Source organism: Microbulbifer maximicatervae (SeqCode) (assembly GCF_052468295.1).
The window spans coordinates 4,113,254-4,228,596 of record NZ_CP174340.1 but is presented as its reverse complement, the minus strand read 5'-3'; the positions used below and the strand labels follow the sequence as shown (position 1 = coordinate 4,228,596).

The 115,343-nt window shown below is 49.2% G+C and carries 98 protein-coding genes, 1 other RNA gene and 3 pseudogenes (2 of these 102 running past the window's edge); 46 read left to right on the top strand and 56 right to left on the bottom strand.

All coding sequences use genetic code 11. From position 1 onward, the window contains the following. From ACJJIQ_RS18695 to ACJJIQ_RS18680, 4 genes are all read right to left on the bottom strand, one after another. Positions 1–125, bottom strand: partial view of a nuclear transport factor 2 family protein gene (locus ACJJIQ_RS18695; protein ID WP_413663637.1) — the start only. Its footprint begins 400 nt before the window's first position; only the first 125 of its 525 coding nucleotides appear in the window; its start codon is at positions 123–125; its stop codon lies beyond the left edge, outside the window. A gap of 547 nt (positions 126–672) precedes the next feature. Continuing rightward, positions 673–909 carry a hexameric tyrosine-coordinated heme protein gene (locus tag ACJJIQ_RS18690; RefSeq protein WP_444911706.1) on the bottom strand — a complete coding sequence of 79 codons (237 nt, stop codon included), beginning with the start codon at positions 907–909 and terminating at the stop codon, positions 673–675. 82 nt (positions 910–991) lie between these two features. Further along, positions 992–1,369, bottom strand: coding sequence for a PH domain-containing protein (locus ACJJIQ_RS18685; protein ID WP_282930901.1), 378 nt, complete (start codon positions 1,367–1,369; stop codon positions 992–994). 231 nt (positions 1,370–1,600) lie between these two features. Next, positions 1,601–2,527 (bottom strand): LysR family transcriptional regulator, encoded by a 927-nt coding sequence (locus ACJJIQ_RS18680; protein ID WP_445362703.1) that lies wholly within the window; start codon positions 2,525–2,527, stop codon positions 1,601–1,603. A 161-nt stretch (positions 2,528–2,688) separates the two neighbouring features. Here ACJJIQ_RS18680 and ACJJIQ_RS18675 point away from each other — a divergent pair, with 161 nt between their 5' ends. From ACJJIQ_RS18675 to ACJJIQ_RS18665, 3 genes are all read left to right on the top strand, one after another. Continuing rightward, positions 2,689–4,134, top strand: a complete 1,446-nt coding sequence (locus ACJJIQ_RS18675; RefSeq protein ID WP_445355488.1) for an NAD-dependent succinate-semialdehyde dehydrogenase — start codon at positions 2,689–2,691, stop codon at positions 4,132–4,134. A gap of 126 nt (positions 4,135–4,260) precedes the next feature. Next, complete coding sequence (gene aptA, locus ACJJIQ_RS18670; RefSeq protein WP_282930904.1) at positions 4,261–5,574, top strand: omega-aminotransferase AptA; 1,314 nt, start codon at positions 4,261–4,263, stop codon at positions 5,572–5,574. Between the two features lie 349 nt (positions 5,575–5,923). Beyond that, complete coding sequence (locus ACJJIQ_RS18665; protein WP_444915288.1) at positions 5,924–6,508, top strand: HdeD family acid-resistance protein; 585 nt, start codon at positions 5,924–5,926, stop codon at positions 6,506–6,508. 96 nt (positions 6,509–6,604) lie between these two features. Here ACJJIQ_RS18665 and ACJJIQ_RS18660 read toward each other — a convergent pair whose 3' ends face one another. Then, entirely contained in the window at positions 6,605–9,343 is a 2,739-nt protein-coding gene (locus ACJJIQ_RS18660; protein WP_445362702.1) for a M1 family metallopeptidase, read from the bottom strand. A gap of 129 nt (positions 9,344–9,472) precedes the next feature. Further along, positions 9,473–11,023, bottom strand: coding sequence for an alpha/beta fold hydrolase (locus ACJJIQ_RS18655; RefSeq protein ID WP_445362701.1), 1,551 nt, complete (start codon positions 11,021–11,023; stop codon positions 9,473–9,475). 326 nt (positions 11,024–11,349) lie between these two features. Between ACJJIQ_RS18655 and ACJJIQ_RS18650 the strand changes: the two genes are divergently transcribed. Continuing rightward, complete coding sequence (locus tag ACJJIQ_RS18650) at positions 11,350–12,852, top strand: hypothetical protein (protein ID WP_445362700.1); 1,503 nt, start codon at positions 11,350–11,352, stop codon at positions 12,850–12,852. A gap of 227 nt (positions 12,853–13,079) precedes the next feature. Then, a complete protein-coding gene (locus ACJJIQ_RS18645) occupies positions 13,080–15,287 on the top strand; it encodes a transporter substrate-binding domain-containing protein (RefSeq protein ID WP_445362699.1) in 2,208 nt (735 codons plus the stop codon). A gap of 76 nt (positions 15,288–15,363) precedes the next feature. On the opposite strand, the gene ACJJIQ_RS18640 is transcribed toward ACJJIQ_RS18645, so the two are convergent. The 8 genes from ACJJIQ_RS18640 to ACJJIQ_RS18605 all read right to left on the bottom strand — a co-directional run bounded on the left by ACJJIQ_RS18640 (position 15,364) and on the right by ACJJIQ_RS18605 (position 26,682). Then, positions 15,364–16,407 (bottom strand): Kelch repeat-containing protein, encoded by a 1,044-nt coding sequence (locus ACJJIQ_RS18640; RefSeq protein ID WP_445362698.1) that lies wholly within the window; start codon positions 16,405–16,407, stop codon positions 15,364–15,366. A gap of 44 nt (positions 16,408–16,451) precedes the next feature. Then, on the bottom strand, positions 16,452–16,913 hold the full coding sequence (locus tag ACJJIQ_RS18635; RefSeq protein WP_444907001.1) for a GNAT family N-acetyltransferase: 462 nt from the start codon (positions 16,911–16,913) through the stop codon (positions 16,452–16,454). A 266-nt stretch (positions 16,914–17,179) separates the two neighbouring features. Continuing rightward, entirely contained in the window at positions 17,180–19,873 is a 2,694-nt protein-coding gene (gene pepN / locus ACJJIQ_RS18630; RefSeq protein WP_445362697.1) for an aminopeptidase N, read from the bottom strand. Positions 19,874–20,012: 139 nt separating this feature from the next. Then, entirely contained in the window at positions 20,013–21,353 is a 1,341-nt protein-coding gene (gene aptA / locus ACJJIQ_RS18625) for an omega-aminotransferase AptA (protein WP_445362696.1), read from the bottom strand. A gap of 233 nt (positions 21,354–21,586) precedes the next feature. Further along, positions 21,587–22,150 (bottom strand): phosphoribosyltransferase, encoded by a 564-nt coding sequence (locus tag ACJJIQ_RS18620; protein WP_413663623.1) that lies wholly within the window; start codon positions 22,148–22,150, stop codon positions 21,587–21,589. A gap of 11 nt (positions 22,151–22,161) precedes the next feature. After that, positions 22,162–23,523, bottom strand: coding sequence for an NCS2 family permease (locus ACJJIQ_RS18615; protein ID WP_413663622.1), 1,362 nt, complete (start codon positions 23,521–23,523; stop codon positions 22,162–22,164). Between the two features lies 1 nt (position 23,524). Continuing rightward, positions 23,525–24,310: an outer membrane protein OmpK gene (locus ACJJIQ_RS18610; RefSeq protein WP_445362695.1), complete on the bottom strand. Its 786-nt coding sequence runs from the start codon at positions 24,308–24,310 to the stop codon at positions 23,525–23,527. A 764-nt stretch (positions 24,311–25,074) separates the two neighbouring features. Beyond that, positions 25,075–26,682 (bottom strand): ABC-F family ATPase, encoded by a 1,608-nt coding sequence (locus tag ACJJIQ_RS18605; protein WP_444895842.1) that lies wholly within the window; start codon positions 26,680–26,682, stop codon positions 25,075–25,077. A 502-nt stretch (positions 26,683–27,184) separates the two neighbouring features. Between ACJJIQ_RS18605 and ACJJIQ_RS18600 the strand changes: the two genes are divergently transcribed. Then, on the top strand, positions 27,185–27,601 hold the full coding sequence (locus ACJJIQ_RS18600; RefSeq protein WP_444907005.1) for a VOC family protein: 417 nt from the start codon (positions 27,185–27,187) through the stop codon (positions 27,599–27,601). Between the two features lie 75 nt (positions 27,602–27,676). On the opposite strand, the gene ACJJIQ_RS18595 is transcribed toward ACJJIQ_RS18600, so the two are convergent. From ACJJIQ_RS18595 to ACJJIQ_RS18580, 4 genes are all read right to left on the bottom strand, one after another. Next, the gene (locus ACJJIQ_RS18595) at positions 27,677–28,597 is read right to left on the bottom strand and encodes a DMT family transporter (protein WP_445362694.1); all 921 of its coding nucleotides are present in this window, start codon (positions 28,595–28,597) and stop codon (positions 27,677–27,679) included. Further along, positions 28,594–29,184, bottom strand: a complete 591-nt coding sequence (locus ACJJIQ_RS18590) for a cysteine hydrolase family protein (RefSeq protein ID WP_445362693.1) — start codon at positions 29,182–29,184, stop codon at positions 28,594–28,596. Before ACJJIQ_RS18590 ends, ACJJIQ_RS18595 begins: the two co-directional genes overlap by 4 nt. An 87-nt stretch (positions 29,185–29,271) precedes the next feature. Continuing rightward, complete coding sequence (locus ACJJIQ_RS18585; protein WP_445362692.1) at positions 29,272–30,798, bottom strand: cryptochrome/photolyase family protein; 1,527 nt, start codon at positions 30,796–30,798, stop codon at positions 29,272–29,274. A 42-nt stretch (positions 30,799–30,840) separates the two neighbouring features. Next, on the bottom strand, positions 30,841–32,400 hold the full coding sequence (locus ACJJIQ_RS18580; RefSeq protein WP_445362691.1) for an ABC-F family ATP-binding cassette domain-containing protein: 1,560 nt from the start codon (positions 32,398–32,400) through the stop codon (positions 30,841–30,843). Between the two features lie 349 nt (positions 32,401–32,749). Between ACJJIQ_RS18580 and ACJJIQ_RS18575 the strand changes: the two genes are divergently transcribed. Then, the gene (locus ACJJIQ_RS18575; protein ID WP_445362690.1) at positions 32,750–33,433 is read left to right on the top strand and encodes a glycine-rich domain-containing protein; all 684 of its coding nucleotides are present in this window, start codon (positions 32,750–32,752) and stop codon (positions 33,431–33,433) included. Positions 33,434–33,472: 39 nt separating this feature from the next. Here the strand turns inward: ACJJIQ_RS18575 and ACJJIQ_RS18570 are convergent, their stop codons facing one another. The 4 genes from ACJJIQ_RS18570 to ACJJIQ_RS18555 form a co-directional block, all read right to left on the bottom strand. Next, positions 33,473–34,669, bottom strand: a complete 1,197-nt coding sequence (locus tag ACJJIQ_RS18570) for a CaiB/BaiF CoA transferase family protein (RefSeq protein WP_445362689.1) — start codon at positions 34,667–34,669, stop codon at positions 33,473–33,475. 53 nt (positions 34,670–34,722) lie between these two features. Continuing rightward, positions 34,723–35,871, bottom strand: a complete 1,149-nt coding sequence (locus ACJJIQ_RS18565) for an acyl-CoA dehydrogenase family protein (RefSeq protein ID WP_413663612.1) — start codon at positions 35,869–35,871, stop codon at positions 34,723–34,725. A gap of 105 nt (positions 35,872–35,976) precedes the next feature. Then, positions 35,977–38,133, bottom strand: coding sequence for a 3-hydroxyacyl-CoA dehydrogenase NAD-binding domain-containing protein (locus ACJJIQ_RS18560; protein WP_445362688.1), 2,157 nt, complete (start codon positions 38,131–38,133; stop codon positions 35,977–35,979). A gap of 10 nt (positions 38,134–38,143) precedes the next feature. Then, positions 38,144–39,352, bottom strand: a complete 1,209-nt coding sequence (locus tag ACJJIQ_RS18555) for an acetyl-CoA C-acetyltransferase (RefSeq protein WP_413663610.1) — start codon at positions 39,350–39,352, stop codon at positions 38,144–38,146. Positions 39,353–39,737: 385 nt separating this feature from the next. On the opposite strand from ACJJIQ_RS18555, the gene ACJJIQ_RS18550 reads away from it, so the two are divergent. Then, a complete protein-coding gene (locus ACJJIQ_RS18550) occupies positions 39,738–40,982 on the top strand; it encodes an OmpA family protein (protein WP_445362687.1) in 1,245 nt (414 codons plus the stop codon). Between the two features lie 93 nt (positions 40,983–41,075). Here the strand turns inward: ACJJIQ_RS18550 and ACJJIQ_RS18545 are convergent, their stop codons facing one another. Beyond that, on the bottom strand, positions 41,076–42,110 hold the full coding sequence (locus ACJJIQ_RS18545) for an AraC family transcriptional regulator (protein WP_282930930.1): 1,035 nt from the start codon (positions 42,108–42,110) through the stop codon (positions 41,076–41,078). A gap of 364 nt (positions 42,111–42,474) precedes the next feature. Here ACJJIQ_RS18545 and ACJJIQ_RS18540 point away from each other — a divergent pair, with 364 nt between their 5' ends. Then, the gene (locus ACJJIQ_RS18540) at positions 42,475–42,807 is read left to right on the top strand and encodes a helix-turn-helix domain-containing protein (RefSeq protein WP_413663608.1); all 333 of its coding nucleotides are present in this window, start codon (positions 42,475–42,477) and stop codon (positions 42,805–42,807) included. Between the two features lie 25 nt (positions 42,808–42,832). On the opposite strand, the gene ACJJIQ_RS18535 is transcribed toward ACJJIQ_RS18540, so the two are convergent. The 3 genes from ACJJIQ_RS18535 to rpiA form a co-directional block, all read right to left on the bottom strand. Further along, positions 42,833–43,210 (bottom strand): DUF4168 domain-containing protein, encoded by a 378-nt coding sequence (locus ACJJIQ_RS18535; RefSeq protein WP_282930932.1) that lies wholly within the window; start codon positions 43,208–43,210, stop codon positions 42,833–42,835. 313 nt (positions 43,211–43,523) lie between these two features. Then, positions 43,524–44,150, bottom strand: coding sequence for a transglycosylase SLT domain-containing protein (locus ACJJIQ_RS18530; protein ID WP_445362686.1), 627 nt, complete (start codon positions 44,148–44,150; stop codon positions 43,524–43,526). A gap of 17 nt (positions 44,151–44,167) precedes the next feature. Next, complete coding sequence (rpiA, locus tag ACJJIQ_RS18525) at positions 44,168–44,839, bottom strand: ribose-5-phosphate isomerase RpiA (RefSeq protein ID WP_282930934.1); 672 nt, start codon at positions 44,837–44,839, stop codon at positions 44,168–44,170. Positions 44,840–45,049: 210 nt separating this feature from the next. On the opposite strand from rpiA, the gene ilvA reads away from it, so the two are divergent. Both ilvA and ACJJIQ_RS18515 read left to right on the top strand, forming a co-directional pair. Further along, positions 45,050–46,564, top strand: a complete 1,515-nt coding sequence (ilvA, locus tag ACJJIQ_RS18520) for a threonine ammonia-lyase, biosynthetic (protein WP_413663607.1) — start codon at positions 45,050–45,052, stop codon at positions 46,562–46,564. A 244-nt stretch (positions 46,565–46,808) separates the two neighbouring features. Further along, positions 46,809–46,946, top strand: a complete 138-nt coding sequence (locus ACJJIQ_RS18515) for a hypothetical protein (protein ID WP_192879435.1) — start codon at positions 46,809–46,811, stop codon at positions 46,944–46,946. A 92-nt stretch (positions 46,947–47,038) separates the two neighbouring features. Here the strand turns inward: ACJJIQ_RS18515 and ACJJIQ_RS18510 are convergent, their stop codons facing one another. From ACJJIQ_RS18510 to ACJJIQ_RS18495, 4 genes are all read right to left on the bottom strand, one after another. Continuing rightward, the gene (locus tag ACJJIQ_RS18510; RefSeq protein ID WP_445362685.1) at positions 47,039–47,617 is read right to left on the bottom strand and encodes a 5-formyltetrahydrofolate cyclo-ligase; all 579 of its coding nucleotides are present in this window, start codon (positions 47,615–47,617) and stop codon (positions 47,039–47,041) included. 28 nt (positions 47,618–47,645) lie between these two features. After that, positions 47,646–47,826, bottom strand: a non-coding RNA gene (ssrS, locus tag ACJJIQ_RS18505) — 6S RNA. A gap of 85 nt (positions 47,827–47,911) precedes the next feature. Further along, positions 47,912–48,241, bottom strand: a complete 330-nt coding sequence (locus tag ACJJIQ_RS18500) for a cell division protein ZapA (protein WP_413663605.1) — start codon at positions 48,239–48,241, stop codon at positions 47,912–47,914. Continuing rightward, positions 48,241–48,483 (bottom strand): TIGR02449 family protein, encoded by a 243-nt coding sequence (locus ACJJIQ_RS18495; RefSeq protein ID WP_444918431.1) that lies wholly within the window; start codon positions 48,481–48,483, stop codon positions 48,241–48,243. Before ACJJIQ_RS18495 ends, ACJJIQ_RS18500 begins: the two co-directional genes overlap by 1 nt. 169 nt (positions 48,484–48,652) lie before the next feature. On the opposite strand from ACJJIQ_RS18495, the gene ACJJIQ_RS18490 reads away from it, so the two are divergent. From ACJJIQ_RS18490 to gcvH, 8 genes are all read left to right on the top strand, one after another. Then, positions 48,653–49,207, top strand: coding sequence for a UPF0149 family protein (locus ACJJIQ_RS18490; protein WP_445362684.1), 555 nt, complete (start codon positions 48,653–48,655; stop codon positions 49,205–49,207). Next, entirely contained in the window at positions 49,207–50,559 is a 1,353-nt protein-coding gene (locus ACJJIQ_RS18485; RefSeq protein ID WP_445355505.1) for an aminopeptidase P N-terminal domain-containing protein, read from the top strand. Before ACJJIQ_RS18490 ends, ACJJIQ_RS18485 begins: the two co-directional genes overlap by 1 nt. A gap of 64 nt (positions 50,560–50,623) precedes the next feature. Then, on the top strand, positions 50,624–51,862 hold the full coding sequence (locus ACJJIQ_RS18480) for an FAD-dependent monooxygenase (RefSeq protein WP_445362683.1): 1,239 nt from the start codon (positions 50,624–50,626) through the stop codon (positions 51,860–51,862). 50 nt (positions 51,863–51,912) lie between these two features. Continuing rightward, complete coding sequence (locus ACJJIQ_RS18475; RefSeq protein ID WP_445362682.1) at positions 51,913–53,151, top strand: UbiH/UbiF/VisC/COQ6 family ubiquinone biosynthesis hydroxylase; 1,239 nt, start codon at positions 51,913–51,915, stop codon at positions 53,149–53,151. 149 nt (positions 53,152–53,300) lie between these two features. Continuing rightward, positions 53,301–54,242 carry a rhomboid family intramembrane serine protease gene (locus ACJJIQ_RS18470; protein WP_445362681.1) on the top strand — a complete coding sequence of 314 codons (942 nt, stop codon included), beginning with the start codon at positions 53,301–53,303 and terminating at the stop codon, positions 54,240–54,242. 5 nt (positions 54,243–54,247) lie between these two features. Then, on the top strand, positions 54,248–55,363 hold the full coding sequence (locus ACJJIQ_RS18465) for a CNNM domain-containing protein (protein WP_445362680.1): 1,116 nt from the start codon (positions 54,248–54,250) through the stop codon (positions 55,361–55,363). A 268-nt stretch (positions 55,364–55,631) separates the two neighbouring features. After that, positions 55,632–56,720, top strand: a complete 1,089-nt coding sequence (gene gcvT / locus ACJJIQ_RS18460; protein WP_445362679.1) for a glycine cleavage system aminomethyltransferase GcvT — start codon at positions 55,632–55,634, stop codon at positions 56,718–56,720. A 66-nt stretch (positions 56,721–56,786) separates the two neighbouring features. Beyond that, complete coding sequence (gene gcvH / locus ACJJIQ_RS18455) at positions 56,787–57,173, top strand: glycine cleavage system protein GcvH (protein ID WP_444895858.1); 387 nt, start codon at positions 56,787–56,789, stop codon at positions 57,171–57,173. 189 nt (positions 57,174–57,362) lie between these two features. Here gcvH and ACJJIQ_RS18450 read toward each other — a convergent pair whose 3' ends face one another. Next, entirely contained in the window at positions 57,363–58,340 is a 978-nt protein-coding gene (locus ACJJIQ_RS18450; protein ID WP_445362678.1) for a hypothetical protein, read from the bottom strand. Positions 58,341–59,570: 1,230 nt separating this feature from the next. Continuing rightward, complete coding sequence (locus tag ACJJIQ_RS18445; protein ID WP_445355511.1) at positions 59,571–59,723, bottom strand: hypothetical protein; 153 nt, start codon at positions 59,721–59,723, stop codon at positions 59,571–59,573. A 1,535-nt stretch (positions 59,724–61,258) separates the two neighbouring features. Here ACJJIQ_RS18445 and csrA point away from each other — a divergent pair. Beyond that, positions 61,259–61,447: a carbon storage regulator CsrA gene (csrA, locus tag ACJJIQ_RS18440; protein ID WP_444895861.1), complete on the top strand. Its 189-nt coding sequence runs from the start codon at positions 61,259–61,261 to the stop codon at positions 61,445–61,447. A gap of 93 nt (positions 61,448–61,540) precedes the next feature. Here csrA and ACJJIQ_RS18435 read toward each other — a convergent pair whose 3' ends face one another. The 6 genes from ACJJIQ_RS18435 to ACJJIQ_RS18410 all read right to left on the bottom strand — a co-directional run bounded on the left by ACJJIQ_RS18435 (position 61,541) and on the right by ACJJIQ_RS18410 (position 65,388). Further along, positions 61,541–61,906 carry a hypothetical protein gene (locus ACJJIQ_RS18435; RefSeq protein ID WP_445362677.1) on the bottom strand — a complete coding sequence of 122 codons (366 nt, stop codon included), beginning with the start codon at positions 61,904–61,906 and terminating at the stop codon, positions 61,541–61,543. Positions 61,907–61,999: 93 nt separating this feature from the next. Beyond that, on the bottom strand, positions 62,000–62,725 hold the full coding sequence (locus tag ACJJIQ_RS18430) for an MBL fold metallo-hydrolase (protein WP_445359097.1): 726 nt from the start codon (positions 62,723–62,725) through the stop codon (positions 62,000–62,002). Positions 62,726–63,081: 356 nt separating this feature from the next. Beyond that, positions 63,082–63,300 carry a DUF6500 family protein gene (locus ACJJIQ_RS18425; protein ID WP_444895864.1) on the bottom strand — a complete coding sequence of 73 codons (219 nt, stop codon included), beginning with the start codon at positions 63,298–63,300 and terminating at the stop codon, positions 63,082–63,084. Between the two features lie 100 nt (positions 63,301–63,400). Further along, positions 63,401–63,748, bottom strand: coding sequence for a hypothetical protein (locus tag ACJJIQ_RS18420; protein WP_445362676.1), 348 nt, complete (start codon positions 63,746–63,748; stop codon positions 63,401–63,403). Positions 63,749–63,821: 73 nt separating this feature from the next. Beyond that, positions 63,822–64,202 (bottom strand): hypothetical protein, encoded by a 381-nt coding sequence (locus ACJJIQ_RS18415; protein ID WP_444895866.1) that lies wholly within the window; start codon positions 64,200–64,202, stop codon positions 63,822–63,824. 40 nt (positions 64,203–64,242) lie between these two features. Further along, positions 64,243–65,388 carry an acyltransferase family protein gene (locus ACJJIQ_RS18410; protein ID WP_445355513.1) on the bottom strand — a complete coding sequence of 382 codons (1,146 nt, stop codon included), beginning with the start codon at positions 65,386–65,388 and terminating at the stop codon, positions 64,243–64,245. Positions 65,389–65,821: 433 nt separating this feature from the next. Between ACJJIQ_RS18410 and ACJJIQ_RS18405 the strand changes: the two genes are divergently transcribed. The 4 genes from ACJJIQ_RS18405 to ACJJIQ_RS18390 all read left to right on the top strand — a co-directional run bounded on the left by ACJJIQ_RS18405 (position 65,822) and on the right by ACJJIQ_RS18390 (position 70,847). Beyond that, a protein-coding gene (locus tag ACJJIQ_RS18405; protein ID WP_445354143.1) for an IS3 family transposase occupies positions 65,822–66,960 on the top strand; the annotation gives its coding sequence in 2 pieces (ribosomal slippage) (positions 65,822–66,071 and positions 66,071–66,960; 1,140 coding nt in all). Next, the gene (locus ACJJIQ_RS18400) at positions 66,951–67,691 is read left to right on the top strand and encodes a reverse transcriptase domain-containing protein (RefSeq protein WP_445362675.1); all 741 of its coding nucleotides are present in this window, start codon (positions 66,951–66,953) and stop codon (positions 67,689–67,691) included. Before ACJJIQ_RS18405 ends, ACJJIQ_RS18400 begins: the two co-directional genes overlap by 10 nt. Before the next feature lie 645 nt (positions 67,692–68,336). Then, a complete protein-coding gene (ltrA, locus tag ACJJIQ_RS18395; protein ID WP_445362674.1) occupies positions 68,337–69,608 on the top strand; it encodes a group II intron reverse transcriptase/maturase in 1,272 nt (423 codons plus the stop codon). A gap of 297 nt (positions 69,609–69,905) precedes the next feature. Continuing rightward, positions 69,906–70,847, top strand: a complete 942-nt coding sequence (locus ACJJIQ_RS18390) for an IS110 family RNA-guided transposase (protein ID WP_445362673.1) — start codon at positions 69,906–69,908, stop codon at positions 70,845–70,847. A 28-nt stretch (positions 70,848–70,875) separates the two neighbouring features. Here the strand turns inward: ACJJIQ_RS18390 and ACJJIQ_RS18385 are convergent, their stop codons facing one another. Next, positions 70,876–71,313: a hypothetical protein gene (locus ACJJIQ_RS18385; RefSeq protein ID WP_444932597.1), complete on the bottom strand. Its 438-nt coding sequence runs from the start codon at positions 71,311–71,313 to the stop codon at positions 70,876–70,878. Between the two features lie 257 nt (positions 71,314–71,570). Between ACJJIQ_RS18385 and ACJJIQ_RS18380 the strand changes: the two genes are divergently transcribed. The 5 genes and pseudogenes from ACJJIQ_RS18380 to ACJJIQ_RS18360 all read left to right on the top strand — a co-directional run. Next, positions 71,571–72,194, top strand: a complete 624-nt coding sequence (locus ACJJIQ_RS18380; protein ID WP_445364831.1) for a phage integrase N-terminal SAM-like domain-containing protein — start codon at positions 71,571–71,573, stop codon at positions 72,192–72,194. Further along, entirely contained in the window at positions 72,185–72,406 is a 222-nt protein-coding gene (locus tag ACJJIQ_RS18375; protein ID WP_445362672.1) for a tyrosine-type recombinase/integrase, read from the top strand. The genes ACJJIQ_RS18380 and ACJJIQ_RS18375 overlap by 10 nt, the downstream gene beginning before the upstream one ends. Next, positions 72,406–72,945: pseudogene (locus ACJJIQ_RS18370) on the top strand (IS91 family transposase); the annotation flags it as partial. The gene ACJJIQ_RS18375 and the pseudogene ACJJIQ_RS18370, both read left to right, overlap by 1 nt. Positions 72,946–72,989: 44 nt before the next feature. Continuing rightward, entirely contained in the window at positions 72,990–74,015 is a 1,026-nt protein-coding gene (locus tag ACJJIQ_RS18365; RefSeq protein WP_445362554.1) for an IS630 family transposase, read from the top strand. 4 nt (positions 74,016–74,019) lie between these two features. Further along, positions 74,020–74,517, top strand: a pseudogene (locus tag ACJJIQ_RS18360) (IS91 family transposase); the annotation flags it as partial. Positions 74,518–74,794: 277 nt separating this feature from the next. Here ACJJIQ_RS18360 and ACJJIQ_RS18355 read toward each other — a convergent pair. The 4 genes from ACJJIQ_RS18355 to ACJJIQ_RS18340 form a co-directional block, all read right to left on the bottom strand. Further along, on the bottom strand, positions 74,795–75,349 hold the full coding sequence (locus ACJJIQ_RS18355; RefSeq protein ID WP_445362671.1) for a DUF4274 domain-containing protein: 555 nt from the start codon (positions 75,347–75,349) through the stop codon (positions 74,795–74,797). Between the two features lie 405 nt (positions 75,350–75,754). Further along, positions 75,755–76,471, bottom strand: coding sequence for an IS91 family transposase (locus ACJJIQ_RS18350; protein ID WP_445362670.1), 717 nt, complete (start codon positions 76,469–76,471; stop codon positions 75,755–75,757). An 11-nt stretch (positions 76,472–76,482) separates the two neighbouring features. Next, positions 76,483–77,424 (bottom strand): IS1595 family transposase, encoded by a 942-nt coding sequence (locus ACJJIQ_RS18345; RefSeq protein WP_445362153.1) that lies wholly within the window; start codon positions 77,422–77,424, stop codon positions 76,483–76,485. A 57-nt stretch (positions 77,425–77,481) separates the two neighbouring features. Continuing rightward, positions 77,482–78,003: an IS91 family transposase gene (locus tag ACJJIQ_RS18340; protein ID WP_445362669.1), complete on the bottom strand. Its 522-nt coding sequence runs from the start codon at positions 78,001–78,003 to the stop codon at positions 77,482–77,484. A gap of 773 nt (positions 78,004–78,776) precedes the next feature. On the opposite strand from ACJJIQ_RS18340, the pseudogene ACJJIQ_RS18335 reads away from it, so the two are divergent. Next, positions 78,777–79,727: pseudogene (locus ACJJIQ_RS18335) on the top strand (IS5 family transposase). 172 nt (positions 79,728–79,899) lie between these two features. Here ACJJIQ_RS18335 and ptsP read toward each other — a convergent pair. Further along, positions 79,900–82,152, bottom strand: coding sequence for a phosphoenolpyruvate--protein phosphotransferase (gene ptsP / locus ACJJIQ_RS18330; protein ID WP_445362668.1), 2,253 nt, complete (start codon positions 82,150–82,152; stop codon positions 79,900–79,902). A 108-nt stretch (positions 82,153–82,260) separates the two neighbouring features. Further along, a complete protein-coding gene (locus ACJJIQ_RS18325) occupies positions 82,261–82,767 on the bottom strand; it encodes an RNA pyrophosphohydrolase (RefSeq protein WP_445364830.1) in 507 nt (168 codons plus the stop codon). A gap of 335 nt (positions 82,768–83,102) precedes the next feature. On the opposite strand from ACJJIQ_RS18325, the gene ACJJIQ_RS18320 reads away from it, so the two are divergent. Both ACJJIQ_RS18320 and ACJJIQ_RS18315 read left to right on the top strand, forming a co-directional pair. Beyond that, positions 83,103–83,771, top strand: a complete 669-nt coding sequence (locus tag ACJJIQ_RS18320) for a histidinol-phosphatase (RefSeq protein WP_445364829.1) — start codon at positions 83,103–83,105, stop codon at positions 83,769–83,771. 42 nt (positions 83,772–83,813) lie between these two features. Then, positions 83,814–84,998 (top strand): imelysin family protein, encoded by a 1,185-nt coding sequence (locus tag ACJJIQ_RS18315; protein WP_445362667.1) that lies wholly within the window; start codon positions 83,814–83,816, stop codon positions 84,996–84,998. A 68-nt stretch (positions 84,999–85,066) separates the two neighbouring features. Here ACJJIQ_RS18315 and mepK read toward each other — a convergent pair whose 3' ends face one another. Further along, entirely contained in the window at positions 85,067–85,600 is a 534-nt protein-coding gene (gene mepK / locus ACJJIQ_RS18310; RefSeq protein ID WP_445362666.1) for a peptidoglycan L,D-endopeptidase MepK, read from the bottom strand. Positions 85,601–86,288: 688 nt separating this feature from the next. On the opposite strand from mepK, the gene ACJJIQ_RS18305 reads away from it, so the two are divergent. After that, entirely contained in the window at positions 86,289–87,695 is a 1,407-nt protein-coding gene (locus tag ACJJIQ_RS18305) for an Lcl C-terminal domain-containing protein (RefSeq protein ID WP_445362665.1), read from the top strand. A gap of 31 nt (positions 87,696–87,726) precedes the next feature. Here ACJJIQ_RS18305 and ACJJIQ_RS18300 read toward each other — a convergent pair whose 3' ends face one another. The 4 genes from ACJJIQ_RS18300 to ACJJIQ_RS18285 form a co-directional block, all read right to left on the bottom strand. Next, positions 87,727–88,905, bottom strand: a complete 1,179-nt coding sequence (locus ACJJIQ_RS18300) for a L,D-transpeptidase family protein (RefSeq protein ID WP_445362664.1) — start codon at positions 88,903–88,905, stop codon at positions 87,727–87,729. Between the two features lie 56 nt (positions 88,906–88,961). After that, entirely contained in the window at positions 88,962–90,185 is a 1,224-nt protein-coding gene (locus ACJJIQ_RS18295; RefSeq protein WP_445362663.1) for a L,D-transpeptidase family protein, read from the bottom strand. A gap of 187 nt (positions 90,186–90,372) precedes the next feature. Then, positions 90,373–92,325, bottom strand: coding sequence for a L,D-transpeptidase family protein (locus tag ACJJIQ_RS18290; protein ID WP_444892208.1), 1,953 nt, complete (start codon positions 92,323–92,325; stop codon positions 90,373–90,375). Positions 92,326–92,739: 414 nt separating this feature from the next. Then, the gene (locus ACJJIQ_RS18285) at positions 92,740–93,561 is read right to left on the bottom strand and encodes an NRDE family protein (protein WP_445362662.1); all 822 of its coding nucleotides are present in this window, start codon (positions 93,559–93,561) and stop codon (positions 92,740–92,742) included. An 88-nt stretch (positions 93,562–93,649) separates the two neighbouring features. On the opposite strand from ACJJIQ_RS18285, the gene lgt reads away from it, so the two are divergent. The 10 genes from lgt to ACJJIQ_RS18235 all read left to right on the top strand — a co-directional run bounded on the left by lgt (position 93,650) and on the right by ACJJIQ_RS18235 (position 102,212). Beyond that, positions 93,650–94,501: a prolipoprotein diacylglyceryl transferase gene (gene lgt, locus ACJJIQ_RS18280; RefSeq protein WP_413665894.1), complete on the top strand. Its 852-nt coding sequence runs from the start codon at positions 93,650–93,652 to the stop codon at positions 94,499–94,501. A 6-nt stretch (positions 94,502–94,507) separates the two neighbouring features. Further along, on the top strand, positions 94,508–95,341 hold the full coding sequence (locus ACJJIQ_RS18275; protein ID WP_445362661.1) for a thymidylate synthase: 834 nt from the start codon (positions 94,508–94,510) through the stop codon (positions 95,339–95,341). 9 nt (positions 95,342–95,350) lie between these two features. Continuing rightward, positions 95,351–95,860 carry a dihydrofolate reductase gene (locus tag ACJJIQ_RS18270; protein ID WP_445362660.1) on the top strand — a complete coding sequence of 170 codons (510 nt, stop codon included), beginning with the start codon at positions 95,351–95,353 and terminating at the stop codon, positions 95,858–95,860. 287 nt (positions 95,861–96,147) lie between these two features. Beyond that, positions 96,148–96,930, top strand: a complete 783-nt coding sequence (locus tag ACJJIQ_RS18265) for a DUF3450 domain-containing protein (RefSeq protein ID WP_445362659.1) — start codon at positions 96,148–96,150, stop codon at positions 96,928–96,930. Next, positions 96,927–98,297 carry a MotA/TolQ/ExbB proton channel family protein gene (locus tag ACJJIQ_RS18260; protein WP_444895888.1) on the top strand — a complete coding sequence of 457 codons (1,371 nt, stop codon included), beginning with the start codon at positions 96,927–96,929 and terminating at the stop codon, positions 98,295–98,297. Before ACJJIQ_RS18265 ends, ACJJIQ_RS18260 begins: the two co-directional genes overlap by 4 nt. A 14-nt stretch (positions 98,298–98,311) precedes the next feature. Beyond that, positions 98,312–98,839 (top strand): MotA/TolQ/ExbB proton channel family protein, encoded by a 528-nt coding sequence (locus ACJJIQ_RS18255; protein WP_108734755.1) that lies wholly within the window; start codon positions 98,312–98,314, stop codon positions 98,837–98,839. A gap of 112 nt (positions 98,840–98,951) precedes the next feature. Beyond that, positions 98,952–99,353: an ExbD/TolR family protein gene (locus ACJJIQ_RS18250; RefSeq protein WP_108734754.1), complete on the top strand. Its 402-nt coding sequence runs from the start codon at positions 98,952–98,954 to the stop codon at positions 99,351–99,353. 5 nt (positions 99,354–99,358) lie between these two features. Further along, a complete protein-coding gene (locus ACJJIQ_RS18245; protein WP_444895889.1) occupies positions 99,359–99,976 on the top strand; it encodes an energy transducer TonB in 618 nt (205 codons plus the stop codon). A gap of 14 nt (positions 99,977–99,990) precedes the next feature. Then, complete coding sequence (locus ACJJIQ_RS18240; protein ID WP_445362658.1) at positions 99,991–101,343, top strand: tetratricopeptide repeat protein; 1,353 nt, start codon at positions 99,991–99,993, stop codon at positions 101,341–101,343. A 224-nt stretch (positions 101,344–101,567) separates the two neighbouring features. Then, positions 101,568–102,212 carry a TonB family protein gene (locus tag ACJJIQ_RS18235; protein WP_445362657.1) on the top strand — a complete coding sequence of 215 codons (645 nt, stop codon included), beginning with the start codon at positions 101,568–101,570 and terminating at the stop codon, positions 102,210–102,212. 42 nt (positions 102,213–102,254) lie between these two features. Here ACJJIQ_RS18235 and ilvD read toward each other — a convergent pair whose 3' ends face one another. From ilvD to ACJJIQ_RS18205, 6 genes are all read right to left on the bottom strand, one after another. Then, positions 102,255–104,087: a dihydroxy-acid dehydratase gene (ilvD, locus tag ACJJIQ_RS18230; RefSeq protein ID WP_445362656.1), complete on the bottom strand. Its 1,833-nt coding sequence runs from the start codon at positions 104,085–104,087 to the stop codon at positions 102,255–102,257. A 127-nt stretch (positions 104,088–104,214) separates the two neighbouring features. Continuing rightward, on the bottom strand, positions 104,215–105,537 hold the full coding sequence (gene argA, locus ACJJIQ_RS18225; protein WP_445362655.1) for an amino-acid N-acetyltransferase: 1,323 nt from the start codon (positions 105,535–105,537) through the stop codon (positions 104,215–104,217). A 59-nt stretch (positions 105,538–105,596) separates the two neighbouring features. Continuing rightward, positions 105,597–106,760 carry an acetylornithine deacetylase gene (gene argE / locus ACJJIQ_RS18220; protein ID WP_445362654.1) on the bottom strand — a complete coding sequence of 388 codons (1,164 nt, stop codon included), beginning with the start codon at positions 106,758–106,760 and terminating at the stop codon, positions 105,597–105,599. Then, the gene (locus ACJJIQ_RS18215) at positions 106,738–107,616 is read right to left on the bottom strand and encodes a carboxylate/amino acid/amine transporter (RefSeq protein WP_445362653.1); all 879 of its coding nucleotides are present in this window, start codon (positions 107,614–107,616) and stop codon (positions 106,738–106,740) included. The genes argE and ACJJIQ_RS18215 overlap by 23 nt, the downstream gene beginning before the upstream one ends. Positions 107,617–107,798: 182 nt before the next feature. After that, positions 107,799–109,073 (bottom strand): inorganic phosphate transporter, encoded by a 1,275-nt coding sequence (locus ACJJIQ_RS18210; protein ID WP_282930993.1) that lies wholly within the window; start codon positions 109,071–109,073, stop codon positions 107,799–107,801. Positions 109,074–109,083: 10 nt separating this feature from the next. After that, a complete protein-coding gene (locus ACJJIQ_RS18205) occupies positions 109,084–109,761 on the bottom strand; it encodes a TIGR00153 family protein (RefSeq protein ID WP_413663563.1) in 678 nt (225 codons plus the stop codon). A gap of 146 nt (positions 109,762–109,907) precedes the next feature. Between ACJJIQ_RS18205 and tfpB the strand changes: the two genes are divergently transcribed. From tfpB to ACJJIQ_RS18190, 3 genes are all read left to right on the top strand, one after another. After that, positions 109,908–111,683 carry a type IV pilus assembly ATPase TfpB gene (gene tfpB / locus ACJJIQ_RS18200; protein WP_445362652.1) on the top strand — a complete coding sequence of 592 codons (1,776 nt, stop codon included), beginning with the start codon at positions 109,908–109,910 and terminating at the stop codon, positions 111,681–111,683. 169 nt (positions 111,684–111,852) lie between these two features. Next, positions 111,853–114,696 carry a bifunctional [glutamate--ammonia ligase]-adenylyl-L-tyrosine phosphorylase/[glutamate--ammonia-ligase] adenylyltransferase gene (glnE, locus tag ACJJIQ_RS18195; RefSeq protein WP_445362651.1) on the top strand — a complete coding sequence of 948 codons (2,844 nt, stop codon included), beginning with the start codon at positions 111,853–111,855 and terminating at the stop codon, positions 114,694–114,696. Between the two features lie 59 nt (positions 114,697–114,755). Continuing rightward, on the top strand, positions 114,756–115,343 hold the 5' portion of the coding sequence (locus ACJJIQ_RS18190) for a branched-chain amino acid transaminase (protein ID WP_445362650.1). 366 nt of this gene lie beyond the right edge of the window; the window shows 588 of its 954 coding nt (coding positions 1–588); the start codon lies at positions 114,756–114,758; the stop codon falls past the right edge of the window.

Below are 115,343 nucleotides of genomic sequence, written 5' to 3'. Positions count from 1 at the left end.
TGAATTAATACGGGATTTTCTGTCATGGTAGCAATTGCGGCGTCGGCATCTTTTAGATCGAATTCGGCCTCGGTATGGGTTTCCCAAAGTTGAATTAAGTACTTTTCATCGTCATTGTATTCCATCTCATTCACCTTCCCATCTGAGGCGCAATATTACTGATCGTTGAGTTAATCTATCTTGTGCCAAAGACAGTATCGCAATGTTTATAAATATCAATAAGGTCGAGAGCGTCAACAGTGAATATGACGATCTTGCAGCTACCTATAGTGATGGCTAATTTTTAGTACAGAATCAGAGTGTTTGTAGTACTAAAAGACCATAAATTATTGAGGAGGAGATGAAGGGAAGTTGTTTGAATGTTTGCAGATCTAGGGAGTCTCTGAATAACTCCGTGATACCTCTGGCTTGCAGAGCGGTTCACAATCAAGGCGCGGCTTCGCAGGAATGTCTAGACCTTTCCGCGGAGTGTGAATCGCTCTGCGAACCCCGAAGGGCGGGCCTTGAAGGCTACAGCTGCTGCGTTGCAGCTCTTGCCAAGGGCTACGGCCATTCGCGGCGAGCTGCGCCTAACATCTGCAGCCTTCAAGGCCCGCAGAGGCATTACGGAGTTATTCAGAGGCTCCCTCGAATGCGTTACCCGTTCTACAATGATAACGCATTCTTAATCCTTTAGCCGCGCCAGTAATTATTGGCTGCTGCAACGGTTTGGAAGTTAATGGCAACAACCTGAGAGGAGGCGATCAGGCTATCTGCATTTTCCTCATAGGCGGACCTCAGCTTACCCCGTACTTCATCTGAAGGCTGGGTATATTTTACTCCCATCCTGGATAGTTTCATTGCAAGTTCAAAGCCTTGTTGTGCATTTTCAGTAATTAGGCTTTCTAACCAGATTTGCGACATGGACATCCCTCTCTACTATCGGGTTGATTGATAAAGTTGTGGGAGCTGCTGAGCCCCAGTTATTTTGTGTATTTACTAAGGGTTGAATTCAGTCCAATATGTATTGGCTGATATATTTGTTGAACTGAATAAGATCGAAAGAACCTCTTATTTCGAACCTTACCTTACCGATCTCGCTTAAATAAACTTCTATTTCACAGTCCAGATCAAAAGTGCCAGCGGTCTCAACAGAGAATGCCTGGATCTTGCTGAAAGGCAAAGAGGTGTAGTCTACTTTTGAACCGGTGATACCCTGAACATTGGCGGCAATAATGCGTTTGTTGGTGAAAACTACCTGATCGCGAATAGTTTTAAAACCTGCAAAAATAAACTCCCCCTCGATCAGGAATTTATTAAAGTCATCCCTGGATTCAGAGATATCTATAGGCTTGAGTTTAAATACTGGTGAGTTTTTAAAATCTATCACGGGTTATCCCTGTAATTCTATTGGAGGAGGAGATTACCACTGTGGCGTATTAAGTTACAGATGATTTACTTTTTGGTTGTATTTTTATGTTTAAATTTATTTAATTATTATGACAACTTCCACAATAGAGGATCGATCATAAGTAATTGGTAATTTTTGAAATGCTTATCTCTCTATTCACTGGATTCTTGACTCGATTATTTCAGTATCACTAGGGATAAACAGCAGTGGCTATATCTGTCTATTGATTTGCAAGGCTTCCAAAAAAAGCTGCACAGCGGGATGAGTTGTTGCACTTTTTTTGAAGTTGACAGCATTTTGTATTTGGTAGTGAAACTTCTCCGGTAGCAGGGGGAGCAGGGTTCCTTCCCCGACATATCTGCGGGCCAGGTATTCCGGTAGGAAACCCACAAAGCACCCAGAAAGTATCATCGCCAACCTGGCCGCCATATGGTTGGCTGTGGATCGCTTGGGAAACAATCGATACAGGTGCGCTGCACCAGAGAGAACAGTATGACTGGGTGCAGCTAACTCCTGCTGGGTGAGTAGCTCCTCATCAATAGCTGACACCTGGGCACAGGGGTGGCTGTTACTGCAATAGAGAATCGATTGGTGATAAAACAGGGATTGGTACTCCAGCCCCGGCCGACGCGAGTGCAGGGGGTTGATACCGATATCGGCGCGGCCTGCGAGGATTTCCAACTCGAGTTCCTGAGGGGCGGCCAGTTGTACTTCCAGGTGGAGTTGCGGGGCCTTCTCACGCAGTTGGGTGATAGTTCCGGGCAAGTTCAGTTGCGGTATTTCCAGTACATCGTCGGGCATTACCAGGCGCAGGGTACCGGTGAGTTGGGATTGGATTGCATTGACCTGGCTTTTGAAGGTATCCAGGTGCCCATCGAGCTCCAAAATAGCCCTATACAAGGCCTCCCCCTCCGGGGTCAGTTTGAAGTCGGCCCTGCCTCGAGAGCGCAAGCACAACTGCATACCCAGCCGTGTCTCCAGGTCGGAGATATGCACACTGATCGTGGAGCGGCTGATATTCAGGGTGACTTCGGCAGGGGTGATGCCTCCGGCGTGCACAACCTCGCGGAAGACGCGCAACAGGCGCAAATCCATATCGCTGAGGCGGCCTCCCAGGGCGTTTTTGGTTTTGCTCATAGCTGCACTTCCTGGGGCGCTGAGATGGTTTCTGGCTGTAGATATAATTAAAGTTTGATAAATATAAACTTTAGTTGGAAAAATACTACTATTCTCCTCAGTCAGCTGCGGCCAGAATCGCCGCATACTACTAATAACATCTATTTACTAGGAATTTTCCTGTGAAACTTGCAAATTCGGACCTGTTGAAATTTCAGAACTATATAGCGGGCGAATGGCGTGACGCTGCCGCCACTGTAGATGTATGTGACCCGGCAAATGGCGAGTTGCTGGGCCGTGTGGCCGACGGTACCGCAGAGGATGCCGAGGCGGCAGTGGCGGCTGCCAGTGAAGCCTTCCCGGCATGGAGCCGCCGTACAGCTGGTGAGAGAGCTGCGGTGCTCAAGCGCTGGTACCAGCTGATCGTGGATAACAGCGATGACCTGGCAATGATCCTTAGCCTGGAGCAGGGCAAGCCGGTAGCGGAAGCGAAAGGTGAGATTATCTACGGGGCTTCCTTTATTGAGTGGTTCGCGGAAGAGTGCCGCCGGGCCTACGGCCAGACAATCCCGACCCACAACCCGGCCATGCGCCTGAATACCATCCGCCAGCCGGTGGGTGTTGTGTCCTGTATTACCCCCTGGAACTTCCCCAATGCCATGATCACCCGCAAGGCGGGTCCGGCACTGGCGGCGGGCTGTACTGTGGTGATCAAACCGGCCCTGGAGACGCCACTATCTGCGCTGGCGCTGTGCCAATTGGCGGAAGAAGCGGGCCTGCCCAAGGGGACTATCAATGTAGTTACCGGCAGTGATTCTCCGGGAATTGGCAAGGTTCTGACCCAAGATCCCCGTGTGGCCAAATTCACCTTCACCGGCTCCACTGCTGTGGGCAAGCTGTTGATGTCCCAGTGCGCCAGCACCGTGAAAAAAATGTCCATGGAACTCGGCGGCAACGCGCCGTTTATCGTATTTGACGATGCGGATATGGATACCGCAGTCAGCGCCTGTATGGCGACCAAATTCCGCAATGCGGGCCAGGTGTGCGTGGCCACCAACCGTATTTACGTGCACGAATCCGTGCACGATGAGTTTGTGGAAAAGCTGCGCGAGCAGGTTGCCGTCCTGAAGATCGGTCACGCTACCGATGAAGGGGTCAATATGGGCCCGATGATCTTCCGCAGGGCTGTGGACCGGGTTCAGGGGCTGGTACAGGACGCGGTTGCGGCCGGCGCAAAAATTGAAATTGGCGGTGAGCAGCTGGCCAATGGCGATAACTTTTTTGCGCCAACCATCCTCACTGGAGTTACCGATACCATGCGTATCGCCCAGGAGGAAATTTTTGGCCCTCTGGCGGCGGTACAGAAGTTCTCCGATGAGGAAGATGTGGTTCGCCGTGCCAATGAAACGCCTTACGGCTTGGCGGCGTACGTGATGAGTGAAAACATTCGCCGTGCCAATCGTGTGGTAGAGGCGCTCGACTACGGCATGATTGCCTGTAACACCGGGGTGTTCTCCACCACTGTGGCACCTTTCGGTGGTGTTAAAGAGTCCGGCATTGGCCGCGAGGGCGGCGTCGAGGGTATGGCCGAATTTTACGAGACCAAATATTGCTGTTTCGGGGCCTGAGCCCCGGTCTGAACACAACTGGCCTGCGCTTGTCCTAGGTGACAAGCGCCCGAACAGATTTTCGGGAGCCTGTGGCTCCCCTACTTAAGAGTTTGAAACTTCAGGGAACTTGCGGAGATTAATACTATGTCTGAGATGCAAACCGATGCTTTCTGGATGCCGTTTACCCCCAACCGCACCTTTAAGTCTGCACCGAGAATTGTAGAGCACGCCGAGGGGATTTATCTCACGGAGAAAGGCGGTCGCCAGGTTATTGATGCGACTGCGGGTTTGTGGTGCAGCAATGCGGGTCACTGCCGTTCTGAAATTGCAGAGGCAATTTACCAACAGGCAAAAACACTCGACTACAGCTCTATTTTTAATTTTGGTCACGAGTTGGGTTTTGAGTATTCCGAGCGTCTGGTAAAGCACACTCCCGATGGCCTGGACCATGTGTTCTTCGGTAATTCCGGTTCCGAGGCAGTTGAGAGCGCCCTGAAAATTGCCCTGCAATACCAGCGTGTACGCGGCAAGGGCACTCGCACTATGTTTATCGGCCGTGAGAAGGGTTATCACGGAGTAAACTTCGGCGGTATTTCTGTGGGCGGTATTCCTCCTAACTACCAGGGTTTTGGCCAGCCGGTGAAAGCCAACCATATGCGCCACACCCTGGATATCGAGCGCAATGCATTCAGTCGTGGCCTGCCGGAGCACGGTATTGAGTTGGCTGAAGACCTGGAGAGACTGGTAGCTTTCCACGGTGCCGACCAGATTGCCGCTGTGATTGTTGAGCCATTTGCCGGTGCCGGCGGTGTGGTATTGCCTCCCAAAGGCTACCTGCAACGCCTGCGGGAAATCTGTGATAAGCACGACCTACTGCTGATTTTTGATGAAGTCATCTCCGGCTGGGGCCGTACCGGTTCTGCATTTGCCTCCACCGAGTTCGGCGTAACCCCGGATATGATCACCTCCGCGAAGGGGATTACCAATGCCACAGTGCCCCTGAGTGCGGTATTTGTCAGCGACGAAATTTATAAAACCGTGATGAATGCGGCTCCCGATGGTGCGGTGGAATTCTTCCACGGTTATACCTACTCAGCACATCCGGTTGCCTGTGCGGCGGGTATGGCGACTCTGGATATTTACGAGCGCGAAGGCCTGTTGACCCGCGCTGCCGGTGAAATTGGCCAGCACTGGGAAAATGCCCTGCACAGCCTGGCTGACCTGGACAATGTGATCGATGTGCGCAATTACGGTTTGGTCGGCGCTATTGAGTTGCGCGCGCCGCAGGACCTGAAAGGGAAATACGGAGCTAAAGTCTCTGGTATGGCCTGGGAAGCTGGAGTGATGGCCCGTGGTATTGGCGATGCCCTGTGTATGTCCCCACCGTTGATTATCGAGAAGCACGAGATCGATGCTGTTGTGGATAAACTGCGTGGCGTGATCGGCGCTCTGGCCTGATTATGCTATTGCGGCAGCCCGTTTGGGCTGCCGTTCTCTCCAAATTACTCTTGTGCCAGAAGGAAAGAATACACTTCTCTCGAGACGCGCTGTGTATTCTCTCCTTCCTGCCTTATTAGTTTTCTCCCTTCCTCTCCTTTCATGACCCGCAGGGCAGTTTGCATAACTTCCCTATTGTCGTTTAGAGCTACACTGAAAATAGTGGCCTGCGGCGCGGTCACAGTCTTTGCAGAGTCGACTGCCTGGCCGCGCTCGTAGGCTGCCTTTAAAAACCGCCGGGGAAAAATTCAATTCCCTGATGGTAAGGGACTCTTCAATATGGAAAGTTACTCAACCTGGGGACTTTTCTATGCCCGCTGACACTCCTCCCCTGGCGACCGGACCTATTTTGCAGGTGTTGTCTGCAAACTGGTGGCTACTCCTGCTGCGCGGTATTGTCGCGGTGATTTTTGGCGTGCTGACTTTTGTCTGGCCGGGATTGTCCCTGTTGACCCTGGTGCTGCTTTTTGGGGTTTACGCTTTCCTGGATGGTATTTTTTCCCTGGTTGCAGCGGTGATGGGGCGGCATAAGTCCACTCCACTGTGGTGGTTGATTGTCTCGGGGCTGATCAGTTTGGCCGCGGGAATTGTGACTTTTATTTTCCCGCAGGTTACCGCTTTAGTGTTGGTGATTTTTATCGGTGCCTGGGCCCTGGTGCGGGGTATCTTTGAAATTGTCGGTGCTGTTCGCCTGCGCAAGGAAATTGATAACGAGTGGCTGCTGATCGCCATTGGTGTTCTCTCGGTGATTTTCGGAATTGCAATTTTAGTCAGCCCCGGGGCCGGTGCTCTGGCGTTGCTCTGGGTAATCGGTGCCTATGCGATTATTTTGGGGCTGCCATTGATCTGGTTATCTTTCCGACTGCGCAAGCATAATAAATCCGCTTCTTCATAACCGTTTAACTCAAATACGCTCAGTAATAAAAAAGGCCGGTATTACTTAGTAATACTGGCCTTTTCGAATTGCTATTTAAATAACAGCTTCTGTTTTTTATTGTTTAGCAGCGAGATTGACTGCCTTCGGCAATGCCCCCATTAGCGCTTTGCCTTTTTTCTCCAGTGCCATACACAGCAGGATTCGCTCTTCGGCTTGCGCGAGGCTGCGCTGGTATCCGGGGGCTAAATCACCTTGCCGGGCAAAGAGTTGTTGCAGTTCGCCCAAGTGCTGTTTATCACAGAAGGCAGCGGCTAGTGATGGAGTGCGGCGGCGGATCTGGGCCGGAATCTTATCTACTACCTTATCAAAGTTCTGTTGCAGCCACTCCCAGTGCTGTTCCTGAACCCTGGGTTGGGCCAGGGCGTAATGGATCAGGCCAAATGATTCTCTCGGCCCCATTTCGTCGCTGAGCGCTAATGCTTGAATGGTTTCCACTTGCTTGGGATTGTTGCTGGTGCCGATGGCATTGGCACTGGCATTTTCAAAGCGGGGATCATCCAGCTCGGCGCGGACTTTGATCAGGTGTGTGAGGAAATCTTCCCCCGCATCCTGTACTGCCACACTCAGGGCTGCCTGGTATAGGTCAGAGCTTAACGCCTTCGCATCCCGTTCCTGTTTAAAGCCGGTAAAGGCGGTTGCCATTTCCTGTAACTGCTTGCGCGAGTCAGGATCTTCTGCAACTTGTGCCATAAAGGTTAGCAGGTCGCTGTGCAGCATCTGCCGGTCGCTATCACTGCTATTGGCGCTGCGATTTAGTATCGGCAGGTACAGGTTCTGGGCAAAATTCAGGAATGCAGAGTGCTGGGATTCACCCAGGTAGTTATCCCGGTACTTCTGCAGGTAGCGCAGTGGCATGGTGATCACCTGGCGCTTGTCCGCCACTGCGGATTTGCGCACTACTTCCAGCAGTGGTGCCGCGGTGAGATTGCCGGCCTCGAAAGCTGAGAAGGCGCTGTCAATAATGGACAGCTGCTCAGTGGCAGAGAACTGGGCAAATTGTTTAATCAGTGCCTGCCACTGCGCCTTGGGAAGATTCCAGCGGTAGTAGCCGCTGCCCTGGGCATTGGGCATTACCCAATTGGGGCAGGCACTGCCGGTAATCTCCAGGGTCTCCCTTGGCTCGGTCAGGATCTGGCACTGCTGCACGCCGCTATCGGTGCTGAAGCAGAAGGGGATGCTCCATTTATCGCCGGCGTCGGCGATAGGGGAGCCGAGTGGCTTGTAACGGCTCTGCTGAACCACTAGCGAGGCCTTGCCGTCGCTATTGCAGTCCATGGAGATATCCAGTTGTGGAACCCCTTTTTGCTCGACAAAACTGCGGAAAGTCTCGGTCAGTTCCGGGGTGTTGGTTTCCTGACCGATCACTTTGTAGAAGGGTGGTGAGTCGGCCACGCTGTCGGAGAAGGTTTCCAGGTAACGTCCCAGTGCCGGGCGGAAGTTTTCCGCTCCGAAATAGGTGTCCACCATGTGGATAACGCCCAGGCTCTTAGAGTAGGTGATCGAATCGTAGGCGTTGCGAATATTGTTGTTGTCCGCGATGGGCTCACGAATGGCGCGGGTGCTGGCCAGGGAGTCCAGCTGCATGGCGCCGATCGCATAAGTCGCTGCGTTGAGGTCGTGCCCCTCTTCAGGTTCCATAATGGTGAGGGCCAGCGCCTCCCCCCAGGTAGCGAAACCTTCTTTCAGCCACAGGTCGTCCCACCAGGGAGGGGTGACCTGATTGCCAAACCACATATGGGCAATTTCGTGCGCATGAACTTCTACGAGAGCCAGGCGGGTGCCGGGAGCGGGGTTGTCGCCCACCAGGATACGCTGTTCGCGATAAGTAATTGCCGCAGACAACTCAGTAGCGCCACTGGGCCACTGGGGGGCGGCAATAATGTCCAGCTTCTTGAATGGGTAGGGGCGTTGCAGCTGGGTCTCGAAGGTCTCCACCATTTTGGGGGTGATATCGAGGATGTAGTTCATATCCTCACCGCGACCTTTACGGGCGAAGCCGCGCAGGGGTATGGGGTCTTTGCGGTACTTGCTCGGCGGTATGGCTGGGCGCTCAACTTGGTCAAAGGGGCCCACTGACAGGGACAGCAAATAGGTTGACATCGGTGGTGTGGTGGCGAAAGTGACTTTCTCCATGCCGTCACCTGCCGCTTCGCGCTTCAGCTCGGGCCCATTGCTAATCGCTGCGTAGCCTTCGGGTATTGTCAGGCTGACGGTAAAGGGCGCTTTCAGGCCTGGCTCGTCGAAACCGGGTAAATACTTGCGGGCCTGGATCGATTCAGATTTTGCCAGGGCATAGGCATCGCCCTGCTCCTCGACCTTAAAAAGCCCGGCCAGGTTGCGATCAAATGCAGCACTGTAGTCGATGTGCAGTTTGAAACTGCCCGCATCGATCTTCTCAGCAAACTCTACTGCGGCAACACCACTGTCCAGCACTTCCCGGTATTCGGCCGGAATCTGGCGGCCGTCATCGAGCTGTGCGTAGATTTCGCCCACATCCAGGTTTTTGCCATGCAGCCAAATATGTCGGGCACCTTCCGCCAGCTGGATATCGATATCCACCTTGCCGGTGAAGGTGTCTTTGCGAGGGTCCAGCACCAGTTCCAGCTGGTAATCCAAGGGGGTAGTGCCCTCGGGCAGGCGCCCTTCGGGAGCCTTATCAAAATCGAGGCCTTTAGCCTCGACTTCCTGGGCAGTATTGGTTTTTGCTGGTTCCGATGCTTTTTCTGCGGGGTTACAACCTGCTACTGAGAGCAGGGCCGCAGTTAGCAGGGCGAGCGGGATGTTCTTTTTCATGGTAGGGGGAGCACTCAGCCAAAAGGCTGATTGTACCGCTTTGGAGAAAAATTACGCGATGCAAATAGTTGGGTTGAGGGGAAGGTGGGAGGAAACCCGGCAGTGGATGCCGGGTTTCTGTGGGGAGACTTACAGGTGCGGTACGGTCAGGCTAGAGACCTTGCTGCTGCTGTAGGGCACTGTGATGGTGTAATTGGTATTTTCTGGCTTCTGGTAGATGTACCCCTGAGTATCGATGGCCAATACTACACGGTGGCCAACCGGGACATCGTAGCTGGTGGTGAAAAAGTCCACTTCGAACTTTTGTTTTTGCCCAGACTTGTCTGAATGCAGGGTAATGGGGGCGTGAGTTATCAGGCGTCCCAATCCCAGCGGACCCACATCGTAGAGGTGCACGTTGAGTTGCACTTCTTTTTTGCTGGGTTCCACCCACATTTCGAGTTTGGGTTCGCCGCGAATCTTCAGGGTTTCCCACTGAATCGGTGATTTGTACTCGATGGCGTAGTAGCCGTTGATAGCGATCATGGGCGCGTAAACGGGGATACCGAAGCCTTCCAGTGCATCGGAAACCAGCGGGATACCGGTGCCTGCAAAGGTATCTGAGCCGCCGTGGAATTCGTTACTCCAGCTCCAGCCGTCGTACTTGTCGCTCTCCATTTTTGCATTGTTAAACATAGTAAAGCGTGGCTGCAGGTACCAGGTGGTGCTTTCGTCCGTTACCGGGTAGTCCTCGAATTGCTCCAGCTCATTGCTGATGCGCACAGTCATATCCACCTTGGGTTCGGTGTCGATCCCGTTGTCTTCGCCCTTTAGGTAGTGGTCGAACCAGCGGAAACTGGTGGACCAGATATGGCCGTTGTTACCGGTAAGAGTTTCGGTAATCGCGTGGGTGCCGGGGTTTAGCATGAGTTTCTTGGGCCCTTCGAGCAGGGAATAGAAATCGGTCATGCTATTTGGCTTAAACAGGTAGTCGGCGAAATTGTTTGAGAGCAATACCGCTGTGCCGTTTTGATTGATTTCGTCCACGTAACTCATTGCGGAGCGCTCAGCACCGAAATTAATTACCTGTTCCATATTTTCGCCGTCGCGCAGGTTGCTCCATACCTGCTCGAGTTCGGCCTCTTTCTGGAAGGCCGTAGTAACAAGCAGCGTGCCCCATACCAGGTTGACGGTTTCATTGGGGTACAAACCTTCTACTACATCTGCCCAACCAGATAGGGCAGCTACTGCATCGACGCGAGGGTGCTTGGCGGCACTCAGTAGTGAAATTCCACCGCCATAGGAAATTCCGGCCATACCCAGCTTGCCCACCGGGTAATTGGTTTCCAGCCAGTCGATCAGGACTCCCACATCGTTAAGGCTGTTATCCCCTGCGACGTCAACAAGTCCTCCCGAGTGCCCAAATCCCCGGGTGGAGTAGCTGAGTACCAGGTAGCCGTTTTCTGCCAGCTCTTTGGCCTGGAAGTGGTACTGGTGCTTCTCCAGCCCCCAGCTGTTGGTAAAAATAACGGTGGGGTAACCGTCTGCAGGTGCAGGCGTCTCCGGGATAAATAAGTTCGCATCCAGGACCGTACCGTCAAAAGAAGTAATATCCACGTCGGCGATATATTCCGGTGCCGACCAGGCATGAGCAGACATTAGGGCGCCGCCAAGCAGCGCCAGTAGTGGCTTGGTATTCATTAGTTTTCTCTCATCTGATGAAATCATTATTATTTTTTTGACCAGGATTCCCTCCTTGGTCGACCCCGTACTATAGGAGTTCATCCTAGTTTTGTACATAAACAGGGCTAAATTTGAGACGTTTGTCTCGCTTCATGTCGCAATCTGCTGCAGAAAACTATTTGTGAACAGCTATCTATTTTGTGTCTTTCCGGTCACACAAAAATAGGCGAAAAGCCGTTTTGTGATCAAGTTGATCTTTTTTTGATCAGTGAAAACCGGTACTGTGTCGTCTTCGCTAATCAGCTAGGGAGGGCTTCAGTAACAATGACTCGGTGGCCCGAACTATGGTTTCTCGTTCAGTTGTTCTATTAGTACTTTGTTTCGGATTTATCGCTTCAGCCTACGCCGCGCCGCGCAGCTTGGGGCAGGTGACCTGGTATGAAGTCGACAGTGATAATTTTCGCGTGATTACCGATGGTGATCCCAACGCAGTCAAAAGTCTGGTAGCAGACCTGGAGCGCTATCGCGCAGTGGCCTTGGAGTTACTCGATGCAGATCCAAAAAGCGAGCGATTAACTATTTATGCGGCCGCAGACCGGGACACCTATGCAAACCTGGTGGGTGTTGAGCTGGCGGATATGACCAACGGTTTGTTCGATACCTCTGCGGAGGGTAACTATGCCCTGGTAAACCTGGATGGTCGCAGCGTTGAGAGGCAGCTCAAAGCGCGCGAATTCCTGTTCCATGAATACACCCATTTTCTGAGCTATAACGGCAACACCACCCACTACCCCTATTGGTATAGCGAGGGGTTTGCTGAATTTATGGCAACCATGTCATTCCCGGAAAAAGGCACCTACGAAATTGGCTCCATTCCCAGCGAACGGGCCATGACCCTGATGTATACCGGGCTTATGCCGCTGGAAGACCTGTTGCGCGCGACGGTGTACAACACCGATGCGGACGAAAAGGCAGATGTCTATGCCGGAGGTTGGATTCTGTCTCACTGGTTGATGATGAAAAGCGGCAAGCAGGATAATTTCGATAATTTCGTCAAAGCCTATAACGATGGTGCCGACCCAGTACTTGCCCTGGAAGAAGCGCTGGGGATGTCGGTGAAAGAAATCGAAAAGGCCTATGTAGCCACTTATAAGGCGGATAGTTTTGAACATTTTAGTGGCGCTATCCCCGCGGACTTTAAAGAGGCCAGCCCTACGATTAAACGCCTCAGCAAAAGAGAGTCGGTGAGTATCCTGGCTGGATTTATCGCCCAGTCCGGTTACAACCTGCTGGCCTTGGATGAGTTGATTGAGTATGCCTACAGCACGGGTATTTACAGTACTGAGTTGGCTGCGATTAAAGCGAGTGCCGATCTGCGATTGGGTAATTTCCCCCAGGCTAGCCACCTTTTGGCCAGTGTCCCCACTAAGGACCGGGGCCAGCTCTGGTACTTGAGTGCCCATGCCTGGTTAACGGTTAATCAGCAGGCGGTGGCGCCCGGTAGTAAGCGGGATCTTCGCAGCTTGAAAATGGCGCGGGAAGAGTTCGACTTCCTGGTGAAGGAAGAACCGAAAAATGCATCTCACTGGTTTGGCCTGGCGATGGCTATGGAGATGCTGGATTACCCCCGAGAGGAATATCTGGAAAAGCTGGAGCAGGCTTACAAGCGTGCCCCCCGTGAGCTGCATATTGCCCAGTGGCTGGCAGAAGAGCTCTACCAAAAGAAAGATGCGGAGTATTTTGCCCGAGTGGCGAAGCCGCTGATGTTCGAGCTCCCAGACGAGGAGCAGAACAAAGAAATAAAAATGAGGTTGGCAGAGCTGAAGGGCAAACCCAAGTCATCATAGCAACCATAAGAGCGCTCACTGAATAAAAAAGGCTTGTCACTCTGTGTAAGAGACATCCGACATTCGCCAACGTATATTTGCCCGGCAATTGACTTTGCCGGGCTTTTTTTTAGGGGATAATTTCCCAGCAAACTGGTACGATTTCTGTAACAGCGGCAATTCCATATTGCGAAGCATAGCGTGCGCGTTAAGGGTAATGCTTCTCATAGAATAAGAAAGGGTGCACTGTGAGCAGAAAACGGTTTTTCGTTATATTTCCGCTATTTGTCTTAATATTGCTGTTTGCCGCATGCGAGAGTAATAGAGATCCTGTTGTAGAAAATTCAAAGGTTTTAACGGAATCTCCCCAACAACCGATACCAACGCCGCAGAATAAACAGCCCGCAAAGCCACAATTTGAAAATTATGTAGAGCAGGGAGATTTGCCAGCCCTGTTAGAGCGAGGTGTATTGCGCCTGTTGGCCCTAAGGGGCCCCCAGGAGAGCGCCTTACCACGAGAAGGACTACCTGCAACAGAGTGGCGAAAACTTGCGGAAAATTTTGCTCGTAGCCGGGGGTTAAAGCCTCAGTGGGTTTACGTAGATAACTTTTCCGATTTAATTCCAGCGGTTGTTGATGGACGTGGGGATGTAATTGCCACCAATTTTTCCCGCACAAAAGAACGCAAGTTATTACTGGGTTTTACCCGCCCATTACAATATGTTGATGAGTTGCTAATTACTCATAAAGAGTTCGAGGTGGAAGAGGCTGTGCCCTTGCAAGTCGTGCTGCGGCGGGGCAGTGCATTTGCTGAAACCCTGGAGCAGCGAGCCGATACGGAAAATTACAGGATCACTTACCTCGATAAGCCGGTTGCAACCAGCGAGCTTATCGCGGCTGTAGCAGCTGGTGAATACCCCGCAACAATTATTGATAGTAATTTGGCCGATGTACTTCTAACTGATTACCCGCAACTCACAGCCACCACAGAACTCGATTCCCGCAGGCCTATAGCCTGGGCTGTACGCAAAAATGCTATCGCTTTGAGGCGTGAGTTGAATGAGTTCTTTACCGCAGAATTGGTATTGGCCAGTCAGAACCGAGAGCAGCCACTGAGAGATTGGCAGGCAATAAAGGAGAGCGGAACTTTAAGGGTGCTCACTCGCAATCACCCCGCTTCCTACTTTATTTGGCGCGGTGAGTTGATGGGGTTTGATTACGATCTGCTAAGGAAGTTTGCCCGTGACCATAAATTACGCCTGAGCATGGTTGTGCCCGATAAAGATCAGGATTTGGTCGAGGCATTGAATGATGGAATGGGAGACATGATTGCTGCATCCCTTACTGTTACCGAGGCCCGCCGCCAGCAGGGATTGGCATTTTCCAAGCCTTATATGACAGTTACGGAACAGGTAGTAACCGCAAAATCAAAGGTGCCTGATAAAGAGCTACCCCTTCCAGAGAACCTGCTTTCTGGGCAAACAGTAGTGGTTAATCCCACCACGAGCTATCACGAGAGTCTGGTCAAAATAATGGAAAAGCAGCACGGGCAAGATATGGTGCCGCTACAGATCCATCGTCTAAAAGGCGCTACCAGTGAGTTTCTTATTGATGCAGTAGCCAGGGGTATTTTTCCCTATACCGTAGTTGACTCACACTTGGCCGCCATTGAGAGTACTTACCGGGATGACTTTACTGTAGTGGGGGAGTTGCCAGGGGAGCGAGATATCGCCTGGGCCGTTCGAACTGGCCAGCCGGTATTACTGGAACAACTGAATAACTTTCTGAACAAGCACAATCGGGACCTGTTCTTTAACGTTACTTACAATAAATATTTCAAGGAACAAAAGCGTATCCTCCGACATCAAGGGCAGCGCCTGCGCAGCACTGATGAACTATCGCCCTTTGATCCCATAGTAAAGAAATATACTGAGGCTACCGATCGGGATTGGCGTATGGTGGTTGCGCAGATGTACCAGGAGAGTCAATTTAACCCCCAAGCGCGCTCCTTTGCCGGTGCTCAGGGCTTGATGCAGGTATTACCGCGGACAGCACGACAGATGGGAGTTAACAATTTGTATGATCCTGAAAACAGTATCCGCGCAGGTGTATCTTATTTGGGGTGGCTGGATAAACGTTTTCCTGAAAATATACCCCTAGAGCAGAAGATCTATTTTACCCTGGCTGCATATAATGCGGGTCACGGTCATGTCAGGGATGCCAGAGCGTTAGCCCGACGACTGGAGTGGGACCCTAACCAGTGGTTTGGCCATGTTGAAGAGGCCATGTTGCTGTTGTCCCAGCCTGAATACTATCGCGATAGTCGTTTTGGTTACGTGCGCGGCAGGGAGCCAGTTAATTATGTGCGTGAGATACGGGATAGATATATTGGATATTTAGGAGTTGAGCGCCATCAGAACTATACAGATATTGATGGCAGCATTGCTCCCGATTAATTAATGCATCCCATCAGTGGGCCTCTGCAAGTCAGAGGCATTGTGGGTTTGCTCAAGGGTACTTTATTATTGCCCTTTAGCTCCAGCGCAGCTGTATTGCGGAGGCGAGAGTTTCTTGCGGCCCAACTTTAGAGGCTCCACCAATCAAGTAGAGGCTTTCTTCTAGGGCTACTGCTCCGTGACCGTGCCGTGCCTGGGGCAACTGACCCTGATTGTTCCAATCATCTGTGACTGGATCGTAAATCCAAATATTGTTAAATGCTGTACCAGTCTTCCAGTTGCCATTGGGGCCAAATGCCTCACCGCCGGTAACTATTAATTTATTATTTAATGGGGTTACTGTGAGTCCAGCAGCAGCCTGGGGTAGAGGGCGGATCTTTTCCCATTTATCCAGGCTGGGGTCATAAACTTCGGCATAAGTTAGATTCCTGGCCTTGCTACCATTGTCGCTAACCTGGCGGCCACCAACAACATAAACTCTGTTATTTAAAGTTGCCCCACCTGCGGAGGTTCGCTTGATACTGGCTGGCGCTACTTGCTCCCAATGATCCCCTCTTGTAAGCACATAATGAGAATTGGTATCTCTATTTTTAGACTGTTCGTCAGGGGCCCTACCGCCAATGACATGGATGTTCTCCCCAATGTTGGTGTAAATAGATTCAGCCAAGGGCCGGGGGAGAGGGCTGGTTTCTATCCAATGCTTATATTCGCCGGAAAGTTTATAAACTGTATTTCGGGCTTGCCAAGCGCTATCCGAATCGCCAAAAAACCCACCGATGCCATATAGACTGTTGGAGTTACTGGCCATACCGAGGTGATGCCTTACCTCAGGTAAATTGGGCCCATGCCTCCAGTTTTGTTCCCTTGGAGAAAAGATATGTGTTTGTTTAGTTGGAGAGAGACCGAAGAAAACTGCCGTATCCGATGGGATAAATCCCCCTGCTACATAGATCTCACCAGAAAATACTGCGGGGTAAATCTCCTGTAAAGGTATTTCCAGGCTGGGAAGATTTGATATAGATAGACTGGAATTAGCCTCTTTAGCGGTTAGATTGACTCCACCGAAAGTAAGGGAAGCTAAGCTGGAATATTTAATAAAGGATCTTCTGGATAGCGCCATGGTAACAAACACTCTCATACTGACTGATAAGGGATACCTATTGACTATAATTTTTTACCTAAAAATAGGCTAAAAGGGTCATTTTTATAGTGACTGAAAGGGGCGCAATCGTCAAATCCATAACGGCGATAGAGAGCGATTGCGGGAGCAAAAGCTTCAGCGCGACCTGTCTCCAGCTTTATCTCTTTATATTTACGCTGCTTTGCCTCCTCCAATATTCTTTCTATCAAGGCGCGGGCAACGCCTTTGCGCAGGAATAGAGAATGAGTTTTCATGGATTTTATTTCGCCCAAATCAGGGTTGATCTCTTTTAGGGCACCACAGCCGGCCAAAACTCCATCAATTCTCGCTCCCCAAAAGGTAATCATGGGGTCATTTAACTCATCAGGATTTAGTGCGTGAACGCTTCCAGGTGGGGAATGTCGGTACATTTCCCGTAGATGAGCTTCAAGAAGATTGTTAATGGAGCCATCGGACAGGTCGTCTAATTTTACTGATATATACATCTTTATTTGATTGTCTTTCTTTTTAAAACAATGGTTTAAGTAGGGACGCCCGTTAATTTTTTGGGCTTTGAAATGTCACTGTAACAAGATTTTTAGAGAAGAATAAGTATAAGTTAGCTGGTGCAATAGATATGCTTTATTCGGGGGCATTTAGATAAAATATGCACCGTTTTATTACGCGTAATACCCGGCCAAAAGCCTGGTAAGGGAAACTAAGGGCTGGATATTGCCCTTAGTTCAACATTAATAGCTAGTTTAAAGAAGATCTAGAGTAATCGCTTCCCGATATTGATACAGCGTTCACCGGAATAGCGATGATTTTTTAGTGCTTTTACCAATATGGGCTTAAGTTGTGGTTTTTCTTTTAGTGACTTAGTAATCTCATTTACATTTTCTCTAGAACACATTAGCGGTAGGGCGTAAGCATAAGCAGTAAGCAATTCCTGAGATTCATCTTCATTGACCTGAGCCAGTGAGTCAAAAATCGGTTGGCCGTGGATGTTAAATAGCTCTATTTGCTCTGGTGCAAAAAGGGACTCTGTAATTTTTCGAATTTCGCTTAACTTGAATTTGTCTCGATTAGATATAAGGTTAGCTACCCACTTTGATTTATTTTCGGGTTGGGGGCGAATAACTTCAGCAGAAAGTGCGTTGAGTTTAGATCTGTCGGAGTTATCTTTTTCCAATTCTCTTGTGATTGCCTGCTCATAATCTGAGAACAGATAACGATTCTGCAACTTGATAAGTTTCCAGCGCATATCAGGATCGAGTTCCAGTCCTTTAATGGCAAACTCTCCCATTAATAGGTCTCTAGCATGACTTAATGCTGGAGTGGAGTGGGCGATATTGGTAAAAACACCAAACCAGACTTTTTGTTGATCACTACCTTCAGCCGCCTCTAGTAGTTGACCCCAGACAAAGCTCTCAACGGTCTGAGTAAGTTCGTTACGGCGCTTTGTGCTTAGGGGGATTTGAGTCAGAAAATCGTAAGTGAATTCAATATATCTGGCATTCAAACGAATAATATTGATGTCCTTTTCGTCGGCGCCATTATTCACTATAAAACTAATATACTCATCCAGAGGGAGCTTTGCGTCATAGGTGCTATCAAATAGACTTTGCCAGAACATTAGTCGTGCAAACGGTTCTTCAATATCATTGATATGCTGAGCCATATTCTTGATGGTAACTTCATCCAGATTTACCTTCACATAGGCCCAATCTTCTTCATTGGGGTATAGCCCCTCTGGGCAGGGTAGCCCCACGGCTTCTTTTACTTCGGTTCTGGCACCACTATAAAGCACTGGAAGGGTTGCAACCCGTTTCATACTTCCAGCTTTCCTTTGGTAAACCCCCAGCTGTGTGCGCTGTTCTCTTAATATCGGGTATTCCTCTGGTGCTGTTTGCTGAATTACCAGATGATTGATTTTGTCATCATCGCACTGGAAGCTGGCTTCAATTGTGTTGAGGCCGGCCTGGTAAAGCCACTGTTGCTGCCAGGAATTAAGATCTTTATCCGCAGCTTTGCCCAGGTGGTTGATAAAGTCATTGAGGGTTGAATTGTCATAAGATAAGGCCTTTAAGTAATTACTGACGCCTTTGCGAAATTCTTCTTTGCCCAAATAGTAGGGCAATTGCTTGAGTACTGAGCCGCCTTTGCCATAAGTAATTCCATCAAAATTGGCAAAGGCTTCGTCAGTATTGTTGACTGGTAGTTGAATAGCGTGGGTAGTGGGGCGTTGATCAGTGTGGTAAGCCCATTGCTTGGCGCCTAAGTAATAGTTCTCCCAAGCGGTAGTGAATTCGCTATTTTCGGCTAGAGCCAGATTGGCCATGTAAGTGGCAAAGCTCTCATTGAGCCAAAGGTCATCCCACCAATTCATGGTGACCAAATTACCAAACCATTGATGGGCCAGCTCATGGGCAATAACATTGGCGAGGCGCATCCGCTGGGCCTGGGTCTTTTTTCCTCGGGATATGTAAGAATCGTTAAATGTTACAGCCCCAACATTTTCCATAGCGCCGGCGTTAAAATCAGGTACTAGTATTTGATCATATTTTTTAAATGGATAATCAATTTCAAAGTAGGGCTGAAAGAACTCAAAGGATTGTTTGGTGAAGGTAAACCAGTCTTCTGTTTTTACGTAATTTGCCAGGCTCTGTCTTGCCATTAAGCGAAGGGGAATATCTCCTGTCTTGTCTTCCCAGATGTGGTAAGGACCTGCATGTAAAGAGAATATGTAAGATGAGAATTTCTTGGTTTGAGGAAAAAACCAGTGGTTTGATTTTCTTTTCTCTTCTACTCTCTCCTCTCTTTCCGCGCTAACTACTACCCAGTCTTTTGGAGCCTTTACATCCAGGGTGTAGCGCGCTTTCAAATTGGGTTGGTCAAAATGTGGGAATAGGCGATTGGCATCATAAGGTTCAAAGTCCGTATATAAATAGACCTTTTCGTCTTTGGGGTCTTTAAAGCGATGTAATCCTGAGCCATTGTTAGAGTACGGGTGTTGATAATTCACCGTAATCGTGTGGGATATTTCTGGTAGATTTTGATAATCAATAGAAATACAGTAGTTGTTGTACTCAAATGGAACAGATCTTCCATCGACCTGGATTGAATCAACCGCACCACCGGAAAAATCGATAGTGAGCGGCTGTTCAAGTATTTTTCTAAAATTGATATCTGCGTGCACAATTCCGGAGAAGTTCTTAGCTTGACTATCCAGATTGATGCTCAGCCGATAGTCCACTTCAGCAATTTGCTGACGACGAATGTCAGCATAAGATTCTGAAAGTCCTGGGGCTGTGGTTCTAATAGGAGATGAAATTTTCTTTGCTGGTAAGCTTATTTCTTGCTTAGTAGTTCTTTGCTCACAGGAACTTAATAAAATACCACATAGAATCGCTATAACCACTTTGTACTTTAGTAATACCTTTGTAAGGCGAATATATTTGTTCATGGCGCTATTTTTAATATAGAGTTATTGAATTACTATTTGCGATTTACTTTGTATCATTAAAGATAGCTAGGCGGCGATATAAATTTTCCGTATCAGTAGGGGGAATCTTTTATACAGAGTGAGAAGGAATAGGTTCTGGCTACTGGCCGTTTGCGACCTCAGTAATTGATTCCGCTAATGCGTTGATAACTCCGTCAATCTCCTCTGCCTGTGCTATAAATGGGACGCCGATTTGCAATGTGTCGCCGCCGTAGCGAATATAAAAGCCTTTTTCCCACATCTTCATAGCAATTAAGTAAGGCCTGAGTAATGGCTCATCTGGAGCTGATTCGATTGTCAGGCCTGCGGCAAGTCCACAATTACGAATATCTTCTATTAACGGTAATCCATTGAGTTGATGGATATGGTCTTCCAGGATATGGGCAAGCTCCGCAGATCTCTCAAATAAATTTTCTTTCTTTAAAATATCCAGTGTCGCCAATGCCGCTGCGCAGGCTAGTGGGTGCCCAGAGTAGGTATAGCCGTGGGGAAGCTCCAGTTGGTATTGAGGTCCTCCATTTTCCATGAATATCTCGTAGATATCTTGACGCACAGCCACAGCGCCCATGGGAACAGCGCCATTTGTAAGCTGTTTGGCTGTATTGAGCATATCCGGGGTCACTCCAAAAAACTCTGCTCCGGTGGCTTTCCCCATGCGTCCGAAAGCGGTAATGACTTCATCAAATATCAACAATATGTCGTATTGAGTACATATTTCCCTAAGGCGATGGAGATAGCCTTTTGGTGGGGGCAATACTCCCGCAGACCCCGCTACGGGCTCGACAATAACAGCGGCAATGTTTTCAGAACCGTGCAGTTTGATAAGTTCCAGCAACTCGTCTGCCAGGAAACTTCCCTGTTCAGGCTGTCCTTTAGCAAAGCGGTTGTGGGGTAAAAGGGTGTGGCGAAGGTGGTCAGAATCTATAGATGAGCCAAAGATTGCTCGATTAGCGCTAATACCGCCCACACTAAGACCGCCAAAATTAACTCCGTGATAGCCTTTCACGCGTCCGATGAATTTTGTTTTCCCTGGAGCGCCCATCTTCTGCCAGTAGGCTCTAGCTATTTTTAGAGAGGTTTCTGCGGATTCAGAGCCGGAGTTTGTAAAGAAAATACGATTGAGCCCCATGGGCATCATCTGGCTGACACGCTCCGCTAGTTGGAAGGCTCCCGGGTGGCCATATTGGAAAGCGGGGGCATAATCCAGAAGGGCTGCTTGCCGGGTAATGGAGTCAATTATCTCCGGGCGGTTGTGTCCGGCACCACAGGTCCATAAGCCAGAGAGACTATCGAATATGGGGCGGCCATCAGCACTACGGTAATAGCAGCCGTCGGCTGAGGTAATAATACGGGGATCTCTTTTGAATTGACGATTCCCGGTAAAAGGCATCCAGTAAGTATCGAGCTGCGATTTACTAAGTCCCGCTGATTTGTCGTTCATTTTTATTTTCCGACATTTGGCCTTATCGCATTAATTTTGGACCAACTTTTCTACTTTATAAATTGATTCTCACTAACTTTAGTTTCATAAGTGGGGTTTATTAATAGGGTATTGAAGTATTGCCTATGGCAGGAGTTGAGTGCCGGGGGAGGGTTTGCCGGAATGGCCTAAGGGAGAGAGGGAGATGAGAGGAGAAGAGAACCGGGGGCATTAGCCCCCGGTAATATTGCTGATTAAACAGCAGTGGCGATTCTGTCCACATAGGGGGCGAGTTCTGGTTTGTTCTCCAGAATCTCCTGCCGGGACAGACCGTCGATCTCGTGGGGGAATACCAACCACTCTTCGGTCTTGTGGATAAAGTAATCCGGCTCGCGCTTGGCCTTGTTGTTCTTCGGCTTGTAGTAAGGGGTCGCGATACGAATCTCCGGCGTGTTCTTCTTACAGGCAGCGCGCAGGTCTTCGATAGTTTGCTCAATACTCAGGCCAGAGTCGTGCACATCGTCCACGATCAACAGGGAGTCGTGGGACTCCAGGCGCTTGATCAGGTAGTTCAGGCCATGCACGCGCACTTTCTTATCGCGCTCACCGATACCGAGATAGGAGGAAGTGCGGATAGCGATATGGTCTGCATCCACTCCCATCACGTGCAGCAGCTCTTGTACAGCGATGCCCACAGGAGCGCCACCGCGCCAAACACCGACAATATAGTTTGGGCGAAAGCCATCCTTATAGATTTGCTCGGCGAGAGCATAAGAGTCTATCAGGAGCTGCTGTGCGCTAATAAAGTGCTTTTTCATCAATGTACCCCTCAGAAAAAGGCAAACTTGGCAACAAAGAGTGCCGCTAACACGTAGACACTGATGCTGACGTCTTTGCTACGTCCGCTCAGCGTTTTAATAACTGCGTAGGAAATAAAGCCCAGGGCGATTCCGTGCGCGATCGAGAACGACAAAGGCATCATCACTGCGGCGATTACTGCCGGTGCGGCCTCGGTAATGTCATCCCAATCAATAGATGACATACCGGAAGTCATCAGGACGCCAACATACAGCAGAGCACCTGCGGTTGCATAGGCCGGAATCATACCGATTAGGGGCGAGAAGAAGGTCGCCAACAGGAATAGCCCGGCGCAAACCACAGCGGTCAGGCCTGTGCGACCACCGGCGGTAATTCCTGCAGTACTCTCTACATAACAGGTAGTAGTGGAGGAGCCCAGCACAGAACCAACGACAGATGCGGAGCTGTCGGCCATCAGGGCCTTGCCCATTCCAGGCAACTTGCCATCTTTATCCAGCAGTTTGGCGCGATCAGAAACGCTTAACAGGGTGCCTGCGGTGTCGAACAGGTCGACAAACAGGAAGGCAAAGATCACGCTGATCATGCCTACTTCGAAGGCGCCAGCGATATCCAGCTCCAGGTAAGTCGGTGCCAGGCTGGGAGGTGCGGATACCAGACCGGTGAACTCTACCTTACCAATTGCCAGGGCGATGACGGTTACCGCAAGGATACCGATCATCACTGAGCCCAGCATACGGCGGTAGGACAGGGCCACAATAATAAAGAAGCCCAGTGCTGCCAGGATCGCCTCAATTGACTTTAGGTCGCCCAGGGTTACCAGAGTAGCGGGGCTGGCCACAACGATACCGGCACTCTTCAGGGCAATGATCGCCAGGAACAGGCCGATACCCGCTGCCAGGGATTGTCGCAGGGAGAGGGGGATACTATCGATAATCCACTCTCGCAGCTTGAAGATACTGAGCAGCAGGAAGATTACCCCTGATATAAACACCGCACCCAGGGCTACTTGCCAGCTGTAGCCCATTTCACCGACGACAACGTAGGCGAAGAAGGCATTGAGGCCCATACCTGGCGCCAATGCGATGGGGTAGTTGGCGTAGAGTCCCATAATCAGGCAGCCAATAGCGGCTGCAAGGCAGGTCGCCATAAACACAGCGCCCTTATCCATACCCGCTGCAGCCAGGATATTGGGGTTCACAAAGATGATGTAGGCCATCGTCAGGAATGTGGTAACGCCGGCAATCACTTCCCGGCGAACATTCGTCTGGCGCTCTGAGAGCTTGAACAACTTCTCCAGGAATGAGGCATTGCCTCCCACCTGTGGGATGTCGGACCCAGGGGTCGCCGATGTTTGGATATCAGTGGGTTTCATATCAGAAGTGGTACTTTACTAGCAGGTTAACGTTGCGCTCGTTGGAATCGACACCATAAGTGCCATCTTTGATTCCGAACTTGTCGTTCCAGTGTACGTACTCAATACCCGCGTACAGGGTCTTGGGTTCACCCCAGGTGGCGCCGGCATCCCATTTCAGCTGGGAGGTAAAGTTAGTGCTCGGATGTGAATCTTCAGAAGCACTGGTCCAATCGATAAATCCGTCGTAGACAAAGCTGGCATCACCCAGGGTAAAAGGCATGGCCCAAACCAGGGTCAGCTGCTCGTTGCTGGCCTTGTCATCGTTATCGCGGTGGTAAACATTCGCCTGTACAAAGGAGAAACCGGGAACCGCGAGATCAAAGCCCACACCTGTCAGGTAATTGGTGAAGTGGGGGCCGGTTGCTGCCAAGTGGTCCGGATCATCCATATTGCCTATCTCCACAGTTGTGGCGACAAGCACATCGGTAACCGGTCCGAAAGCCAGTTCACTGCCGCTGAGCTTGCCTAAGCTCAGGCGGGGAGAAATCTCACTATACAGTTCTTTGGAGCCATCTTCCGAGTCCAGGTAGTCGGCAAAAATAAAGAGGTCACCCCAGCTGTGGCCACTGGCGTGCTCAAAAGTTACTACGGATCTCTCAGAGTCATCCGTGTTCTTGCTGTAGTTGACTTTGTAATCGTGGCCGTAAAGAAGGCTCAGGCTGTTGTCACTCCAGGTCATCTCAGCTTGGGCAGCTACGCACAACAGGCTAGAGGCCAGCAGTAGCAGGGGCTTGGTTGGTTTCATTCTATTACCTCTGTTACAGCGACAGGCGAATTTCGCACTGGCGGCCGATGAGAAAATCGGCAGTTGGTTAAAAAATAGTCGCGGAATGTACCAGAACTTAACCCCTGTTTTCCAGTGTTTTTTCTCGGCATTTACGCTTTTTTCCGAGCTTTTTAAGTAACTCTGCACCAAAAAATCACGCTTGGGGAAAACGAGATACTCATTTATTGGTTAGCGATGGGTCGGTGTAGCAAAAAAGTATTGTTTAATTGGTTTGATAGTAGGGAATCGCTACATTGCAGGGGCAAATTAGGTAAATAGTCCAGAAAGTCGGCATCTGCTCCCCAGTGGTGCTTGCACAGGCAACATGAATACTTTTGGTGCTTTTAGGGTTCGCGATAATAGATGTTGTTTAACTTTGATGACACAGGAAGTCATCCGCTTGGTAGCAGAATAAGGATGGTTGAAATGTATCTTCTGAGCGCTTTCCTTATATAGGCAGGCATCGGCCTGAGGTCGATGGTTATAGTTGGGAAAAGTAAATCGACTTTTAACCTGTATAAAAATTATTTGGCTGTTTGGTTTTTTTGCTAGTTCGTAGGAAATTGGCCCTGGAAGGAGTCTGGATGGGATTGCAGTAGCGGGGGGGCGACTTTAGGGGGGCTCAGGTGATGCCTACCGAGCCCCGTATTATCTGGTGGTGATTGGTTACAATTTGCAGCTTTTGAGTCCTGGGGCGAGTATTGTTATCGCCCCAATATGCCTTTTCCGATTCGAGTTTGGAATCAGGCTACTTGCTGTTCTGTACCTGACTGGTGCGCCAGGTATTCCTCGTAAGTGCCTTGAAAATCGATCAGTGCTTGATCTTTGATTTCAATAACTCGGGTTGCCAGGGATGAGACAAACTGACGATCGTGACTCACAAAAATAAGTGTGCCCTCATATTTCTCCAGTGCCTTGTTCAGGGCTTCGATGGCTTCCATGTCCAAGTGGTTGGTTGGCTCATCCATGATGAGCACATTGGTGTCCATCATCATTAGCTTGCCAAACAGCAGGCGATTTTTCTCGCCGCCAGAGCAGACCTTTGCCTTTTTATTGGCATCATCTGCGGTAAATAATAGTCGGCCCAGAATACCCCGCACGGCCAGATCATCGTGCTTGGGGGTGCGCCACTGGGACATCCACTCAAATATTGTCAAGTCACCATCAAAATCTGTACTGCTGTCTTGCGGGCAGTAGCCGATAGCGGCATTTTCTGACCACTTGACGACTCCGCTGTTTGCTTGGATCTCATTGACAAGACAGCGCAGGAAGGTTGTTTTACCAACGCCGTTCTCACCGATAATTGCCAGGCGCGCACCGGCTTCCAGCAGCATTTCGCCACCTTGAAATAGCGTTTCACTGTCAAAACCATGGGTAAGCCCCTCAAGAGTCAGCGCCTGACGGTGCAATTTTTTACACTGGTTAAACGTAATATAAGGGCTGACCCGACTGGAGGGTTTGATTTCGTCCAGCTTGATTTTTTCCATCTTCTTCGCGCGGGAGCTGGCTTGCTTGGCTTTGGATGCATTGGCAGAAAAGCGGTTCACAAAGCTCTGTAGCTCGTCCAGTTCGGCACTTTTCTTGGCATTCTCTGCGTGAAGTTGTTCTTGTATTAGCGTGGAGGCCGCAACAAAGTCCTCATAATTGCCGGGGAAAACCCGCAATTCACCATAATCTATGTCGGCCATATGGGTGCAGACAGAGTTCAGGAAGTGGCGATCGTGGGAAATGATGACCATTGTGCTTTTGCGTTGATTCAGTACATCTGCCAACCACTTGATGGTGTGGATGTCCAGGTTATTGGTCGGCTCATCCAACAATAAAATATCCGGGTCGGCAAATAGCGCTTGGGCGAGTAATACACGCAATTTCCAGCCGGGAGCTACCTGTTTCATCAGGCCAAAATGCAGGGATTCGTCGATGCCAGCTTCAAGCAGGATTTCTCCCGCACGGCTCTCTGCGCTATAGCCATCCAGCTCAGCAAATTGGACTTCAAGCTCGGCTACGCGCATGCCGTCTTCTTCGCTCATTTCCGGTAGCGAGTATATACGGTCACGTTCCTGTTTAATTTCCCACAGGCGGACATCTCCCATGATGACCGCATCGACGACGGTGTACTCTTCAAATGCAAACTGGTCCTGGCTCAAAGTACCCAAGGTGCATCCAGGCTCAATAGATACGTTGCCGGCCGAGGGCGCCAAGGCACCACTCAGGATCTTCATAAAGGTTGACTTTCCACATCCATTGGCCCCGATAAGGCCATATCGGTTGCCATTGCCGAACTTTACAGAAATGTTTTCAAACAGTGGTTGGGCACCAAACTGCATGGTGATATTCGCGGTGGAGATCAAGAGCGTATTCCTGAGGATTACAAATGGGCCCTGGTAAGCCAGTTTCGCCAAAATAGGAGGCGTGATGTGGGGGCCGCACTATAAGGATTTGGCGCTGAAGTGTCGAGGAGTACGTTCAATAACTAAGCAGTTTCTCCGCGGGTTCGATATTAGAGATTGAAATATATATGTTAAAGTATACTCCTAGGCTAGGAGGATATTCCATTTCGGGGTAGGGTGCGATGATATGCATCTGTATACTCCCTGAGTTCGGGCTCTTTAGCTAAAGCTATGGGCCCTAATATTAGGAATATTCCCGGTATAAGTTGCCAGCGCGTAAAGCGGCCACTTTTATTTAAATAATTAACGGGATCACTTGATCTTATTTGTATCCTTTGGGTGGCTCCGACGGCAAAGTAAATGTTAATGCTGTTAGGGGGGAGGGTTGAAGGGCTAATGACTAGCAGATGTCAGTCAATCAATTTTTGATCTCTATGAGGAGCTAGCAAAGGCTGGAGGCTATATGAAATCGAATTGTTTGCACCTTGCGATTCCGGCAGGGGATCTGGAAACCGCCAAGAAATTCTATTGCGATGTCTTAGGCTGCAAGACCGGCAACAGTGAAGAAGGTCGCTGGGTAGATATCGACTTTTGGGGTAACGAACTCACCCTGCACCAGAGTGAGGAGAAGCTCCCCAATGTTCGCCACAAGGTGGATATGGGAGAAGTGGCTGTTCCTCATTTTGGCATTCACCTGCCGGAAGATGAGTTTCAGGCACTAAAAGGCCGTATCGAAGATGCCGGGCTGGAATACCTGGACAAGCCCTACCGTCGCTTTGTCGGCAATGAATATGAACAGGAAACTTTCTTTATCGAAGATCCAAATGGCAACGTTCTGGAAATGAAAACGATGGTTAATCCTGAACTGATGTTCAAGTAATCGTCTGTGCCCTGCAGATAATTGAATCTGTGGGGCTGAGTTTCTCCCGCTATTCCCTGTCCTCGCTTATCTTTGCTAAGAATGAGATGCCTTAATCTGGGGTTGAGTTCTGATTGCCTGAATAATACCTCCTATTACTATCAGTAAGCTGCCGGCATAAGTATTCCAGGTTGGGAGTGTGTTATAGACCAACCAATCCAATATGCCGGAGAAAATTAGGCTTGTATATAAATAGGGAGATAAGCTGGCAGGTCTGTTTACCCGACGATAGGCTTTAGTGCGTAAGGATTGATTGCTGATTGTCGACAGGCTAAAAGCAATAATCACAATCACAAAACTTACCGAGTCCGATAGAGATACCGCGACTTTTGTAAGCTCCCCAAGATTTCCTTCAATCAATAAAATAGCAAGCATATAGAGGCTGGATAGGCCGAACATCTTGGTGGTTGAAGATATCGTATTTTGCTTCTTTGAAGAGTGGTGCATTACAAACTGTGAACAAGCTCCAAAGAAGCCCGATAGCAGGCCCACTATCATATAGCTATCAAAGCCAGCAGTTGGCTTCAATATAAAAGCAACGCCGATAAAGCTGATTAAACAGGCCGCTAGTGTCTTCTTTTTTATCGGATCCTTTTTGGCAAACCGGGTAATAAAAGGGAGAAATAAACCTGACGTTGAAAATAGAAGGGCGGCGACAAGTAGAGAGCCTTTGGACAAATAATAAAACAAGCAATACTGAGCGAGACAAGTGAATAAAGCCCTTGCACCATCAATCCTGTCTATTCGATGAGTCACAGGGTTTTCATCGAAAACAACGAGGCAAATCCAGGTTAGGATTAAAAATGGGGCAAAGAAACGAATAAAGACCACCAACGATAAGGAGCTAAAGGTAGTTAGTTCTTTACCAAATAGCCCGGTTAGCGACATACAGCTGGCCGCCAGAATTGCGGTAATGACACTGAGGGCAAATTCTCTATTGGAAATGCGGGTACTCATGGTTTACTAGCACCCTCACTAGCAATAATCTCATCGACAGTTTTTACACTGGCTATCTTAGTGAGGAAGTTCAGACTATTCTGTTTATTGTTTTCCGTGTCAGACTCACAGGCATCTGAGGCAATGAGTACTGAAAAGTCTCTATCGTGAGCTTCCCTGGCTGTCAGTTCGACTGTATTTTGTGTTGATACCCCACAGAGAATAATCCTTTCTATATTGTTGCTAGCAATAAGTACTGGGAGTTCGGTCCCATAGAAGCCACTGACACGCCTCTTATAAATAGATATATCGCTATCAGTGATATTGAGATCATCAACAAAAGCAGTGCCCCAGCTTTTCTGACGGAGGGCGCCTATATCTTTGATATAGCTGAAGAGGGGAGAGTTAGAGGAAGATTCCCTGTAGTCGGTGGAAAAAGCGACCCTGATATGGCAAATAAGATGACGTCGTGCTCTTCCCCACGTAAGGAGTTTATTGCTGTTTTCAATAACTCTATTCTTATGGACTCTTGGGGCCGCTGCTGATATTTGTCCCTTTGGATGACAAATATCGTTGATAAAATCGAGGGTAATGATTGCAGTCTTCATGACCAGAGTCTATTGAGGCGAGTATTGGCTTAGTTTAGTAATGATTAAGGAAGCCTTCGATAAAGGATTTTATGATCTATATAGAGATTACGACTTCTTTGTCATAAATTGCTTTGCCCTTTTTTTTATTGCTGTCACTTCACTCTTCTCAAGCTTATCCAAAAGGCTGAACATCATTGTCATTCTATGATTGCCCTCTAGCATTTTTCTTTTTTCAATTAAGAAATTCCAGTAGAGACTGTTAAATGGGCAGGCCTTCTCTCCAGTTCGTTGTTTGACGTCATAAATACAGTCGCTGCAATAGTTACTCATTTTGTTGATATAGGAGCCACTACTAATATAGGGCTTTGTTGCAACCAATCCACCATCGGCGAACTGGCTCATTCCCCGGGTGTTAGGCATTTCAACCCACTGAATAGCATCTATGTAAATACCGAGATACCAACTTTCCACCTGGTCAGGGTTAGTTTGTGTTAATAGCGCAAAATTACCGGTAATCATAAGCCTTTGGATATGGTGAGCATAGGCATTTTCCAAGCTATTCCTGATGGTGTTATGAAGGCAGTTCATGGTCGTTTTGGCATCCCAGAAAAAATCTGGCAAATTATTTTTATTCTTCAACTTATTCTGATGCTCATAACGGGGCATAGACATCCAGTAGACACCGCGCATATATTCTCGCCAGCCCAATATTTGGCGTACAAAACCTTCAATCTGGTTTAGTCCTATTGGAATTTTTCCATCTTCCCAAGATTTTATCGCTGTATCGATAACCTCTTTTGGAGATATGAGTTTACTATTTAGGGAGAAGCTAATTCGGCTGTGATAAAGAAAGGCTTCATCTGGATCCATTGCGTCCTGAAAATCGCCAAAATTAGCAAGTAGATGTTTACAAAAATGACGAAGTAGTTTTATAGATTCCTCCCTGCTGGTTGGCCACATAAAATTCTCTGGATCAATCTCTCCAATACTCTTAACTCCAGACTTTTTTATACGGGATAAAGTTGAAGTGACATTGCTTGTTATTTTTCCCTGCTTGGGTTTGCCCAGCTTTCCATTCCATTTCTTTCTATTGCTTTGGTCGAAATTCCACTTTCCTCCTTCAGGTTTTCCATTGTTCATCAGAATGTCATGCTTCTTCCGCATATAGTGGTAGAAGCTTTCCATAAGTAGCGATTTTTTCCCTTGGAAAAAGTCTGCCAGCTCTTTCCGGGTGGTCAAAAAGTGCTCAGTGTCGTAGGCTTGAAACTCTATTGATAGTCTCTTCTCTATTTGTAGCAGCTGCTGATCTAGTCGGTACTCATCGGGAAGCTGGTACTCAAATTTTTCAATTTTGTGTTTTCTAATAATATCTTCGATATTTTTTGTGAGGTTTTGTTTGTTGTTTTTATCATCTATTCGGTAGTAGATGACATTGCAGCCCCTATTTTGAAGCCACTCAGAGAAAATCTGCATGGCTTCAAAAAAGGCAACGATTTTTTGGATGTGGTGAACAACGTAATCGGTCTCTTGGCGCATTTCAGCCATAAAGTAGATCTTATCCTCCTGGTTACCTCTAAACCAGGAGTGTTTTTGGTTCAATTGATCTCCTAATAGCAAGCGCAGCGTTTTCACATCTCATTTCCTTTATTTAGGTCATACTAGGTCTTAATATGCCTATAGATAGATCCTTCTATTCACTCCCACATTTTCTACAAAAGTAGAGTCATGGGAAATCAATAAAAATGTTCCGGGATATTCTACCAGCGCAGTTTCCAGCGCTATACGCGACTCCAGATCCAAGTGATTGTCCGGTTCGTCCAGTAGTAGCAGGTCTGGTGCCTCAGTGCCACGAGTAGCGGCAAGTAAAGCAACCTTTAGTCGCTCCCCTCCACTTAAAGTATTGGTAGAGCGAAGCACAGAATCGCCTCGAATATTCATTGTGGCTAGGGCTGTGCGCCAGAAGTTGGTATCTTTATCAGGGTGCAGGCGGGATAAAGTTTCCAAGGCAGATAGATTTCCATTTAGTTGACTTAGGTTCTGATCCAGATAAAAACAGCTGCCAAAAGTTTTACACAAACCGCTGCGAGGTTTAACTCGACCAGCAATGATCTTTAGTAGCGTTGTCTTTCCGCTACCATTGGCGCCACAAATATGCCAGCGATCGCCACTGTGCATGGTAAGTGATATGGGATCACTCTGAATACCGTAGGGCAGTTTGAGATCCTCAACATGCAGACGAATACCACCCGTTAGCCCTGTTTTGCTAAGTTGCATATTTGGGAGCTTATGACTCTTATAGTCCTTTTGGCAACTTTCTAAATCTAGCTTTAACTTATGGTGCTGACGATCCAGGTTTCTAGTCAGCTTGCCTAAACTTTGCCCTGCACGATCTTTTTTCGCATCTAGTAGCGATTTACATTGGGAACCTTTTAATTTCTTACCCTGGTTTTTTCTGGTTGTAGTTTTTTCAGCAGAACTATGCTTAAGTTTGTTTAGGCTTTTTATATTCTTTTTGGTACTTTCAATTTTCTTTTCTACAGACTGTCTCTGTATCTCTTTTTCTTTCTTGTAGTGTGAATAGTTACCACCATATGTGCGTAGTTTTCCTGAATCTAGTTCCACTATCGTGTCAGCTTGTTGGAGTAAGCTTCGATCATGACTGACCATTAGAATTCCGGCAGAATGGTTTCTAATTTTCTGCTGTAACCATTTTCTACCGTCTGAATCTAGGTGGTTACTAGGCTCATCTAGTAGTAGGTAGTGTTTTTTATGAGAGAAGGCATTGATTAAAGCCAGTCGGACTCTTTCACCACCGCTAAGATTGCCGATAGGAGTGTCTAACGTGAGATTTATTCCGGCGCTGTATAAATGCTGTTGCCAAATTATAGGTAGCTCCCATGAATCTGAGACACGCATCAGATCTTCCTCACTCTGATTGCCAGATTCAATACGTGAAAAACAGTCATAGAGGCCTGTAGGGTCGAATATATCTACAATTCTCTTGTTGGAATTGCTGCTCACTTGATCCACTTTAAGGTAGTCCGTGTACCAAGTAATACTTCCCTGTTCAGGCTTTAGTTTCCCAATCAAAGCCTCTAAAAAAGTCGATTTTCCACTGCCATTATTTCCCACTAAGCCAGTAAATCCCGGAGGGAAGTCAAGATGGATCCCCTTAAATAGAGATTTCTCAGGGACGTTTAAGTAAAGATTTTTTATAGAACAAATTCTCTGCATGTCACCCTCCGGTAGTCGGAATGGGTGGCGCAATACCATGATCTTGAGAGAAAGTTGTAGAGAATGGAGTACGCCACTTGCACGGGAATTGATGGCCTCTTAAGAAACCGGTTTATCTCCAGTGTGTGCAAGGATTAATTCATTGGCGTAGATAGCTCCAAAAAGAAAAGTTGTTAAGTGTTAGCTTAATAAAGATTCAAAAATACTTCAAGTCCCAACCTATAAGCACTCACTTGGTACTCTCAACTCTTAAAATAGAGTGGTATAAGAGTATTATTGATATTACATTGAGATGATGCATTTTTACGACTTGATTTAGAACAATAAGTGTTTAAAAGCGGGGGTTACTATGGTATTTGAAGGTTTTATAGCAATTTGTCTATTGATCGTAAGTACTATGCTTTTTTTCTTTTACCGAAAATCACAGCGGGAACGATTTTTAAGAGACTATCAATTCCATCCGTCTCTCAAACAAAGAGTGAAGAAAAAATACCCTCACCTCAGCAACAAGCAGCTGGGTATGGTACTCGATGGGCTGAGGGAATATTTTATTATCTGTCAAACGGCTAGTAGACAAATGGTCGCTATGCCATCTCAAGTGATTGATGTCGCTTGGCATGAATTTATATTAAGCACACAGATGTATCGAAATTTTTGTAATAAATCTTTTGGACACTTTCTGCACCACACACCCAATGAAGTTATGCCAGATAAGGATACAGCTAGTGAGGGGATTAAGAGAGTGTGGCGAATTGCTTGTGTTCGTAGTGGTATAAGTCCTTCCAAGCCAAAATCGTTACCTCTGATTTTCTCAATTGATAAAAAGTTGGGGATTAATGATGGATTTCATTATTCGCTAAACTGTCGATCGAGAAATAGTCCCGCTGCGGATCACTGTGCCAGTCATATTGGTTGTGCCGCGAGCTGTCAAGGCGGAACTTCCGGCAGTGTCTTCTCTGGTATTTGGGGTGGCGGCTCCTCTTCAGATTCTGGAAGCAGTTGTGGTGGGGGCTGTGGCGGGGGTGGCAGCTAGAGGCAGCTATCACCGCTCTAGCAACCTTGTTCAACGTGATTAATGAGTGACACCCTGAACTTCGCAAAGCTCTTCAATTTCTTCAGCGCTAAAGCCGAGCCCACCCAGCACAGTGTGATTGTGCTCTCCCAGAGCTGCCCCTCGGTTAAATAAGTGGGGCTTTTGGCCGTTAAATCTAAAGGGTGTGTTGATCTGTTTAATGTCTCCATTCACAGAACAGATCATCTCTCTGGATTGGATAAGATCGCTATCAGCAGCTTCTGTAAAATTAAGTACGGGTTCAATACACGCATCAATATCCTGAAATATATCAATCCATTCTTTCTGGCTTTTTGTGGCAATAATTTCTGCAATATCTTTCTTAAGTGTTTCTTGTTGCCCGTCTTGGACAATGCGAATCAGCCACTCCTTTCGGCCTATTGTTGTAAAAAATTGCTCAGCAAATTGTGGCTCTAAACTTCCCACAGAAAGATAGCGGTCATCTGCCGTGCGATAGTAATCATAATAACTTCCACCGTTTAGCAGCTCGGATTCCAGCTTGGGATCGGTATTTAAAGCCAGTGCATTGGCCCCACTAATTGCGTTTAACGCGAAACTACAGTCCGTCATACTGATATCGATATAACTGCCTTCCCCGGTTCTCTGGCGATGATATACCGCAGCCAGTATCGACATAACCGCATGGTGTGAACCGCCGGCGATGTCTGCTATCTGTGTGCCGCTCAGGCAGGGGCCATGGTCACGGTTGCCGGAATAGCTGGCCAGGCCAGATAGTGCGAGATAATTGATATCGTGCCCAGCACGTTGCTTTAATGGTCCAGTTTGGCCATATCCGGTAATCGAGCAGTAAATAATGTCTGCGCGCTGTTGGCTTAAGCTTTGGTGGCCAAGGCCCAGCCTATCCATCACTCCGGGGCGGAATTGCTCGATCACAATATCGTATTGCTGAAGCAGTCGGTGAATCACCGCTTGCGCCTTTGGATTTTTTAGATCGATCGCCAAGGAGCGTTTGTTGCGGTTAATGGTTGCGTGGGCGGCGGATAGGGAGGCCGTGTCATCGACTAAAGGGGGAAAGCCCCGTAGTAAGTCTGGCCGTGTGGGAGACTCGATTCTTAGTACTTCTGCGCCTAAGTCCGCCAATAACATAGTGGCATAGGGACCGGGAAGTAGGGTAGAAAAGTCGAGTACTTTTAGCCCCTCAAGAGGGGCGCAGTGATTCTTCGTTTGCTGTTTCACTTTTTATTTCATTATTTTAATTGAGAACAGAAATTTCAATCTAGCACTTTAATTTAGTCATCGCGCAGGAGGTCTCGGGAAATAATTAATTTCATAATTTCATTGGTTCCGGCATAAATACGTGCTACACGAGCATCGGCCCAAGACCGGGCGATGGGGTATTCCCACATATAGCCATAGCCGCCATGTAACTGAACACATTCATCCAAAAGTTTGCATTGGAAATCTGTACTCAATAACTTGGCTTTCGCTGCAGTTGCAACGTCGAGTTCCTTTTTATAGTGAAGCTCCAAGCAGCGATCGATAAATACCCGAAGAGCGGTTAACTCACTATCCAGCTCAGCCAGCTTGAATTGTGTATTTTGGAAGGCAGAGATGGGTTTACCGAAAGCCTTGCGATCCCGTACGTAATCAATCGTCCATTGAAGGGCTGCTTCTGCATTAGCTATTGCATAAATTGCCACGCTTAAACGCTCTTGAGGCAATTCCTGCATTAAATAAATAAATCCCTGTCCCTCTCCACCGAGAAGGTTTTCCGCAGGGACTTTGACATCATCAAAGAACAGCTCTGAAGTATCTTGGGCCTTCATGCCTATTTTTTCTAGGTTACTGCCTCTCTTGAATCCAGGGCTATCTGCTTCCACAAGCAGCAGACTGACCCCAGAGGCCCCTTCGTGAGGGTCGGTTTTGGCCACGACAATAACCAGGTCTGCCTGCTGTCCATTGGTAATAAAAATCTTGGAACCATTGAGCAGATAGTGATCCCCTTTGCGCACAGCTGTGGTTCTCACGCCTTGGAGATCCGATCCTGCACCAGGTTCGGACATGGCGATAGCGGTGATCATCTCACCACTAATGCATTTGGGAAGGTACTTTTTCTTCTGTTCTTCCGTGCCGTAATTAATAATGTAGGGCACTGCAATATTAGAGTGCAGGCCCCAGCCAATACCGGAAAGTCCCGCTCGGGCTACCTCTTCATCAATAATGGAGTTGTAGCCATAGTCCAGCCCCAAGCCACCATACTTTTCGTCAACTTGCGGACACAGAAAGCCCATTTCTCCAGCTTTATTCCACAGTTTACGATCTACCTGACCATCTTTTTCCCACTGATGGTGGTAGGGTACAGCTTCATTCTCTAAAAATTTACGTAAAGTTTCTCGAAACTGTTCGTGATCTTCGTTGTAAACAGTTCTTGGTACCATCCTTACACCACCGCATTTTATTACTGAAAAATTGAACCAGTGTTTTGATTGGCGATGTAAACAGCGAGATTTTAAAAGCCTGTTTACATCGCTCAAACCCCTGGGTTAAGGGTTGTCCGCCAGAGCTTTTCCTGACTCTGCCAGATCCAGCAAAATTGCTGGCGGGGCAAATCGATCTCCATAGGCATCAGCCAGTTGCTGGGCGCGTTGGGTAAACGCTTTCAGGCCAAACTGGCTGATGTATTGCAATGCACCACCGGTCCAGGGTGGGAAGCCGATACCGAAGATAGAGCCAATATTGGCATCGCGTACGCTGCGTAGCACATCCTCTTGATAACAGCGAAGTGTCTCCAGAGCCATAATAAACAGCAGCCGTTCCTTCACATCTTCTATCGGCAGTGCCTCTTTGGCGGGGAACTCCTTCTCAAGGCCACTCCATAAGTGCTTTTTCCCGCCCTCAGGGTAAGTATAGAAGCCGCCACCTGCGGCCTTACCAGCGCGACCAACTTCAAGCATTCGGTCGATCACTCCGTCGGCGGGATGCGTGGGGGCGGGTTTACCCTCTTTTTGCAGGTCATTGATGGTCTGCTGGCGTATCCGGCTCATCAGCGTTAGGGAGACCTCGTCACTAACAGCTAGAGGGCCGACTGGGAAGCCAGCTAGGGCTGCGGCATTTTCAATGGTGGCGGGATTAACCCCTTCGCTGAGCATGCCGATACCTTCATTGGTAAAGCAGCCGAATACCCTTGAGGTGAAGAAGCCACGGCTGTCGTTAACAACGATAGGAGTCTTGCCAATCTGCAATACAAAGGCGAAGGCTTGGGCGAGAGTCTCACCACTGGTTTGCTCCCCACAGATAATTTCCACCAGTGGCATCCTGTCGGCAGGGGAGAAGAAATGTAGACCGATAAATTGCTGGGGACGGTCGGAAGCTTGAGCGAGCCCAGTGATCGGCAGTGTCGAAGTGTTGGAGGCAAATACTGCATTTTTCGGCAGCTGTGCTTCGGCTTCCTGGGTAACTTTACGCTTGAGTTCCCGGTCTTCGAAAACTGCTTCTATCACCAACTCACAATCAGCCAGGTCGGTATTGCTGTCTGTGGGCGTGATACGGGAGAGGATCTGATTGACCTTGTCCTCGGTAATGCGACCCCGCTGTAAGCGTTTTTGCAGGGATTTCTCTGCATATTGTTTGCCGGCTAAGGCACCTTCCATGGATACATCTTTTAATACGACATCAACACCTTTACTGGCACAAGCGTAGGCAATGGCTGAGCCCATCATGCCGGCGCCGAGTATGCCAATTTTTTGCATGGGCGACGTTTTATGATCGCGGGCGGCGGCGGGCAGTGATGCTCCGGCTTTGACCTCATTGAGTGCAAACCAGAAAGTACCGATCATGTTTTTGGCAACCTGCCCGCAAGCGAGGCCTACAAAATGTCGGGATTCAATTCGCGTAGCAGTTTCGAGGTCGACCCGGGACCCTTCGACAACGGTTGCCATTATCGACTCTGGCGCCGGCAGACATCCCTTGGTTTTTTTCTCCAGCATTGCTGGGGCGATCATCAGTAACTGCGCATTTTTAGGGTTCTTTGCGTCCCCTCCCGGCATCCGGTAATCCGGTTGATCCCAAGGCTGAGCAACAGGTTGCTCACTATTCTCTCGAATATAAGTGACAGCCTTCTCTAGTAATTCACTTTCACTGGTAACGAGCTGATGTACCAGACCGGCTTTGAGAGCCTGTTGCGGCCTCACCTGTTTTCCTTCCAGTAAGTAGGGTAGAGACTCCTGGATGCCTAAAAGGCGGGGCATACGTACACAGCCGCCACCACCAGGTAGTAAGCCTAATGTGACTTCAGGCAATCCCAGTTTTATTGCGGTGCTATCGATAACAATACGCTGATGGCAGCTGAGGGCAATTTCCCAGCCACCGCCCAAAGCTGTGCCATTAATCGCAGCAACGACGGGTTTACCCTGGGTTTCCAACCAGCGCAGGTTGGCTTTCATTGATTCGCAAGATTCGAAGAAAGGTTTAGCTTCTTCAATTTTTGCCGCAAATAAAGATTTGAGGTCGCCGCCGGCAAAAAAGGTATTTTTTGTGGAGCGAACAATAATTCCAGAAAATTCTTGCTGCTTGAGTTGTTCAACCGCTGCGCTCAGTGACTCGGTAAAATCCCGGTCCATCACATTGGCTGAGGCATTGGGGTTGTCCATGATCAGGTGGACAATATTGTGATCGTCTTTTTCCAGGCGAATGGATTTCATAGTCTGCCCCCTAAACTCTTTCGATAATGGTTGCTACACCCATACCGCCGCCCACACATAGTGTGACCAGGCCGTAGCGAAGTTGCCGTTGTTCCAGCTCATCCAGTACTGTGCCGATCAGCATTGCACCGGTCGCGCCGAGGGGGTGGCCCATAGCGATTGAGCCGCCGTTAACGTTGAGTTTTTGTGGGTCCACGTCTAACTCGTGTTGGAAACGCATCACCACTGCCGCGAAGGCTTCATTCACCTCAAAGAGGTCAATATCCTGCACCGTCAGGCCTGCGGCCTTCAGGGCTTTGCGAGTGGCGGGCGCGGGGCCTGTGAGCATGATAGTAGGCTCAGTGCCCACTACCGCAGCGGAGACAATACGGGCGCGGGGGCTGAGCCCCAGATCCCGCCCGGCCTGTTCACTGCCGATCAGCAGGGCGGCTGCGCCATCGACGATGCCTGAGGAATTTCCCGCAGTGTGAACATGGTTGATTGATTCGACCTGTGGGTAACGGGATATGGCAATGCTGTCGAAGCACAGGTCACCCATCCCGGCAAAGGACGGCTTGAGTTGTGCCAGGGCCTCTATGGACGCATCTGGGCGCACCAGCTGGTCGTGATCGAGAATGGTCAGTCCATTTTGGTCGCGTACGGGAATCACAGATTTTTCGAAAGCACCGCGCTTCCAGGCGGCTGCCGCCTTGTGCTGAGAGTCCAGCGCAAAGTTATCCACATCCTCGCGGGAAAATCCGCCGAGTGTAGCGATCAAGTCCGCGCCAATGCCCTGGGGTGCAAATCCAGTATCTATTGCTGTGCGTGGGTCCATCGCCCAGGCGCCGCCATCGCTGCCCATGGGCACCCGCGACATGGACTCTACACCTCCGGCCACTACCAGATGCTCCCACCCGGAGCGAACTTTGGTAGCGGCGAGATTGACCGCTTCGGCACCGGAGGCACAGAAGCGATTCAGAGTTACGCCACCGATATCCCAGTCCCAATTGGCAGCTAAAGCTGCAACTTTTGCGATATCGGCACCCTGATCTCCGATCGGTGTAACACAGCCCATAACGATGTCGTCCACTTTGGCAGTGTCGAATCTATTGCGGGTCTGTAATTCTTTCAGGAGATCTGAAAGCAGGGTGATAGGTTTGACTTCGTGAAGGGCACCGCTGGATTTGCCTCTGCCCCGCGGGGTGCGGATAGCATCGTAGATGTAGGCTTCGGTTGGCACGGTTTTAGCCTCTTTTTATTTTATGGTTTCGCTTATTACCATAGTGCGGTGCAGCTTGGGTTCAATGATAAAAATTGCCACGGAAGATGACTCAGCTTCCAGGTACTACCGAAAAATTCCTAGTCAAATATCTTTTTATTTATTCCAAATTAACCTAACCATGTGGAGGTACTGCCGTACACTCAAGTAAGGCGCCTAAATCTATTGAAATTTTGGCACGGTAAATTGGCACTTAAATTATCTTTGCGGCTGGAGGAATTCCATGTCAGGCAGGGTAATGGGTGATTCAGGGCATCTGAGAAAAATTTGAATGGGTAACACACGGGTGACCCCGGACAAATAAATGTACTTTGACGGTCCCTGAGGTGGTGAGCGAGGTTTGGCTATGGCGGATAATGTTTTGGATATGGCTACCGGCCAATTGGGCTCCGGGGGTATTGATGCGCTGACAAAGGCTTTGAATTTGCCGGCAGGGCAAGGTGAAGCTGCACTCTGCTCAGGCGTTGCTTACATACTGGCTGGTATGTTGAACAGGGCCAGTAGTAAAACAGGAATGGGTTATTTATTTAATTTAATTTCTGAAAGTGAAGCGCTGGATTTGTCTAAATTCGCCACCGCTATTTCCTCACCAGAAAAGTTGAAGTCAATTACAGACATCGGTGAGAAAATGCTGGAAAAAATTTTCAGCAGTCGTAAAAAAGAGGTCCTGGAAGTTGCAGCGAATAATTTGGGGAACGAGGGCGGAGATCTATTGAGTGTATCCGCACCGATAGTTACTTCGTTGATGCAAAACCAGGCCAAAGCTCAAAAAATGGATGTTTCCGACTTGGCTTCATTCCTGATTGGGCAGCGGGAGCATTTACAGGGGTATATACCGGATAACCTTCTTCAAGCAATCGACGTTCCAGATTTTGGGAAGTTGGGAGATGCTCTGGTTACCCATGGCCACGCCAAACCCCAGGAACCTCGGGCTACAGCAATTCAGGGGCCCGAAGAAAAACGTAAACCGGTTAGTTTCAGTAGCTGGTTTTTTCCTTTGCTGTTGGTACTTGTGGTTCTCTACGCATTGAATATGTGTATGTTGAAAGGAAAAAAGGAAAATTCAGAAAGTAATCCTTCCATGACCTCCCAGGAAGCGAGCTTTATGGAGTCCGCTTCACAGCCGGTAGGGGATTCCCCCCTTGAAAAAGCGGAAGAGGAAGCGCAACTGGGCCCCGATAACTTTTCCAGTAATTTACGTGATTATCTCAAGAGCTTTTCAGACAATCCCGACCGGGAATTCCCCATGCGAGTGAACTTTGAAAAGGGAACCGCAAAAATCACCAACCCTGCAGCTGAGGATATCGATGCTCTGGCAAAAATCATGCAGGACAACCCCAACTTAACCATTGCTATTGAAGGGCATGTAAAAGGTGAGGGTAATGAAATTGCAGAGCAGGAAATGTCCCAAGAACGTGCGGATGTAGTGAAAGAACTTCTATTGAAGAAGGGGATAGCGGCAAACCGTATCACTGCAACAGGAATGGGCTCGGCTAAGCCTGTAGCGGAAGATATGTCAGAGAAGAGGGACCAAAAAGCCCTTAATGTTGAGCGAGTTAGTATCCGGGTAGTGACAAACTCTCAGGAGTAGCCGGGATAGGGGAATCCCTTTAAAGGGTATTTTCCAAGGTGGATTTCATTTATAAAAAATCCCGGTCTTTTGACCGGGATTTTTAGTGTCGCCTTAACTACGGAATTTATCCCTGTAAGCTCCGGGAGCTAGCCCTGTCCACTTTTTAAATGCGCGATTAAAAGCGCTGGGTTCGGAAAAGCCCAGGCGCTCGGCAATTTCAGCTACAGCGGTTTCCTGTTGTTTTAACTGGTAAACCGCCATATCCCGTCGAACAGAGTCTTTAATATCCTGCCAGCTGTTGCCCTCCTCTTTGAGGCGGCGGCGCAGTGTCTGTGGAGATGTGTACAAGCGTGCGGCGACATCATCCAGTGACAGATTTTCGATACTATTTTGCTGTTGCAGCATACGGCGAATACGACCGGTGAAACTGTGGTCGGATTTGTATTGGGTCAACAGGCACTCGGGGGCGCGGGACAGGAAGTCTGCCAGCTGTTGCTCATCGCGTACCAGGGGCATTTGCAAATAGCGAGTGTTAAATACCAGGCAGGTTTCACCTTGGTTAAAGTAGTGCCTGCAAGGGAACATATCGCTGTAGTCTTCGTTGTAGTCGGGCGGGGGAAACGCCAGAAGAACGCGCTCTAATAAAATGGTACGGTCGATCAGCCAGCTAAAAAAGCGCAACCAGATTACCGCGATAGATTCGACGAAAATTTGGTTGGGCAATTTTTTTTCATTGGTGTGGTGAATGATCAGTCGAGCTTCTTCACCATCCTCGACCAGCTTGATGTGCAAGTCGTCACTCACCATGCTGATAAAGCGGCTAGAGCGAAGCAGAGCTCGGCGCAGGTTGGGACAGGTGATACAAGCGTGCCCCATCATGGCAAAAGTGCCCGGTAGCCAAGGGCGCGCCAGGAATCCTCCTGACTCATCGTTCAGAAAATCCCACTCAAGGCGTAACAAGTTGGCCATCTGCTCCCGGCCAACACGGCTATCGGGATCATCTAGCTGGGCGGGGGCGATTCCGCTATCGATGAGTAGTTGTTGGCAGTCCAGTCCGGTCGCTTGTGCGCCAACCAGATGGGCCTTTACCGCAGCGGCGGGAATACCTAGCCCCGCTTCGCGGAGTTTGGGGTTTTCATTGTCCACTCTTTCAGCCTCACAATTATTTTCTGTCTGCTGCTGTATTACGGTATGGATTATGCGCAAACAGAGAGAGAAAGTCAGGCTTCTGCTTAATTTATATGCAACTGCCTGTGCTTTTATTAGTGGTGACAGTTTCGAACTTGATGGGCTTATGGAATAAAAGTTGTCTATTTCTGTCTTTTAATGTGTATTTTTTGCGTTAACGACTGAAAATCCCAGTTTTGCTCTCAACAGTTTTCTATGCTTGATCCTCTGTGGACTGACAGTTCTTTTAAAGTTTGATAGCGATAGTGAATCACTATTTCCTCGACCTGTAAGTCATATTCGTCAACAATAGGAAAAATTCCGTTAGTGAAGGACTGGTCAAATGTCACCGACGTCTGTTGCAAGTCTGTTAAACCCGACCATCTGCCGGCGAATGTTGATTGCTTACCTGATCGAGCATATTCCGCGTCCCAATAATCCTACTTTGGAGGAGGCAACTGGATGGCCTCGCCGTACGGTGCAGGACATTATTGCGAAAGGATTGCCGGGGCATGGAACAGTTGTAGAGTTCATTCAGGAAGGCGTGCGCCACAATGACGGCTACTACCTGCTGCGTGATTGGGGGTCTTTTGACAAGAATTGGGTAAAAACCAATTTGCCGATTATTTGCCAGGTGTTAGATGTAAAGCTGGATTTGAGTGACGCAATGAGCTGATCAGAGCGCCACTCACAAAGTTGGATTACTGCTGTGGCGCGTGGCTTTGCTGAAGAATTTTGTTCACTTTCTCCAGTAGGGCGGGATTCGATTTAATACTGTTGGCAATTTCCTGGTATTTGGTTTTGGAAAGGCCGGCTTTTTCAATTGCGGCGATCATTTTTCCCTGTGCTTCTTTGTTGATCGCTTCCGCTTCCTTGATGTCGGCAGCCGCTTTCAGTTTGGGAGCGTATTCTCGACTCAGCATCACGATAGAGCGATAGGCGTTGGCAAATTGCTTGAGCTGTGGTTCGCTAAACGAAGCTTTGGGGGCGGTTGTTTGGCTGGTAGCAGGTTGTGCGAAGGTCATCGGCACGCTGAGTGATATTGCCAATACAGCCAGGTATTTCAAAAAGAGCTTCATCGGGCACTCCAAAAAGTATAAGGACGCTTTTGCTTCTCAGAGGGAGCACCCAGCGTCACGTTGGGGCTGTAAATTTATGCTTGTGGCGGAGCTTTAGTGACCTGTACCAAGTCTAAAGCGGGTAGCTATTAGTTTTCAGCGTAGTCAGTTTCTGGCGCCTTGTAGCGCCTTTTTCCGCCAGCAAGGAGAATTTTTCCTGGAGTGGTTGTGAGGTCATAAAATTTAGTGAGCGGCTGCCGCCGCTCATAATGCAGGAAAACTGCACCGGATTGAAACCGAGGTGGGCCTTGCGACTAACGGTCACTGTGATCAGCTAGAAAATCCAGAGAAATTTCTTGCGCTTCTTCAGCGACTGTTCGCAGCTATTGAGTTGTTGCTGATATTTTTGTGCCCTGGCAGATACCTTGTGGGATACATTCTTTAGCCAGGCTTTATTCTGGAAAGTGCGCCGATTAAAACCACCGTGCCCCTCGTGGTAGGCGAGGTAAAGGCTGTAGGTGTCATTGGCGCGTATCTGGCACTGGCGTGCACTGGTGTTGTTATACCAGCCGATAAAATCGATGGCGTCGCCAAAATCATCCCGATTGGCACCGTAGTTAAAGGAAGACCTTTGGTAGTGGCGCCAAGTGGTCCCCAGAGCCTGGGGATAACCGTAGGCATCGGACGGCCTCGGGCCGGGGATAAAGCCCAGGATCTTGGTGCGCGGGGGCTTGGCATCATGCACAAAACGGGATTCCTGGTGCATGATTGCCATCATCACTGCAATTGGAGAGCCCCATTTTTCCTCCGCGTCTTTTGCCTCGCCGTACCACTTCTTTTTTTCCTGGAAAATAGAGCAGACGTTGTCGAGATTACTTGGAGGCGCGGTTGCACAGCCGCTGCTCAGTGCAACAGCACTGAGCAAAACCAGCAGTCCGCATTTTTTATTTTTTTTGTGCATAACTATTTACGACATGTTTAAACGGTAATGGTCTTCACTCCGGCACTGGTGCCAAGCAGTAAAATATCGGCGGAGCGCTTGGCAAAGATACCGTTGGTCACCACACCGGTAATGTTATTGATGGTTTCTTCAAGGACAGTGGGGTGTTCGATACGCAGATTGTATACATCGAGAATGGCATTGCCATTATCTGTGATCACACCTTGACGATAAACCGGATCACCGCCCAGTTTAACCAGCTCCCGGGCAACCAGCGAGCGTGCCATGGGGATAACTTCAACCGGTAGGGGAAACTCTCCCAGGACTTTTACCCACTTGCTCTCATCGGCAATGCAGATAAATTCTTCAGAGCAGGCCGCCACGATTTTTTCTCTAGTCAATGCAGCACCACCACCTTTGATCATTTCAAGGGCCGGGTTCACTTCATCGGCACCATCCACATAGAACTGGATGCTGTCGACGGCATTAAGCTCATAAACGGGAATGCCGTGGGATTTGAGTCGCTGTGCGGAGGCTTCAGAACTGGCCACAGTACCGTCAAAGGTACCTTTGATCTCCGCCAGGTAATCGATAAAGAAGTTAGCGGTGGAACCGGTACCTACGCCGACAATGGAATTGTCCTCCAGGCGCGGGGCGATATAGTCGATAGCGGCGCGAGCTGTCGCCTGTTTCAATTCATCCTGGGTCATACTCTGGATAGTTTCCTTTGCAATTATTTCGCCTTAATTTGTATCTGACGATAAAAAAAAGCGCATCTGGTTGTTTTTTGTGGCAAATATGCTTCTCAAGGCTTAGACTGTCATGCCGGTGCTGCGCTTCACACAGGGCCTTTGTAACCCTGCTATTAGTCTACGCTGAGTCGCGCACAGTAATTAACCGCTACGGCCGTCAAACACGTCATGCCCAAGTCCTATATCAAGCGCATTTTAGACGCACGTATTTACGATGTCGCTACCGAGACGCCATTGGAGCAAATGCGCCAACTCTCCCATCGCTTTAACAACCGGATTCTGTTGAAGCGCGAAGATCTGCAGCCGGTGTTTTCCTTCAAGATTCGAGGGGCATACAACAAGCTCCTGCAGTTGCCCGCCGAGGAGCGGGCCCGGGGAGTGATTGCTGCATCGGCGGGCAACCATGCCCAGGGGCTTGCCCTGAGCGCTGCCCAAATGGGAGTGCGCGCCACTATAGTGATGCCCAAAACCACCCCGCAAATTAAGGTGAGCGCTGTGCGTATGCGCGGTGCTGAAGTCGTGCTACATGGAGATACCTTTGATGAAGCGGCGGCGAGGGCTCGCGAGCTGGTTGAAGAGCGGGGGTTGGTATTTATCCACCCCTACGATGACCCCGATGTAATCGCCGGCCAGGGCACCGTGGCTATGGAGATGCTGCGACAGCACTCGGGCAACCTGGACGCGGTGTTTATTCCGGTCGGAGGGGGTGGTTTAGCTGCGGGTATGGCCGCCTATATCAAATATGTTCGTCCGGAAACCAAAGTCTACGGTGTAGAGCCGCAGGATGCTGCCTGTCTGGAGGCCGCGCTGAAAGCCGGCGAGCGCGCTCGGCTAGCGGAGGTGGGGTTGTTTGCCGATGGTGTTGCCGTTGCACAAATCGGTGAGGAGACCTTCCGGGTTCTGCGCGAAACCGTGGATGGGGTTATCACTGTTAGTACCGATGAAATCTGTGCGGCCATTAAGGATATATTCGAGGATACACGATCTATCGCTGAGCCGGCCGGGGCCGTTGGTTTGGCGGGGCTGAAGAAATATCTGGAGCAAAACGACAATCGCAATGGCACCTTCGCCACAGTGTGCAGTGGAGCCAATATTAATTTTGATCGCCTGCGCTACATTAGCGAGCGCACTGAGATCGGTGAAAAGCGCGAGGCGGTCCTCGCGGTAAAAATTGCTGAGCAACCGGGAAGTTACCTGCAGTTCTGCCGGGATTTAGGGGACCGCTCAATTACTGAGTTTAACTATCGTTTTGCCAGCGACAACGAAGCGCATATCTTTGTGGGCCTGCAGGTGGTATCTGAGGAAGACCGCAGCCAATTGGTCAGTCAGCTTGAGTCCAAAGATTATCAGGTTACCGATCTTACCGATAACGAAATGGCGAAACTGCATATTCGCCATTTAGTGGGAGGTAGAGTGCCGGGCTTGCCCGACGAAGTTATTTACCGCTTTGAATTTCCCGAGCGCCCGGGGGCCTTGCGCAAGTTCCTCGAGCATCTCGCCGGGCGTTGGAATATAACGCTGTTTCACTACCGCAATCACGGGGCAGCTTATGGGCGTGTTCTTGTGGGATTGCAGGTGGAGCCGGCAGCGAGGGACGAACTACAGACACTATTACACCAGCTTCAATTTCGTTTTTGGGATGAAACGCAGAATCCGGCTTATCGGTTATTTTTGGGCGCTTAAACCATCGCTTCCCGATACCTGAGAAAGACGTCTCATTTATCGAAACGTGTATAGACTGCAAATCCTGTTTTGTCGAACTTGCTTGTCTAATTTTGAGACAAAAAACTCATAAAATATCCAATAAACGGTTACTATTACGCCGCTTCTTGAGTATTGTCTATTCGCGTGGAACTTTTGCTGTGGCTCTGGTCATAAGCGGGGCGAAACGCATATAAAAACAAAATTATCGTACAGGATGGTCCCAATGAAAGCCGATGCGCTGACAATCGCTGTGGTTGTCTTTGTCGCGGGCGTTCTGTTGAGTACCAGTGGTTTATCTGAGGTATTTTCTTCCGAAGCTGAACCGCCGGCTGCTCTGCAACAGGGAGTGGTTACCCGTTAGGCTGATGCCGGGGGGGCGCTCTGCCCACGAGCAAACACAAAAAAAGCCGGACACTGAGGTGTCCGGCTTTTTTTGTGCTCCACTATCCACTTTTAGCGGCAGCGGTAAATCCTTTGCTCTGTAACCACCATATCCAGTGGAATATCCCAATTGTCTGTGGGCAGGTTATCCACACATTGTAGATGGTGCGCCGCGCCGATAAGTTGTGGTCCAGTGCCTGGTAATAACTGTTTGCGCTCAAAAGTCCGATCGTAGAAACCGGCCCCCATACCCAAGCGCGCTCCGCTGGGATCGAAGGCGACCAGAGGAACCAAAACAAGATCCAGGAGCTTGGGAGCGCGGTAAGCTGTGCGCACAGGCTCCGGAATGCGATAGCGATTGCGAAAAGCCAGGGGTTCGCCTTGCCAACGCCTGAACCGGAGGTGGGGGTGTGGTTCTGCCGGCAGCTGTGGCAAATAAAAATGTTTTTGTGGAAAACGTTGCAGCAGATAGCGGACATCCAGCTCGCCATCAGTCGGCCAATAGATACCGACATGCACTGCTCGATTCATTTGTGGGATACGGCTCAGGAGAGTGATGGCTGCACGGCCATGCAAACGCTGTTGATAGGCGCTGAGTTCCCGTCGCCCCGCGCGCATACGGCGGCGCAGTTGCGTTTTGGTTTCAGTCATTGTGGGAAGAGAAGAGCCTGAAGAAATAGGGTACCCCGAGTGTGCGGCTGTAGACGGAGCCTTGAACCGTAAGGTTCAAGGTGGTGGGATCCGGAGTACATAAGGCTTTCCGCTACAAGGCGGACTTGCTCACCAGCACCCGCTGGAAACCACCGGGGTAAGATTATCGGCTCAAGGACATAGTCTGCTGGCCAACACCCCAGGGTATGAACCAATTATAACTTGTAGAGCGGGGGGCTGTTAACCAGAAATTTAAATGAAGTGACCGGTAGCAGAAAGTGGCTTCTTGTCACCTTACTCCTGAAGTTTTTCTTCCGAGTCTATTTCGCCCAGTGCACTTTGCACCTTATCAGTAAGCCGCTCCAACATTTCCTCTTGCAGGGGAATGGAGCTGAGCTCAGCTTTCGCCTGGATAAGCTCGTGGGCAATATTAAGCGCTGCCATTACGGCGATACGCTCTAAGCCGATGACAGTACCTGTTGCGCGGATGCGGGACATGCGTTCGTGTAGCAGGTGTGCCGAAGCCTGTAGTCCGGCACGCTCGCTTTCCGCGCAGGCGACACGGTACTCTTTATCGAGAATAGAAACAGTTACAGTTTCGGAGGGTGATGCGGTTTCAGACATCAGGTATCTTGCGTTAGCCCCTTAAGACGGTTAATCATAGCTTCTACCCGCGAGCGGGCGGCCTCGTTATTTTTTATCAGGCGCTGGCGTTCACGCAGCCAGTCGGCTTCCTGCCGGCGTAATTCACGATTGTCATCCGCCAATTGTTGACAGCGGGCAATGAGTGAATCCACGGTGCTTTCTAGCGCTTGCAGCTTATCCATATTTCCTGCATTTGAGGTCGACGTCTGAGTTCGCAACACGACAGACTGCGAGGGATTCCGCTACTATATTGCCGGCGTATTGGTGGGTCAATCGCTGCACCTGCGCGGACAATCACAAAATTGTCTCTTAATGCCTCAAATTCCCGGTTTGGCACCAGTGTGACGGCCGGATTGAAAAGCCTAATTTACAAAAAGCTGTACGGTAACCATGACTTCAGAAGCTAGCCAATTTGAACTCCTCGCCAACGCCATTCTCTCAGCTGGGGGGCAGGCTGATCCCAGTGAATTGCACGGTTTTATCTGTGGCATTTTGGCGGCGGGCGAGCGACCGGACAAACAGCGTTGGCAGAATGAGCTGGCCGGATTACTCGATGTGGAGGCGGTGCCGGCAGATCTCAATCGGGATTTTTTCCAGCTGACTGAGGAAAGCCACAAGCAGCTCGACGGCTCCAACTTCGATTTTGAATTGGTGCTGTGCGATGACGAAGATGTTGTCTCCCGCGCTCTGGCGCTGGGTCATTGGTGCGATGGATTCCTGCACGGCTTTGGTGTCGGCGGGGCCCGGGAAAAATTGATGCCCACCAGTGACGAAGCTTTAAAAGATATTAGTGCCATCGCCCAATTGGATGCCGAACATGTTGAAGAGGGTGAGGAGACTGAGCTGCAACTGGTGGAACTGCAGGAATACGTGCGCGTAGCCGTACTCAATATATTTACTGAGGTAAAGGGTAAGGACTCCAATAGCGAGCCCACCATTCACTGATGTCTAAGACCCCGAAAACCACAGCGGGAATCAGTCGATCTGAGTACGCCCGCCGACGCAACCGCCTGATGGCAGATTTGCCCGCAGGTAGTTTGGCAATCGTGTCATCTGCTGGGGAGCAACTGCGTTCCCGGGATACTTATTTTCCGTTTCGCCAGGACAGTGATTTTTTGTATCTCACTGGGTTTGATGAACCGGAAGCGCTGCTGGTTTTGGTACCGGGACGAACACAGGGAGAAACCCTGCTGTTCTGTCGCGAGCGCGATGCGGAAAAAGAAAAGTGGGATGGCCCGCGCCTGGGGCCGGAGCGCGCGATGCAGCAGTGCGGCTTGAACGATGCATTTCCCATAGGTGATCTCGATGATATTTTGCCGGGGCTGCTAGAAGGGCGCGAGCTGCTCTATTTCCCCATGGGCCGCTACGCCCATTTGGATAAGCGAATCCGCAATTACCTGGAGCGGATTACCGCAGCGCCGGATACCGGGGGTGCACCGGAAATGGTCGACCTCGATTACCAGTTGCGGGAAATGCGACTGATTAAATCGGCCCAGGAAATTCGCTTAATGGAGCAGGCGGCCAAAATCAGTGCCGAGGCACACAGCCGGGCTATGACCCGATGCCAGCCGGGCCTTTACGAATACCAGCTGGAGGCTGCCCTCCTGCATACCTTTGTCGACTCCGGAGCCCGGGAAACAGCCTATCCCACTATCGTTGGGGGTGGTGGCAATGCGTTGGTGATGCACTATTGCAGTAATAATGCCCAGTTGCGCGATGGGGACTTGGTGCTGGTGGATGCGGGCTGTGAGTACCGTGGTTATGTGGCCGATATTACTCGCACCTATCCTGTTAATGGTTCATTTAGCGGACCGCAGCGCGCACTTTATGAGATCGTTTTGGCGGCACAGCAAGCGGCGATTGAACAGGTTTCAGTGGGCAATCACTGGGATCATCCCCACGCTGCCAGTGTTGAGATAATCACTCAGGGGTTGGTCGATTTAGGACTGTTGCGAGGCGACACCCAGGGGTTGATAGAGTCTGGCGCTTATCGGCAGTTTTATATGCACCGAGTTGGCCATTGGCTGGGCATGGATGTGCACGATGTGGGTGATTATCGCATTCATGGAGCCTGGCGCCAGCTGGAAGCCGGAATGGTAATGACGGTCGAACCCGGAATTTATGTCCCGGAGGACGATGAGAGTATTCCCGTAGAATTTCGCGGGATCGGGATTCGAATTGAAGATGATGTCGCACTTACCAATAGAGGGCCTCAGATCCTCTCAGCAGCGGCTCCAAAAGCGATTGAAGATATTGAATACACCATGCTTCACGGGCGGGACTTACTGACCCGTTAGAAGTGATTGTTGGATTGTTCGGCCAATAATATTTCAATGCCGAATAATCAAAGGGGGAATTGGGATGGGTGAGTCGGCGCGTAAAGTAGATGTGGCCATTGTCGGTGGCGGTATGGCGGGAGCCAGCCTGGCATTAATGTTGTCACATTTTTGTCCTCAACTCAGTGTGGTGCTCCTGGAGCAGAGAGCACTGCCGGATGCCGCTGCCAGTATTCAGTTGCCGAGTTTCGACACGCGAGCCACGGCCATTGCCGCAGGCAGCTTGCAGTTATTTGCGGAGCTTGGGCTCTGGCCTGCTCTGCAAGCCTATAGCGCCCCGATTGATCGTATTCATGTGAGTGATCGGGGGCATGCATTTGGCGCCGCCCTCTCGACCCGTGAGGGACAGGGAGTCAACTTTGAGGGCATTCTGGGCGCAGTAATAGAAAATGCAGCGCTGGGCCCGATTCTCCACAGCGCACTGACTAGCACTTCCACCCAATTATTAGCGCCGGCGCAGGTTACTGACATTACCATGACCTCTGCGGGCGCAAACCTGTTGTGGCGATCCGAGGATAATTCCCCCGATCAGGCACTGTCCTGCGGATTGGTGGTCGTTGCCGATGGGGTGAATTCCCCCCTTTGCCGCCAGCTGGGAATAGAAATCAGCTCGGTTAAGTACCCTCAGAAAGCGCTGGTCGCTACGGTCGCTCTGCAACAGCCTCACCAAGGTGTGGCTTACGAGCGCTTCACCCGAATGGGCCCCATGGCACTTTTGCCGCTGCCAGATAGAGAAGGGCAGCACCGAGCGGCACTAGTGTGGGCTTGCGAGGAAGCAGAAGCTGAGCGTGTCGGTGTAATGCCTGAGGCTGAACGCCTGAAAAAACTGCAGCAGGTATTTGGCTGGCGTGCCGGACGTTTTATTAAAGTTGGAGCTGTTCAGGGGTATCCACTGAGTTTATCGATCGCTCAGGAACAGTGGCGCCGGAATGTGGTGTTGATGGGCAATTGCGCCCACTTTCTGCACCCAGTAGCAGGGCAGGGTTTTAACCTGACTCTGCGGGACTGTTATGGATTGGCACAAGCCCTGTCGGCAGTGACGTCGGATACATTGCCAGGGCGGCTCGATTTCCTGCAGAAATACGGAGAAATGCGCCAGCTGGACCAGCAATTGACGATTGGATTCAGTGACCGTATTCCCACACTGTTTTCCTCTTCCGGTTGGCTGCAACAGGGAATTCGTCAGTTGGGAATGCTCGGCCTTACAATGGTCCCGCCGCTGCGCCGGGAATTTGTCAGTCAAGCGGCGGGATTTGGGCTTTAAAAGGTGCAGGGTCGGGGACGGCTGCTGCCACTTCAGCGGAATTGGCTTTTATGAACAGACATCGTTTGGATTTTGCCATTGTGGGTGCGGGCATGGTGGGCATGGCCCAGGCAGCGCTGCTGGCAGTTCGGCACCCGGGCATGCGTCTGGCCTTGCTGGAGGCGTCCCCGGAAACAACGCCGCAATTGTCACCGCAGTATGAACCTCGCGTGGTGGCCCTGACACAGGCCTCCCGCGAGCTGCTCGAAGAGGTGGGAGCCTGGGATGATATTGCCAGCCGCCGCGCCTGCCCCTATGTGGAAATGCGGGTTTGGGATGCAGATGGAACCGGCTCAGTAAGCTTTAACAGCCGCGATGTGCAGCTGCCGAATCTCGGTCATATCGTCGAGAATAATGTCATTGTCGCCGCGTTAAGAGCACGGCTGGAAACCTTACCCAACGTGGAGTTAGTCAATGGTTTTCGCCTGGAGAGCTGGTGGCGCGACTGCGGACTCTGGCATTTACAGCCCCGCGGTGAAGATCGCTTAAATGAAGAGGATGGCCTCCGTGAGCAACCTGAGATAGTGCGCACCCGCCTGTTAATCGGTGCCGATGGCGCCCGCTCTAAAGTGCGGGACTTACTGCATATCCGCTCCCAGGATACCGATTACCATCAAATTGCGTTGGTGTGTGTCGCGCGCAGTGAGAAATCTCACCGTCACACCGCTTGGCAGCGTTTTTTACAAACGGGTCCACTGGCATTTTTACCTCTCGCGGGGTTGGGGGATGACAATCACTGCGCCGTGGTTTGGTCTGCGGATGAAGCGCTGGCGCAAGAGCTATTGATGCTGGATGACCAGGCCTTTGCCCTGAACCTGGAAAAAGCCTTTGAGAGCCGTTTGGGCAAAGTGGAATCCGTCAGTGAGCGCTTTTCCTTCCCCCTGCGCGCGCGCCATGCGGAACGCTATCGCGGCCCTGGTGCTGTATTGGTGGGAGACGCCGCCCACAGTATCCACCCCCTCGCAGGCCAGGGTGTAAATCTTGGGCTGCAGGATGTACGGGTGCTGGCAGATGAAATTGACCGCGCTATGGCACGCGGCCTGGAGCCCTCTCACTCTTCAGTGTTGGCCCGCTACGAACGCCGCCGTCGCGGCGACAACGCCGCCACTATGAAAGCGATGAGCGCCTTTAAGTCTTTGTTCGGTGCTGGCGATGTGCACTGGCGCTGGCTGCGTAACACTGGGTTGAGCATGGTAGATGCAAGCCCCATGTTAAAGAAGCGGATTATTATGCGGGCTATGGCGGTTTAAATTTGCTATTCCCGCAAAAATGGATCGGGAGAAAGTGCTCGGTGGGGGTGCCAGAGAAGTTGCTGGTGTTTACCTATCTACTAAGTGGCTTTTCCCTGAGGCAAAGGGGAATTAAAAGCCTTGCTGTCGGTAAAAAAGGTTAATTTCAATTGAGTCACTGGATTACTGTTTACTCATTTCCTATATCAAAGGATCTCAGCGCGCTTTTTCGCTTAATACAGCGTTACCAATTGCCATTGAGAATTGCTGAGGAAGAAAATCAGCAGGCGTTGCTGACGACAGATTCAGGTATAGCTGAATTGCTGAAGCCGCTTTTGCAAGATTGGGAGCGGGGATTAGTTGATCTGGACAGAGTTCAGCTAACAAAGGCGGAACCAGAGGTCGGCGACCATTTACCGGGTGAAGAGGGACAAGCACCAAAGGAGAAAGCACCTGTAAGCCCCTCATTTTTACCGACTTTCCCAATGGATAAAACACCGATTAGTTTACTGCTTATCGGCCTGTGTTTTTTTGGTTGGTTTTTACATTCCAATAATCTGTCTGCCCCGCTTTTAATATATCCAGATACCAGTGGTGGCCCACTTTTCTCACAGTCGTCTTTAATGTGGCACTTGGAGAGAGGGGAGTTTTGGCGATTGTGGACCCCTGCAATCATCAACTTGTCTTTTCAGCATGCCCTGTTCAATGCTCTGGCTATCTGGATACTTGGGCGTCCATTGGAAGCACGCGGAGGGCCATTTATTTATAGCCTTCTGGTGTTGCTCGGCGGGATTGCAGCTAATTTATCCCAATATGCCTGGAAGCCCGAGGTGATATTCGCTGGAATGTCGGGTGTTGTATACACGCTGGTCGGATTTGCTGTGGTAATGCAGCGTTGGCAACCGGCATGGAGAGATATACCCCCGGGTATTATTACCCTGGCGATTGTGTGGATGATATTGTGCGTTCTTGGAGTGATTACCTATTTTACTGGGATCGGCATCGCCAATGCCGCGCATTTAGGAGGCTTTTTTGCCGGTTTTTTGATTGCGCTGGTTTACTGCGTTGCTGGTGGTGCGCGAAAATTTAACTCTTATCCCGCTTCAACCTGAATTATATGATTTTACTGATAACCTACGTTTTTATTGCCCTTGGCTTTTCTTTTCTGTGCTCGATAGCAGAGTCAGTTATTCTCAGCGTAACTACCCCATACGTGCGCCTGATGGAGCGGGAGGGGCATAAAGCGGGGCCTTTGCTGCGCAAATTGAAGTCCGATATTAATGCCCCCCTGGCCGCTATCCTCACCCTGAATACCGTCGCGCACACAGCGGGTGCTGCAGGTGCCGGTGCCCAGGCAGCAGCGGTTTTTGGCAACGAGTACCTGGGTATCGCCTCAGCGATCCTGACCCTGTTGATTCTGGTTTTTTCTGAAATTATCCCCAAGACACTGGGAGCCGTGTACTGGCGCCAACTGGCCCCCACTACCGCTTATGTATTGCGCGGCCTGGTTTGGTTACTCCACCCGTTTGTAAAAATGTCCGAGTGGTTGACCAAAGGCCTGTCCCATGGCCCAACCCTGACGGGCTTCAGCCGCGATGAGTTTGCCATTATGGCGGAAATTGGCGAGGCGGAAGGGCAGTTAGAGCAGCGGGAGTCCAGCATCCTGCGCAACCTGTTCTTCACCCTGCGGGACCACTCCGTGCGCGAGGTGATGACTCCCCGCACAGTGGTCTTCTCCCTGCCGCAGGACATTACTGTGGAAGAGGCCTACGAGGATGCAGAGAAAGGGCGTTTTTCCCGTATCCCGGTCTATGAAAATCGCGACCCGGATTGTGTGGTGGGTTTTGTATTGCGACAGGAGCTACTGCTGGCCTACGCCAAAGGCGAGCACCAGAAAACTCTGGCGGATTATCGCCGTGAAATGTTGATCCTGCCGGAAACAGCCACTATCTACCAAGCGTTCCAGAAAATGCTGTCCCGCCGCGTGCAGATTAGTGCGGTTATGGATGAATATGGCAGTCTCGAAGGTTTGGTGACCCTGGAGGATCTGCTGGAGACCCTGCTCGGGGAAGAAATTGTCGACGAGGCAGATAAAACACCCGACCGTCAGGAGCTGGCTAAGCGTTTGTGGCGCTGGAGATCGAAGAAGTACGGCCTTAAAGTCGACGAATCTGCAAACACAGAAGAGAACGCGGAAGAGGCTGGTCAAGGGCGCGACCGGGGCTGCGACTGATAAGAGCTTCATTGGTTGAAAAATGATCATTTCTGCGCTAGCCCAATACAGTGGGTATTGGGTATTGCCCGATTCCATAACGCGAGCGAAAGCAGGATAGAGCGCCAGCGGAATCTTTGACGGCCTCTGTGAACCTGGACAGGTTTTACTACCAATGCCTGCTAGGCTTGCAGAGCATATATATTGCCGCGCCTGCCCCGCTGGCAAGGCCGGTACCCAAGCCGCTAGAATACGCCGCTTCGGAACCTGACGGACTGAGATTTTAAAAATGGGAAATAGAACTCCTCTGTATGACACGCATGTCGCTATGGGCGGCAAAATGGTGGATTTCGGTGGATGGGACATGCCGCTGCACTACGGTTCGCAGCTGGATGAGCACAACAAGGTGCGCACCGATGCGGGGATGTTCGATGTCTCCCATATGACCGTGGTCGACGTAGATGGCGCCCAGGCCCGCGACTACCTGCGCTACCTGCTGGCCAATGATGTGGCCAAGCTGGATGGCAACCCGGGTAAGGCCCTTTACACCGGCATGCTCAATGACAAAGGCGGTGTGATTGACGACCTGATCGTCTACCTGCGCGATCCCGGCTATCGAGTGGTTGTTAACTGTGCAACTCGCGAAAAAGACCTGGCGTGGATGCGCAAGCAGGCAGAGTCCTTCGATGTGACCCTGACTGAGTGCCCGGATGTAGCGATGGTCGCTATCCAGGGCCCCAATGCCATCGAGAAAACCAAAGAGGTTTTGGGCATTGATTGGACTGCCGCGATTGACGCACTGAAAGTTTTCCAAAGCGTTGCCCGAGGTGGCTGGTTTGTAGCGCGCACCGGTTACACCGGTGAAGATGGCCTGGAAATTATGTTGCCGGGTGAAGACGCCAGTGGTTTCTGGCGCGCCCTGGCCGAAGCGGACGTTTCCCCTTGCGGACTGGGTGCACGCGACACCCTGCGCCTGGAAGCGGGTATGAACCTGTACGGGCATGAGATGGACGATGAGACCTCTCCGCTGGTTGCCAACATGGCCTGGACGGTTGCCTGGGCACCGGAGAGCCGCAACTTTATCGGCCGTGGTGTTCTGGAGCAGGAAAAAGCCGATGGCGTTAAGCACAAGCTTGTAGGCCTGGTGCTTGAAGAGCGCGGTGTATTGCGCGCAGGTCAACCGGTAGTGGTAGACGATAGTGATGACCGGGGTATCATTACCAGCGGCACTTTCTCCCCCACACTGGGTTACTCTATCGCCTTGGCGCGAGTTCCGGTGAGTGTTGGTGATACCGCACAGGTGGAAATCCGCAAGAAACTGCAGCCAGTCAAGGTGGTTAAGCCCTGCTTCGTACGCAACGGCAAGTCAGTTATTTAAGCGTCGCCCAGAGGTGTACGCGTCACTAAGACAATAAACTTAGATGCTTAATCAAGGGATAACAGCATGAGCGAAATCCGCAATGAATTGAAATACCTCTCCAGCCACGAGTGGGCACGCCTGGAAGAGGACGGCACCGTAACCATCGGCATCAGCGATCACGCTCAAGATGCCCTGGGTGACGTGGTTTACGTTGAGACTCCAGAAGTGGGCACCAACCTGGCTGCTGGTGACGAGGCAGGTGTAGTTGAATCCGTTAAAGCTGCCAGCGATATCTACTCCCCGGTTTCCGGTGAAGTAGTTGCTGTTAATGAAGCTCTGGAAGACGCTCCGGAAACTGTAAACTCCTCTCCTTACGACGATGGCTGGTTCTTCCGCATTAAGCCCTCCGACGTGAGTGAGCTGGACAATATGCTGGATGCAGACACATATCGCTCAGAGTCTGAAGACTAATAGAGCGAATGTGTTGAAAAGCATATTAAAAAAGGCTGTGGGTAATCCCCACAGCCTTTTTTATTTGTCATGAGCTTTTTAAAGTTTACTATCTTCTGAACTTGTATACCTAGAGTATGAGATAAATCCCTAATTAAAGGTTTAGAAAAATGCAATGTCAAAATGAATATCTACTTAATTCCTGTGCATTTATTTCTTCAATTTAAATTTCCTACTTTCATTATCAAAAACCAATGATGAACGATTTAATTTCAGCCATTCTTTAAGCTCACCGGGCTGTAAATTTTGATCTGTAAGATAATTGAAAAAATCTATATTACTTCTGTAAGGGTTGTCGTATGTGCTTCCATTTTCGTTATTTGCAAGATAATCTAAAACAGGTATAAATCCTGTGATGCCCAATGGGTATGCCAAATACGCGAGTTCTAGTTTATTGACATCAGGTGACTGCCATAGCTTTTCTAATGAGGGGGTTAGAGTCAGCCATTCTAATTTTTCTATTCTTGAATAAAATATATGGCGATTTGCGCCACTATTAAAGAACGATTTCAGTATTAGATCCTCTGTGGCTGGATCATTTATCTGGGAAAATGCTGTCGCGAAGTGATAGTTAACATGACCATTCTTGTTTTCAACAAACTGTATTATTTCTTCCTTGAAATCTTTGCTCCAGCCATTTCTAGTTATGGCTTCGATAAGCCAAGGATATTTAGAAAAGTGTTTTTTCACAAAGTCTTTCATGCCCCTATCGGATATCATGGAAATGTAAGCATCGGATATATAAGAGTTCGGTGAATGCCAGTTAGATTTTGCCATTGGTAAGAAGTCTTCTTCATTACCTTTTAAAGCACGAGAAATCATGCTGACTTGCGGGTCGGTTTCTGTGTAGCTACGCTGGCTGCTTGATAGATAGAGTATTGTTTCAATGAAATCTTGTTTTTGGCAAAGAGAAGCATTCGCGGGTAAGTGTACTTTTTTCAATAAAGTAAAATCTGGTTTTCGATCTTTGACGGAAATTCTCTTGATAAGTTCTTGATCAGACATCCCATAATTTATTTGGAGACAATTCACCTCTTCATTACCAAGAATAATTTCCCGATTCTCTGGGTTCTCCGTGCATCCAAATAAAAGCAGTGATAATGTAGTTATTTTTATGTTTTTTTTCATTTTTTCACCTCTAGATTTTCACAATAACCAACATGGTTGACGATAAAGAATGAGGTAAGCTGCTAATTGGTTGGTTAGCCTCCAAAGAACAAGCCAGTAATCCCATGGGATCGCATACCAACCAGCTGACCACGAAAGAACGATACCAGATCGAATCCTTCAATGAACAGAAATATTCATCTTGAGTCATTGAGTTACTACTTAATTTTCCCAGCAAAAACAGCTTTGTAGACCTCAATAGATTTATCTTTACTGTATAGAGAATTATCACAGCAAAGCATTACGAAGACAGCATGGGCTTTGTAATTAATCTAAGTTCGAATTCACTATGAAGATATAATGCGACTATTGGCTAAAAACGTAAAACCCGTACCAATTGTGGGTTAAATGAAGCTTGGCAGATGTTAAAAAATAGTAATTTGCGAAAATTTATCGCTGGATAGGTAAGCTCAATAGGAGATTGCGGCTACCAAGGAAGGCAAAGCTGATCGAAACCGTTCAGGCCTTCTTAGTAGAAGGTAATCTAATTCCAGAGAGCAATGAAATTATAGAAGGAACGATGATTTTCGATGAAAACACCAAACTTGGCAACAGGAAGGGAGATACAGTTTGTGGTCAAGGTAGCTATCTTGTTGCATTAGTTGATCGAGTTTCTAAATTATTGCTTACTCGGGGAGTGCTAAATAAGAGTAAGAAGACAGTAAATGGTACGATTTAGTAGTTACTGAAGCCGAATCAGGCAATATGTAAGACAACAACCTTTGGTATTGGAAATTCGAGTTAAACGAAAATGCCAATGTCCGACTGAGGCTTTCCCTAAAGACATGGAAATTGGAAGATACTTAAAAGTCAAATTGATGATGCAGTATTTCGAATTAATAATTGGTAAAAGGAATTTTTAAACTACTTGAGTACACTAGGAATTCTAGTGGACAGGCGTGTGCCAATTGTTTTGGTATTATAGAGTCTGGAGTCGAGTGATAAAATACAATTAACTGTTAATCAGTCAATTTTTTTAATATGGTTACATTTTCAGATTGCACCGTTCACGCGCTTCACCATAACCTATTATTAAATAGGTACATACCACAAGAACTAGAAGTTTGAGTTTTACAAATTTACGTAACAATTAAGTTTGGACCCTATTGCTAATAAAAATACATCTATTGACAAATTCTCAGTGCCGGTTGAACTAGTATCTAAGACGCTATTTACACTTACTTCTGATTTTTAAAAATTAAATACAAGGTCATAAACATTTCCATTAAACTCTCTAAAAGCTATCAATGGGTTAAGCTTAGCATCTTCAATAGTGGCTTCAATACGACCAATCAAGCATTCGGAGAGTTCTGCACGAATAAAAGTTTCTAGTAACACACCCATTGTTAGTCCTTTTCGCTAATTAGGTTCCACCTCTGTATTAAACCAAGCGAATAGGTTAAGCCGAGAATTAAACATATGCCAGAGCTGGTTAGCCAAAAAGTTAGTGAATTATCTGGGAAGGCTGGCATTATGAAATAAAAACCCAGCGCACGAGCCAAAAATATCGTTGAGATTAGTATCAGGCCAAGCCGAATCAGGGGTAACCTCACAATTAAACCCGCACCAGAAAAAGCGTAGCTAGCCCAAAGCAGTAGAACGGCTGAAATTACGCTAGTTACAATAGTTGGGTAGGGGTGGCCACTTTCAGCTAGTTGAGCCATATGCTCACCGGCACCGAGAAATCGATACCAATCACCGCCAAATACTATACACCCGATATGAACTAAAGCAGCTAACACTGTGAGTATCCCTGCTACCTGCAAATAATTAATTCTCTGACTGACCATTTATTCTCCTTGACTGGTTGGTCTATTCGTATAATCGAAAGTGGACGAAATCATATCACTTATCAGCATGCCCAGAGAATGGAAAACGACTCAAATCAGGGAAAGACATCCACTAGTATACCAACCAGTATCGATTGAAGAATATTCCAGTGGCATATCACGTGTACAGTATATCCGCCTCGCCTCCTTTGGAAATGGAAAAAACGTTATAAATTAACTAGTTAGGGTGCATGCTGCAGTATTTTAAATATCAGAATGTATGATAAGTAGCACCCAGCCAAAATATACGGCTTGAGAAGAGTAATTAATGAGCTTTCAGGGACATTGAACTTTTAAATAGGTACGATCATGCAGGATATCTCTCCAAAATTATTGGCTGAAAATCAGAGTGCGAATGCCAATGGGTAAGTCACATAAAACCCATGGCAATATATCCAATACTTAGAAGATGCTTAGCCTTTTTCTTTTGAAATGAGGAGTACGTTTACTTAGTTATTTTTGATTGTCTTGTGCCTTGAGGTTCTAGCGTAAAGGCTATTAAAGATTGCCAATTTTCTACATGCTCCGATATTTTCCAAGGCGATAACTTACAAAAAATAGGCACAAAAATGATCTTATTGAAATTTATTAAGTTTGTTTCAGTGTCAAATCTGCGTAAAATCGATAGATATTTATTGGTATTTTGGTCGTAAATGAGGCACTTTTTGAAGGCCGATGACCAAAGAGATTCAATAGAACAAGATTTCTCTAAAAGAACCACTCTCTCAAAGGAGAACGATAGCGTGACGTAAGAGTAAGTAAAAGGCGCTGACCCAAGGTGCGGGAACACCAGGGGCCAGCTAACCAAATTGATACCTTAACTATCAAAATGGCTATATGGATCATACGCTAGAAACCCGCTCGTCTCCAATAAATTGGAGTACATCCAGCGGCTTGGAGAGATTCTCTAAGCTCTGGGAGCGTTGCGTCCGCCTTTTCTTCTTCCATGCCTACCGTTCTCGCGCTCCCCCTGCATTCTTCAACAGATTAGTTTCTCAGCCGTCCATCAATAAAAGTCTACCCATGGCTTGAATATCAGAGAATAGAAATATGTTGATCTTAAAGCGTAGAACTGGTGAAAACCTAAGGATCGGAGCCAATGTCTCAATCACAGTATTGGAAGTTAAGGGAAATCAGGTAAAGATAGGAATACAAGCTCCCAGATCACTTCCAGTTCACCGTGAAGAAATTTACATACGTGTCCAGAAGGGAAGGGTGCAGGGGAATAGAAACTGTTGAGAACTTGGCCCTAATTATGGAACATCCAAAGCATCGGCATCAAAACCTTAGCAGAGCTTCGGTCTTGGTGCCAGGTACCGTTGCTAGTTACGTCTATTCACCTGATGGTACCACTTGATAAATACCGGCCTCATCTAAAAAAACGCCATTGGACATCATATAAACAAAAACTAACACAGATAAGATAACTACTGCTAAATGAACCTTCGTTGCTGAATTGGCGTACTTAGAAAGATAGCCCAGGCCATTCTTTTGGCCTGAAGTGGATGCAATGGCGAATGGTAATAATACAACTATTGCTAGTCCAGCTAAGAAGAAGTATGAAAGATATTCCTCATAATAATAAGGGAACCATGACTCATAGAAAACTGTAAAAGTAAGGTAATATGCAGCAAGTGCAAGTAGGAGTGTAATGGTAAAAATAAATAGTTTCTTCAAATCAAATACCAAGACTTTCAATAGAGCGTAGGCTCCTGTAGTTAACAAGTTTTACAGTGAAGGGTTCTTCTTCAGAAGAATAATAACAAATGATGGGTGCTAAAGCTCACCCTATCAATGAGCTTGTTGCAAACTCTCTTCATTATCTATCACAGAGATTGTTCTCTCTATGAATCTTTTGTAAGCCTTTTCAGGTATAAATGTGGTTTTATCGCTCGCGTTGAATTTCTGTAAAATGCTCTTTAATTGTGTATCCGCTATTATTTTCTCTAAATCTGATTCTTTATGATAAAGTTCTCGAACTCTATCTATCCATGCAAAAGTATTCTCTCTAAATTCAATTAGAGATGATTTATTGGCAGTAACACCATGCCCGGGTATGATTAAGCTTTGATCATCACCCATGTTTAAAATAGTATCAACTGCGTTGCCGAAGCTTTTAATTCCACCGGCATAAAATGTGGGGTGCCAGCTAGTATCGAAAATATCACCAACAAATATTGCATTACTCCCCTTGTGATAAAATATATTGTCAACCGGTGAATGAGACTTAACTCTAATGTGAGTAAACCCTTCTGGAGGAATGTCACCTTCTAGAAGCTTTCCACCTTTACTCTCAAAATACTTATTGCCTCCAGTGTGATCAGAGTGAGCATGTGTATTTAAGATAAAAATAACAGGCTTGTCGTAGATCGACTGAATCACTTGGTCTAATTCACTCAGATGATTATTTCCCGGCATAGGGTCAATTAATATCAAGCCATTTTCTACAGCTATTAAACCGATATTAGTACCATATTCCTTTCCACTTAAGATATATAGTTGTTCAGATATTTTCATCTTAACTATGCTTGATGAAGCAGTGGAGCTGATGAGTATGAATATTATTGAAAGAAGAATTTTGAAAATATTCAAAGCAAATCCTTTTGCATTTTAGTTAAATTTCATCGATATGTTAAACACCGTAAGACATGGTAATCAACATGTCGTGAGCTTTGATTCCTAAGTTTTGCTTACCTTACGTAATTTAGATACACCTCTGTGTCAGGGCTAAATCTAACTTTACAGGGTGTCTACTAAACGTGATTAAAAGCCCACTGTGAAGACTGGAAGTTCGTCAGCACCGGAGTTAAGCTCGTAGGGAGTCGTTGACAGTATTGTTATGGTTTTGGTGACTTTGTACGGAAATCACCATGTTAAACACCAGCCTTGATCATAGACTTGATTTTTTCTGCCTTTTCAAAGTGATCAAGTTGGTGTGTTTCTATCCACCATCTCGCAGCCTCCATTAGAATTTCTGGTTGATCATTCTTGTTTTTAAAAAATGCATAGAAAGATACACCTACGTTGCTGCCTTTCTTTTCTATCTTTTGATTACAAACATCAATGATCTTTTTTCTAAGCTCTGTCCTCATCAAATTTTTTCCTTATTTTCTCTTACTCCACTCAAAATGGTAGGCGTCTACTCAACGGGGGAAGGTTTCCTTTTTGCGCTGGCGATATTGCCTACCCTTGTTAACTGTTTGGCCATAATAACTTCTCTACTTGATCATATTTCTCAGCTACTTTAAGAAATGGCTCGGCCCAGCCGCTACTTAAGCTAACTTCTTGCAATGGTCCAGTTGGTGCAAATAGAACAGAAGCTTCGACTTTTTCTGGTAAAGCATACGACTTTACCATATTAAGTAGTTTCTGGATTTCTTTAGTTGCCTCTTCAGAGTCATTCCATGAAGAGCAACAAAAGTCATTATCTGGAATCTGTACCAGCTCTATCGCAGATTCCAGTACATGAACTAAAGCTTCATAAGGCTCTGTCTCATTGATTGTGCCGTGTATTAATTCTTTTGTACGATCTAATTTCATAGAGACAGTTGACGCCTCGCATCAGGCGCAGCCTTTTGGAGGTCGCTCTGCATGCATGTGTTATAAGGCATTTTTATCCTATCTGCTTCCAAATTACTGCAGATCCAAGACTGACTAGTCCAATTACGAATGCAAGATATTGAAACCCACTTACCCAGCCTATAGAGATTTTATTTACTAGGGGCCAATCGGCTATGGGGGCCTGTTGAACTGAAGAAGGCATTGATTTTCGACTAAGGACCCATGGCACTGCACCAAGTACAATCCCAGCACATACTATTGAAAGCCCAAATGCAGTAATCGCGACTTTAATAAGAAAGCTACCAAGTTTCAATTGCCCCGAATTAAGAAGCGTAATCAGAAAACCAAAAATTGCAGTTTGAACACCAACCATCCAGGCGCTTGACTCGCGAAGTAGTTTTAATGATTCGAGAGTACGTTCGTCCTCTGTCATTAGATGATTCCTCTGAGGTTAATGCCTTATAATGTCGCGTTCACCGGCCCGTCCGGTACAACGCTTTGTTATGCCATTCTTCACTTGACTTTGGATGACGCGCCTTACCCTTTCTCTGCCACTTAACCTCTATATATCTGTGAGTAAGGCTCGATATAAATATCACCAAACCTAAAATCACCAGGACAATCAAACTATTAACAAACCCATTCCCCAATGTTAAATATCTATCTCCATTTAACATTGGGGCTAATTCCACACCTGAGATTTTTTGTAAGATTAATAGTGTAGAAGTAAAGCAAAATAAAATGGCAGCATGAGTCATGTATATAGAGTATGATAGCTTACCTAGTTCTTGGAATGGCTTCCGCTTTAATAGGCTAGAAACAACTCCAGACTCGAAAGAAAAAACTAATATTGCAAAATAGAAAAGTATGGTGGCAACAATGTTCTGATACTTGATTTCATACTGAACAATCACAACAATACATGCCACAACAAAAACCTCAGCTATAGTGCCAAGTGATTTCGTGATTCGAATATTAGCTACTCGCATATAGAAAAGGTATATTAATGCCCCTCCGAAAAAGCACGACAACCCCCTCAGTATTTGGCTAGTTAATAGCTCAGATTCGGATGCTATTAAATAAAGCGCGACAACAGCCGTAGAGCACCAAATTATGCTTTTGAAATTTTTAAAAACAACTATAGATATGAATAGTAATAAATATAGATAGAATTCAATGCTAATACTCCAGGATGGATAATTAAAGCTTAAAGCTTCAAATGTTGGTGACAAGGACTGAATTAACAGTAGATTTGGTATAGTTTCAGAAATAGCTGTCCTCCCGGTGAAGGGGAGAGTATTAAAAGTAAAACCACCATATTTATACGCTGCTAGTTTGCCGACCTCCAGCAATAGGAAGACAAAAAACATAAAAAGGTGGAGCGGGTATAAGCGAAAAAACCTTGATTTCATAAACTCCCCTAAAATCAGATTTTTTCTAGCCCCATAGCCATGAGCTAAAACAAAGCCACTCAATACAAAGAAGAACTCTACAAATATTGAACTTCCTCTAAAAAAATCGAGCTCAGTTATACTTCCTATTAGACGCATGTGGAAAATGACTACACAAAGGGCTGCAATCCCTCGAAAAGCATCTAGAGCTTCAAATCTTTTATTCATATTCTTCCTTAATGAGCACAAAAATAACGACTAAGTAGGTAAATCATCTAAGGTATAACGCTTCGATAATCGGCATGCGAAGCGCAGCGTAGCATGTCCGGTGGAGCCCTGTAAGGACGGAGCGAAATTCATCGACTTGGTACGCCCAGCATGGGCGTGAACTAATGGGGTGAAAGTCCCCTGTAGAAAGATCACCGTTTAATGGACTTCATTAAATGCCAACTACTAGCGAATGGCAACTGCAATACCGTGAGGTCTTGTGGGGAGGAAGCCGCTAGCAAAACTACGAGCTGACGAACAGAAACATCATATAAGGCTTAGCCTGGAGGCGAGGTAGCCAAGGATACCAAAGCCATGTGGTCTAACGGGTTGTAGTGGTCTAATCCTTCCGGACACTTCGCTAAGATGGTAAAACTACCAAGCGAGGTGAAGTATGACAACAAAAGGTACACGCCGGTATTTCAAGCCGGAATTTAAGAAAGACGCCGTAGCGCTAGTCTCTGAGCAAGGGTATTCAATTTCTAAAGCAGCAGAGGCTGTAGGAACAACAGCCAATAACCTGCGACGCTGGATAAAGGAACTGAAGCAGGAAGAAGACGGTGTAAGGTTGGATGTAGGTGAGCGCGCAGAATTAGAGCGATTACGACGTGAAAATAAGCAGTTGCGGATGGAGAAAGAAATCCTAAAAAAGGCCAGCGCCTTCTTTGCGAAAGAAATGAAATAAAGTACAGCTTTATTGAAAAACAGCAAGGCAGCTTTCCTGTTAGGGTGCTCTGCCGGGTAATGCAGGTAAGTAAGACTGGCTATTACGATTGGTGTTGCCGTGGTAATAGCTCAATAGATGCTCAAACATGGCAACTATGCCATCGTTTGAAGGCCCTATTTGCAGAATCTAGACAGAGCCTCGGAAGTCGTCGGTTAATGAAGCTGTTACGTAAAGAAGGTTTTGAAGTCGGGCGCTATCGAGTCCGCAAGCTCATGAAAAAGCTAGGCTTGGCAGTAAAGCGTAAGAAGCGATTTACAATAACGACAGACAGTAAACATCACCTACCGGTCGCAGAGAACCTTCTGAATAGGGAGTTCTCACCGAGTGCTAAAAATCAAGTTTGGACGACTGATATTACATATATTTGGACTTCGCAGGGCTGGTTGTACTTGGCGGTAGTGATTGATCTCTATTCGCGCCGGATTATTGGTTGGCATCTAGATCGGAAGATGGAAACGGCCCTGGTAACTCGTGCGTTGATGATGGCTGTCAATTTGCGTTCGCCCCCAAAAGGTCTCCTGCATCACTCTGATCGTGGCAGTCAGTATGCCAGCCATACCTACCAAACGTTATTGAGTCAGCATGGGATGGTGTGTTCAATGAGCCGTAAGGGAAATTGTTGGGACAACGCACCGACTGAACGTTTCTTCAGCAGCCTGAAGCGGGAGTGGGTAACGGGAAACCTTTATCCGACAAGGGAGGATGCGGTAGCAGATGTAAGAGCCTATATTGCTTATTACAACTCACGAAGAATACATACAACACTGGGAGACCTAGCCCCTATCGAATTTGAGAAATGTGCTTAAAGAAGTGTCCGGTTGGAGTTGACCACAACAGTCATGAGGGGGTACCACAAGGTGGCCCTTTATCGCCGCTGCTGTCCAACATTGTACTCGATTTGCTCGACAAAGAGCTGGAAAAACGCCGACACAATTTCGTCCGTTATGCGGACGATTTTGTGATTGTGGTTTCCTCTAAACGCGCGGGTGAGCGGGTTATGGTGAGTATTAAACGCTTTGTTGAGCGCAAGCTTAAGCTCAAAGTTAACGATACTAAAAGCCAAGTGGTTCCTGTCAGCCGTTGTAAGTTCCTAGGTTTCTCTTTTCGGGGGGCAAAGCTTGTCTGGCATGATAAGTCCCTGCTCCAATTTAAATACTGCGTCCGCCAGATTACAGGGCGATCTCGTGGTATCTCTATGGAAAAGAAACTGAAAGAACTTACCGTATACCTCCGTGGTTGGATCAACTATTTTGGAATAGCGCAAGGCTATCAAAAATGTATAGATCTAGACTGCTGGATACGGCGGCGATTAAGAATGAGATATTGGAAGAATTGGCGCAGAGTGAGAACGAAAGTTCGAAATTTACTGCGTATGGGTGTGAGTGAATCGCTGGCAGTTACCTGCGGCTCGTCCGGTAAAAGTTACTGGCGAAGCGCAAAAACTGAGGGTATTCATATTGCGCTCAATAATGAGTTCTTCGAAGAGATGGGTTTGATTTCAATGCGAGATCGTTGGGTAGAGATTCATTACGGATAGGGAACCGCCCATTGCGGACCCGCATGATGGGTGGTGTGGGGGCCGGTAGCTAAAAACTACCGGCTACCCGATGTACGCCCAGCATGGGCGTGAACTAATGGGGTGAAAGTCCCCTGTAGGAGGATCACCGTTTAATGGATTCCATTAAATGCTAACTACTAGCGAATGGCAACTGCAACACCGTGAGGTCTTGTGGAGAGGAAGCCGCTAGCAAAGCTACGAGCTGACGGACAGAAACATCATATAAGGCTTAGCCTGGAGGCGAGGTGGCCAAGAACACCGAAGCCATGTGATCTAACGGGTAAAGTAAATGATGCAGTTGTGTAGTGAAAGTTCACGTTCTTATCTGGGGAGATCTGTTTAACTTGCCGCTGTGAAGCTGTCAGCGTGGCCACTGACTCATAAGTAGGCCCAGCCCGCTAGCCACCATCGCGGGGGTAAAAAAAAGTGGTGGAACACAGCGGCGCCTCGGCCAGTAATGGCCAAGGTGATTGAACAGAAGTCAGCAGACGGCATAGTAGCCAAATGCCAAGATTAATACCTTGGATACGGTGAAGGCCTGAACCCAAAATCCATGAGTTAAAAGACAGGGCTAGCCTACTGATATGTTGCCAGCCGGATATAAAATTGACGTAGCGCACTGCCATGACACTCAACTCAAATGAAAATCTGCTTGAAGCCATCCTCAGCAAAGAAAATCTTAATGCTGCATGGAAAAACGTGCGAAGCAACAAAGGTGCCGCAGGCATTGACGGGATTACTGTCGGTAATTTTGTGCAGCACTTCAAGGCGGTTGGCGACGACCTCATCGAGACCATTCGACAGGGTCATTACCAGCCGCTTCCCGTCAGGCGCGTCTACATTCACAAGCCAGATGGTGGCCAGCGTGGTCTCGGGATACCTACGATCTTTGATCGTATTATTCAGCAAGCTATCGCGCAAATCATCAGCCCTATTTTCGATGTGACTTTTTCAGAGTTTAGCTATGGGTTCCGCCCAAAGCGATCGCAGCATCATGCGGTAAAAAAGCTGCGAAAGTATATCGAGGGAGGGAAACGAATAGCAGTGGATGTCGATCTATCCAAGTTCTTCGATCGGGTAAATCATGATTTCCTCATGAGTTTACTTGGCCAAAGAATCAGCGATAAGCGCTTACTCAAACTGATCGCAAGCTACTTGCGTGCAGGAAGAGTAGAAGATGGATGCTGGAAAGCCTGTCATGAGGGGCTGCCACAAGGTGGCCCTTTATCGCCGCTGCTGTCTAATATTGTACTCGACTTGCTCGACAAAGAGCTGGAAAAACGCCGACACAATTTCGTCCGTTATGCGGACGATTTTGTGATTGTGGTTTCCTCTAAGCGCGCGGGTGAGCGGGTTATGGCGAGTATTAAACGCTTTGTTGAGCGCAAGCTTAAGCTCAAAGTTAACGATACTAAAAGCCAAGTGGTTCCTGTCAGCCGTTGTAAGTTCCTAGGCTTCTCTTTTCGGGGGGCAAAGCTTGTCTGGCATGATAAGTCCCTGCTCCAATTTAAATACCGCGTCCGACAGATTACAGGGCGATCTCGTGGTATCTCTATGGAAAAGAAACTGAAAGAACTTACCGTATACCTCCGTGGTTGGATCAACTATTTTGGAATAGCGCAAGGCTATCAAAAATGTATAGATCTAGACTGCTGGATACGACGGCGATTAAGAATGAGCTATTGGAAGAATTGGCGCAGAGTGAGAACGAAAGTTCGAAATTTACGGCGTATGGGTGTGAGTGAGTCGCTGGCAGTTACCTGCGGCTCGTCCGGTAAAAGTTACTGGCGAAGCGCAAAAATTGAGGGTATTCATATTGCGCTCAATAATGAGTTCTTCGAAGAGATGGGTTTGATCTCATTGCGAGATCGTTGGGTAGAGATTCATTACGGATAGGGAACCGCCCATTGCGGACCCGCACGATGGGTGGTGTGGGGGCCGGTAGTTAGAAACTACCGGCTACCCGATTATGGTTGTTCTTGCCCGATTCTGATGTTGAAAATCCTTTTCGTTAACGGGTAAATTGAGACCCACCTTCGGCGGCCACCGAAGGCCTTGTTTATCACAGTTCGCTGCTTGGCTGGTTCGTAAAAGACCGATAACAAGTATGAACGTGATAAGCACTCACTAGGCATAACTCGGATAGTCATGTGGGCCTCGAGCCCGAATAGCAAGGCGGAGATAGCTTATCTTATGGAACCTCAAGAGATCAATGTCGGTATCGATACCAGCAGTAAACAACTCGATATTTATGTGAGACCTACTGGCCAGTTCTTTAGTGTTGCCAATGATAAAAATGGCATTAAAGATGCCATTAAACAACTACAACCTCTTAAACCTCAAAGAGTATTAATAGAGTCTACGGGAAGGCTCGAGTTAGAGTTTGTTTGCGCCGCCGACAAAGCCGGATTACCTATTGTTGTTTGCAATCCTTCGCAGATAAGGAGCTTCGCTAAATCCGCAGGGCGCCTCGCCAAAACTGACAAGCTAGATGCAATGGATATTGCACATTTTGGTGAGGCCATGAAGCCAGGGCTGTCGGTGCTAAAACCAGAAAAGCTTAGGGAGATCAGTGACTTACTGGCGGTAAGAAGTCAGTGTTTAGAGGTGAGTACAATGCAAAAGAATCGGCTTCAGAGAATGCCGAAATCAGTACACAAACCTATACAGACCATTCTAAACACCATCAAGAAAGAGCTACAAGGTATCGACAAGCAACTGGATAAACTGGTTAACAGTGTGTCTGAGTGGCGGCAAAGGCGTGACCTATTGTTGAGTGCCAAAGGGGTCGGAAATGTATTGGCCTATACGTTAATGAGTGAACTTCCTGAGCTAGGACAATTGAACCGTAAAGAAATCGCTGCACTTGTCGGTATCGCCCCGATGAACCGTGATAGCGGCAACTTCCAGGGCAAACGATATATTCGAGGTGGAAGGCATCGCGTACGCACGGTTCTTTTTGTTTCCATCATGTCGGCCATACAACATCATCCCAAACTAAAGCCCATGTATAAGCGATTAGTCGACGCTGGCAAACCTAAAAAGGTTGCTCTGGTTGCCTGCATGAGAAAGCAGATTACGATCCTGAATACAATGGTGAAAAACAACACCTACTGGGATGAAAGTATGGCTTAATAACTTGACGAACAACCATAGTCACTTGTTATGAGTATTTGTGTTCATAGCCACGAATTGTGCCTCGCTCTTTAAGGTCTTGGAGAAAACCTTCGCTCAAGCCTTTATATGCAACAGTGCACTCTTTATCGAAATTATCATAACCACCAAATACTAGCTCTCCCTCTATAGCTATCTGCACATGAATGATGCCTTCTCTAACCAGATGATCCTTTTCTGCTAGCTCTTTCCACATGCCTTTGGAACTTTCTTCATCTAAGGGGAGAATCACGAAATCTTGTTTTGGGGATATAGTTTGTCGTTTAAGCACTGGCGTTTCTTCATAGGAAGCATTCGGCCATTTATAAAATGACAAATGCTCCAATGAGCCCTCAAATGAAATAAGGGAGGCTCCTGCGCATTGTTCCATAACTGCATGGAGCAGGCCCGGTTTATCCCTAGGATCAATCCACGTTACTCTTTTCATATCCCTGATACTCATAACGCCGGCCACAGCGGCTGGCAAAGCTGGCGATTTTTTGTGCGCATGCACAAAAAGTGGCAGGCTTGACAGTCCGTTTCTGGCCCTTGTTGAACGAAGCCGCTTCGCGGCAGAATAAACGCCTCACAAGCTAAGCTCTTTTCAGTCCAATTCGGGCTGAAGATTAAAGGAGCTTATCATGACATCTAAAGAGCAGCGCCGTTTCAAACAGCCTTTATCAGCGCCATCTACACACCCTAAAACTGCAAGGGCTCAGCGAGAGAACTATTGACGCTTACGCGCGAGCTGTGCGGCGCTTGTCTGGACATTTTAATGCCTGCCCCGATAAAATCTCAACCGATAAACTCGAACAATATTTTTCTGAGCTAGTGGACTCCCACTCTTGGAGTACCGTTAAGGTTGATCGCAATGGCCTACAGTTCTTCTGGAAGCATATCCTCAAGCGCGAGTGGCGGTGGCTGGGTATCGTCACCAAAATTCAGTCGTTACCCGATATTCTCACGCCACAGGAGATTACGCAACTTATCGGGGCGGCACGTAAACTGCGCTATCGTGTTTTTATTCTCACAACTTATTCCATGGGCTTGCGATTAAGTGAAACACTGGCTCTTGAAGTTGGGGATATTGATGCAGGGCGCAAGCAAGTACATATCCGCCGAGGTAAAGGCCATAAGGATCGCCGCGTCCCACTTCCAAATCTGACCTGCTGTACTCTACGCTCGCTATGGTGTCGTCACCGACACCCCCCGCTTGCTGTTTCCTTGCATTTCCAGCGATATGTCACTGGTACATCAGGCCAAGACAACAATGAGCAGAAGCAGTACTCAGCTGGCTGTAAGGACGCTCTTGCAAGAGTGTGGAATTAAAAAAAGTATCCGTGCATTCCCTGCGCCACAGCTTTGCAACCCACTTACTTGAGCGCGGCCTAAACCTACGTCAGATTCAGGTCCTACTGGGACATGCCAGCCCTACAACCACTGCTCGTTACGTTCACCTTACTGAGTCTATTGAGCAAGATACTGCTGCCACTATTAATACTTTGATCAACAGCCTATCTGTTAACCTGAGGAGGCTGTAATGCGCCTTGCCTCCGTGATCGAACATTATGAAAGTGCTCTACTGCAAAAGTATGGTGCCCGTCTACTACCTGAGCAGCGCCGAGCCATAGCGGCTATTCGTCACTGCCGTACCACTATGGCTGGTGAAGTACTGTGGCAGTGCGGGGTCTGCTCTTACTCTCTACTGAGTCCACGCTCCTGCGGACATCGCAATTGTCCCCAATGTCAGAACCATGAGGCCAGTCAGTGGTTAGATCGACAGAGCCGCAAGCTACTACCGGTGGAATACTTTATGGTGACTTTTACTCTGCCAGCAGAGCTGCGGGCATTAGCCTTGCACCATCAAAAAGTTGTTTATTCACAATTAATGACCACCTCTGCACAAACGTTAAAGAGCTTTTCTCTCAATGACAAAAAGCTCAATGGAGAAATCGGATTGACAAGTGTTCTTCATACTCACACCCGGCGGCTGGACTATCACCCGCACTGCCATATTATCGTTTCCGGGGGAGCAGTAAATCGGGTTAAACGTCAATGGAGAAAGTCCAAAGGCAAATACTAGCGGGGCAGAAATAATCAGTACACCCTGGTAATATAAACTGCATGAAATACGATGCCAGAAAACTTAGTACTGAGGAGCAGCACCTCATACGTAAAATTGCTGTTCAGCGAGTATTTGATGGAGAATCTGCGGCGGAGGTTAGTCGTAGCTTAGGGCTGGGGAGCAGAACTATTTTCCCATGGTTAAGGACTGCTCGGGAGAAAGGTATTGAAGCGCTATCTCCAAAAATTAGACCTGGACGCGGTAGAAAACTGTCAGCTATTGAAGAAGAGGAAGTCAAACGATGGATTATTGGTGGCGATCCAAGGCAATATGGCTTTGATTTCGGATTGTGGACACGTCAGATCGTATCGGATTTGATTTTTGAGAGATTCAAAATTGAACTTAGCGTTTCTAGTGTCGGCACACTTCTACATCGACTGGGCCTGACGCCACAAAAGCCTCTACGAAGAGCTTACGAGAGAGATGAGAAGGCGGTGAATAAATGGGTAAAGGAAGTCTATCCAAAGATTAAATCTTATGCGAAAAAAACTGGTGCAGAAATATTTTGGCTGGACGAGGCTAGTATCAGATCAGACGATCCACTCCAAAGGACATGGGGAGAAAAAGGAAAAACTCCAGTGGTAAAAACGAGTGGTCAAAGACAGTCAATCAATGCGATCTCAGCTTTATCGAATAGAGGTGGCTTCTGGTATCATATTTATAGTGGAAAGTTCACGGCAGAAAAGTGCGTAGAATGCTTCAAAAATTTCCAGAGAAGTCAGAAAAGACCAGTGATTCTCATTGTTGATGGGCACCCAGTACACAAATCGAAAAAGGTATTGGAGTATGTCGATTCACAGGATGGAAAGCTTGAAATGGTGTTCTTACCGCCATATGCACCAAACCTAAATCCAGATGAGTTGGTCTGGAATCATATGAGAAATATAGGGACTTCAAAGAGGCCGCTGAAAAAAGGTGAGACACTACTGAGTCGTGCAAATGCAGATTTGCAGAGCATCAAGAAAAATAGAAAACTTGTGAAATCATTTTTTCAAGAGTCGACTGTATTCTTTGCTGCTGCCTAGGTAGTATTTGTTCAATGGTATCGCCCTCGCTAAAGTCTTTCGTGCCCGAATGCTTGAAGCCTTGCAAGCAGCGGGATTGCAGGTCCCCCACTCACCAGAGAAGTGGATTGTACAGTGTCAGTCTGCTGGTAGCGGGCAATCCGCACTTAAGTATCTATCCAAATACCTCTACCGTGGAGTGATTAGTGAGAAGCAAATACTGAATAACAAAAACGGAAAGGTAACCTTCCGCTATATTGAAAGTAAAAGCGGGGAAAGTAAAATCCGGACACTGCCAGGCGCTGATTTTTTGTGGCTGCTACTACAGCATGTACTCCCGAAGGGCTTTCGGCGAGTACGTGATTACGGCTTTCCGCATAGTAATGCCAAACGATTATTGCAGCTTGTACAGCTGACCCTCAAAGTTATTCTTGAAACGCTCAAACCAAGAAGTCGACCGCCAATGCGTTACCCTAAGTGCAGTGCCCCCATGCAGTTTGTACAAGTCTTTAGCCCGGGCTGACTCTCGGGCTGATGAGCAATCTCTTAGTAAAATATTGCCACTTACCAACAAGGAGGGAATAAGAGCTCAGTAGAAAACACTACATCCATTGGCACCAGAGAAGCCAAGGCTAGCGATCGTCTTTAAAAAATTGAACGATAAGAAACTCCAAAATATTCCACACTCCCAAAAAGATATTTTCTTATAAAGAGCGAGTCAGTCGCTACGGGCTTGTCCAACAACTGGATAAGATCGCGGCTACGCGCGATCTATCCTTATTCGTTATACGCAAATCACATTACAAACAATCTTGGACATACATTTTGCTGTAAGGGCAAAGAAATTCAGCAGGTACAACATAGCTATTTTCTAAATATTCTTCTAAAGATGGCACATACATTTCATAGTAAGCATCGAAAGCAATATCGTATGTATTAAATTTCTTATTCACGAATCTATCATACACTTCTTTGAAAAATACAATTTCATCTTGGGTTGCAACGCCAGGGTTTGGAGATAACGCGCTATAGCCACTTCCTTTCCAAAAAAGAAGTAACCCTGTACCTGCATCACAATGTGGGTGGTTTAAAATCGCATAAAGGCTTTCTACCCCTTCATCATCCCAGTTATAGTGATCAGCAACTACATGCAATTCCTCTTTGCTCTGCAAGCATTCGATAGTGACCATTTCATCATCAGATATATCAAATTGATCTGCCATAAACCTAACGGTTTCATAGTCTTCTCCATGCTTCAAACAAATATTACTCCAAGCTTCTTTACTAGGAATAAAACCACATTCAAAACATATAGATGCGCGTTTTTTCTGCTCTTTAGTCAACCTTTTTGCCATTTATTCCTCCGGACTAGACATTGGCGTATAACGCCTTGTGAATGGGCGAAGTGCGCAACACTTTGTCCCAATTGCGCAACTTGTTAAATGGCTTGTATTTGCAGATGGCATAATGCTACCTATTGGTTTCCACTTGATTTTTTAGTCCAGTGATAAAGCTAGTGACCGAACCGCCCCAGTAGCACTTATTGCAACGGCCTGCCTCCATTTCGTGATGGCAGTTTTCATGGCCATATAAGTAGTGTGAACATTCTGGGCACATGCTGCTCATTTCTGAGGATGAAGCGAAATACTCGCTACCGCACTCATCACATTGTTTTATTTCTCTTGGCTCATTCATGGTTGCCATTTAACGCTTAGATAACCTGCACTGCAGGCGGTAAAAAAAATGACCTGGCATTGAATTTAGGCCGAACTAAAGAGGCCCATTCCTGCAGTGTCTGGTTCATCGCCATGTTGTACATTCCCGCCGGCACTATCTTGCCGAGCCGCCCCCTTTATAAAGGAAATTCCTTTTTTCGCCTTAGACCACACTCTGCCAGTCAACTTTGTAGATTCATGGCACTGCCCACACTCTACCATCAGATCTTGGATTTGCAATCCAGCTGGGAGTCGTTGATCTTTCATTAAACCCACTTGATTACTACATAGATCGTGCTTTTTCTTATTGCACCCAGCATATAATCCATAACTCCGTACCATGTGTTTTCCTATTGGAGGTATGTGCTGCAAGACACGTCTTAAGAACTCCTGAGGCTTTAACCGAAGTTGCTTACGTCGCTGGTCACGGTGATCAAAATAACGAAAATCCAGCCCCTTATGATCCACGTTTAATATCTGCTTTGGCTTAAGCGGGCCACCTTTGATGTAGCGTGAAAAATACAGCAGGACGCCTTGACCATGCTCATATCGTTCTTGAATACGAACCGACCATTCCTTGCGATAGCAAGCTTTAAAGAGGATATCAAACTGGCCAATTGACCAACTGGGAGGAAGCTTGAGTAACCCGGCACGATACTGTTCTAATAAAAGCGCTTGAAATTTTCCCCTATAAAGACTCTTAACCACTCGCACAGGCAATAAATATTCACCTGTTTCTTTCCACTTTTCCCTTAAAGTCACCTAATTACCACTTATGCTAAGCCAATTTTTAGCAACCTTTCTGGCATCGGTGGTGTCCGAAGAGAGACGTAAATCAATCTTGGAATGAGTGCCGACAAATCAAACCTCCGATTAAAGCGATATTGAAATTCTGCCAAATAGCGCTGTGCATATTTCGGCCTAATAGCATGGTAAGTGCTACGTAGCGCACTCTTTAAATTACCAAGTACTGTATTTACCCAATAGAACTCAGGCTCTTCAACAGAAGCTCGGCCACCACCACAAACAATTTTGTCATGTACACAACCGGCCTCCTTAATGGCATTGAAGCATGGAAGACCATCTGAGATGACTGTGCTGCCACTGCAAAGGTACTTTTTACTCCAGGTTGAAATTTCACTGCTTTTGAAGCCCTTGATAATTGAGAGCTTAATACGGGTTGGGCGTCCCTCCTTGGTTGTTTCAACGGCCGCCACAAAGGGAGTTTTACCCTTGGCTCCGCGCCCGGGCTTGCATCCAGTACGCTCACCACCGAGATAGGCATCATCTAGTTCAATAAAACCGGACAGTTTGTATCGTTGGTCTCGCTCCATCATCACTTGCATGAGTTTCTGCTTCATACGCCATGCTGCGTTGTAAGAGATACCTAGATGTCGAGATAGCTCCATAGAGGAAATGCCCTTCTTATCCTGAGTAATCAGGAAAATACCGAGAAACCAGGTGGTGAGGGGGAGCTTCGTGGAGTCAAAAATTGTACGAGAGGTAATCGATGTCTGACGCCGACAATGGTTACATTGCTTAAGCTTGCGATAAGCGAGGTCGCAATGCTTGTCATGCCCGCAGTGAGGACAACTAAAGCCATTGGGCCAACGCCACTGCGACAGTGCATCGAAGCACTGTTCCTCGCTGCCGTACATTTTGAGGAATTGGGTCAAACTAATACCCTTCTGAAACTGTACCTTGTTGCGAGCCATGGCGTATTCCCTTGCAGATCAACGAGATAGCTGTATTTATATACAGTTACGCATAACTTAGCAAGAGTGGTAATTAGGTAAAGTCAAGCCGCCAGCAGTTATCAAACAGTGTATATGGGGATGTAAAGTTAACTGTCTTCCCCAAGTATGCAGAGCCATAAGCATCCCGGGAGTTACTCCGTGATAGTCTTTACTCGCCATTAATTCAAACAGGGTTTCTTTACTCGACAAAAAGAGTATATCTGTAAGCTTCTCTTCGTTGTATTGCCATAACGGCAGATACTCATGAGGTATAGTAAAGACCACATGAAAATGTTCTGTATCAAATAATTTACGACGCTGCTGATCAACCCACTGGAGCTTTTTTCTGCCTGAGCAGAGGGGGCAACTTCTATGCCTACAAGAATGATGCTGTTCAGTGACATGGTTGTGCTTACAACGATAATAACTGCTTCCCATCGATTTTGTACGGCATTCTTGTATCGAGGAGATAGCCTTTAAATTTTTTAGTGGTTGCGCGGTTTTAGATAAATAACCACTGTACGCAGAAAATATATTTTGCAATACCCGGTTATGCATTTTCTAAAATGCCTCTTATAATTTAAAAGTGGCACCACTCCCGCGTAGCGGGTTTGTACAACATTTATATAGTAATCATTCTGACCACTTTTATCATGATTGCTATTTTGGGATCAATTTTCCCGATATAACGGAAATTTTAAATGAAAATCATAGGGTTAGATGTATTTGGTACTAAGGTGCAAACTACAAAAATGATCACTTTGACTACTATCCCGGTTTTTAACTCAACTTATAACTGACTGATTTGTATAGTACTTTTACACATTCTATGTAAAGCTCAAAAATAACGGTCAAAATGATCATAATTACCTGAGCTGGCACTCACTAACTTGTCAGAATTATCGAGAATTTAGAAGTGTGATGAGGCCAAGGCTTCAGGATTGAGTGTTGTGAAGGGTTAGATGTTTTTTTGGTTTAAGTGTACTAATTGAGTATCACGCATATTTAGTAGTTATTTGTGTTTTTCTTTGGGTGGGGGATATTCTGCTATGCCATTGACACGCTTAAAAATAAAGTGAGCTTGCCATTTCTGAAAAAGCAGCTTAAGGATTAGGAAACATTGAGAAGCTATTTGGTGAATCAGAATAATGTTGAGCGATATAGCTCTTCATTAGTCGCTTGGGCAAATAGCCCGCTGTTATGAGGGACCAACAGTTTGGTTGTTAGATATTGAATTCAGGCTTTATAAAATCGGGTAAATTTAGGGAACCTCTGAATAATTCCAGGTTAATTTGGTAGTATTCATTTATCCGTCAAGACTACGTTAGATCATGCACCAAGTTACCTTTGCCGAAGCAGAATACAATCTAAAGCGCCGCAAAACTCGCCGAGAGAAGTTTCTTTCTCAGATGGATACTCTCATTCCATGGCTGCGGCTAGAGACTCGAATTGAACCTTATTATCCACAAGGTAAGCGTGGCCGATAGCCATATCTTTTGAGCATCATGCTGCGTATTCATTGTATGCAGTTGTTTTACAATCTCAGTGATCCTGCTATGGAGGATGCGCTCTATGAAATTGAGTCTATGCGCAATTTCGCCGGATTGACTTTGGCTGGTCCAATTCCCGACGAAACGACGATCCTCAACTTTCGCCATTTATTAGAGACGAATTATCTGAGTAAGGTTCTATTCGAGGAAATCAATAAATATCTTGCTGAGAATGGTATGGTACTGCGTGAAAGTACTATTGTAGATGCCACTATTATTTCCGCTCCAACTTCAACTAAGAATAAAAAGAAAGAGCGTGATCCAGAAATGCATCAAACAAAGAAAGGCAATCAGTGGCACTTTGGAATGAAGATGCATGTCGGAGTTGATGATGTGCTCGGAGTAATACATAGCGTAGATACAACAGCAGCGAATTCGCACGATGTCACAGCCACAGAGCGAGTCCTCCACGGGGAGGAAGGAAGAGTCTGGGGTGACTCTGGGTATATTGGTGCGGAGAAGCGTGAAGAGTTGAAGGAACGGGAGGTGGATTGGTACATAGCAATGAAGCCGAGCAAGCTAAAAACTCCTCCAGGGCGTGACGCACTCCGTAAGGCGGAAAAGATCAAGGCACAGATAAGAGCGAAGGTTGAGCACCCCTTTCGCTACATTAAACGGGTATTTGGTTATGGCAAGGTCCGCTATCGGGGACTGTTAAAAAATACTGAGCGGCTGTGCTTGCTAGCAGGCTTTACCAACTTACTAATAGGGAGAAAATACTTGGCCACCTAGGGGTGGTGCGTCTGAAATCCCCCTACCGGGGATTTCAGGTGAAAAATTAGGGAGCTATTGCGCGAAAATTAAGCGTTTTTGCGTAGAAAAGTGAATTTTTTAAATAATTCAGCTTAATTCTAGATAAATGCTTCATTGACCAGAGGTTCCTTAGATTAAAATACCTCATCATTTATGGCTGCAAAGACACCTTCAATCCTGCCTCATTAAGAAACTCTTTTACCGTACTTTCAATTTGCTCGGGGCAATTCATCTGCAAAACCTGTTGCAGGAGCAGCTCAATATCAGCTCGGCTAACGGCGCGTAGCGTAGCTTTTATTCGCGGTAAGTTAGTGGCGTTCATCGATAGCATATCGTAGCCCATGGCTACTAATAACAATGCACCGCTAGGTTCTCCTGCTAGTTCTCCGCAAATCCCAACTTTGGTGCCAACGGCATGGGCTGCCGTTACGATTTCCTGTAAAGCGCGCAATACTGCTGGGTGCAGGGCGTGGTAAATATTGGCTACGCGGCTGTTATTGCGATCTACCGCCAGGAGATATTGAGTGAGGTCATTACTGCCTACTGATATAAAATCTGCATGTACGGCGAGTTCTCGCACTTGGTAGACGGCAGAGGGCACCTCTACCATTACCCCGAGTGGGGGCATAACGATTTCGTAACCTTCCTCAAGCAGCTCCCGGTAGGCTCTTTCCACCAGTTTGCGCGCGGCTTCGAGCTCGTTCAGGCCGCTGATCATGGGGAGCATAATCCGCAGGTTATTTAGTCCCAGGCTGGCTTTCATCATGGCGCGTACTTGCGCCAGGAATATTTCCGGGTGGTCGAGAGTTACGCGAATGCCGCGCCACCCCAGAAAGGGATTGGTTTCCTCGATAGGGAAATAGGCCAACGCTTTATCGCCACCGATATCCAAGGTACGCATGGTGACGGGTAGGGGGGCAAAGGCTTCCAGTTGCTCCCGGTAAATTTCCCGCTGCTCTTCCTCGGAGGGGAATCGGTCTCGCAATAGGAAAGGTACTTCGGTGCGGAAAAGTCCTACTCCTTCAGCGCCGCGTTCCAGGGAGCGAACAACATCGGCCATCAGCCCAGTATTTACCATCAGGCGAATGCGATGGCCATCGGAGGTGATTGCCGGGAGTTGAGCCAGGTGGTCCAGGTTGCGGGCCAGTTGCTGCTCTTCTGCAACAATATCGTCGTAGCGGCGCTTGAGTTCTGCGCCGGGGTGAATATGCAAATCGCCCCGGTAGCCATCCACCACCATATCGACACCGTCGATGGTTTCGTAGGGTAGGTCCTGGACTCCCATTACTGCGGGCAGTCCCATGGCTCGGGCAATAATAGCCACATGGCTGTTAGAGGAGCCTTTAACCGATACGGCTCCGATCAGCTTTTCCCTGGGCACTTCTGCCAATACCGCTGCGGTTAGCTCTTCGCCGATCAGGATGGTGTTATCGGGGAAGTCCCGGTCGCTCTGCTGCTGTTGCCGCAGGTGCATTAGCACTCGGGCGCCCAGGTCGCGAACATCGGCGGCCCTATCGCGAAAGTAGGAGTCGGACATGGCTTCAAAGCGCCGCACATGTTCCAACATAACTTCAGCCCAGGCCCGCTGGGCACTGAGCTGCTGTTGGATGCGATCGCATACCTCGACGGCGAGGGAGCTGTCATCCAACATGCTGATGTAGGCATCGAATAGCGCCCGTTCCTCGGGGCTGAGGTCGCTCTTCAGGCGCTCACCGACTTCGCGAATTTCTTCTTGGGCGGCTGTCAGGGCCTGTTGAAACAGGGCCAGTTCAGTGTCCACATCCTCGCATTCGGAGTAGGGCACTGTGCCGAGATTCGCATGCGGGGTGACAATATGTACCCGCCCGATAGCCACACCGGGGGACGCGGCAATGCCAGAGAAGTGAGTTTCCCGTTGTTGCTTGCCAATACAGGCCAGAAGACCGGTGGCCTCGGCGTGGGCGATAACGCCGGCGAGCTGCGCTGAAAGTGTGACCAGGAAAGCTTCCTCCCACTCGTCGAAGCGGCGCTTCTCTTCTTGCTGCACAACCAGGACACCCAGGACGGCGCGGTGGTGAATAATCGGTGTGCCGAGAAAGGCGCTAAAGCGCTCTTCTCCTGTGGAGGGGAAATATTGGAAGGCGGGGTGGGCTTCGGCCCTTTCCAGATTAATCGGTTCTTCGCGGGTAACTACATTGCCCACCAGACCTTCGCCCGGGGCCAGGTGGACCTGGCCAACCGCTTTGGGGTTGAGGCCATCGGTGGCCATCAGGACATAGTTGCCGTGTTGCTTATCGCGCAGGTATACGGAGCAGACGCGGGTGTGCATGATTTCCCGCACGCGATGCACAATGATTTCCAGCACCGCGGTGAGATTCCGGGCGGCATTTACTTCCTGAACGATACTGCGCAGAGATCCGAGCAATGGCCTGTCCTCGCCAATCAACGGAGAAATTCGATGGCCCCGGAAAGTAGAAGTTCGATGCTGATCGGGGCCATTTTGTGAAGATACGCTGCTAACTACCCTGTGCGGTCAGCTGTCCTGTCCGCGCAGCCAGCGTCTCTCCAACTGTATTTGTTGTGGGGCCAGCTCGGTCAGTGCGCGCCGGTATACTTCACGCTTAAAGGTCACCACTTTACTCAGTGGGTGCCAGTAGCTTACCCAGCGCCAGTGGTCGAATTCAGGTTTGTAACCATTGTCGAAGCTGATGGAGGCCTCATCTGCCTCGAGCCTCAGCAGGTACCACTTTTGCTTTTGCCCGATGCACAGTGGTTCGGAGCGACGTCGAATCAGCCTTTGAGGCAGGCGATAGCGCAGCCAGCCTCGGGTACAGGCAATCATACTGACTTGATCGCGAGTTAGGCCTACTTCTTCGTACAGTTCCCTATATAGCGCCTGTTCAGGGGTTTCGCCCGGATTAATACCACCCTGGGGAAATTGCCAGGCGTCCTTGCCACCTACCCGCCGCGCCCACAGTGCCTGACCGCGGGCGTTGAGCACGATAATACCGACATTGGGGCGGAACCCCTCGGCATCGATATTGCTGCTCTCGCCACTCGTGCCCCGGTTCTTGTTACCGGCCGGAGCTTTATCATTGCGATTCGAATGCTTGGCGGGCTTACGGCGGTTCTTTCGTCCGGCCTGTGCCGGCTTGCCGTCGCCCAAAATACCATCCTCAATACTGTTGTGTGCGGCCGTGCGCTGCACTTACTTGTTCTGCATTGTTCCACAGCAGGGGGTTTACAGCAATTCAGTGACGCAGTCCGTGTGCTGTCGTGCGGCGCAAGGTAAAATTAGCGGCCGCGCAGGGGACGTTTCCGGCTTCCTGGCGGTCAAATGCTTATGGGGAACCTATAGTTATGGGAGAGTCGACAGTGCACTTGGCAATCTTTGATCTGGATAACACGCTGATAGGTGGTGATAGCGATCATGCCTGGGGCGAATTTCTGGTGGAGCGTGAACATGTCGACAGGACCCGTTACCGCTCGGCTAACGACCGCTTTTATCAAGATTACCAGCGCGGTGAATTGGATATTTTTGCCTACCTGGAATTTGCTTTGGAACCCCTGGCGCAGCTTTCCCGTGGCCAATTGGAAAACTTGCAGAACGAGTTTATGCAGGAAGTTATCAGTGAATTGTGGCTGCCTCGGGCTCAGGAGCTGATCGGCGAACACCGCCGCAAAGGCCACCACATCATGATTATCACTGCGACCAATCGCTTTGTGGTTGAGCCCATTGCCTCGCGCCTCGGTGTCGATACCCTGCTGGCCACTGAGCCAGAGGAGGATGAGGGGCGGTTCACCGGAAAGGTCGTTGGTGAACCCTGTTACCAGGGGGGGAAAGTTGTCCGGTTGCGACAATGGCTGGCCCACAACCCGGAATACGCCAACAGTGAAAAGTGGTTCTACAGTGACTCCATCAATGATCTGCCCTTACTGGGCGAAGTTGAGCACCCAATTGCGGTGGACCCGGATGATCGCCTGCGCGTAGAAGCTGAGGCTCGCGGCTGGCCGGTGATCAGTTTGCGGGAAGAGAGTGAGTAGGTGCTTGCCAGTATTTGTGAAATGCACAAGATGGGGAATTGAGTGAACGGATCTATTATCCAGTACCGGGCCCTGGCTGTTTTAATCGGGGCCCTGGCCGGACTTTCTGCCTGCGAACAAAAAGCGGTAGAAAAACCGCAGCAGGTATCGCAACAAAGTATTGCGCCGCAACCTGTGAATGAAAAGGCTGCGACCGAGTTATCCCTGGCAATTTGGCAGGCGGGTGAGGCCCAGGTTATCCACGCCCATGCCGCTGTTGAAACTTTGCAGCGTGAAGTGGATGGCCTTCTGGCTCAGCCGAGTGAAAATAAGCTGGAAAATGCCAGGCTCGCCTGGCTGGATGCCCATAGGGAATTTGCCGCTGCACTGCCTTATATAAAGTTGGCTTTTTCTTCGGGAGAGTTGCGCAGCCAGGGTAGAAAATTACTGTTATCAGTAGATAGTTGGCCGGCCCAGGCGGGCTACCTGGATACAGTGCCGGGTTATTCTGAGAGCGGTATCGTTAACGATACGGCCATTGATCTGACCTTAACGAACCTGCGTAAGCAGCACCGCCTGACGGCACATGAAGAGGCCAGCACCGGTTTTCACGCTTTGGAAATCATGCTCTGGGGGCCCACCAGCGAGCGGGTTGCGGAGCAGTTTTTGGCTAAGTCCGATGGGGAAAAACCCGAGGCCCTGGCCGTCAATCGGCGCCGTGAACTAACTCGCTTGATCGTCAAAGGTGTGGAAGAGGATATGGCAGGCTTGGCCCGTCGTTGGCCGACGGCGGCCAACAGCCTTTCGCGGCCCTATCTATCCCTTGGGCCGGTTGCCCGATTGCAACAAATCCGTGCAGCGCATACCCGAGTGATTGATGAGCAGCTGTTGCGCAGGTTGCCGGAGAGTTCCGAGAGCGATGTGGAAAGTAGCCGCGCTGCGGATTCAAAGCAGTCAATTTTGGCGATTATGGCAACTCTCCAGTCAAACTGGATTCCCACTGGTGGGGGCGGCTTGGCGGTGCTGTTGCTGGATCGACACCAGGTAACGGCTTTAGAGCAGGCTTTTGTGGATTTCGAGAGTTTGTTGTTGCGAATGGAAGACCCGATTGAGCTGGCGGAGTTGACCCAGTTGGCCCAGGCACGCAAACTTCTGGAGCGTATCGCCGGGTTGATGGCAGGTACTACCCAAGTGCCCGTATCCGATCAGGATGTGATGCCGGTTAGCTTACCGGTTGATGGTGAATAAACCTTGCTCTCACAGGCATAACAAAAAACCCGGCGACTGCCGGGTTTTTTGTATCTATTGGGTGGGGATTACCAGCGACGTACAGGGCCAGTATCCACGTGTACGAAGTTACTCTTCGGGTAGTATCCGACACCGCCAGCTTTCAGGTCGAGAGCTGCCTGGCGCAACTTCGACAGGGACACTCCCGGCATACGGATATCCAAGGCCATACCACGTGTGTGGTAACTGCGTTTCGCTACGCCTCGGCCAGCTGCACGCAGCTTGGCATTGGTTTTAGGTGAACGGTATCCAGAGATAATCTCAATGGTGCCGTTGTAATTGAACTTCTCCTTCAGCTTGTAGACGATATCCAGAAGCTTGGGGTCCATTCGGGTCACTTCGTTGGCGCGGTGGTCACGAAGCAATTTGTTGAACTGCTTCAGGCCTCCGCTGCTGTAATCTCCGTTAGTCCAGTAGGCGGCCTCCAGCTTCTCCCCGGTGTGCAGGTTGCGCATTTTCAGGGTGCGGGAGCTACCTACTTTTGCGAAAGTCGGTCCGGCGCTGACGGCCGCCGCAGTTGCGCAGGTCACTGCCAGGAATCGACGTCTGGATGGATTCTTCATAATTCCGCCTCGTCGTTAAATCTCTCGTCGGTTTGCCTGAGTTGGCGCAACCGGGTACGGCGGAAAATGTACAAAAAATAACCAGTTGTTACAAACCTGAAGCTGCTAATTAGGAAATAATTAGATGGCCTGGGTGGTATATTTTTTCTTTTCTGCTGCCTGAAACCGGAATTTTTATTGCTGATCAGTCGATAGTGCTAAATAGGTTGGAGACAGCGTTGTCATTGCACGCTAATCACTAAAAAATTATTTTTCTGCGACTTATAAGTTTTATCGGGCGGTTTCGTCAGTGTACTTGGGAGCTATCCGATCACCTCTTCGGTCATGAGCTCGATAGCCTTCTTTATTAGTGGCTGGTTTATCTATCTATATAGAAAGACAGTTCAGCTCTATCGAGTACACAATTATTTGTATGCACATGTATATACAAGATGTGTAGATGCACCAGTGTAGTATTTCTATGGATACCCAACCGTTTAAGTTGGCTAGCATAGCCCGGTCTGTCCCCTAAGGATTTCCAAAGCCAGTCGAATCATCAGTCCAAAACTAATGATCACTTTGCATAGCTGGCCACCGTTATGGATTGTGCACCTTGGTAAGGTTGTGTTTACAAATGTGAAGTTGCCTGAGATCAAAACCAAATAATGCTAGCTTGGTTCTTTTACTTTTTCACTTGCGGTAAAACACTATGGCTAGCATATCTGGGGCCGGGTCTCGGCTGCCCTATATTTCTTTGGTCGCATTGATCTCGGCTTCCTTGAGCCTGATGGCAGCGGCACATGCTGAAAAGAAAATAGACTCTATTAGTTACCCGATAGTAGATACGGCACAGGTCCAATTTTTTGATGATAAGGATGTCATTCCCAAGCCAAAGCCCGGTGATGATTTCTTTGGTCAGGATGCCCAGTATTCTTTCAATAAGATGAATTACTCCCTGGCTAAAGATGGTCTTACTGTGGTTGATAATGTCACCGGTTTGATGTGGACCCAGAGCCCGGATTTAAATAGGGATGGTGAAGTTACCCCTGATGATAAGATCGCTTTCCGCGATGTTGGGGAATATGTTGAAAAATTGAATCAAGCGCGTTTTGGTGGCTATTCTGATTGGCGTCTTCCGACGATAAAACAACTATATTCCCTGATGAACTTCAGCGGTATTGACCCTGCCGGTCCAAGTGAGAGTAATGCTAAGCCCTTTATTGATACCCGGTATTTTGCATTCGCCTATGGTGATGAAGAGAGGGGCGAACGCACTATCGATGCTCAATTCTGGTCCAGTAATATTTACACGGGTGATGTATTCAGAGGATCACTTGCAGTATTCGGCCTGAATTTAGCAGATGGCAGAATCAAAGCTTATGCAATTCCTGGTGGTGGTCCGAGAAACTATGCTTACTTTGTGCGCGGCAACCAGGCTTATGGCAAGAATAAGTTTGTCGATAATAAAGATGGCACCGTTTCCGATCTGGCAACGGGTTTAATGTGGATGAAATCTGATAGCCGGAAAGGAATGAACTGGCAGGAGGCCTTAGCCTGGGCAGAGGAGAAAAATGCACAAAATTTCCTAGGCCATAGCGACTGGCGCCTGCCTAATGCAAAAGAGCTACAGAGTATCGTTGATTACCAACGTTCTCCAAATAAAACGACTTCTGCGTCTATTGATTCTATTTTCGAAATCAGCACTATCAAGAATGAAGGTAAGGAAAAAGATTTTCCCTGGTTTTGGACTAGTACAACCCATGTGAATAGTAGAAAAGCAGGAGCCTCTGCAAACTACATTAGTTTCGGTCGAGCTATGGGGTATATGGCGGAGAAATGGGTAGATCTGCATGGAGCTGGGGCTCAACGAAGTGATCCAAAATCTGGACAATTGGATGAGGTCGCTGTTTATAAGGATGGGGGATATCACATAAAAGGTTTAGGTAGGCCGCAATCTGATGGTGATGGCCCTCAACGGCGCCCACCAATGCCTGAGCCCCCTTTCATGACTGATGGAAATATGCAGAGAGCTATGGGGCCTCCGCCAGGTGGGGCACCTGAGGATGCCATTAGAATTGATAACTATGTAAGACTTGTCAGGAATATCGACGGGTAGTCCGTACGGAGTTATTTATAGATAAGCTCCTTTAATTTGGATAGGGTATCTCTTTGTCACGATGATAAATATCAGGGCGGAATTGGGGGCGCCCATCCCTATCTATCCATGCTGTCATATAAACAATGTAAATACGGGGTGATCCCTTAACCTTTACATTCAGGGCATCGTGCCCATTGGCTGCCTGCGCTACCCGGGTTCTGTCCCACCCCTGGTCACGGAGAAGAAAATAAGCTAATTCTTCTGGTGCTTGTAGCCTTACACATCCGTGACTTAATGCCCGCTGGCGAAGTTTAAACAGGCTTTGAGCTTGGGTGTCATGGAGAAAAATAGCCTGCTTATTGGGGATAACAAATTTCACTTTCCCCAGGGTATTTTCAGGGCCACTCAATTGCCTCAAAGTAGCATGCCCCCCGGCTGCCTTGGCAATAGTCTCCTCTGTAATAGGGGACGATTTACCGCTGCGATATTGCACTACTCGATAACCTCGCTTGTGCATGGCTGTTGGGTTGTGTCGTGCCTTGGGCAAAAGCTCGGTAACAAGAATACTTCGGGGGACTGTCCAGGTTGGACTGAAAACAATATTGGTTATCCGCGTGCGCATATCCGGTGTGCGCGTACTGCTTTTTCCCACCACTGTTTTCATATCGAGAGCAACCGAACCATCTTCGATAAGCTGTAAGCGATAGTCGGGCACATTGACGATTACGTAGCGATCATCCTCCGGGAGCTTTAGTTTCTCCCATCGGGATGCATTCAATTCCATTTGCTGAGCGCGTTCCACTGGCGATACGGCCAAGGCTGAAAGTGTGTCTTCATCGGCGATGCCGGTAATGTTCAATCCGTGACGTTCCTGAAAGCGCTCCACTGCAGCTTGGAGCGCACTGTCAAATCTTCGAGGGTCTTTTTGTGGGGCGGAAAGCGGCCCGGGTTGACCGTGATGATCCTTATACATTGCCAGCAAGTTACGTAGTTGCAGGACTCGAGGGCCTTTGTCTCCGGGCTGTAAAGTTTTTCCCTGGGCAATAGGTCGCCAGTTCTTCGCTAACACTCGGTAGGCCTGAGCGGTATCGCGCAATTGCTGGGTCGAACTGATTGGCTCAATAATGACATCGGTCTGCCCAGTAAATGAAGCATTCAAAGGGCTGGCCGAGGCAATTACGAGGCTTATCAGTGCGGCGATGCCGAGCTGGAATGGGCCATTTGCCATACTGATAACTCAGTAGTCCCTATAGCTCTTAATCCGCTTCACTCCGTCACCTCCTATTACTGATCCCGGTTATAGATATCAGGCCGAAACTGAAGCTGCCCATTTTCATCGATCCAGGCAGTCCAGTAAGCGATATAAACCGGTAGGGGATTTTTAAGGGCAACGCCATGGGTGCGACCACTTCCCAGCGCGCGATTGATACGGGCATCACTCCACTTGTTTTGCTGGGCTAACATCATGCGAGCAAACTGCAATGGTTTTTCCAGGCGAATACAACCGTGGCTAAAGGCCCTTTGTGATTTTTTAAATAAATGCTTGCTATTTGTGTCGTGTAGAAAAATGGCCTGCCGATTGGGGATAACAAATTTCACTCTTCCCAAAGCATTTCCCGGCCCGCCTTTTTGTTGCAGTGAAACTTGGCCCCGACGCACTGCGGCTACATTTCCACGAGTAAATGGTACCGATCTACCCCGGTGATTCATCAGGCGATAACCTTTTGCCCTGAGGGCGGAACTGCCCTTAGGTAAAAGTTCCCGCAGCGCAATACTGGGCGGGACACGCCATACAGGATTAAATTCCAGTCGCGTCATACGGGTAGCGATTTGCGGTGTTTTGTGTTTTGGTTTTCCCACAACCACACGCATACGGAACTGCTCTTTATCGCCTTCAATTAGGCGCAAATTAAATTCCGGGACATTCACGATGATATAGCGAGGCCCTAAATCCTTGGGGAGTTGTTTCCAGCGTTCAATATTGGCTGCCAAAATTTTGGCAACTTTATCTGGCGGGGTATTGAGTCGACTCCGGGTTCCCTCATCAACCAGTGCCGTTTGCTTTAATCCGTGACGTTTCTGAAACCGTTTAACGGCCTGCTGCAATTTTTTGTCGTAGACATCTGCTTTAGAAGTATCTGCTCCGTACTCTTCGGGATGGTGATCACCATAGAGCATTAGCAGGCTTCTCAATTGCGCAACCCGGGGACTGCGACTGCCCGGTGCGATAGGTTGTCCAGCACTGAGCGGTTTCCAGTAGTTACCTTGTGCCAGGGTTTGGTAGCGTGCTAACGCTTCGCTGAGTAGGGAAAATTGCCTGCCCTGAGGTAAAAAAGGATCGCGACTGCCGATCAAGTCAGGTTCGACGGTATCTTTAGCTTCGGCGATTATTTGTGGTGAGTGAATGCCCAGCGATATTGCTATGGCAATCGAAGCGGCACTCGCCCTGAGGGAGGTTAGTTGGTTGCGTGGCAAAAAAGCGCAAAGTGAATTGTTGGCAGCACCCATAAGTCACCCCTGCAAGCACTGAGGAATCAGTGAGATTTATCACTGTGCTCACATTGATAACTTGTGACTGATAGTCTTTAAATAATTTTCAGGAATGGTGCTGCTTAAGAAAGGCTAATTAATGGAATAACACGCTCAATAATTCCCTGGTTATAACCGGGGCGACATATAGCCGCCCCGGTTTCTTTTAAAATTGATTATCGGTCAGTCCATCTTTGCCATAAATATCCGGGCGGAAGTTCAGGTTGCCCTGACCATCGACCCAGGCAGTCCAGTAGGTGATATAAACCTTTACCAGTTGGGACATATCCACTTCCGTGGTTTCCTCTCCTGTGGTCAATTGATCGATACGCCACTGATCCCAATCCCCCTGGGGACGAAGCAGGGCTTCGGCCAAGTGGCGGGGTTTTTCCAGGCGGATACAGCCATGGCTATAGCCTCGTGTGGTCAGGGAAAAAAGTTTGCGTGCGCGCGTATCGTGTAGGTACACGTCGTGAATATTGGGGATTTCAAATTTGACACGTCCCAATATGTTTTCCTCACCACCCATTTGGCGCATCAGGTAGGAACCCGCACCTGCTGCAGATAGGTTTTGCGGGGTCAGGGGCAGTTTTTCACCCCTACCGCTAATCACCCGATACCCCATTTTTTCCATACCCGCAGGGTTTTTACGAGCTTTGGGGAGTATCTCATTTACCAGGATACTGCGCGGTACTGTCCAAGTGGGGTTAAAGACTACCTTGCTGACGCGGGTGGTTATTTCAGGCGTTGCGTGTTTTTTCTTACCGACGACCACATTCATCGCCAGTTTGACCTGATCGTTTTCCACGTATTTGAGACGATACGCGGGAATATTGACCTGGATAAAACGGCTGCCCAATTGTTCCGGCAACTCTTCGCGGCGCTTGATATTCATTTCCACAATGCGGGCGCGTGCAGCTGGGGATAAGTTCAGGCGCTTGCGAGTTGAGCGACCGACAATACCATCTGCTCTCAGGCCGTGACGCTTCTGGAAGCGCACCACCGCTTGGTGAAGGCCCCGATCGAAGCGATTGCGATCAGTGCCGCCGTAGCTGTAGTAAGACTGGTAATCACCGTATAGGGAGAGCAGGTTGCGCAGGAGGCCCACATGTGGGTGGCGTGCACCCATGGTCATGGCAGGGCCCGCCGGGATCGGACGCCAGCGACCGCTGGAGGAAATCTTGCGCAGCCGTTGCAGCTCACCGCGCAGCGCCCTTACATCGTTGCCATAGGGCCGGTTTTCCTCGTAGTAAGGCCCCTCACTGTTTTCAGATCTCACCGGTGGGGCGGCAGTATTTGACCGCCCCTGGTTGTAATAAACGCGACTGCCGGAACCCGAGCCACTATTGTTGTCCCGGTAGGAACGGTATCGACTGCGCTCATAGGTGCGAGTGCTACCGGAATAATTGCGTCCTGAGTAATTGCCGGAAGTATCCGCATTGTATTCCCGCGAGTAATAGCGGCTGCGTACATTGCTGCCGAGATTGGCTGCGCGATCATATCCGCGGAAGTACTTGCGCCCGCTGGGTTCACTGGAAGCCTGCTGTTGAGCTGTGCTGGTCGCAACCAGGCGGAAACCTTCACTATCCCGCAGAACCGGTGTGACACCCCGGCGCGGGCGGGTTTTGGGCTTTAGCCTGTCCAGCTGGGTATCTTGCGCGTAGGACACAAAGGCATCGGTCAGTAAGATATCCAATACGGCTGCCATCTGAAGCCGTTGTGGGGTATCGCGGAGGGTGCGATCGAAGTACCCCAGGTGGTAGCGGTAGTCGACCATGCTGCTCGGATTGCCGGAGCTGGCAGCTGTGAGTTGTTTCAGCAGGTCATTGGCACTATCACTTAGGCTGTAGTTATCGAACCAAAGCAAGCGGTAATCCGTGCGCTGGTAGATCTTGCGCACAGCGGCGGGGTTAAAAATGGGGTCCTGGGCTGGCCAGGCATCAGGGTTTTCCTCCAGCCAGTGCACTAAATGAGGGCGAACAGCGTTCTCCGGTAAAACGGGTACGGTCTTCTGGTTTGCTGCGAAAGCATAATAAAGAATGAAGACACAGAGGCTACCCAGTGTCAGCAGTGGAAGTACAGATTTGCGTCTACGATGCTCGGGGTTGAAATACGACATGGTACCTCAGCGATTCTGCGGGGGCCCGGTGCGATATTTTGGAAAATGCCGGGCGCCAGATCGTTCATACCTTCCCAACCTGTGGCGAGCCCATCCAGATACTCAGGGATATTATCGGTGACTCGCACGTGTCATGCGTCCCGCGCGACTTCCTTTTATTAAGACTGATGTCGGTGTCCTGCTTGCGCGAAACTCAACCAACTTCAGTCTGTGAAAGTAAGTATGGCAATAAATGCAAAATTTGCTTGGCGCTTCATTCTTTTTAGAGTAAGGATTTGCGAATGATGAGTTTTGCGTCAAATTTTCCGCTCGTGGGTGAAAAAGGGGCGTGTTTACTGGGGCTTATTTGAATATGGTGCAGAGGCTTGCACAAAAAGTTATGCACAATTTCTCTGCCATTAGCATTGAGCCCGCTTAATTGGGCGACTTAGTAGTGAAGTAGCGCAGGGGGCCATTTTCATTGCCCTGTATAAAAGTCTGCTCCCAAAGTTGGCCACACCCCCTCTGGTCGATGGTGATTACGGCGCTCGCGCGGGTGCCGTAGCCTCCATTGCGAAGCATTGGTTCTGTCGCCGAGCTATCGGCATCAATTTGAATGAATATAGGAGAGAGTGCCCGCTCAATCTTCAGTGGCAGTCCAGTATGGGGGAGTTGTTGGTCCGGCGCGGGGGTGCGATCTTTGAGTAGTGCCAGGGCTGGCTCCACAAAGCTCTCGATTGTTACCAGCTGGTCGGCCGCAGGTATTATTTCTGCCAGCCCCGCTTTGCCCCTCTCCACCTTTGGCCAGGGTTCGTCTGGTGCTCCGTTGGAGATACCGTGAATGCCCGGTTCAAAAGTAAATGGCTTGTGCCGGTTCCCGGCACAGAAGAGAGTGTTTTGATTCTGAATATCAAACAGCAGGGCGTTAAAGCCTCGATATTGCTGGGATTCCAAGTAGTGGATGAAATGCTCAGGGCTAATTTGTTGGCTGAGGAATTTCTGCGGTATTTCTCCGCGGGAAAGCGCTCCTACAGGTTCCGGTGTCCCAGGCTCCCGGATATTGGTTACAGCCGCGACCCGGCCGGGGGATACGCCGGCCCAGGTTCCCTGAGCTTCAAGGTCTCTACCCGCAATTAGCCCGGTCCCGGGCCAGTGCTCTGCTGCTGCGGTTGGCCTTTGATAAAACTCATCCCGATTGGCGATCAACAGCAGAGGGTATTTCGGGTGGCATTGATAGGCGAATAGCAGTAGACACATGGGGATCTTCCCTAGGGGCAAGCTGCCCTTCCACAGCGGGGGGCTTTACGACCATAATACGCCCTTTATTGGCAATCGCGATTCCCCCATGCTGACCTATCCCGAAATTGACCCGGTAGCCTTTGCAATAGGCCCCTTAAAAGTGCACTGGTATGGGCTGATGTACTTGGCTGGCTTTGTCGCGGCCTGGTGGTTGGCATTGCGCCGAAGTGCCAAACCCTGGTCACCGGTTATTAAATCCGAAGTTGAGGACTTGATTCTCTACTGTGCCATTGGTGTCGTTATCGGTGGCCGCTTGGGGTACATGTTCTTTTATAACTTCCCCCAGTTGCTCGAAGACCCGATATCACTGATCCGGTTGTGGGAAGGAGGGATGAGCTTCCACGGCGGGCTGATAGGGGTAATGTTGGCCACGGCACTCTATGCGCGCAAAATTGGTACAACCTTCCCGGCTCTAATTGATTTCGTTGCTCCTCTGGTGCCCATCGGTCTTGGGCTCGGGCGGATCGGTAATTTTATTGGCCAGGAGCTTTGGGGGCGTGAAACTGAAGGCCCTTGGGGCATGGTCTTTCCAAAGGACCCGGACCTTCTGGTCCGGCACCCATCCCAGCTGTATCAAGCCTTCCTTGAGGGGCTGGTTCTCTTTGCGCTGCTCTGGTGGTTCTCCAGTAAGCCGCGCCCTCGACTCGCGGTGGGCGGTATGTTCGTGACGCTCTACGGTGTATTCCGCTTCCTGGTGGAGTTTGTCCGGGAGCCCGATGGGCATATTGGTTTTGATTTATTTGGATGGATGACTCGTGGGCAGCTTTTGAGCCTGCCAATGATTATTGCCGGCATCGCATTGCTGGTGTGGAGTTATAAAACTCAGCCGCTTCCCGAGGGGCGAACTGAGCAGAAAGGTAAGAAAGCAGGGTCTTCCCGAGTTAAAGGCGGAGCATAGCAGTAGATGAAGCAGTATCTCGACCTAATGCGCCATGTGCGCGATAACGGCACCGTTAAAGGTGACCGCACCGGCACTGGTACTCTCAGTGTATTTGGCTATCAAATGCGCTTTAATTTGGCGGAGGGTTTTCCGCTGATCACCACTAAAAAGTGCCATTTACGCTCGATTATTCACGAACTTCTGTGGTTTTTGCAGGGGGATACCAATATCCGCTATCTGCAGGACAATAAGGTGCGGATTTGGGATGAGTGGGCGACAGAGGACGGTGATCTGGGCCCTGTATATGGCCATCAGTGGCGCTCCTGGCCCACTTCTGATGGTCGCCAGATCGACCAAATTGAGCAGTTGGTACACCAATTGAAAACCCGCCCGGACTCCCGGCGCCTGATGGTTAGCGCCTGGAACCCTGCGGATCTGCCAGATGAAGGTGTTTCACCTGCTGATAATGCCCGTGAAGGGCGCATGGCCCTGGCTCCCTGCCACGCCCTGTTCCAGTTCTATGTCGCTGATGGCAAGTTGTCCTGCCAGCTGTACCAGCGAAGCGCAGATATTTTCCTGGGGGTGCCTTTCAATATCGCCTCATACAGCCTGCTGACCCTTATGCTGGCACAGGTATGCGGTTTGAAGCCCGGCGATTTTATCCACACCTTTGGTGATGCTCACCTCTACTCCAACCATATGGAGCAGGTCGAACTGCAATTGCAGCGCGACCCTCTGCCTCTGCCGCAAATGCACTTGAATCCAGATGTGAAAGATCTGTTTTCTTTCCGCTTCGAGGACTTTGAACTCAAAGGTTACGAAGCCTTTCCACATATTCCAGCACCTGTAGCGGTTTAAGGGGCAGTAATGACGGTTTCTATTGCTTTGATTGCGGCGGTTGCCCGCAATGGTGCTATCGGTAAGGACAATGAGCTCCCCTGGCGCATCTCTGGCGATCTGCAGTTTTTTAAGCGGACCACTATGGGGAAGCCTGTAGTAATGGGACGAAAGACCTTTGAGTCTATTGGTCGCCCACTTCCGGGGCGCGTAAATATTGTCATTACGCGTAATACCGATTGGGTTGCGGATGGCGTTGAGGTGGTCCAGTCTCTGGATAAAGCCCTGAGTCTGGCTCAAGAAAGCGCCAAAGACAGTGGGGCAAGCGAGGTGATGGTCATTGGTGGAGCACAAATTTACCGCCAGGCACTGCCACTGGCTGCCCGTTTATATGTCACCGAAGTTGACGCAAATATCGACGGGGATGCATACTTTCCCGACATGGATGACTCCTGGGTCGAATCGGCACGAGAGTGTTACCCGGCCTCGGACAGGAATGAGTACAACTACTCATTAGTCCAATATGACAGATTTAAATAAAAACAATTTGATCAAAAGTTGATCGATCTGTTAAATTCTCCAACAGCCTACACAAGGAAAGTCGCCGCTAATGTGTGCAAGTAACCCGGGAATGTTACCCAAGTGTTACCTTGCTACCCAAGCGGGCCGATGCTGGCAATCGGCATTTGAATAATCAAATCGGCTGTTTACAATGTGCGGCTCTTAGCTGTCTTCTAACCAATGTTTTTAAAACAAAAGGACACCGCGTTGTGGCAGCTAACTCATCGCGACCATGTTGTGAAATATTGAACCCACTGGGGGGTCTAATGAAAACCAAGCGATTCATGGCTGTGGCGCTGACCACTGCGCTGTCTGCCGGCGCGCTCTACGGCAGCGTAGCCACTGCGGATACTCTCGATAATGTACTCGCCGTCGGCCAGCAGAAAACCACTGCGGCCCAGGCATCGCAAAAACGCATCGACAAGATTGCCGACGAAACCAGCAGCCTGCTGCAGGACTTCAAGGTGGTTAACAAAGAAATCGATGGTCTGCGCGTATACAACCGTCAGCTGGAAAAACAGCTGGCTAACCAGCTTGAAGTGATCAATGAGCTGGACGAGTCTATTGCCAACGTTACTGTCATTGAGCGTCAGATCCAGCCGCTGATTCTGCGTATGCTGGACGGTCTGGAGCAGTTCATTGAGCTGGATGCACCGTTTAAGCGCGATGAGCGTATTGCGAACCTCAACGGTGTTAAGAGCACCATGGACCGTTCCGATGTCAGTGTTGCGGAGAAGTTCCGCCAGGTGCTGGAACTGTACAACTTCGAAGCGGAATACGCCCGCAAGATCGACTCTTACCGCGATACCCTGACCATTGCTGGCCAGGAGCGTGAGGTAAGCGTTCTGCAAATCGGTCGTATCGCCCTGCTGGCACAGACGACAGATGCTCAAATTTCCCTCGCTTATGACAAAGAGCAGAAAAAGTTTGTTGAGATCGATGCTGGTGAATACCGTCGCGCTCTTATGAACGGTCTGAAAATTGCCAAGAAGCAGGCCACTATCGACATCATGACCATGCCGATCCCGGCTCCGGAGGCAGCGCAATGAAAACCTCTTTCGCCAAACGCATTTTAGTGGCGGCAGCAGCTGGCCTGATCAGTTTCTCCGCAGTTGCACAGGAGAAGGCCTCTTCTCTGGATGACCTGCTGAAAATGGTTCAGCAATCCAAAGTTGCCGAGTCCAAAGAACACAAGCAGCGTGAAGCTGAGTTCCGCCGCCAGAAGGCCAACCAGAATGCTCTGCTGAATCAAGCTAAAAACACTCGTACCGCTGAAGAAAAGCGCTCTGCTGAACTGGAAAAGAAATACCAGGAGCAGGAAGTGGCTGTAGACCAGAAACGTCAACAGCTGGATGAGCGTATGGGCTCCCTGAAAGAGCTGTTCGGTCATATGTCTTCTACCGCAGCTGACCTGCGCGCCAACATTGGCTCCTCTCTGGTTTCTGCCCAATACCCCGGTCGTACAGAGTTCATCGACGGTCTTCTGGCCAAGATGAATACTGCTACCAAACTGCCGACTATCGAGGAAATCGAGCGTCTGTGGTTTGAAATTCAGCGTGAAACTGTTGAATCCGGCAAAATCGTTAAGTTTAACGCAACCGTGATCAAGCCAAATGGTGAACAGGTTGATCAGGAAGTGGTTCGCGTAGGTAACTTCAACCTGGTTTCCAATGGTAAATACCTGGAAATGAACAATGCCTACAAAATGGCTGAGCTGATCCGTCAGCCGGACGCCAAGTTCCAGGGCATGGCTGAAGCTCTGCAAACCTCTACCGGTGGTTTCAGTGCCTTCGGTGTAGACCCGACTGGTCCTACCGGTGGCTCCTACCTGAAAGCTATGATCAACAGCCCGGACATCGTAGAGCGTTGGCACCAGGGTGACATCGTTGGTTACATCATCACTGCTGTTGGTGTTTTCGCGATGCTGCTGGCTATCTTCCGTCTGATCGTTCTGACTGGCGTCGGTGCTAAAGTAAATGCTCAGCTGCGTTCCTCTACTCCGAACACCAATAACCCACTGGGTCGTGTACTGGCTGTTGCGGAAGAGAACAAAGGTGTAGACGGCGAAACTCTCGAGCTGAAGATGGAAGAAGCAGTACTGAAAGAGCGTCCGGCAATCGAATCCGGCCTCAACCTGCTGAAGATCATCGCGATGGTTGCTCCTCTGCTAGGTCTGCTGGGTACTGTTACCGGTATGATCGTAACCTTCCAGGCGATCACTATCTTTGGTGCGGGCGATCCCAAGGCAATGGCCGGCGGTATTTCCTCAGCCCTGATCACCACCGTTCTCGGCCTGTGTGTTGCTATTCCGACAGTATTGATGCACACCATTGTAAATGCCCGTGCCAAGCGTGTTCTGCATATTCTTGAAGAGCAGAGCGCCGGTATCGTGGCAGAAAACGCCGAGCGCAAATAAGAGGAGGCGGCAACATGCACGCATTAATCGACGCATGGGCCGCCGTCAACGCCTTTATGGCGTCGGGCGGGCCAGTACTGTTCCTGATCGCCGGCCTGACCTTCTTTATGTGGACGCTGATTTTTGAACGTGTTTTCTACTTTAACAAAGGGTTGAAAAGTGACGTTCAAGGTGCGGTAGATCAATGGGAGGGGCGCGGTGAGCGCAAATCCTGGGCTTCGCACCAGATCCGTTATGCAATGATTTCCCGGGTATCCGAGAAAATTCAGGACAATATGGACATGATCCAAGCTTGTGTCGCCCTGGCCCCTTTGTTTGGGCTGTTGGGTACGGTTTGGGGCATGATCAACGTGTTCGATGTTCTCGCGATTACAGGTGGTGGTGACGCCAAGCAGATGGCCAGTGGTGTATCCATGGCAACTATCCCAACAATGGCGGGTATGGTTGCGGCCCTGTCAGGCGTATTTGCCAACACTTATCTAGCCCGTAAAGCTGAGCGTGAAACCCAGCTGCTGGAAGATCATCTGACAATGGATCACTAAGCATACACCAGCGAATAACTCCGTTTATTTGCTGTGAAGGTTTAGCCAAGCCAGATACTTTTGCCGGGGGCTCCCTGAGTCCCCGCTGGAAAAGTTCGCTAAGAGAGTTGCTATGAGCAAAAGACAAAATACGGCAGAAGAAGAAGCCGGCGCAATTGACCTCACGCCTATGCTGGACGTGGTGTTTATCATGCTGATCTTCTTTATCGTCACCGCGACCTTTATTAAGGAGCCAGGTGCTGATGTTGAGAAGCCGGAAGCGACAACCGCTGAACTCAAGGCCGCCTCTATCCTGGTAGCGATCAACGACAGTGACGAGGTTTGGATTGCTAAAGAGAAGGTTGATGAGCGCCAGGTAAGAATTGTCCTGGAGCGTCTCTACTCGGAAAACCCGAAAGGGTGGTTGGTAATTCAGCCCGATAAGGGAGCAAGCATTGAGAAGATTGCCCTGATTGCAGAAGCAGCCAGGAAGATTGGTATCAAGAAAGTTTCCGTCGCTACAGAGAAGAGTTAACAGCTATGAATCCGGTAAGACTTCTTGGGGCAGGTACATTGGCGGTAGCCACGACCTTTGGCCTCATCTTCACCATGCATCAGCTGATTGCAGCAAACATGAAAGCTCCTGAGGAAAAGGAAACTTTCAAAGTTGCCGATGTGGTGATGCCTGATACGAAGATTGAAACACAGTACGACACCGCCAAGCCGGTAAAACCAGACGAGCCAGACACTCCGCCGCCGGAGATGCCGGAGCCTGACTTCGAGGAACCGAATATTGATGGCAACATCAGTATTGCTGCTCCCAAAGCGGGTGGTGATGTTAAGCTGTCTGGCTTCAGTTTTGGCGAGGGTGATTACCTGCCCATCGTTAAAGTACAACCGCAATATCCTCGTCGCGCTCAGCAGCGTGGTATAGAAGGCTATGTAATCGTTGAATACACCGTAACGACTAATGGCTCTGTACGTGATCCGATAGTGATTGAGGCGTTTACGCTGAAGGGTAAACCCACAACTGTTTTCAATCGCGCAGCTTTGAAGTCCGCGTTGAAGTACAAGTACAAGCCGCGGGTAGTCGATGGCAAGCCGACCGAAGTTCCTAATGTTAGAACTAAGATCAGCTTTAACATGGCTAAGGACTAAAAGGGGGAAGCACTATGAAGTTGACGACCATCACTAAAGGTTTGTCCAAGTTCGCTCTGCGCACGTCAGTAGCGCTACCCTTGGTTCTGGCACCGACGGTCAGCGTTACCGTGCTCGACGCGGTAGGGGTGTCTGCTCCTTTCGCTTCTGCACAGGCGCAGGAACAGAAAAAGCCGAGCAAGCAAAAGACTCGTAAAGTTCCGGCAATGCGTGAAGCTGCGTATAAGAAGCTGGAGAAAGCCCAGGAAGCTGCTGATGCGGAGGATTGGCCGGCTGCACTTGTAGCGCTGAAAGAAATGGATGAGGCTAAGAAGCGCTTCAACGGTTATGAAGTTGCCCAGATGTATAACTTCTTCGGTGTTGTTTACTACAGCACTGAGCGTTACAAAGAGGCGATTCCCTATTTTAAAAAGGTGCTAGACCAGGGTGAAAAAAACCTGCCGGTTGCTTTGGAAGTAGGAACTTTATTTACACTGGCTCAGCTCTATTTTGTCACTGAGGATTACAAGCAGGCGATTAACTACCTGAACCAGTGGTTTAAGGTCTCCGATCGTATTACTGCTGATTCCTACGCTTTACGTGCCCAGGCTTATAACCAGGTTGGCAACCAGGCTAAGGCTCTCTCGGATATCAATATAGCGGTATCCATGTATGAAAAAGAGGGTAAGACACCTAAAGAAGCATGGTATGGATTGCAGCAATATGTTTATTTCGAGCGAAGCGACTACAAAAATGTAGCCGGTGTCTTGGAAAAACTGGTGCAGTACTATCCAAAGCCTGTGTACTACAAAACACTGGCGGCGATGTATGGCGAGTTGAAGCGTGACAAGGACCAGCTGCATATGATGGAAGCAGCTTACCTTGCCGGTGCTTTGGAAAAGGATAGAGACCTTTTGAATATGGGTTATCTCTTTATGGGGCATGAAATGCCTTATAAAGGGGCCAAGGTGATAGCTAAGGGTATTCAAGAGAAGAAGATCCCACATACAGCTAAAAATCTGGAAACCCTAGCTCAGGCCTACCAGATGGCACAAGAACTTCAGAAAGCTATTCCGCAGCTGGAAGCAGCAGCCCAGCTTTCTGATAAAGGTGAGATTTACTCGCGCCTGGCTGGTATCTACTTAGATTTGGATCAGAACGAAAAAGCCATCGCTATGGGCAAAAAAGCCATGGCCAAAGGCGGTGTTAAGCGTATTGATCAACTGCAAATTGTTATGGGTATGGCCAATGCCAACCTGAAGCGCTATGACTCAGCTTTGAAGAGCTTCAAGCTTGCACTGAAAAGTGAGAGATCTGAGAAAATGGCTAGGCAGTGGATTACCTTTATCGAAGGTGAACAGAAACGTGAGAAGCAGTTGGCAATTTAAAGCTAATTAACTTTTTAAGTTTCAAAAAAGCCGCGCAGTAATGCGCGGCTTTTTTATGCTTCTTTCTCTTCTCACGGCAATACAAAATTTTGAGATAACCTGTATTAACAGACTATTTGCATTTTTTTGCAAATTGGCCAATTATTAAAGACAGCTGATCAGCTTTTCCATTTTCGGCATATGAATGCCGCTTATCGCACCCTAACAATAATAGGAGAGGTGTTATGGACAGAGCTTGCCAGTCAATTTCCAACCCCTTATTTTTCCCCCCACATTTACTCGCGGGTTACACAAAGAGCCTGGGTTTTGCCGCTGCAATCACAGTTGGATTGATCTTTTTGATGAGTCAACTAGTAGCTACTGATATTGAGGAGCCCAAACTCAGCCTGTTGCCTGCGATAAAACCGGTACATATGCCAAAAAAAGAGATTGTTACCCAAACTTATGAGGAGCCTACACCGCCACAAGCTGTGCTGGAGCAGCCGACGATGCGGGTTGAGGAAACTGAGGTAACACCGGTTACGATGAAAGTAGTGATTGGTACGCCCACTCCTGATACCTCTACCGGGGTGCAAATATCGCGCGATCCTTTACCAGTTTATAAAGCTAAACCGCGATACCCCAATGCGGCACTGCGCAGGGGGATAGAGGGGTATGCCGTTGTAGAATTTACAGTAACCAAAACGGGGGCGGTACGTGACGCTCGTGTGGTTGGGGGCTATGACTCTAATGGTAATCCCACGAGGGTATTTGACCGCTCCGCTGTAGCCGCGGCAGAAAGATTTAAGTATCGACCCCAAATGGAGAATGGCCAGCCAGTGGAACGCTACGGGGTACGTAATCGAATCAGCTATAAAATAGCGGAATAAAAAAACGGCCCTTTGGGGCCGTTTTGTTTAGAGCAGTTTTAATCAATCAATTTCCCTCACCGCCCCGCGGTCTGCACTGGTGGCAAGCATGGCATAGGCTTTCAGTGCCTTGCTGACTTTACGAGGGCGCTTTTCTATGGGCTTCCATCCATTGGGATTTTCTTCCATTTCTCGGCGCCGCTTATCGAGTTCACTTTCCTCAATAGCGATTTCAATTTTCCTCGCTGGAATATCAATGCGTATTAGATCGCCATTGCGCACCAGAGCGATGTTACCTCCAGACGCCGCCTCCGGTGAAACATGTCCAATAGAGAGGCCTGAAGTACCGCCTGAGAAGCGGCCATCGGTAATCAATGCGCAGTGCTCACCGAGTCCCTTGGACTTTAAATAACTGGTGGGGTAGAGCATCTCCTGCATTCCAGGTCCGCCTTTAGGGCCCTCATAGCGGACGATAACAGCCTCGCCTTTACTGACCTTCCCTTCGAGGATATTGGAAACCGCCTCTTCCTGGCTTTCTACTACGTGTGCGGGGCCTTCGAATTTCCACAGCGACTCATCGACGCCGGAAGTCTTCACTACACAGCCATTGGGGGCCAGGTTACCAAAGAGAACGGCGAGCCCTCCCTCAGAGGAGTAGGCGTGCTCCGCAGAACGGATACAGCCACGCTGGCGGTCTGCATCTAAAGTGGACCAGCGGCATTCCTGGCTGAAAGCCGTTTGGGTGGGAATGCCTGCGGGTCCCGCGCGATAGAATTCCAGTACAGATTGGTCGTCTGTGCGGCAAATATCCCAGCGCGCAAGGGCATCGGCGAGTGAACCACCGTAGGCGGTTGGCAGCGAGGAGTCGATAAGACCTGCGGCCTCCAACTCCCCAAGGATAGCCATTACACCACCAGCGCGGTGTACATCTTCTATATGGTATTTCTCGGTATTGGGGGCAACTTTGCACAGCTGTGGAACCTCACGGGAGAGGCTGTCGATATCTTCCAGGGTGAAGTCAATCTCACCTTCCTGAGCGGTTGCCAGCAGGTGCAGGATGGTATTAGTGGAGCCTCCCATGGCGATATCGAGTGCCATGGCATTGCGGAAGGCTGTGCGGTTGGCGATATTGCGCGGCAGGGCACTCTCGTCATCCTGCTCATAATAGCGTTTGGTCAGGGTTACGATCTCGCGACCAGCGCGCAGGAATAGCTCCTTGCGGTCGGCGTGAGTCGCAAGCAAGGTGCCGTTACCAGGGAGTGAAAGCCCCAGGGCCTCGGTCAGGCAATTCATGGAGTTCGCTGTAAACATTCCTGAGCAGGAGCCGCAGGTCGGGCAGGCAGAGCGCTCATACTCAGCAACTTCCTCGTCGGAGGCCGTATCTGTAGCGGCGATCACCATAGCATCTACTAAGTCGAGCTTGTGGTCAGCCAGCTTGGTTTTGCCGGCCTCCATGGGGCCACCGGAGACAAAGATAACTGGAATGTTCAGGCGCATGGCTGCCATCATCATTCCCGGTGTAATCTTGTCACAGTTGGAGATACAAACCAGGGCGTCGGCACAGTGGGCATTGACCATATACTCCACTGAGTCAGCGATAATTTCGCGGCTGGGCAGGCTATAGAGCATGCCGTCGTGACCCATTGCGATACCGTCATCCACAGCGATCGTATTGAACTCCTTGGCCACGCCGCCGGCGCGTTCAATCTCCCTTGCGACAAGCTGACCCATATCCTTTAGGTGTACGTGTCCGGGGACAAACTGGGTAAAGGAGTTTGCGATGGCAATGATTGGCTTATGGAAGTCCTCGTCCGTCATACCGGTGGCACGCCACAAGGCGCGGGCTCCGGCCATATTGCGACCGGCGGTAGAGGTGCGGGAGCGGTATTGGGGCATAGTCACAGATTCCAGCTGGCAACAATGAATGCGCCAGCTTAGCAAAAAACGGACTTTCCTGGGATGTTTTTGCGCCCAAACTACCCATCAAAGGAGTAATAAGGATAGATATTTCAAATTTCTATGACTAAGTGGAGTGACTTTTCCCCAGGCGTTTACGCAGGATTCTCGAATTGCGCTGAATGTTGTACAGGGACTTTCGCGCGGTAGGCAGCTCACTGATACCGACTTGCTCAAAACCCTGCTCGATAAACCAGTGCTCTGTCTGGGTGGTGAGGACGTAGAGCTCATCAACCTGGACTGTTTGCGCCTGTCTCTCAAGGTGGCGCATCAGCTTGGCTCCACGCCCGCCACCGCGAAATTCCGGGTGGCTGGCAAGGCAGGCAACTTCGGCTGCTGTGGTAGTGCCCTTATCATCCTTAATGGGATACAGAGCTGCACAGGCAACTGGAGTGCCATCCACTTCCACAAGCGTGAAGTGTTCAATTTCCGCCTCGAGCTTCTCGCGGGAGCGCCGTACCAAAACGCCATCTTTCTCTAACGGGCGGATCAGTCCAAGAATGCCGCCCACATCGGTAATTCGCGCTCTGCGCACAACTTCGTAGCTGTCCCGGTAAATCATGGTACCGGCCCCTTCACGGCGGAACAGCTCCTGAATTAAGGCGCCGTTTTTACAAAAGCTAAGTAGGTGTGTACGGGCGATCCCTGCATTACAGGCTCGAATGGCGCAGCGCAGGGTTGCGCTTTGCACCTTGGGTGAAACCTGTTCTGCCTGCAAAATACTTAACTCGTGTACCGGATTTCCGTCCACTTGAAGTTGCTCAGGTTCACGGAATAGTACTAGTTTCTCGGCACGCAATACCCTGGAAGCCTCAGCGGCCAGATCCAGGTAATTAATATTGAAAAGCTCCCCGGTCAGGGATGTGCCCAGGGGAGAAAGGAGTACCAGGGAACCCTGATCCAGGTTTTGCTCCAAAGTGCTGGTGTCCATACGCCGTACGGTGCCGGTCCAGCCCAGGTCTACGCCATCGAGCACGCCACTGGGGCGAGCGGTCACAAAATTGCCCGAGACTACCTTGAGGGCCGAACGCGCCATTGGTGAATCTGGCAGTCCCTGGGAAAAAGCAGCTTCAATATCGAAGCGCAGTTTGCCCACGACGGACTTAACAATTTCCAATGTCTCTCGATTGGTAATACGCTGGCTCTCGTGAAATCGATTTTCAATGCCGCGCTCATCCAGGGCTCGATTAATTTGTTCCCGCGCGCCGTGCACAACAACCAAGCGAACCCCCAGGCTGGCAAGCAGTGCCATATCGTGTACTAGATTGCGGAAATTGGCGTGCTCTAAAGCGTCGCCGGGGATACCAATTACTAAAGTGCGACCGCGCAGGTCGTTGATGTAAGGTGCCGCGTGGCGAAACCAGTTCAGGGAGGCGTTATCGTCGCTCACTAATTCTTACCGTGTGCAAGTCTTGTGGTGTTAAAGCCCCGGAGGCTGTCGCAGGCAGATTAAAGGCAAAAGCGGCCAATCAAGTCGCGCAGAATGTTGACCATAGGGTTGATACGATCCAGGGCGAGAAATTCATCCGGCTGATGAGCTTGGTCAATATCGCCGGGGCCGAGCACGATAGTGTCAATATTCAAACTCTTCAAGTAGGGCGCTTCAGTACCAAAGGCAACACTTTCAGCGGGATGGCCACAAAGTTGTTCTGCGACTTTTACTAACTCTGAATGGGCATCCTGTTCAAAGGGCGCAGTGCCAGGGAATAAAGAGGCCACTTCCACCTGAATTTTATTGTCTTGTGGAATGGTAAGGATACGTTTGTTTAGTTCTTCCCGCAGGTCCGTAAGCTGCATTCCTGGCAACGGGCGAATATCAAACTGGAGTTCTGTATGGCCGCAGATCCGATTGGGATTGTCACCCCCATGGATACAGCCTAAGTTCATCGTGGGTACTGGAACGGCGAATCCGGGGTTGTTGTATTTTTGCTGCCACTCTTTTCGCAGTGTTAATAGCTCACCGATAACTTTATGCATGGCCTCGAGCGCGTTGGCCCCCAAACTGGGATCTGATGAGTGGCCGGATTGCCCGGTAATACGCACTGCTTCCATCATAACCCCCTTGTGCATACGTATCGGGCGAAGCCCGGTGGGCTCACCAATTACCGCGTAGCGCGCTTGGGGTTTGCCAGCCTGCACCAGGGCACGGGCACCACTCATACTTGTTTCTTCATCGGCTGTTGCCAAAACAATCAATGGTTTTTGTAAAGGCTTATCGAGAAAAGTCTGCACAGCCTCGATCACCAGAGGGAAAAAACCCTTCATATCACTGGTGCCGAGACCGTATAAGCGGTTGTCGCGCTCTAAAACCTTAAAGGGGTCCGATTGCCAGCGCCCCGCATCAAAGGGGACTGTATCAGTATGTCCGGATAGAACGAGTCCGCCTTTATCACCATTTATACCGCCGAGAGTAGCAATCATATTGGCTTTGTTGGGAGAGCCCTTTAAAGGCATTATCTCTACATTGAAACCAAGTCCTTCCAACCATCCACCCAGTAGCTCAACCACTGGGCGGTTACCCATATCCAGGGAAGGATCGGTTGCACTGACACTGGGGCAGGCAATCAGTTGATGTAATTGGGTCTTCAGGTCAGGTACTGCGATACTCGCCATGGTGACTTTCCCTACTCTTGTTGCGCCATTCATTCAAGATAACAGCGGCTCCGATCAGTCCTCCCCCAAGGGCGAGACGGGTCAGATCGGCATCCCGATTCCAGATTAACAGATTTACCAACAAGCCAACGGGAATCAGTGCATTATTCATTGCGGCCAGGGTACCAGTAGAGACCTGCGTAGCACCCTTGTTCCACAAAAAGTACCCCAGACCTGATGCCACCAATCCCAACCAGAGTAGAACACCCCATTGCTGTGAGCCCTGTGGGTACTGCGGTTTCCCAAGCAGGAGCCAGGCAATAACAGTGATCAAGCTGGCGCCGACAAAAAACCAAGCGAAGGTTTGTCTCGGGAGGAGGCCTTGCTCTCTGGACATCAGGCGCTTGTATGCCACCTGCCCCACGGCAAAACATAAGTTGGCACCCTGGACGACTGCAAACCCAATCCAAAAGTCGTTACTGGGAGAGCCCCAGCGAATAGTGGCTGCTCCCAATACGGCTACGGCTGCGATAGTGAGGTTCCAGACAGAAAAGTGCCTGTTAAGGAAGTCCTCAAGGGCGGTGATATACAGGGGAGTGAAAATAGTAAATAGAAGTACTTCGGGGACACTGAGCAGTAAGAATGACTGGTAGTAAAACAAGTACATCAGCCCCAGTTGTACAGCACCGATCACAATTAAACGTATCGCGGTACGGGGAGGGCAACCCTTCCATTTCAGCATGGGTAGAAATACCGCTGTGGCAAGGAGCACCCGTGTCATTGCGGAAAAATAGCTATCCACCTGTCCGGCCAGGTAGGCGCCTATCAAACTGAAGGAAAAGGCCCACAGAAGAGTGACAAACAACAGTAATGGCATCAGGGTGAATTCGCAGGCATAGATTGGTCGGCGGGCTCGGCCCAGTTTATTTCCCTAAATATTAATGCCAGAGGAGCGAAATAGATATCGACAGGAAGCCTTACTAAAGTGGTGGATATGAGAGGCATAAAAAAGGGGGCTTTAGCCCCCTTTGCTGATCTGCTCTGTGTGCTGCTTCGGTTTTAGCCGAACAAGCCTTTGAAGAAGTAGAAGAACAGGATCGCAATACCTGCACCCGCTGGGAGGGTGACTACCCAGGATGCGGCGATAGTGGTGATCATACGCAGGTTCAGGGCGCCAATACCCCGCGCCAGGCCAACACCCAATACCGCGCCCACCAAGGTGTGAGTTGTGGAGATTGGCAGGCCTGTACCAGAAGCCAGTACGACGGTGGAGGCCGCACCCAGCTCGGCAGCGAAGCCACGGCTCGGTGTCAGCTCGGTGATTTTCTTACCGATAGTGGCCATTACCTTAAAGCCGTATGTCGCCAGGCCCACCACGATACCGATACCGCCGAGCAGCAATATCCAGGAAGGCATAGTGGATTTAACGGTGATAGCGCCGCTCTGGATGGTGTTAACTACGGCAGCCAGAGGACCAACGGCGTTGGCGACATCGTTGGAGCCGTGAGCGAAGGCCATGGCACAGGCGGTGAAGACCATCAGGATCGCAAATACGCGCTCGACGTTGGCGAAACGATTTTCAGCTTCAGCTGCCGGGTCCCGCTGGACGCGCTTGAGCATGGTGACCCCGATACCGGCGACAGCAAGGCCCACCAGGGCGGCAATACCGGCATCCTGGATAAAGCTGAGCTGGATATTGGCATCTTTAAGAACGTGCTTGAGGCCCTTGGTAAGGGTCACCATGGCAATCATCCAGCCCACTGCAAACATGTAGAAGGGGATGTAGCGCTTGGCATTGTTGAAGGGGTCTTCCGTGTCTAGGATCAGGCGCTGGACACTGCGGAACAACAGGAAAGACAGGGTGCCCGCGAGAACTGGGGAGACCACCCAGCTAGCCACGATGCTGCCCACTTTCCCCCAGGCCACTGCATCTGGGGATATACCTACCGCAGAGAAGCCGACAATTGCGCCGACAATAGAATGGGTGGTGGATACCGGCCAGCCGAGAATACTGGCTACCAGCAGCCAGGTGCCCGCCGCCAGCAGTGCCGAAAGCATACCGTATACCAACAGCTGCGGTTGGGCGGCGAAGACTTCAGAATCGATAATGCCTTTGCGGATGGTTGCGGTAACCTCTCCGCCTGCCAAATAGGCGCCGGCAAACTCAAAGATCATGGCGATAACAATCGCCTGCTTGATAGTCAGTGCACGGGAACCTACGGAGGTACCCATGGCGTTGGCTACGTCGTTGGCACCGACGCCCCAGGCCATAAAGAAGCCTGCTACACAGGCCAAAATCAATAATATATGGCCGTATTGACTAATAATTTCCACGCCAAACCCCCTAACGTGCTAACAACAACTGCAATCGGTTGCCCACGCTGTGGGCGCGATCGGCGAGTTCACCGATCCATTCAATAACCCGGTAGAGGAACATAACGTCCACCGGAGGTAAGTCTTTCTCAATAGCAAACAACGACGCGCGAATTTCGACTTCAAGCTTGTCTGACTTGCGCTCCAGTTCATCCAGCTCTTCGGTCATGCGTTTGGCGATATCCACCTCGCGCCCGGCAAAGCCGCTTTCCAGCAACTCGTCCAGTTCGTTGATCGCGCGCAGTGCCTGTGCAGAGGTGGCGACAGCGCTCTCCACAAAGGTGGTCATCAAGGATTGGAGAGGTGCGGGAATCTGCATCTTCCTACCTACAGCCAGACCAGCAATATCCTGGGCAGTGTTGGCTACCTCATCCTGGGCATGCAGCAATTCCAGCAAGTCGGTCCTGGACACTGGCATAAACAGGCTGTCCGGCAGATGCAGGCGCAGGTCTCTCTTGATATCGTCAGCGCGATTCTCCGAGGCGGAGATGCGCAGTTGGATCTGTTCTGCCTCTTTGAGGTCACCTTTGATCAGTGCTTCAAAGAAGGGGATCAGGTCAGCCGATGCCTCGTGGGCCGTAGCCATATGCTTCTCGATTGGCTTAATCGGAGAGCGGCCAAATAAGTTGGCAATATTCGACAGGGCCATGGTTAGCTCCATTGCTCAGAATGCGAAAACGGCGGCATGGTACCCCAATCGGGGCAACTTCGTAACAGTGCGTTAACAGCGCACTTTCACAGCTTGATGATAGGGCTACAATGCAACGTCGCCATATGAGAATAAAGGGGTTGCCAATGGCAGAGAGCAGAGTTGCAGACCGCATACTTGAACTGCGCGGATTACTGGAAGATTTGGTGGGGCAGGGCTTTATTAGCCGAGAGGATGCCAACCGCATTGTCGGGACTCCGCGGACAGCAGAACAGGCCCAGATGCACCCGCTCAGCTATATCGCCAGTTGTGACCTGGCCAACCGCAAGCAACCGGGTAGTCTGCTCAATAGCGAATCCCTCAGTGCCTGGTTAGCGGAGAGCTCTTCCCACCCCTTGTATCATATTGATCCTCTGAAGGTTAATGTGAGCGCTGTCACCGAGGTGATGAGCTTTCAATTTGCCAAGCGACACCAAATTCTCTGTGTCGAGGCGAGTACGGAAGAGCTTCTGGTGGCAACAGCTCAACCGTTTACCCATGGCTGGGAAGAGCAGCTGGAACATACCACCGGCCGCAGGGTCCGCCGTGTGGTAGCTGATCCGGCCGATATCAAACGACACTGCGTCGAGTTTTACTCCCTTTCCAATTCAATCTCTGGTGCAAGCGGCCTTCAGGGAACCTCAGCGGCAAATAATTTTGAACAGTTGCTGGAGTTGGGCGCCTTAAAGGACCCTGAAGCTAACGATCAACACATCGTCAATATCGTCGATTGGTTGTTGCAGCACGCCTTTGACCAGCGCGCCAGTGATATCCATATTGAACCACGCCGGGAAGTGGGACGTATTCGCTTTCGTATCGATGGCGTATTGCACCCAATTCATGAGCTTCCAGACCAGGTAAATGCTGCGGTTACCAGTCGCCTGAAAATCCTCGGGCGCATGAATGTGGCGGAGAAACGCAAACCTCAGGATGGCCGTATCAAGACAAAAAGGCCAGATGGCAGCGAAGTGGAGCTGCGCCTCTCCACACTTCCCACAGCCTTTGGCGAGAAGCTGGTAATGCGGATCTTCGATCCAGAGGTTCTCGCGCGATCTTATTCCGACCTGGGACTGGGTGGTGATGACTTGGCTCGTTGGCAGGCGATGCTGTCACGGCCCAATGGTATCGTATTGGTCACCGGCCCTACCGGTTCGGGAAAAACCACCACTTTGTATACAGGCCTCAAGCAGTTGGCCACCAGTGCGGTGAATGTCTCTACAGTTGAAGATCCTATCGAAATGGTGGAAGAGAGCTTTAACCAAACCCAGGTTCACCATGCTATTGGTTTTGATTTTGCTGCAGGTATCAGAACCCTGATGCGTCAGGACCCCGACATCATCATGGTTGGTGAAATTCGTGACCTGGAAACTGCTCAGATGGCAGTACAAGCGGCACTGACAGGCCACCTGGTTATCTCAACCCTACATACCAATGACGCTCCAACAGCGGTTACCCGCTTATTGGACCTGGGCTTGCCGCATTATTTGTTGAAGTCCACCATTCTCGGGGTGATGGCCCAGCGCTTGGTACGGACACTATGTCCCAGTTGCAAGCAGGAAGACAAAATTGAAGAGGCCGATTGGCAGTCTCTGGTGAAACCCTGGAGGGCGCCGTTGCCGGACAAAGTCTACCGGCCGGAAGGTTGCCTGGAGTGTCGTAATACGGGCTATCGTGGGCGTCAGGGAATTTATGAAATCCTGCCATTTAGCGAGTCGGTACAAGCTATTGTCACCTCCGATTGTGATTTACAGCAACTGCGGCGCCAGGCGATGCGCGAAGGTATGAATAGCTTGAGGCTTTCCGGCGCGAAAAAAGTAGCGGCGGGTTTGACCACTGTGGCAGAGGTATTGAGGGTGGCCCCACCGCCGGATATCGCTTTCTAGCTTGGGTGGCCTCTCTGAGATAACTGTTTGAAGATGTAGAGGCCAATGAAGTGACGCGAGGGGCGGGCTTGCTCGGCTACTCATCATTATCCGATACCATCGCTAGCTATCGGAATGCCGATAGCTAGGCAGAATTGCCCGCTGATATTCGCACCAAGGATCGACCCTCATGTTTGACAACATTCCGTGCTCAAAACCCATCCGCGCTCAACTTCAGTCACTTTGGCATGACTGGTGTGAACTGGCGGAGGCCGCGCTTGTTGTTGAGGTGGAGAGCTTGTTGGCAGAGCCATTGCTTGCGCAAGGAGTGGCTCGGAGCTTAATTGGTTCAGAATTTTTTTATCAACAGTGCTGTCGCCGCCCAGAGCTTTTACGGGATTTGTTGCTTAAACAAGATCTTGGACTCTCCCTGCCGACCATAGAAAGTGATGAGGAGTTAGACCTTCAATTGCGCTTATTACGCAACCGGGTAACGACTGAGGTCATATTTCGCGATTTTGCCGGACAGTGGGATATTCCCCAGGCATGTCTGCGCCTTAGTGAATTGGCAGAGCTATCCATTCGCACGGCGATGCAATGGCACCATGAAAAGTTAGTGGATCGCTATGGGGAGCCTCGTAGTAGAGCTGGCGATAGTCAGTCGATGGTGGTGTTGGGGATGGGCAAATTGGGAGCCCGGGAACTCAATCTCTCATCGGATATCGATCTGATTTTTGCTTACCCAGAGCCCGGTTATACCGATGGCGAAAAGAGTGTAGAAAATCAGCAGTTTTTCCAAAAACTCGGCCAGCGCTTGATTAAATCGTTGGATGGAATCAATGCGGATGGTTTTGTTTTTCGTGTAGATATGCGTTTGCGTCCCTACGGTGACAGTGGTCCCCTGGTAAGCCATTTCGCTGCTCTGGAGGACTATTACCAAACTCAAGGGCGTGAATGGGAGCGCTACGCCATGGTCAAAGCTCGCCCTGTTGCTGGCAGGGAGGAGTTTGCTGAAGAGCTGATGGAGTTGTTGCGCCCATTTACTTATCGCCGCTATATCGATTTCAGTGCTATTGATGCTTTGCGTGAAATGAAAGCCCTGATACAGCGGCAAGTGCGCGCTCGTGGTTTAACGGACAATATCAAACTTGGACGGGGCGGCATACGCGAGTTGGAATTTATTGCCCAGGCATTCCAGTTAATTCGCGGAGGGCGCGAACCCGCGCTGCGCGAGCGCAGCTTGCTCAAGCTACTGCCCCTTTTGGAAAGTGATGGCCATGTTGAACCGGGAGTGGCCAGTGAACTGACCAATTGTTATTTGTTGCTGCGGAGAGTTGAACACGCTCTTCAGGCATACCGGGATCAGCAGACACAGGCGCTCCCAGCTGAGGAGGAAGAAAGGGAAAAATTGGCATTTGCCCTGGGCCGCGATAATTGGGAGCAATTGGAGAGTGAGCTGGTCGATGTTCGTTCCTTAGTTGAGCGGGAGTTCGATACTGTAATCGCTCCACCAGAGGAGATGGCCGCCCCCAGTGTGGCTGAAGAGTGGCAGGGACTCTGGGCAAGTTGCGCCGATGAAACTGCGAATGAAGAGAATTTGCAGATTTTGGAAAGTGCAGGGTTTCTTCCTCCACCGCAGGCACTCGAGCACTTAAAGGAGCTGTGCCAGTCAACAATGGTTGCGGCACTACCTGCTTCTTCCCGTGCGCGCCTGGACCAATTTATGCCTACGCTACTGGCCGCAGCAGGGTTACAGGCTGATCCCTTGTTAGTGCTAACCCGTGTTTTACCTTTAGTGCGCTCAGTACTGCGTCGCAGTGCCTATCTCGTCCTGATTAATGAAAATCCCCCCGTGCTCAACCAGCTGGTGCGCCTCTGTAGTGCCAGTCCGTGGATTGCTGAGCAACTTGCGCGCCATCCAATTCTGCTGGATGAGTTACTGGATTCCCGCAGGTTACTAGCACCCTCTACGGCGGCAGATATTGCCAATGAGCTGCGTCTCGAATTGTTGCGGATCGATCCTGAAGATCTGGAATTGCAAATGGAGGCGCTTCGATATTTTAAACAGAGTCAAAGCCTGCGCATTGCGGCACAAGAGGTGAATGGTGTCCTGCCTTTGATGAAAGTCAGTGATTCCCTTACTTGGTTGGCAGAGGCGATATTGCAGCAGTCATTGCAACTCGCCTGGGCACAGATGGTGGATAAATACGGTGTGCCTGCGGGGGCCTCGGCAGAGGATATGCACTTTGCCATTATCGCCTACGGAAAGCTGGGGGGATTGGAGCTTGGCCACGGTTCTGACCTGGATATTGTTTTTGTGCACGATGCAGATGCGATGCAGGTTACCGACGGTAAAACCAGTATTGATAACCTGAGCTTTTTTACCCGACTAGCACAGCGACTTATCCACATATTGCAAACCCGTACATTGAGCGGGCCTCTTTATGAGGTAGACACAAGACTGCGCCCTTCGGGTAATTCAGGACTCTTGGTGACTTCATTGGCTGCCTTTGAAAAATACCAGAGGGAGAGTGCCTGGACCTGGGAGCATCAGGCGCTGGTGAGAGCTCGATCTGTCGCCGGTAGTCTCCGCCTGAGTGAGTCGTTTCAACAGTTGCGTACGAAATTGCTTTGCCAGTCGCGAAAGAGCGATAAATTGCGTGATGAGGTGGTGGAAATGCGCAATAAAATGCGTGCGCACCTCGATAAGAGCAACGATAAAAAGTTTGATCTAAAGCACGGTGAGGGCGGTATTGTCGATATTGAATTTATGGTTCAATATGCTGCTCTGGCCTGGGCAAAAACTTCGCCCTCGATCGTGCGGTATACCGATAATATTCGCATTCTCGAAAGTCTAATTGACGCAGGCCTGATGCCGGCCCAACAAGCCGGACATCTGATCGACGCCTACAAAGCCTACCGATCTGAAGGTCATCGCCTGGCACTACAACAACTGCCAGGGATTGTGAGCGATGACCAATTCACAGCGGAAAGAAAGACCGTTCAAACAAACTGGCAGCAATTACTCGGTTAACACCGGGTTTCTACCTGCTGCCCGATTAAACTGTTTTTCAGGATTTGTAGGAGTTACCCATGTCTTTTGCCGACCGCGACGGCGTTATCTGGTTTGATGGTGAATTGGTTCCCTGGCGCGATGCCCGGGTGCATGTCCTCACTCATACCCTGCACTATGGAATGGGGGTGTTTGAAGGCGTACGGGCTTATGAAACCGGTAACGGCACCAGTATCTTTCGTATGCAAGAGCACACCCGTCGGTTGTTTCGCTCTGCAAAAATAATGAATATCCCAATGCCCTATAGCACTGATGAGCTGAATGAAGCTCAGCGGCTTGTGGTGCGCGAAAATAACCTGCGCCAAGCGTATCTAAGGCCAATGGTATTTTACGGGTCAGAGGGAATGGGGTTGCGAGCGGAAAATCTTTCAACCCATGTGATTGTCGCTTCCTGGGAATGGCCCAGCTATATGAGCCCCGAGGCGCTGGAGCAGGGGATTAAGGTGAATACCTCCTCATACACCCGACACCATGTGAATATCAGCATGTGTAAGGCGAAAGCCAATGGTAACTATATAAACTCGATGTTGGCGTTACAGGAGGCGGTGCGCAATGGGTGCGAGGAGGCGTTATTACTGGACCCCGAGGGTTATGTTGCTGAGGGTAGT

Coding starts and splice junctions, on each gene's coding strand:
- ACJJIQ_RS18690 (WP_444911706.1), bottom strand. CDS start 909: ATGTCCATGTCGCAAATCTGGTTAGAAAGCCTAATTACTGAAAATGCA.
- ACJJIQ_RS18680 (WP_445362703.1), bottom strand. CDS start 2,527: ATGAGCAAAACCAAAAACGCCCTGGGAGGCCGCCTCAGCGATATGGAT.
- aptA (WP_282930904.1), top strand. CDS start 4,261: ATGTCTGAGATGCAAACCGATGCTTTCTGGATGCCGTTTACCCCCAAC.
- ACJJIQ_RS18665 (WP_444915288.1), top strand. CDS start 5,924: ATGCCCGCTGACACTCCTCCCCTGGCGACCGGACCTATTTTGCAGGTG.
- ACJJIQ_RS18660 (WP_445362702.1), bottom strand. CDS start 9,343: ATGAAAAAGAACATCCCGCTCGCCCTGCTAACTGCGGCCCTGCTCTCA.
- ACJJIQ_RS18655 (WP_445362701.1), bottom strand. CDS start 11,023: ATGAATACCAAGCCACTACTGGCGCTGCTTGGCGGCGCCCTAATGTCT.
- ACJJIQ_RS18650 (WP_445362700.1), top strand. CDS start 11,350: ATGGTTTCTCGTTCAGTTGTTCTATTAGTACTTTGTTTCGGATTTATC.
- ACJJIQ_RS18640 (WP_445362698.1), bottom strand. CDS start 16,407: ATGGCGCTATCCAGAAGATCCTTTATTAAATATTCCAGCTTAGCTTCC.
- ACJJIQ_RS18635 (WP_444907001.1), bottom strand. CDS start 16,913: ATGTATATATCAGTAAAATTAGACGACCTGTCCGATGGCTCCATTAAC.
- pepN (WP_445362697.1), bottom strand. CDS start 19,873: ATGAACAAATATATTCGCCTTACAAAGGTATTACTAAAGTACAAAGTG.
- aptA (WP_445362696.1), bottom strand. CDS start 21,353: ATGAACGACAAATCAGCGGGACTTAGTAAATCGCAGCTCGATACTTAC.
- ACJJIQ_RS18620 (WP_413663623.1), bottom strand. CDS start 22,150: ATGAAAAAGCACTTTATTAGCGCACAGCAGCTCCTGATAGACTCTTAT.
- ACJJIQ_RS18615 (WP_413663622.1), bottom strand. CDS start 23,523: ATGAAACCCACTGATATCCAAACATCGGCGACCCCTGGGTCCGACATC.
- ACJJIQ_RS18610 (WP_445362695.1), bottom strand. CDS start 24,310: ATGAAACCAACCAAGCCCCTGCTACTGCTGGCCTCTAGCCTGTTGTGC.
- ACJJIQ_RS18600 (WP_444907005.1), top strand. CDS start 27,185: ATGAAATCGAATTGTTTGCACCTTGCGATTCCGGCAGGGGATCTGGAA.
- ACJJIQ_RS18595 (WP_445362694.1), bottom strand. CDS start 28,597: ATGAGTACCCGCATTTCCAATAGAGAATTTGCCCTCAGTGTCATTACC.
- ACJJIQ_RS18590 (WP_445362693.1), bottom strand. CDS start 29,184: ATGAAGACTGCAATCATTACCCTCGATTTTATCAACGATATTTGTCAT.
- ACJJIQ_RS18580 (WP_445362691.1), bottom strand. CDS start 32,400: ATGCAGAGAATTTGTTCTATAAAAAATCTTTACTTAAACGTCCCTGAG.
- ACJJIQ_RS18575 (WP_445362690.1), top strand. CDS start 32,750: ATGGTATTTGAAGGTTTTATAGCAATTTGTCTATTGATCGTAAGTACT.
- ACJJIQ_RS18565 (WP_413663612.1), bottom strand. CDS start 35,871: ATGGTACCAAGAACTGTTTACAACGAAGATCACGAACAGTTTCGAGAA.
- ACJJIQ_RS18560 (WP_445362688.1), bottom strand. CDS start 38,133: ATGAAATCCATTCGCCTGGAAAAAGACGATCACAATATTGTCCACCTG.
- ACJJIQ_RS18550 (WP_445362687.1), top strand. CDS start 39,738: ATGGCGGATAATGTTTTGGATATGGCTACCGGCCAATTGGGCTCCGGG.
- ACJJIQ_RS18540 (WP_413663608.1), top strand. CDS start 42,475: ATGTCACCGACGTCTGTTGCAAGTCTGTTAAACCCGACCATCTGCCGG.
- ACJJIQ_RS18535 (WP_282930932.1), bottom strand. CDS start 43,210: ATGAAGCTCTTTTTGAAATACCTGGCTGTATTGGCAATATCACTCAGC.
- ACJJIQ_RS18530 (WP_445362686.1), bottom strand. CDS start 44,150: ATGCACAAAAAAAATAAAAAATGCGGACTGCTGGTTTTGCTCAGTGCT.
- rpiA (WP_282930934.1), bottom strand. CDS start 44,839: ATGACCCAGGATGAATTGAAACAGGCGACAGCTCGCGCCGCTATCGAC.
- ilvA (WP_413663607.1), top strand. CDS start 45,050: ATGCCCAAGTCCTATATCAAGCGCATTTTAGACGCACGTATTTACGAT.
- ACJJIQ_RS18515 (WP_192879435.1), top strand. CDS start 46,809: ATGAAAGCCGATGCGCTGACAATCGCTGTGGTTGTCTTTGTCGCGGGC.
- ACJJIQ_RS18510 (WP_445362685.1), bottom strand. CDS start 47,617: ATGACTGAAACCAAAACGCAACTGCGCCGCCGTATGCGCGCGGGGCGA.
- ACJJIQ_RS18500 (WP_413663605.1), bottom strand. CDS start 48,241: ATGTCTGAAACCGCATCACCCTCCGAAACTGTAACTGTTTCTATTCTC.
- ACJJIQ_RS18490 (WP_445362684.1), top strand. CDS start 48,653: ATGACTTCAGAAGCTAGCCAATTTGAACTCCTCGCCAACGCCATTCTC.
- ACJJIQ_RS18485 (WP_445355505.1), top strand. CDS start 49,207: ATGTCTAAGACCCCGAAAACCACAGCGGGAATCAGTCGATCTGAGTAC.
- ACJJIQ_RS18480 (WP_445362683.1), top strand. CDS start 50,624: ATGGGTGAGTCGGCGCGTAAAGTAGATGTGGCCATTGTCGGTGGCGGT.
- ACJJIQ_RS18475 (WP_445362682.1), top strand. CDS start 51,913: ATGAACAGACATCGTTTGGATTTTGCCATTGTGGGTGCGGGCATGGTG.
- ACJJIQ_RS18465 (WP_445362680.1), top strand. CDS start 54,248: ATGATTTTACTGATAACCTACGTTTTTATTGCCCTTGGCTTTTCTTTT.
- gcvT (WP_445362679.1), top strand. CDS start 55,632: ATGGGAAATAGAACTCCTCTGTATGACACGCATGTCGCTATGGGCGGC.
- gcvH (WP_444895858.1), top strand. CDS start 56,787: ATGAGCGAAATCCGCAATGAATTGAAATACCTCTCCAGCCACGAGTGG.
- ACJJIQ_RS18450 (WP_445362678.1), bottom strand. CDS start 58,340: ATGAAAAAAAACATAAAAATAACTACATTATCACTGCTTTTATTTGGA.
- ACJJIQ_RS18445 (WP_445355511.1), bottom strand. CDS start 59,723: ATGGGTGTGTTACTAGAAACTTTTATTCGTGCAGAACTCTCCGAATGC.
- csrA (WP_444895861.1), top strand. CDS start 61,259: ATGTTGATCTTAAAGCGTAGAACTGGTGAAAACCTAAGGATCGGAGCC.
- ACJJIQ_RS18430 (WP_445359097.1), bottom strand. CDS start 62,725: ATGAAAATATCTGAACAACTATATATCTTAAGTGGAAAGGAATATGGT.
- ACJJIQ_RS18425 (WP_444895864.1), bottom strand. CDS start 63,300: ATGAGGACAGAGCTTAGAAAAAAGATCATTGATGTTTGTAATCAAAAG.
- ACJJIQ_RS18420 (WP_445362676.1), bottom strand. CDS start 63,748: ATGAAATTAGATCGTACAAAAGAATTAATACACGGCACAATCAATGAG.
- ACJJIQ_RS18415 (WP_444895866.1), bottom strand. CDS start 64,202: ATGACAGAGGACGAACGTACTCTCGAATCATTAAAACTACTTCGCGAG.
- ACJJIQ_RS18410 (WP_445355513.1), bottom strand. CDS start 65,388: ATGAATAAAAGATTTGAAGCTCTAGATGCTTTTCGAGGGATTGCAGCC.
- ACJJIQ_RS18400 (WP_445362675.1), top strand. CDS start 66,951: ATGTGCTTAAAGAAGTGTCCGGTTGGAGTTGACCACAACAGTCATGAG.
- ltrA (WP_445362674.1), top strand. CDS start 68,337: ATGACACTCAACTCAAATGAAAATCTGCTTGAAGCCATCCTCAGCAAA.
- ACJJIQ_RS18390 (WP_445362673.1), top strand. CDS start 69,906: ATGGAACCTCAAGAGATCAATGTCGGTATCGATACCAGCAGTAAACAA.
- ACJJIQ_RS18385 (WP_444932597.1), bottom strand. CDS start 71,313: ATGAAAAGAGTAACGTGGATTGATCCTAGGGATAAACCGGGCCTGCTC.
- ACJJIQ_RS18365 (WP_445362554.1), top strand. CDS start 72,990: ATGAAATACGATGCCAGAAAACTTAGTACTGAGGAGCAGCACCTCATA.
- ACJJIQ_RS18355 (WP_445362671.1), bottom strand. CDS start 75,349: ATGGCAAAAAGGTTGACTAAAGAGCAGAAAAAACGCGCATCTATATGT.
- ACJJIQ_RS18345 (WP_445362153.1), bottom strand. CDS start 77,424: ATGGCTCGCAACAAGGTACAGTTTCAGAAGGGTATTAGTTTGACCCAA.
- ACJJIQ_RS18340 (WP_445362669.1), bottom strand. CDS start 78,003: ATGCATAACCGGGTATTGCAAAATATATTTTCTGCGTACAGTGGTTAT.
- mepK (WP_445362666.1), bottom strand. CDS start 85,600: ATGAAGAATCCATCCAGACGTCGATTCCTGGCAGTGACCTGCGCAACT.
- ACJJIQ_RS18305 (WP_445362665.1), top strand. CDS start 86,289: ATGGCTAGCATATCTGGGGCCGGGTCTCGGCTGCCCTATATTTCTTTG.
- ACJJIQ_RS18300 (WP_445362664.1), bottom strand. CDS start 88,905: ATGGCAAATGGCCCATTCCAGCTCGGCATCGCCGCACTGATAAGCCTC.
- ACJJIQ_RS18295 (WP_445362663.1), bottom strand. CDS start 90,185: ATGGGTGCTGCCAACAATTCACTTTGCGCTTTTTTGCCACGCAACCAA.
- ACJJIQ_RS18290 (WP_444892208.1), bottom strand. CDS start 92,325: ATGTCGTATTTCAACCCCGAGCATCGTAGACGCAAATCTGTACTTCCA.
- ACJJIQ_RS18285 (WP_445362662.1), bottom strand. CDS start 93,561: ATGTGTCTACTGCTATTCGCCTATCAATGCCACCCGAAATACCCTCTG.
- lgt (WP_413665894.1), top strand. CDS start 93,650: ATGCTGACCTATCCCGAAATTGACCCGGTAGCCTTTGCAATAGGCCCC.
- ACJJIQ_RS18275 (WP_445362661.1), top strand. CDS start 94,508: ATGAAGCAGTATCTCGACCTAATGCGCCATGTGCGCGATAACGGCACC.
- ACJJIQ_RS18270 (WP_445362660.1), top strand. CDS start 95,351: ATGACGGTTTCTATTGCTTTGATTGCGGCGGTTGCCCGCAATGGTGCT.
- ACJJIQ_RS18265 (WP_445362659.1), top strand. CDS start 96,148: ATGAAAACCAAGCGATTCATGGCTGTGGCGCTGACCACTGCGCTGTCT.
- ACJJIQ_RS18260 (WP_444895888.1), top strand. CDS start 96,927: ATGAAAACCTCTTTCGCCAAACGCATTTTAGTGGCGGCAGCAGCTGGC.
- ACJJIQ_RS18255 (WP_108734755.1), top strand. CDS start 98,312: ATGCACGCATTAATCGACGCATGGGCCGCCGTCAACGCCTTTATGGCG.
- ACJJIQ_RS18250 (WP_108734754.1), top strand. CDS start 98,952: ATGAGCAAAAGACAAAATACGGCAGAAGAAGAAGCCGGCGCAATTGAC.
- ACJJIQ_RS18245 (WP_444895889.1), top strand. CDS start 99,359: ATGAATCCGGTAAGACTTCTTGGGGCAGGTACATTGGCGGTAGCCACG.
- ACJJIQ_RS18240 (WP_445362658.1), top strand. CDS start 99,991: ATGAAGTTGACGACCATCACTAAAGGTTTGTCCAAGTTCGCTCTGCGC.
- ACJJIQ_RS18235 (WP_445362657.1), top strand. CDS start 101,568: ATGGACAGAGCTTGCCAGTCAATTTCCAACCCCTTATTTTTCCCCCCA.
- ilvD (WP_445362656.1), bottom strand. CDS start 104,087: ATGCCCCAATACCGCTCCCGCACCTCTACCGCCGGTCGCAATATGGCC.
- argE (WP_445362654.1), bottom strand. CDS start 106,760: ATGGCGAGTATCGCAGTACCTGACCTGAAGACCCAATTACATCAACTG.
- ACJJIQ_RS18215 (WP_445362653.1), bottom strand. CDS start 107,616: ATGCCATTACTGTTGTTTGTCACTCTTCTGTGGGCCTTTTCCTTCAGT.
- ACJJIQ_RS18205 (WP_413663563.1), bottom strand. CDS start 109,761: ATGGCCCTGTCGAATATTGCCAACTTATTTGGCCGCTCTCCGATTAAG.
- tfpB (WP_445362652.1), top strand. CDS start 109,908: ATGGCAGAGAGCAGAGTTGCAGACCGCATACTTGAACTGCGCGGATTA.
- glnE (WP_445362651.1), top strand. CDS start 111,853: ATGTTTGACAACATTCCGTGCTCAAAACCCATCCGCGCTCAACTTCAG.